We start from the raw sequence: 115,343 nt of genomic DNA, 5'->3' as shown, positions 1-115,343 counted from the left end.
ACTTCCAACCTGTACAGGCATTTGAACATCAATTTCTTCACCTGTTACAGGGTCTTTGTCTTTAACAGTGTAAGTATGACCGTAAGTTTTAAAGTTTTCCGCTGCGCTTTGCATCGAATCGTACATATCTTTATTAATAGTTGAATAGATACGATAACCTTTTGAGCGGACATCACGATCTGCTAAAATCGTATACTTTTCTTTTAATTTTGTTTCATTTTTTAAGCGTTCTGGATCAACACCATCTGCTTCTGCTAGTTTTTCCGCAATAATGTCTCTTGCGCGACTTTCAAGCTCATACGTTAGCCAAGGATAGCGATCTTCTGCGCGCATCTCCGGTGAACGGAAGTCAGCAGTGATATCGTAAGCAAGTGCTTCTTTATATTGAGCTTCGTTAATATAACCTGCGTCTTTCATACGATAAAGTACAGTTTTCATACGATCAATACCCGGTTGCAGAGCTTCTTTACTTTTAAGTACACCTGTATTTGTGAAAGGTGTGTAAGCAAAAGGTGATTGAGGTATACCAGCTATATATGCTGCTTGAGGAAGTGATAAATCCTTTGCTTTTACATTGAAAATACCTTCAGCAGCTGTTTCTACCCCTGCAATGTTTCGACCGGAAGCGTTACGACCATAAGGAATTATGTTTAAGTAGGCCTCTAAAATTTCTTCCTTTTTCATAAAGTGCTCTAAACGCATCGCAAGTAAAAGTTCTTTTGCTTTTCGTTCATAAGATACTTCATTTGTTAATACTTGGTTTTTAATAAGCTGCTGTGTTAGTGTAGAACCACCTGTTTGTGTAGAAGAGTTGGTTACGTCTTGAAGTAACCCGCGGATGACGGCTTTCGGAACTATTCCGTTATGTTCACGGAAATACTCGTCCTCTGTCGCTAATACCGCATTAACAACATCAGGTGAGACAGCGTTTAATGTTGTTACTCGACGGTCTAAATCTGTACGTAATTTTCCGATATAAATATCGTTGGCAAAATAAATCTCACTTGTTGAATCATAGTTGAAAATTTCTTTTCGTAATTCTTCCTTAGAGCGTAGTGGCTCTTCTTTTACAAGTGAAGCAAAATAGCCAGCGCCAACTGAACCGGCAAATACAGTGCCTACCAATGCAAAGACTAAAAATAGTAAAAATAAGTTCCAGGCAACACTTCCTGAAATACGTAATTTCTTCATCCATTTTTGTTGAATTAATTCATCGATCTTTGCATTGATTTTCTCAATCCAATCTTTCAATGTATCGACCTCCTAAAATCTTGTCTATTATAGCACATATTGATTTAGGTCGAACATAATTATTGACAATGAAAAAGAATCGTTTAGAATTATGCTTATAGTTTTCTAGCGAAGAAGAGCTTGCAGTAGTGTCTATATTCCCTGTATAGAGAGCCAGCGGTTGGTGAAAGCTGGTCATAATGTAGAGACGAATTACGTGCTTGGAGCTTAGACGTGCGCGCCTGCGATAAAGGCGGTTGAATGAAGAGGAAGATGGATGACATCTTCAAGCTGGGTGGTACCGCGTTAGTTTATAACGTCCCTGCATGCAATATTTTGCGTGTAGGGACTTTTTTGTTTCTCCCTACACGGAATTATTAAACCCTTAGGAGGAATAAAAATGACGAACGAATTATTACAAGACTTAGAATGGCGCGGATTGTTATACCAACAAACTGATGCTGAAGGTATGGCCAAATTATTAGATGAACAATCTGTATCTTTATACTGCGGTGTTGATCCAACTGCGGATTCTATGCATATTGGACATATTGTGCCTCTTTTAACGCTACGTCGATTCCAAAAAGCGGGTCACCGTCCAATTTTATTAGTTGGTGGTGCGACTGGGATGATTGGAGATCCATCTGGACGCTCTGAAGAACGCCAATTACAAACGGTTGAGCAAATTGATAAAAATGTTCAAGGTATTCGTAGCCAATTAGAGCGTATTTTTGAATTTGCAGAAGATGGTAATGGTGCTCAGTTAGTTAATAACCGTGACTGGATTGGCAATATAAATACGATTGAGTTTTTACGTGATTATGGGAAATTAATTAACGTGAACTACATGTTAGCAAAAGATACAATTGCATCACGCCTTGATACAGGGATTTCATTTACTGAGTTTGCGTATACATTAATTCAAGGTATTGATTACAATCATTTATACAACCATTACAACTGTCGCATTCAAGTAGGTGGCTCTGATCAGTGGGGGAATATTACGACTGGTTTAGAAGTTATTCGCAAAACACATGAGGAAGAGACAAAAGCTTTTGGTATCACAATTCCGTTAGTAACGAAAGCAGACGGTACAAAATTTGGTAAAACAGCAGGTGGCGCTGTATGGTTAGATAGTAAGAAAACATCTCCATATGAGTTCTACCAATTCTGGATTAACGCTGCGGATGCTGATGTTGTAAAATACTTAAAAATCTTCACATTCCTTTCTCGTGAAGAAATTGAAGCTTTAGCAGTATCTGTAGAAGAGGAACCACATTTACGTAAGGCACAAAAAGCGCTAGCAGAAGAAATGACTCGTTTAGTTCATGGTCAAGAAGCATTAGACCAAGCAATCCGCATTACAGCTGCTTTATTCTCAGGTGACTTAAAAGCACTTTCTGCTGATGAAATGAAGGATGCGTTTAAAGATGTTCCTTCTATTGAAATGGCGAAAGAAGATAAAAATATCGTGGAGTTACTTGTGGAAGCAGGTATTTCTCCTTCAAAGCGTCAAGCGCGTGAAGACGTAACGAATGGCGCGATCAGCGTGAACGGTGAAAAGGTCACTGAATTAGAATATGTCATCGACAGCAAAGATCGTTTAGAAGATGCATTCAGCATTGTTCGTCGCGGCAAGAAAAAATACCATATGGTGAAGTTTGTTTAATTCAGACTTATACAACAAGACATCCCCTCAATATTTGAGGGGATGTCTCTTTTGGATGGAAATCAACCCCTCTCTTTGCAGAAGAGCCATACTTTTATTTTTAACTATCTAAAAAACTAGGAAGCTTTATGTGCTCATATTCTTGGGGGTGAAGCAAATTCGCGAGCTTTAATGCACCCTCTATAAGGCGTGGTGATGGACGACAATAAAGCCATTCCTCCATTACGTAAAGCTGTTTCGTTTTAACAGCTCGAAGCACCTGCGCATTGGAACGTTTTAATAAATTGGCCGGTTGAATACGCTCAAAGGCAACTCCTACCCAAGCCATCATAATATAGTCTGGGTCACGCCTTACTACATCAGCCCAATCAGTTTGTACGCTTGCAAGTTCTACATCCTGAAACAGATTTTGCCCACCGGCAATGGCACTAATTTCAGTTAGCCAATTAATATTCCCTGGAGTAAAGATAGGATTTGGCCACCATTCCCAATAAAGAGTAGGTTTTTTAGGAATCGTTTGAGCAACTGTGCGAAGACGATCGATACATTGTAAATACTCCTCAGAAATTTCTTTAGCACGACCTTCAACCCTACAGGCTTTCCCTAAAGTATGGAGATCCTGTGCGATTTCCTCTAATGAATTAGCATTAAAAACAATGTGGGGAATATTTCTAGCTTGTAACGCTTCAATATTTTTTTCCATGCCGGGGACACTTAAGGATGCGAGTACAAGATCAGGCTGTAATGCTTCTAATGCATCCATATCAATTGATAAATCTGGGCCAAGTTGAGGTAAGTCTTTTACTGCTAATGGCCAATCCGAAAAATCATCGACACCAACAAGCTGATCAGTCAGGCCTAAATAAGCAACAAGCTCGGTATTACTCGGACAAATTGAGATTAAACGCATCTTCTTATCTCCAATTCTTTTTAAGAAAAGTATAACGAGTGTTGTGGTCACATACAATGCCCGAACGATGTTCGCAATAAAAAGCATGCCTACAAGAGACATGCCTTTTGCTTACTTATTAAGAAAGTGCGATAGCTTCAAGTGATTCTTCTTTTTTCGCTACAGGGCCCATCGCATTTGTAATAATTTGTTTAATGTCTTCTAAAGTTGCTTTACGTGGGTTTGTTGCAGCGCATACATCTAAAATTGCGTTTTTCGCTAAGATTTCAATATCCTCATCTTTCGCGCCTAATTCGCGGAAGCCACTTGGAATGTTCAAATCTCTAGAAAGATTTTCGATTGCTACAATTGCTTTCTCAGCAGCATCACGTTTACTTAATGCTTCAACGTTCTCGCCTAACAATTCTGCGATTTTTGCAAAACGCTCAGTACGTGCTGTTAAGTTGAAGCGGCAAACATGTGGCAATAGAATAGCGTTACATACGCCATGTGGTAGATTATAGAAACCACCTAATTGATGAGCAATTGCATGCACATAGCCAAGGGATGCATTATTAAACGCCATGCCTGCTAAAAATTGTGCGTAAACCATTTGCTCACGTGCTTCTAAATCTGCACCGTTTGCATAGGCACGTGGTAAATATTCAGGAACAAGCTGAAGTACCTTTTCTGCACATGCATCAGTAATTGGTGTTGCGTTTGTCGACACAAATGATTCGATTGCATGTGTTAATGCATCTAAACCAGTAGCCGCTGTTAGAGCAGGAGGTAAGCTAATCATTAACTCAGGGTCATTAATCGATAGTAGTGGAGTAACATGTTTGTCCACGATAGCCATCTTCACTTTACGAGCTGTATCCGTAATAATTGTGAAGCGAGTCATTTCACTTGCTGTACCAGCAGTTGTGTTAATAGCGATTAATGGAACCAGTGGGTTTTGTGATTTGTCAACGCCCTCGTAATCATGTATGCGTCCACCATTCGAAGCAATAAGTCCGATACCTTTTGCTGCATCGTGTGCACTACCGCCTCCAAGAGAAACGATTGAATCACAGTTTTCAGCATGATACACTGCAATCCCGTCTTCAATGTTTTGATCTGTTGGATTTGGTTCTGCTTTCGGGAAAATTGCTACATCTATTCCAGCAGCTATAATGATGTTAGCAATTTGTTCAGAGAGACCTAATTTGTGTAAGCCCTCATCTGTTACGATTAATGTCTTTTTCACTTCTAAATCATTTAAACGTTTACCAACTTCTTGAATTGCTCCAGGTCCAAATAAGTTTGTTTTCGGCATAACAAATTGCTTTAGAACGTCTGACATAATTCCAACCCCTTTAAAATAATTGTTATTGCTTGAATGATGGCGAACCACCTTTCGAAATTCATAGTATTCTATTCCATGTAAAAGTTCAACTCGTATTTTTATTAAAATTGTTAATTTTAATCATGTTATTATTTTACAAAAAAGATAGATAGGTTTTTGATATGATGAAAGGTTGGGTTGTCTAAGAGTGTTGAATTGAAGACGTTTTGAAAATTGTTTTCCTATGAAAGTAAAATATATTTTTTGGAATATGGTTCTATTTTAAAGAAGTATTGAATAGTAAATAACTGATAATTTGTTATTAATATATTAGTAGTGATTATGTTGTTTTTTAATTGTGTAATTACTATTTTAAAGTACATAAAATCGTCATACTTTATAGGAATATTTAAAATTATTCGACCCTCCTTTTTAAATTTTTTAAGGAAATCCATAATGCGAGAGTTACATAAAGAATGACAGTATATCCGAGTAATGCGCACATGTAAAAAATTTCCTTTGAATCTGAACTGATTGGAGGATAACCACTGTGAGCATTAAAATGATATATTTCCTGCTTATAACCGAACCAAATAGCTACTAATAAAAAGTTGATTAGAAGAAGAGCCAGTAAAGCTTTTTTATGAAAAGTGATGTGCAGCAGACTTTCTTTAAAAGTAATTGGACACTTTGTTTCCTTGCTTTTAAAGGGAACTAAGAAAAAAATCATGATGCCACTATAGACTAAAACCAGCACAGTAAGTTCAAAACTCCTCATTAATTCCTCCTTTGAATTTCTAATATTTCCTATTTAGACTTCCATGAAGATAAAAGGGTTCCTTTTTCATTGATATATATATTTACAAACTGAAATGAAAAAGTTTTTATAATCTGGGCACTTTTCAGGGATATTTGCAATTTTATTGAATAATATTTCAATGAAGATATATTCAATAAAGGGGTGGGGGAAATGTCAATTAGACATGAACAAAAAGAACAACGAAGGGCCTTAATTTTACAATCTGCATTAGATTTGTTTATTCGGAAGGGGTATGGTGAAACGAAAGTAGCTGATATCGCTAAAGCTGCTAATATGAGCATTGGGTTGCTTTTTCATTATTTTGACTCTAAGGAAAAGCTATATGAAGAGCTAATTCGCATAGGGTGTGAAAGACTTCAGATGGATTTTAGTTTTACTAATGAATCACCATTAGCAATTTTTACAGCTGCTGCGGAGGATTTGTTTGACATGATCTGTACAAACCCATCTGCAGCGAAAATGTTTGTCCTAATGGAGAATGCACAACATCTTGATTCCTTGTCGGAGGATTTAAAAGAAATGCTTATGGAAGCAGATAAATTAATTAAAAAGAGTATTCCATTAATAGAGAAGGGGCAATTGCTAGGTGAAATTAAACAGGGGAATGCTGAAGCGCTTGCAGTAGCATTTTGGTGTTCTATTCAAGGGATCGCTCAATACATTGCGCTGCATCCCGAGACTCCATGTCCCAATGCGATGTGGATTATTTCAATCCTTGAAAACAGGGAGGGGATTGAAAAATGAAAACTAAACGCAACATAATAATCTTTATAGTTGTTGTTTTACTATGTGGTTGGCTTGGCGTTTTTGTAGATCGCTTCGGCCCTGAACAGCCTAGAGGTGACACACTTGGGATGGGGATTTGGCTAGTATTTCCGCTGCTGACAACTATACTATTACGTGTCTTTGCGGGAGATGGTTGGCGAGATATAGGCTTATTGCCTAATTTAAAGGGTAACATAAAATGGTATATTGTCTCGCTCCTAGTCTATCCTGTCGTCACTTCTATAGTTTTGTTAGTAAGCTATCTATTTGGCTGGATGGACTTTTCGGATTTTAATTTAAATACATTAGTTTCAGTTTTTGCTGGTGGTTTACTGATTCAATTTGTTAAAAACTTTTTTGAGGAATCAGTTTGGAGAGGTTATTTGACAAGTAAACTTTTAACGTTAAAAGTAAATGATTTTTGGTTGTATTGTATTGTTGGTGGTATTTGGGGAGCGTGGCATATGCCGTACTTTTTAGTGTTCCTATCAGAAAGTGATATCCTTAGTGTGCTTCCTGTAAATAGGTGGATATTCGCGTTAATAGGTATTGTGACGATGATTTGCTGGACAGTAATGTATACAGAAATTTATTTAATGACGAAAAGTATTTGGCCGCTTGTCCTTATGCATATGACAGAAGATGCACTTGTGAATCCACTAATTCTTGATGGCTATATCAAAATTGCTCAAGGGAAAGAATTCCTTGTTTCTCCCACGGCAGGCATTGTTACTACAATGCTTTACCTATTGGTCGGGCTTTTATTACGAACTAAACGGAAAAAGCTTCAACTGCAACTGAAATAGTTCAAGTTTTATAAACTCGCTTTCAAAGAACGGTTGAATACAGTTAACATCTTACCCTCTACTTATATTATAACCCCATCTGAAAATTATTTATAGACTACATTTTCGCCCATTCCTTACCTTATACTGTTATACGCAAGTCAAAAAAAGTATAAGGGGTGCGTTTATATGAATGACAAAGAAAATATCTTAGATCCCGGTCCGTTTTTTCATGGTACTAAAGCAGAACTGAAAATCGGAGACCTGCTTGAACCTTTGCACTTATCCAATTATCAGGATAAAAAATCTAACCATATCTATTTTACTGCAACATTGAGCGCGGCTAAATGGGGTGCTGAATTAGCAAGATCTAACTCAAAAGAGAGGATTTATATTGTAGAGCCATTAGGTGATTTTGAAAATGATCCGAACGTAACTGACAAACGGTTTCCTGGAAACCCAACGCGTTCTTATAGGTCTAAATCTCCTTTGAAAATAATAGCTGAATTAAGTTCATGGGAAAGACATTCCGATGAAGAAATAGATCATATGCTTACATCTTTAAAAAAGTTAAGTGAACAAGGACGAAATGTAATATACGATTGATTCTCACATTATTACAACACTCCCACCAAAGACATGAGCTAGTGGGGTAATTACAAGCTTATAACAGGAATGAGGAACTTTACATGAAGAAAATGGGGTTGCGTAAGCAGCTCTTTTTTCTTTGTTGAACTAACAGCGCATTTAATTGAAAGAGGAAAAAATTACATATATAAAATAAGGCAATACATTGTTAAGATTTGATAGGTAAAGTATTCTATGTAATATAATTGGAACGGTGACGTTTTTCCAACAATGAAAACGTTTTTTTTCTGACTGTGCAGGTTAGTGTAATAAGAAATTGAAATTATTTTTGGGGATAAAAATTAATCATAGAAAAGAAGATAAAAACAATATTGGAACAACTAGATTACCACAAAAAGACCGTATTACTGTATTAGAATATTTAGAACATAGAGAGTGGGGAGTGGCATTAGAACACCTATGTGCAACCATTTGTGAAGAAAATATTCTTATTTCAGAGAATGTTGTTCACCTGATTAAAGACACTTCACAACAAATGGATATTTGGGATGAGATTAAGGAAGAAATTAAAGATTTTATTTAATCATTATTCAAGAAACGGGTGCGATTGTTCAATATTCAGTCGCTTTACTTTTCCCTACCAATTGGTAATTTTTAACACTTAATAACTAGCCAATATTAAATAAAGAAAGAAGGAGGGGTATTCAAATGTTAGATACAGTATACGTTAGTATTCGTCATATGAATTTTTGGTTTGGAGAATATGGACTTTGTGATAAAAGCTGTAATGTTGAGATATCAATTTATTCAGATGCTAATAAGGTCAATAAATTGGGTTTTTTTGAAATTACCACTCAGATAAGTCTAGCTTATTTATATAACAACGAATTAAACCACGAAGAAGATTATGATTACAAGAAGGAAATTGAAGAATTTTTGAATGATGATTCTCAGATAATATACAATTATATATATCCGAGAGGTGATGAAGATTTAATATATCAGGTTGCCCATTTTGCCCCTTTAAACAGAAATAATCATAAACCCGTTTATATCGATATGTGGACTAAGCTTTCAGGTGAATTTGACATACATGAAATTAAGAATTGTGTAAAAATATTAGTTAAAGAGTTCTTCTCCGAAAATGTCTCAAATGTTCAATTTCTTGATATTCCAACATACGATGAAACTAAAAATGCATATGATGAGATTATAGGTATATTTAAAGATTAAAAAGTAAGGTATGAACAAAATTATAAGATTGTGAAGAAATATACTTAAAGTAACGGGGTGCTTTAGTTAAATTTCGATTCGCGAACTACTGACACTAAAATACCCCTAATTTAACCCTTGATCAACCCTAACTAAAAGGGTTTCAATATATTTAATTGCAAAGTTTCGCAAAAGAAAAAAGCCTCGGAATCCTTGAATTAACAAGTTTTCTAAGGCTTTTTTTTGTTGCTAAATGCAACGAAATTTTATTAACGAGAGTAGAATACAACTCAACTAGAAAACGCAGTAACACCAATAGTTTGCGGTATATATTTATTTTTTAGCCCCAGAATTAGCCCCAATACTATCACTGAAAATCTGAACTGTTTCTTCTTCAAGTTCTTTTAATACATGTCCATACACTTCATAGATCATTGCAGGTGTATTTCCTAAACGTTCGGCAATTACTTTCACATTGACACCTTTATTTAATAATACGGTACAGTGTGTATGGCGTAATCCATGAAGTGTGATTTCAGATAGACTTGCTTTTTCTACCACACGTCTAGTCATATAAAGTAGTCCAGAATCCGAAATTGGTTCACCTGTTTGATAGGAGACGAATACATAACTTGTATCTTTAATTTTCTTTCCGAAAGCAAAAAGAGTGGCCTTACACCATGTATGGTATTTCTCTAGTTGTGCAAGTACAGATTTTTCAACTTTAATCGTACGTAGGCTATTTTTAGTTTTAGGGGGACGTGTCCCTTTTTGATCTCGAGTACGTTCAATAGTAATTGTATTGTTTTTGAAGTCGATATTTTTCCATTGAAGTCCGCACGCTTCACCTCTACGAATACCTGTATAGGCGATCAATAGAAGGAAAGTATAATTTGTAATGTTTTCTGTTTCCTTAGCGGTTTTTAAAAACAGGCCTAATTCTTCAGGAGTTAGATAATTTTCATCTGCTTTATTGGAAACGTTCGCTGTTTCATCAAATGCAATTTTGGTAAAACGATTTCGAAGTAAAATTTCTTCTTCTACTGCAGCGTTGATAGCAATTTTAAATAAATTGTGGAGCAATCTAACTGTACTTGGCTTATATGTCTTTTCTAGCTCATTAATATAATGCTTTTGATAGATAGCTTTCGTAAGTTGTTGCAGCTTGAAATGTCCGATTAATGGCTTCATTTGTAAACGGATAGCCATTTCACGTTGTTTACGTGAGGTTACTTTCCATTTCTTTTGATTGGATTCGTACCAAATATCTAGCCATTGGCCAACAGTTAGGTTATCATTTTCAATATACTTTATTTCACCGCGCAGCGTTGCAGCCTTCACTTCCAGTAGGGCTTTTAATGCTGCTTTTTCTGTTTTAAAGCCACTTTTCTTTTTCTCTCTCCGCTTTCCGGCCGCATCATAATACTTATGCCTAAACATCCATAGTTTTTCATTATTTGTATTGAAATAGTGATATATTTCAGGTTCTTTTGCTGATTTATATAGTTTCACCTTGTCCATTCCTTTCATGCTTGGGCGGCGTGTGTACAGGAATAGGTGAGTTAATAATAATGTTATCTAATCTTGATATTCAAATTCATCTGTCATTTCACTTATTTTGTTAATAATTTTTTGTATATCATTTTTGGATAGTGTTCTATTGTTTAATTTCGAAGCTATAACTCCTAAATTGTAAATGGTATCGAAATCAAAAGAGTTAGATGACATTGTGAATGAACGGAATAGATCATCGACCTGTTTCACAGATGTAATTCGTTTATAAAAGTCTTTTGCAGTGTCTTCACCCCCACTTTCTCCGAAGTAAGAAACGTGAAATGTTTTGAAATACTCTGAGAAAGTTAATGAACTAACTTCGTTCACGATGCTTTTAGGTAAAAGACCCAGTCGGTTTATGAAATCACCACTGTGTTTTAATAGAAATAAATAGGAGTAATTCACATCTAAAGCGTTAGATAATAGTGAAATTTGCTCATTGTTTAAATAGATGTTCACATCATTCTCTATTTCTTTCAGTGTACTTTTAGGAATGTTTGTTTTTTTAGATAAATCATCGAGCGTGATGTAATCTGCTTTATTGTCAAACTCTGACCTAGCTTGTTTGATAGTTTCGCCAAATGTTGGAATAGATCGGTTTTTTTTAAAATTTTCCTTTGCCATTTCGTGAAATTCATCAATATAACCAGCTTGGAGCATTAATTCGCCTAGAGGAATATCTAAAGATGCGCTTATATCTCTTAATGTTTCAAGAGAAGGTGCGTTTTTATTCAACTCCCACATCCGAACTGTACTTTCAGCTTTATTCAGTTTTTTCGCCAATTCTTTTTGTGTTAAATTACTTTCTTTCCTATATTGCCTAATTAATTCACCTAATGTTTTTTCGCTCATGGTGTTCCTCCTGAAACCTCATTTTATAAACATTAAAACATTTATATTGCGGATTTACAAGAAAAAACAGCATTATAAATGCTTGACCGCATTATTAATGCTGTGGTAGTATTTGTTTACTGATAATCAGGAGGGTTGCAGATGAAAAAACCATTAGTACAACTAAAACAATTTAGAAATGAGAAAAGGCTAACACAACAAGAAATGGCGGACTTCATAGGTGTTTCGTTATCCATGTATGAAAAAGTAGAACGTGGCTATATAAAAGCATCGAGAAATTTTATGGATGCTATAAAAGCTAGGTATTCGCAAATTGATATTAATAAAATTTTTTTTGAATAAAACAGCATTATAAATGCTTTGTAGGAGGGTAAACAATGATTCCAGCAAACATTGAAGTCAATCTTGATAAACAAGCTATCCGAGAGTACATAGAGAAGAGGCTTGATGAAGAAGTAAGAGAAGTATTGTGGCTGATAGACCTAAACAAGATGGCGGAGCTAATGAATATGTCACCACGTTTTTTAGAGAGTGAAGTTGTATGTGATGTGCGCATGCGAGCAATTGAAATAAAAAAATCAAGAAAAAGATGGTGGCCAGCGAGACAAGCTTTTGAAGTTATTAGTGCAATAACGAATGAATGGTGAAATACACAGCTTGGGCGGCGTGTGTACAGGAATAAGTCATAAATGAAAGTTGGTGAGAAAGTGGCAATTAAAGAAAAAGAACGGATATTACTAGTTGTACCAGAAAATATTCCTAGTGAATTAAAACAATTGAAGAATTGGGTACTGTGGAAAGCAGAATGGGATGATAAGCAAAAAGTATTTACAAAAGTTCCATATAGAAGCAATGGAAGATATAAGGCATATTCTAATAAACCTGAATCATGGGATACATTTGAAAAAAATTATGAAGCTTATGAAAATGGCATTGGGGAAGGTATAGGATTTGTATTATCCGATACAGACCCATATGCGTGTATTGATATAGATGAAATTTCTAATGTCCATGATTTACCTGAGTTAGCACAGGAAATTGTTAATTTGTCATATTCAGAACTTTCACCTAGTGGCCAAGGTATTCATGTATGGGTCCGTTATAAACATGATAAAGAGACATATATGAATAAAAACGTCAAATTAAAGTATGAAATATATGATAGAAAAAGGCTCATTACTTTCACTGGTGAAGCATTAAATGATCTACCAATAAGTGAAGGAAAAGAAATTGAATCGTTTATTGAAAAAGTATTTAAACGGGAAGAAACAGTCTCTGCACTTCCACAACAATCTAATGAACATGGTAAAGCTGCACTATCTGAATCAGAGATAATAAAAATTGCGGAAAAGAGTAAAAATGGTAATCGATTTAAATTATTCATGAATGGCGGTTGGGAACAACTCTATAGCTCTCAATCAGAGGCAGATATGGCATTTGTGAATGATTTGGCATTTTGGACTAATTGTGATTATCAAATGATGGACAGTATTTTTAGAAAATCTTCCTTAATTCGTGATAAGTGGGATCGTAAACAAAATAGAACTACTTATGGTGATGAACAAATTAATAAGGCGATTCGAGAGTGTAAGAATACTTTTATTCCAGATCAAAAAATTGATTTGATTCCATATGGATACCAAATAAAACATGGTGCGCTTTATCAAATTTCTGAAAAGGTATTACGTGATGGATCCGTAGAGCAGAAAGAAAATTTAATTTGTAGTCAGTCTCCTTTGATAGTGAAATCATTTGAAAATGTTGAAACGGATGATTTGTATTATGAATTGAATTGGAAAGACGAACATCGACTTAGAAAAGCTATTGTTCTCGCTTCTCAAATTGGTTCCAGAAAAGAGTTAGTTATGTTATCCAATAGATCACTAGCTGTCACAGAAAATAATGCGAAAAACATGATTGATTACTTTTATAGTTACTTAATGCATAACAAATCTAAAGTAACACGAGAACATTTGGTTAGTCGAATAGGCCATATTAAAGGTTATTTCGTTCATCCGATGCTGACAAATGAAGTAATGATTAAGCCAAATGATTTAGGAGAAAAGCAGCTACTAGATGCCTTTCAAACGTCTGGAACAGATGAAGAGTGGATTGAACATGTTTTAAATCCTATTAAAAAGCATCCCAGAGCATTATTAATGGTACTAGCTAGTTTTGCATCTGTTCTATTAAATGATTTGAAGCTGCAGCCTTTTGTAATTGATTTTGCTGGTGAAACATCAAACGGTAAAACTACTATTCTACGAGCCTGTGCAAGTGTTTGGGGAACAGACACATTAATGAGTGAATGGAACATTACAAAGGTAGCAGCAGAGCGTAAAACCACTTTCTTGAATAGCTTTCCTTTAATACTGGATGATTCACGAAAAGCGAATGAAAAAATACTAGGAGATTTCATTTATAACTTTAGTGGTGGGCGTTCAAAGGGGCGCGGTTCAATAACAGGGAGCCAGCAGGAGTTTACTTGGAATAACATTTTAATTTCAACTGGTGAAGCCAGTCTTACCACATACGCTGAACAAAAAGGAGGAGTGGCTGCACGTATTATCTCTATAGAAGGGATTTCATTTGAAAATGTGAAACCTAGTTTCTTTACTAGCTTACATAACGGAATCGACTCTTATTATGGAGAAATCGGCAAACACTTTGTAGGGAAATGGCAACAGCATAAAACAAAGCTCATTCCTGAGTTTATGGAGTATGTAGAAGTATGCCAGAAAAAAGCCGAGAGCAATCCTGTTATTGTTCGTGTTGCTCGTAACTTTGCAGTCTTAGTTTTTACAGCCAAGTTACTGAATATTTTCTTCAAAACAGATATTGATCTGTTGCAGCTATACAGATTATTTGATGAATTGGTTTCTGAGAATAAAGCATTGGACAAGCCTAAGCAACTACTTGAAATGATGCTACAGGATTTAGATTCGGATCGTGGATCGATTTTTTATAATTATGAATTGAGCCGGCCCATGAAAGCCATTTATAAAGGTGGCTATCTTTGGATTACACCAAAGTATTTGAAAGATTTTTTAGGTGTAGAAGAAAAAACTATTAGAACAGCATGGTTAAAACGTGGATATACAACAAAGTTCGAAAATAGAGGAAAAGAAGTAGATTACAAGCAAGTTCGTGCTGGAAAACACAAATTTAGTGGAATCTCGATTAATCGAGAATACGTACTTGAACTAGGGTTTGACTTTTCATACGAATGATTTGTCTTACACTGTACAACAAATTCATTAGATTTTTGTGTATGTTGTACACTCCAAAACTCAATGGTATCAATGGTTTATCCCTAACAATACAAAATGTACAAAATGTACAATGAAAAAATATATATTCGTATAGAGGTTACATCAAATCATTTTAAAATTAAATATTTATATAGGTATTGTTTTAATGTTGTACATGTGGACATTTTGGACAAACGTCTATAATCGTTGATATATCAAGGTTTAATCTGTACAACAAATAGCGTTTTGTGTTGGACAATGTACAAAAGGAGCTTTACAGATTATGAAATACTTAGGTAATCGAAGGATGACAAAGGCCATTAAAGAGATGGCGAGAGCCAGAAGAGAAAACATGTTTGAAGGATTAACCGATGAAGAAATTTGTTCCGAAGTACCGATTGCTCAAGCATACTTTTATGAATTTCAAGTAGGGAGAGGTATAGGCATATTTGTACCAGATTGTCCTATATGTGGTGCTACTCATTTACATGGTGCTCACAATAGTCCAGAGGGATTGAGAAGTCCATACTGTTTAGTCACAGACGAACCTATCCCTAATATCTATCAGTTGCAATTAGATTGGTTGGATGATGACAACATTCGATTAGCTTGTAAGTATGGAATTGAACAAAAGAAAGGATGATTTTTCATGAAAGAAATACGATGCACTAAGTGTAGGAAGTTATTACTTAAAGCAAATAAAGAGTATGAAGTAAGTACCGATTATTGCGAGTTAGAAGTACAATGCACACGGTGCAAAGCAATCAATCGTTACAAAGTTAAATAATATTAGAGACTCATGAAGTCCAGTAGCTGCACAGCAATGTGTATGTTATTGGGCTTTTCTTTATTAGGGGGTGTGGTAGTTGAGTTCAATTAGAAGTCCGGCCAGCATATGGGTCCTTCTGAGGCTTTATTTACGTGCGGGGCTTGCGAGCCCCAAAAGTGGTCTATTTTTATTCAAAAATTTTTACTTTCGCTTTCGCTTTGAGTAGTAACAATCCTAGTATTAATCAGATTTTCATACTCAGAAAGCGAAAGTAAGGAAAGTATACAAAGCGAAAGTAAGAAAGGGATTGAGAACAAATGAATATTAACATACGTGGTCCAATCATTTCAGATAGCGAGCAGCAGATTTATGATTATTTCAATATTCCTGCGACTAGTCCAGGTATTATCAATAAACAATTAGAATCTGCTAAAAAAACAAAGTCAACGAAAGTGAACGTTTTAATAAATAGTGGAGGCGGTTCTGTTTTTAGTGCTTCTGAAATTTATACAGCTTTAAAATCATTTTCTGGAGAAGTAGTCGTTCAAATTGTGGGTGTGGCTGCATCTGCAGCAAGTGTAATTGCGATGGCCGGTAGCCATGTTGAAATGTCCCCTACGGCTCAATTAATGATTCATAATGCAAGTGTTTCTGTACATGGTGATTATCGTGAAATGGATCATACAAGTGAATTTCTTAAAAATATTAACAAGTCTATTATGAATGCTTATACGGCCAAAACTGGTTTGAATGAAGCGAAATTAAAGTCCATGATGGATAAAACTACTTGGATGAACGCACAGAAAGCTAAAGAGTTAGGTTTTATTGACATAATCATGTTTGAACAGGAAATAGGTGCTGTTGCCAGTCTTGATATTCCACTGTTGAAAAATGGTGTTTTACCACAGGCTGTTATTGATAAAATGCGCCAGGAGTTAGCGCAAAAGAGTAATCAGGGAGGAACAAATAATAAAGCCATTCCGCCACAAAATAGAGACATGCAATTATTAAAAGCACATGGCAAGATGGCAGAAAATAATCATACAGAACAAATGTTAGTTCAAGCATTTAAAGCTTCATCTGGGGAAAAGGCTCAACAACAACTAGTTGAAAATAATAGTGTACCTGGAATGTCATTTACTGAATTACAAGAAGCAGCCGCATTAGCGGATATTTTAAAAAATGGAGTTGAATAAAGATGAAATTTGGAAAAACGCTAGAACAAGTTATTACGACAAATTTGAAAAATGGCATGTTGGATATACACCCTTTAAAAGTAAGTATTGAAAATATCATAGCTTCCCACATTCAAAGCGCAGAGGAGTCACAACGAAAGGCCTTGAATGCTCAAAATGAAGCAGAACAAGCACTTTCTAATTTCTTTCAAGAAGAGCAACTAATCAAAGAGCAAGCGCAGCGTAGCATCCAACAAAAAAAGCAAGAAATATTTGAATTGAAGCGTCAGCAAGAAATCAAAGCACGGGAATTAGCAAAGGCTGAATTATCGGGCGATCTTAACAAAGTACAACAATTGAAGTCCGCAGTTAAAGAATTAACCGAACAACTGGCTAATGAGCAAGTTTTATTACAAGGATATGATATTTCTCAAGAAGGATATTTATCATATGACCAACGTCAGGAATTGAAACAATTAATCATAGCTTATGAGAGTCATTATCCCACAACATATTCAGATTTACGGAATCTTAAAGGGTCATTGGATAAACTGATTGATTTTTTACAAGATCAATCAGAACAGCTACGAATCCAACAATTCAAGCACACTATCCATGCAAAAACAGCACAAGATACTGAACAAATTTGTTCACCAGAAGATCTGTTAAAAGAAGATATACTCGACTACTGTAAAAAAGCTCAAAATAATGTCAATCTAACTGAAATATATATGAAATGGTTAGATGTACGTGCAGACATATCTTTTAATGAATTTACAAGTCAACAAATTGAAGCGAAAAAAGAGAGTATCCGTAAATTTCATGAGGAAGAGGCCCAAAGAGAGTATGACCGTAAACAATCCATGTACGAAAGGAATACAAGAGCTATGGAAAGTGCTGAACAAAGAAGAAATCAAAAGATGTAAAAACTCTTTCCAAGTATGTGATTGCTGGTTGGATTAGAAGATAAATATGTGAAGTTTTACATTGGCCACTCTTTATGAGTGGTCTTTTACAAATGATTAAGTGTGCCAAGGTTTGTAGATGAAGTTTATATAGGGGTTTTTGGTGCTCAGAAAGCCCGCAGCGTTTTTAATGAATCGGGATGAGAGGTATGTTAAAAAGGCTGAAATCGATCTCAAAACAGGTGAAATAAATGCAGATATTCAAGTACCCGCTTCAATCGTTAGTTTTAAATACAACATTTATGTAGGTACTACACAACTTCACAGAGTAACTACAAAGATGATGAAAAGAAAGTGCTGCATGAAATCTATCGTATGGCATTCAAAAAGTTTCATCCAGATGTGTCTGGGGATGATGGAAGTAAGATGAAGTTTCTAACCAAGCTAAAGGAGCAGTGGGGTTTGTGAAAATGGCGGACGAAATTGTATTTAATCATATAATTATCAATGACCAGCAAAGCTGATTTAGCTGAGCTGGTCATAATAAAATAATTAAAACTTGAACTTGAATTTACTATTAGATTCAGGGATTCTAATCATTAAATATTCATTACTATGACCCTGTTTTCCATAATTTTTAAACTTGTACTGTTCATAGTATTTCACTAAGCTTTCAGTTTCAGTATATAGTACAAGTGGAAGTTGTATATCTTTAGATAATTTAATGAATTCGCTGATTATTTTGGAGCCTGAACCTTTAATTTTTGAATGTAATTGTACAATTTCTATAGCTTCTTTGTATATTTTTAACAGTCTCTCTGTGGCTTCTGTTAAAGTGGAGCAATATCTAAAATAAACCATACTTCCAAAATCTCTATTTGTTAAAGTAAAGACGCCACCTGAAATTGGTACTGACTGTAGATAATATTCTTTTTCTGACATTTGAATTGCCCATTTTATAAAAGATGCTACTTTTTTATTTATGACTGCTTTATTTTTCGTTATGTCTTCTTTTAATTGCCGACTATAAATAGGTGCATTTTCTCGAACAAATTTCATGTAATTCTGATCTTCTGTCAATTGTATAAAAACCTGATGTTCTTTATCTATTTTAGCCATTATTAAATAAATACCTCCCTAATGTTTTCAAAATTTTAAACAACTTAAAAGCGATAAAAATAACCTTATGTATTAACTGGATGCTTTTACTGCACCATTTACCATTTTAGGTAAATAGGAGTAAAAAGTACATGCGAAAAAACAGACAACTGTGATTAGTTATCTGTCTCATCAATAGCCTTTAATTGATTAGCTTTTTCAATTACCTCCTCAAAGGCTGCTTTAATTTCCTCGAGCGTATATTCAGCTTCCAGTAATTCCTGAATTGTTTGTTCTAATTTGTTCATTTTGATTTCCTCATTTAAATTTTATCTATCACGAACATTAATAATATTGAAACTGGTTAGAAATATCAAAAGAGCCGTGTTTATAGAGGTATATGGCAAGGCTATAGAGCATTTAGCATGAAGCCTAGCAAAACATCATTTATAGAAGAAACAGTGCATAGAATGCGCTCTGTTCCGTTTTTATAACGCGTGTCGATCGTACACAAATAAATAGTAGACCTAATTCAGAAAATTGGATGAAATGGTAATTATTGATGCAAATATTAAATGTGTATATAATTATTGAAAACAATTCTTTTTAGGAGGCTTTTCATGAAACTTGAAATTTCACATGATAACAATAAAATTTGTTTTAAAAATAGTGAGATAGGTTTCTATGGATATACTACATTTAACCAAGATTTATTCGAAAAAATAAATTCAGTAGGTTGGAGTGTTAATGATAAAAAATTTTTAAATAAAGAAAAAACTTATATAAAAACAGGATCGAAAAAATTAGGGAAATACCAATATCTGCATCAAATTGTTATGATTCATTGGTATGGTCTTGATAAATTCGAAGAGGCTAATCGCAAAAAGTTTATTGTAGAACATCACGATAATGATGGTTTTAATTGTCTCATAGAAAATTTATCGTTTGCGCCGGACAATGTGAATAAAGCAAAGGGATTAACATACGATCAAGAGAGACCTAATGCGTTACCAATTGTTGCTATTAATTTTTTCAAAGACTTTGATACGAAAAAATATCAAATTACTTTAGGCTTTAATATAGATTTTAGTATTAGGGAAGACGGCAAATTAAAATCAATTACGGCTTTATATTTAGTGTATGAAGACGATTTTAGGATAGTTATTAATGATGCTTCAAACTTACTTTATAATTTAATAGAATATAAAGAGTTTGATTTAAGTAAATTGCAATTAATTGATTACAAGTATACAGAGACAATTTATACTCAAAAATATGAGGATATGCCTCCTCTCATCGAAGTTGATGGGGAAATGGCGCTTGTACTAGATGAAAGGACAAGGTTAGTTTCAGTTGCACCAGACCCAGAATTGTACAAATGAAGAATAGTGATGGAAAAAGATCATTCCGTGATGAAAGGCAATAAAATAGTTTTTTTAAACACTTATCTCGGTAGGTGTTTTTTTAATTGTTAGATATTGATATATAATAATAGTAAGTGGATAGGGAGGGGTATAAATGAATTATTCTCATTTTATTAATGTCACAAAAAAAGTGTATAAACTCGCTTGTAATAGACAGAACAGTAACAGTGTTGAAGCTATTCAACAATTAGAAAATTATATGTATCAACTAACATTTGATGAAATAAAGTTTATTCAAACAATAATGTATTTAGGAAGAGATACAACAGATGAAGAACGTTTGAAATATTCTAATAGGGAATTATTTGAGAGCCAAAAACGTTATCTTGAAAGGAAATCTTGGAGTAAAAGAGAGCTAGAAGCTGATCATATTATCGCAAAAACCCCTTTAGATGAGTATCTTCAAAAAGGCTTAGAAATAGTAAAAAATCTTGATACTCAATTAAGTTGTGATAATAACAATTTAAACATTGAAAATGAACAAATACATGTAAAAAACCAAAAGGAGGCTAATTTTATGTCACAATACTATAAAATCGAAGTGGTTAGTGCGAGATTTGTAAACTCATATTTAGAAAAAGGATGGGTACTCATAGATACAACTAGGGAATTATCAAGTTTTGGAGAAATAACAATCACATATCATATGGGATACCCTACAAATTCTTATATTGCTGATCTAAAGGGGATAATTGAGAAATATGAAGAATTAGGCTTATTTGAAGAGCTCAAAAAACGTTTATGCGAAAAAGAAGGGATAAATTTTCAAGGTTTAAGAGAAGAATCGCTTTATTTGGGGAATCATCCCAAAAATGAAACAGTAAATTTTTTAAATCATTATGTAAATGTATTAAAGAATAAAAATGGCAACTATAATTATGTTGAACCTTCAAGCGAGAAAAAAGAAGAACCTAACATAAAAGAAACTGCTTCTGTAACAGTAAATGAAGATGATTTACCATTCTAAATCTAAAGATGCATCTAACATGGTGTAGCTTTTTATTATGTGTTTGTAATTAAAGAAAAATGCTTTTATGTATTTTGTTAATTAAACCGTATGACAATGCTTTTTCCTTTAGCATTGTCACCTTCTAACTAGAAGAAGATTCTTTCAAATACAAAGAAAACCAAAAGTAATTCAGTACAAGTGAGCTTTAATTCAACATTCATATTCTCACCACCTTTTTATTCAGTTAAAAATTATTCTATGCGATGAGGGTATATTATATTCCAACTGAAAGAAATTCAACGATTAATAGAAGTCTTTTCAGCGGAAAAATAAACTAGAGTATTATCGGCATACTAGCAGATGTTACCTATGGTTATTACTTTGCTAGTAGCAAATGAAATTTATACTAAAGAAATGGCAAACAAAAAGCCACTCATTTGAGTGACCTAATTTTTGACTAAACTTTCCTCGTAGCAATATTTATATAGTTCCGCAGTGACATAACAATCATGTAGTGCATCGTGTGATTTTAAATGATTTAATTTTAGGAAGCTTTTCAATGTAGACAATTTATGATTTTTCGTAAAGTCTATATGTTTACGAGATAAAGCTAAAGTATCTATAGCTTTAAATTTACGGTATTCGATTTCCTCTTTGTACATTGCACTTAGTAAAAATTTCATATCGAATGAGGCATTATGTGCAACGATGACATCATCTTTTAAAAACTCTAATAGTTGAGGTAAAATTTCTTTGATGCTAGGTGCATCCTTGACATCATCGTTACTAATGCCATTTATTTCTGTTGCATCATACGGAATACTTTTAGTAGGTTTCACAAAGGTAACAAACTTTTCTATTTCCTCAAAGTTCTCATATCGCACGGCAGCAACTTGAATAATTTCGTCCGTATTATTAGATAGACCTGTTGTTTCAAAATCTAAAACTATAAAATTTGGCACAAGTTTTCTTATTCTAGAATAGACTAGTTTGCTATCAGGAACGATGTTTAAATCTCTAAAACTGGTAACTTGCTGCGGTTGTTGTATAGTATTATTTGAATTCGGCTTTCCTCTAACAATTTCAATTTTAGTACTGTTAATAATATTATCAGCTATTTTTCGCTTTTCTTCCTCGATAATTTTTGTTTTTATTTCTTCCTCTGTTATATTAGGATTTTCATTTTGTAATTCAACAATACGTTTTTCTATTGGTGTCATAGCAGAAGGATTGTTCATTCTTAATTTAACTGTATAATCTTTTCTTTCCACCTCTTGCTTTTCGATAGGAATATCAATTTTTTTCTTTTTAGAGAATAATTTTTTAAACCAATTCACATTAAAAACCTCCATTTATATTCCATTTTAGGGAATTGCGGGTTGAAAGTACATACTAAAAATCAACTCTACTTTAAATCTGTGGAGTAGAAAACACACAGAAAATGTACTGTGCAGTTTTACAACTGGCTTAATGAAAGTGATAATCTTCCGGAGTCGATAGTTCAATGTACACCAGTGTTATAAAATTGGTTGAAATGGTAGACTCCGTAAATACATCTAATAAAAAAATATAATAATATTTAAAATAAGATATATTTAGAGAGAAAAAACAGGATATATCAAGGGGAGATTATTATGCAACAAATAGAAAGTCTAAGCAAAGCTATACAGTTTGCAGAAAAGTTAATTGTTGATTATTGCAAAGAAAAGCAAGTACATACTGAAGAGACTGTAATACTTTCTTTATTTAGAAAAATTGTGGAATTGAGCGATGGTGTTTTTGTGAATGCAGATCATGAATTAGAGGGGCCAGCAACACTTTGTTTCAGGGGTGTAATAGAAGCGTACTTATCTTTTGAATATATTTTATTAGAGCCAGAATCCATAAAACAAAGAGCGTTAGCTTATTATGTTAGTTACCAATATCAACACTTAGATGTAGGAAAACAAATAATAAGAGGAAAAGAAAAACGCCAGAATCCAGATGGAAAAGATAAAGAGTATTATTATAAGGTAATTACTGAGTATGAAAAGATATTACAGAACGATGAGCTTAGGGAAACTGTTAATGAATGGAAAAGGGTTAAAAAAGTAATTAATCAAAAAAGAAGTGGAAGACCAATTAATCCGAAGTGGCATTCACTTTATAATGGACCGAAAACTATTAATCGATTAGCTATTATAGTCCAAGAGCAAAAATATAAGGATAATGATCGTGATTTAGTAGCTGATTTATATAGTATGATTTCTGCTTCAGCACATAATTATCTCGCGTTAAATGCATTTTACACAAAGGATGGAGAGAAGATTCTTCAACCTATTCGATTTTCAGGAGTAGACAATAAAAGGGATTTTAACATAACCACTACAAGAGCTATACTTACTTCAGCTGCTTTTACATTTGTAAAAATTAAATTTCCTGAATACGAATCATATTTTGAAAAATTCTTCATGTCAATTGAAAGTGCATTAATAACTAATGAACAAGTATAGAATATATAGAAGACCACTCAGTGTGATGAGTGGTCTTACTTATGTAGTCCAAATATACAGTGATAATAGAAAGTATCGGGGAATAATCGTGAAATAATCTTTATATCCTTTGTGAATAGTTTTTTTATGTGAGACCATCCAGTTGAACAACTCTTTATATTTGAGATATGTGCTTTAAGGGAGCTGGCCCTAAATCAATAATTTTTATGATTTGAACACGGGTTACAGTTCCTTTTATTAAATTTTTAAGGAATGGATAGACATGTCCAACATAGTCATCTAAAGATTTACATTCAAGATTGGTTTGCATACGAATAAGAAATTTAACTTCACAATCGGTATAATTTTCTCCGTCAATGATTCTGGTGTTTGACCTTAAGACTTTTATTGTTGCAGAATTATTTTCAACGATAGTATTGTTTTCAATTTTTGAATAACAGGAATCTATAGAGGCAATACCTACTACACCGATCATATAGTTCCTCCTTTGGCTATAATTTAGGTTCAAATCATATTTATTAAACGTTACTTTTTATTATGTAGTTAATTGTGGAAATAAAAAAGGAAGTAATAGTGATGAGCCCTTTATATAATTTATTATACCGTTCTGTTTAAGTTTCCAATAGTGTTTAAGCACTAAACTTTTTTATAATGTTTTTTAGAAATGTATATATCTTCTATGTCAGAAATTTTGATAAATGTTTTCCCATTAGTGCTCACCTGAGGTGTTCCGTATACGATCACTGGAACCCCATTGTTCCATGAACCAGATTTATAAGGTAAATCACTCCAAATAATATCTGCCACAGTATCATCAAGTAGAATACTAAGGTTGTTGTTTGAGTTAGTATTTAGCCATATTCGTTTATTAGAATTTCTGATATATCCGCAATAAATACCTGATATATTATGAATAATCATTTTATCCCAATCAAAGAGTATGTCTTTTAATGGGAAACTTTTATTATTTACAGTGATATTCAACTTGGTATTATTTAAAGCACCTTCTAAATGCAGATTTAATATATTCCTTAAAGTTTTGCTTTTAGTTGTTTTTTTTGCAGGGTCAAGCGTAAAGGAATTTCTATTGTGCTCTTTTTTTGCACCAACATTCCCTGTTCCTTGCGTTTGAGTAACAGAACTGGATGTTGTGAAAAAATTCGTTTTCTTTAGTTTAATTTCATTTGGATTGACAATTATTTTAGACACTTTATTTTTTCCAGGGCTACTTGATATAGATTTTGATGAACTTTCCTTTGAGCACTTGCCAATATGATTTGCAGCAAAACAAGGCGGTTTGTTATCAGTGGAAGCTTTTCGAAAGCGTGCTTTTCCTTTACATTCAATACATTCTAAATGTTGTCTAAGAAATAATTTTTCTGGTTCTGGTAGTAAATTAAAATCGTAAGAATTATATCTAGTATTATTAAAAGTACAAAAAGCTGTATCCATATTTTCCTCCTAGTATGTTTAGTGGTATATCCCATTTGTTGTAATTTTATTGAAAAAATAAAAAACGGACAATCAAAAAGCGTTACTTTTTTTGTCCCACCGTAATGTCCTAGCGTATAAATGCTGAAACCTCATGCGGGAGTAAGTCTTAAACGATAAAATTTGATTTTTAATCATTAATTCTTTTAATCTTTTAAAACATGCTATTAATAAATATATATATATTCAAGCAGCTGCAGAAATGTGGTTGCTTTTTATTATGGCCAAAAGAAAAAACACTTTCAGCTGCACGATGAGCCGTAAGTGTTTTACTGTGTTTAAATTTTTTCTCCATCTTTCATTAGGAAGCTGATTTCATAATCAATTTCTAATGCTTCAGAAATCTTCTCTAAATCACTTTCACTGAAATTATTGCGTGTCATTTTGTTATGTAAGTTTTGGCGTGTAGTTCCTAATTTTTCAGCCAAATCCTTCACAGTCATGTCCTTTCTACCAAGAATAATTTTTATTTTTTCACTGGTAGTTAATCTCACAAAACCACCTCCTATCAGTAATTAGTATACCATTTTATATACTTGTAAACAAATTTATAAATAAAGTAAATCATAAAGTTTACTAAATTATTTACAAAGTACATTAATTAGTGTACTATTTGGTTATCAGCAAAATTGGAGCAGAAAATAACCATCAAGGGTTAGTCGGTGAATGGACAAGAAATAGCCGACATGCTGCGGGGAAGAGAGGTGAAACACTATGACATACTTTGGTTTTGTAATTTCAAGAGAAGATGAAGCGAATTTTCCTCACTTCTCGAATGTAACAGAGGCTCGTGCTTATTTCCAGAAACGCTATGGAGACCGTTACAACCTAGGGAGTAGAGAGAGACAATTCGATGGCTACTGGGGTGGTTATATTTACTTTGATGATGTTGATGGGCAACCGGTTCAAATCGGTGAAGATGGATCTGTACATGTAGTTTATTAATTTTTTAGCAATGGAAAGCGGGGTGAAAAACGATGGCATTTGAATACTTAGCAACGTACACAACATTTGAAACAGTAGCTGATATGGATCAGCATGTGGAAGAGCATATCCAGCAGCATTTTTATGAGTTAACAGAAACAGAACGTGCCATCGTTTATAAGCTTGCATCACACTCTCTTAACTATCCTGGGGTGTGTCACCTGAAAGCTTCCACAATTGCTGACAGCTTAGAGATCAGCACAAAGACGGTTTATCGTGCTATTTCAAAACTGGAATCACTAGGGATTATCAAAAAACAAACAACAACGAAGGTAAAGGGAGGACGCGGTGCAAACATCTATATTATTTTGCCCAGTCAATCTGAAACATGTGAAGATCCTGACGAGCCTTTTGAGGAATGTGAGGTTGTTCCATTACAAGAAGCTTATAACCGAGCTAATGCTGAAAAAGAAAAGTGCAAAGAGTTTATGAATGAGTATCAACAAATGCTATTTGAATTTATGCATTCATTACCTATCTCAGATGACTTTAAGGATGATCTGCATAAAGTGGTGCTAGCATCTGATGTAAGTAATATTCAGGAATTCATATTGGCCAAAAACATCATTTTTAAAATGGCTAACGATATTAAAGAAGGAATGCTGACGGTTACTAAATCATTACGTGCCATATTCGTAGGAGCTCATAAGAAGGCCTTACAACGTAGAGATAAGCATCCCACAATATTACTATCACCTGTGGAGGATAAACCTATGAATATACGCACGGTGCCTTTTTACAACTGGCTATCAGAACGTAATGGACCAACAGAAGTATTTTAATAAGAAAGGAAGTGAATGCAAATGAGAGTAACAGTTAAAGAATGGCGTGTAATGTCTGATCGTAATAAACAATTACTTTTAAATGCGGTAGCAACTAAATAAAACATATATATAGAAGGGAAATGACGAACATGCAACAACAAACACAACACATATTAGAAAAAGTAGTACTCGAAAATAGTAACGATGCTTCAGGATTATCTGTACAAATGATTGATTTACGAGTTGTACAACAGGCGGTAGCTAATTTGATGAATAGAATAGACGAAATCACTGAAAATCGCTGGCATGAGAATCGTGGCATGGCATACTTGTCTATTCAAGAAATACAAGATACAGTGCGTTTGATTGATATGGCTTTCTTTCCATTGTTTAAAAGAATGGAAGATGAAGTAAAAACCATTAACATTCATGCACAAGAATTGTATGAGACAGTAATTAAAAATGATGCACAACAAGAAGTAACATTGTCAAATTGTTAAATAGATCAAAGGGCATCCATGTAGTGTGGGTGCTTATGCTTGTCTGAATAAAAAACTGAAGGATGTATTAAATCATCATTAGTTTAGATGTATTCAAATTATCATGTGAGTCTTTATATAAAAAAAGACGAGAAATTTCCTCAAAAATGAAAATTCCAATATAATTAAAAAATAGAATATAGTTGAGTATCGTTAGAAAAATAAGGAGAGTATCATGAATAATTTTATAGAATTATTGAAAGTAGCAAAAAATCCGAAATATTTAGCACTGACATTAATGATTTTAACATTGGGCGGCAGTATTAATTTTTTCTATAAGTTTGTAAAGCTAGATTCGTTTCAAATGATTATTGATATAATAATGTCAAACTGGCTGTATATACTTTATGCTGTTATTTTTACATTTGCCTATATCTTTCTTTTGCTTTATTCAGATAAAAAATCTCAAGAAAAAATAGATGAATATAATAGTCAAGGAGAATCCCATATAGTTAACGTTGATAATTTAATAAGTGGTCATATAAAAATAAGCCAGAAATATTTTGTTGGAAAAGAATTACTTATAAACTTAAATAACATTTCTAATGAAAAAATATTAAAGATGAATGGCTTTATTTCCCTTTATAAGGGACAGGTGAGAGTGAAGAAACTTCAATTTGATATTAACATGCTAAAAGCCGGATATTCTGAACGCATTTATCAATCTGTTAATGAGGTAGAAATACTCAGATTTGAAGCTTTTGATATCTATATCAATGAAATGGTAACTGAAAATGAAACAATTAGGGAAATACATAAGATGGGTCCGAGATTTGGAAGAATTCCCTTTGTCTTGAATTATGATAAGTACTATGACAATAAACTTTTCGGAATTAAAACAAGGTTTAATTTGGTTTGGATTAAAAAAAAAATACGAAACATGTATTTTTCTATAAGGTTCAAATACAGAAAAAAAATTTATGGAGAGCAAAAGCAATCTGAAATAATAATATCTTTTATTGGAAGGGGCTGTTTATTTATAGTTGTTTACACCACTTTATTTTTGGTTATCCTTATGAATGTTTTTGTAATGATAAAGATACTTTATATGTTTTGGGATTTGGCACCACTCTTTTGGGATCTTATTAAAGAGGGTATAAACAATTGACATTTATTCTAGTGATATATGCGAAAGTTTTTTTGTGGTAATAAAAAAGGACTGGTGTATTATTCCCAATCCTACTCACCCATTCCTGTACACACGCTCGCCGAATTTTATTAGCCCCAATCTAGCCCCAATGCTAGCCCCAAAATAACAATAATTAATGCATTATTGTGCATTGTTGATAAAAAGCAAAAACCCTAGAAAACCTTGATATAAAAGGCTTTCTAGGGTTTTCTAAACTACTCTTTGCAGAGTAATTTAATTAACGAGAGTAGTACTCTACGATGAATGCTTCGTTGATTTCAGCTGATAATTCAGAACGCTCTGGAAGGCGAGTGAATGTACCTTCTTTTTTGTCAGCGTCAAATGTTAAGTAGTCAGGTACGAAGTTGTTTACTTCGATTGCTTCTGTTACAACAGTAAGGTTTTGAGATTTTTCACGAAGAGAAATCGTTTGACCTGGTTTTACGCTGTATGAAGGGATATCAACGCGTTTGCCATCTACTAAGATGTGGCCGTGGTTTACTAATTGACGAGATCCACGACGAGTACGAGCTAAACCTAAACGGTAAACTAGGTTGTCAAGGCGAGTTTCAAGAAGGATCATGAAGTTTTCACCGTGTACACCTTTCATTTTACCAGCGCGGTCGAATAGAGTACGGAATTGACGTTCGTTCATGCCGTACATGTGACGAAGTTTTTGTTTTTCTTGAAGTTGTAAACCGTATTCTGATAATTTTTTACGTTGGTTTGGACCGTGTTGACCTGGTGCGTAAGGGCGTTTTTCGATTTCTTTACCTGTACCGCTTAGTGAGATACCAAGACGACGTGATAATTTCCAAGATGGACCTGTATAACGAGACATATTGTTGTCTCCTCCTTTAAATTTGGTTTTTTTGTTGTAAAACAAAAACCAGTAGTACCCATTCTTATACGCATTTTATTTTCATGTATTTTCGCCTATGCAGCCGTTAGGTTACACAATACACCATCTATTTGAATCTGTTTAGTTATCCTAAAAAAATAGAGGAATAAAATACAGTAATAAGCTCATACCACTGCTGCGTTTATTTTACACAAATTTCATTGTAACTGCTTATTACATAGACGTCAATTATAACACTAACTATTTTCAAAAAAGAACTATAGTAAATATTTCCTTTATGTACACGATGCGAAATTTTAGAATAGTTAATGATACAGTGAGAGATGTAAAATGTAAAAGTAAAGTAGAATAACATAGTCAAAATGACACAAATTATGTATAATATACAATAAGTTAATAGTAATTGATTTGTACGTTATATAGAAAAGGTGATTTCATGACAGACCATTTACAAACGCTAAAATATATAAAATCAGATGTTTTGAGCATTTGGGTGAGTTCTAAAGAACAAACTGGTTTAAATGAGTATTTTCACCCATTGGAACAGTGTCTAAAGAAGCATTTTGGAATTGTGAATGTGGCATTCCTCGGTTTTGAAGGTAATTCTTTAATACCTGTAGAAGAGATGGCTACTTTAACAATTGAAACGAAACTAAATGCTGTGTCATGGTTAATGATTGAAGCTAGTTTTTATCAACAGAAAATGGTAAAAATCCCTTATATATTAAAAGAAAAAGAAGCCTATTCGAAGATGACAGATATGGTTCTTTTCCAAGTAGAAGGTAGGAATCCAATAGGTGGGCTACTAGTAGAGGCAACAGATGCTTGGACAGACTTTATGACTTCTAATTACGGGGAAGAAAGTATAGAAACGCTTACGAAAGTTCTTCAGTTGATAAGAGAAAATTATGAAGTAAAAGTGAATGAAGATCAATTTAGAAAATTGTATAATATGACAGATTTATTTCATTCAACAATGGATATTGATTTAATTTTAGAAAACGTCTTAAAAAATATTAAGGATAATTTCCCCGAATTTAATGTGGAGCTTATACTATCGAATGATCAAGACCGCCATACGACTATCGATATTAAGCTTTTTGATTACTTATCTGAAAGGCCTGCGACTATTGAGGCTTTTGTCTCAGGAGAGCTGACGACGGAGCTTGCTAGCGATTTGAATTGCCGAGTTTTAAACGCCCCTATTAAAGGAAGACAAGCTATTTATGGCATTTTACAAGTAAGTGCACCTACAACGTATCTTTTTTCACCGACTGAAAAAGATTTTGTACGAATGCTAGCGCAAACATCAGGAAATGCGCTCGAAAATGCAAAATTATATCATCAGTCACATCGCCTTGTGAGTGATTTGCAACTCATCAATGAAACATCACATCGTTTAAATATGAGGATAGGCATTAATGAAATGTTACTTTTCCTTCAAAAGCAGTTAATGAAATCATTTCAACCAATGGAAGTTTGTTTCGCTTTTAAGCATAATGACACATTTGAAGTGACGGATGCTAGTACGGCCTTATTTAATACAGAAAAGGGTCAAACATTTATAAAACATGTTGAACAACATTTTAAAAGTACCAACGATCCACTATTTATTGCAGATTTCAGCCGTTTAACCCCTACTCATATTGAATATCGTTCAATTATGGCAATCCCGATTTTAATGGAAGAAAAAATAAATGGCTTTAGTATTGTGTTACACAAGGAGCCATATTTCTTTTCGTTTGATAGTTTTAAGTTAATGCAATCATTAATTCATCACTCTTCTTTAGCAATTGCAAACTCAATATTACGACATCAACTTCAGGAAATGGTAGATTTAGACCATTTAACAAAATTGTATGCAAGAAGTTATTTAGACAAGTATGTAGAAAAGTCACTTATTAATGATCAATCTGGGATGTTCCTACTCATTGATATTGATAATTTCAAACGTGTGAATGATACGTATGGTCATCAAATTGGTGATAAGATTCTTATGCAAATTGCGGTACAGTTAAAAGAAATGATTGGAGCTCGCGGTATTTGTGCACGCTGGGGTGGAGAGGAAATGTCTGTGTATGTTCCGAATATTGATGAGAAAGAAGCAATCGAATTGGCTGAAGAAATTGTTGCAGTAATTCCAAATACAACAGATCCTCGGGTGACAATTTCAGCAGGTCTCATAACATGGGATGAACTGTATCGTCCACCGTTTCAATCTGTTTTCCTACATGCAGATACAGCGCTGTATGAAGCGAAAAATAGTGGTAAAAATCGATTCTGTATGCATGATCGACCGTATCAAATAAACTAATAATTCGCTCCTGAAATTAGGGGTGACATCTCGGTGGAGGGTGGACAACTCTTTCGGAATCGTGGCTCATCGGACGCCACAAGGAAAGTGCTCAGAATGAAAATAGACTTCACGAAATTAAATGTCATCCATTTTTTTGCAATGAAATACCCTGAAATGACAATAAATCATTTCAGGGTATTTTTTTTATAAATGGGAGAGTAAGGTTACTACGAATAGCTCTAATCCCTCTTGATCTTCCTTAGAAAAGCGATTAACGATTGGGCTATCGATATCAAGAACACCGATGACCTCTCCTTCTTTTTTCAAGGGAATCACGATTTCGGATTGGGAAGCGGCGTCGCAGGCAATGTGACCAGGGAAGTCGTGTACGTCTTTTACGACCATTGTTTCTGCTTTACTTACTGCTGTTCCACATACCCCACGTCCAATTGGTATTCTGACGCATGCAGGTAAGCCTTGGAATGGCCCTAATACAAGTTGCTCTCCTTGTAATACATAAAAACCAACCCAGTTAATGTTCGGCAGAAACTGATTTAGTAATGCAGAGGCGTTACTTAAATTAGCAATGCGATCGCTTTCTCCTGTAAGTAGGGCATCTAATTGTTTGGCCAACGTATTATATTGCTCGGCAATTGGCCCTTCATAATTAATTTGAGTAAACATAAAAGCACCTCGTTTGAAAGTTATTATTTTGGATATATAACATTAAAGTGTTGATGCAAATCAGCAACACTATGAGCATCTGAACCGAAAACCATTGGAAGCCCAATAGATTTACTATAGTCTATGAAGGAAAATGGTGGATAAGTTTCCTGACAATATGTTTTACTTAATCCAGCGCTATTTAAATCTAACTCATAGCCTTCTTCCTTCATTACATCTAAAACTTTTCGAATCTGCGCAGAATCATCAATCTTCACTGTATGTGCTAATTGGAATTTGTGAATAAGTGAAGGATGCCCAATGCGCTTAGGCTTGTATTGTCCTAAATCTGCTTTAATGGATTGTAGGACGGTATCGTAATATAAATTATACACTTGTTCAATAGAGCCGACTTTCTTTGCAAAAGCCATAAAACTTTCTGGAGAAAAGTCTATGCATTCAAAGGTATTGTCCCATTGTAAAAAATGAACTGATAAAATAGAATCATCTAAAAAGTGTCCGTATGTATCAAGAAATTGACGAGTTTCTTGTTCAAAGCCTTGAATATAGTCGACCTCTAGCCCTATATGAATGCGAATGTCTTGTGCGTACTCCTTTTGAAGGCGTTGCAAATCTTCAAAATAAGGCATTAAAAATTCCGGATTCATACCACTGTCTTGCTGTGGTGTAGGGTCTACAAAATTCAATGGTAATGGTGCATGTTCTGTAAAGCTAATATCTGTGAAATCATGAGAGATTGCTTTTTCTATATACTGCTTAAATGAATCAGAGGTACCATGTGGACAATATGGGCTATGAACATGGCCGTCACATTTCATAAATACCACTCCTTTATATTTTTGGATAATACACTTATATTTGCGCATATTGTTCAAAAATTAAGTTATTGTTATTCTTAAAAGGCGTAATTACACAAAAAACACTCAAATTTTAGTACAAAAGGCGATAACATAGTATATAATAAATACAACTAGCCAATTCGTTTATTGTAGAATAGGAGGCTTACGATGGAGTATATCATCATTCCAGTTATCCTACTATTAATTTTAGCGATAGTAGGATTTATGATGCGACGAAAACATACAACAATCATTGCTAAACTTGAAAATGAAAAATCACAAATACAAAACAATCCCATAAATGAGGAAATTTCAAAAGTTAAATCTTTAAACATGAACGGTGAAACGGAGGAAATGTTTGAACGATGGCGTAATAGTTGGGATGAAGTCATCGATGTACATATGACAAAAATTGATTCACTCTTATTCGATGCAGAGGATCAAATCAATAGACTTCGTTTTAATAAAGCAACATTAATTGAACGTGAGATAGAAGATTACATTAAAAAGTGTGAACAAGATAAAGATAAAATCTTAGAAGAACTAAATGAATTAATTGGCAGCGAAGAAAAAAATCGTATTGAAATTGAACAATTAAAAGAATACTATCGCTCTGCACGTAAAACATTGTTAGCGCACCAACATTCATTTGGGGTAGCATTACCAGCTCTAGAGAAAAAACTGGAGACGTTTGTTCAAAAGTTTGAGGAATTCGATGTGCTTACTAGTGAAGGGAATTATTTGCAGGCACGGGAAATTGTTATTGGCTTAAACCAAGAATCACAACAGACATTTGAATATATCAATGATGTCCCAGCAATTTTGACTGAATTGCAAGTGAAGCTTCCAGGAGCGGTACAGGAGTTACGAAGTGGCCAGCGTGAAATGGAAGATCAATCCTATTATTTACAACATTTAGAGCTAACTGAAGAGCTTAATAAATTTGAAGAAGAATTTGTAACATTAAAAAGTGAATTAGCAGAGCTTAACTTAAATGTTGTTAAACCACGTGTTACGGATATAAATGAAGAAATTGATCATTTTTACGATCTTCTTGAAAAAGAGGTTATTGCTAAAAATTATGTTGACCAAAATTGTGATCGTTTATTAAGCTCAATCACCAATGTTATTAGTTCAACAAGATTAGTAAGTGATGAAGCAACTTTTGTGCAGCAAAGTTATCGCTTAAATGAAAAAGATGCTGAAATTCCAAAAGCTGCATTAAAGCAATTAGAAGCTTTACAACGTCGCTATGATTTATTGGCGATGCGTGTTAGAGAGGAAAAATCTGCATATTCAAGTTTACAGGAAGAATTGATTGAAATTAGTGATGAGCTAGAAAGGATTCATGAGGAGCAAGGTCATTTGTCAAATACGATGAAGAAGCTACGAATTGATGAAAACAAGGCTCGCATGCAAGTAGAAAGCTTAAAGAAAACATTACAAGAAACAGATCGTCTATTGAATAAGGCTAATATTCCAGGTATCCCTGAAGAGATGGATGCCCGTCTAGATGAGGCAGCAGAGCATATTTATTTAGTTATGCAAAGCCTGCAAGAGGTGCCTCTCAACATGGGAACAGTTCATAATAATTTAAATGCCGCAACACTTTGTGTAGAAGATGTAAAAACGAAGTCGCATGAATTAATTGAAAATGTAATGCTGATTGAGCGCATTATTCAGTACGGTAACCGTCATCGTGCAACAAATCCAAAATTGAATTCTCGTTTAAAAGAAGCAGAAGGATCTTTCAATCAATTCCGTTATTCCAAAGCATTAGAAGAGGCTGGAACAGCAGTTGAAGAAATGGAGCCAGGTGCTTTAAAGCGAATTCAAGAACTTGTGGCTGAAGAAACAATATCAAAATAGTCAAGTATAATAAGAAATTACAGCAGCTGTCTAAAAGGTATAGTTATTACTTTTTAGACAGCTTTTTATTAAGATACGAAGTAAGCGCCCTGCTGGAACGGAAATCACCCCCTCGTTGTAGATATAAAAGCTAAAGATGGAACATCAAATGAGGCGGAGACTTTAATTATTTTTGATTCGAAATGATGAAAAATAGAGGTGTTCAACATGCAATTTTATAGTCGGGAAATGAATGAAATGCATGCGACTGATATATTAAATTGGAAATATGAAGAACCATATGATTTTTACAACAATGAACTTTGCGACGAATCTCTAAAAGAATTTCTTGAAAGTCCGTATTATTCTATTGTCAATGATCAAGAAGAGCTAGTCGGTTTTTTCTGTACAGGAACATCTGCACAAGTACCTAAAGGACATGACTATGGTGCATATATAGACGAATGCATTGATATTGGAATAGGGATGAAGCCTGAGTTAACAGGAAAAGGGTATGGTGCAGAGTTTTTTTCATTTGTTTTAAATCATCTACAACAAGAAAAAAATTGTCCTCTTCGTTTAACAGTAGCTACCTTTAATGCAAGAGCCATTCACCTATATGAAAAATTAGGCTTTAAAAAAGTTATGAATTTCACAGCTTCAACTGAATTTATAACAATGGAGAAAGCTTAATGAATCAGCCAGTCAATTAAGAAAAATTTGTGGGATTGCTTGTTTTTCTTGAACTACTAGTGTGAAATTAGCTTACAATATAGTTAAATATAGCAGCGTTAGCTTTTACTGAAAGTAGAGGGTGACATTAAAAAAACATGCTATGTGTATAAGTTGATCTTCGTTACGACTGGGCGACTCCTCGGGGATTAGCGAAAGCAACAAATGTTTTAACTGTGCGAAAGCAAAGCGGCAGCTACAAAGCGCCCAGGAACGGAAATCAACTACACGTTAGGGTGATGAGCCTAACAATGCAGAAATCAAATTTTTTTGCTGCTTAATTTTTAGTTAGAAACGTTCATAGCAAGTCTTTAAGATGCCACTCTAAAAAGGGTGGTTTTTCACATTAAAAGCAAACAAATAGGTGATTAAATTAGGATAATTGTTAAAGTTAGTAGTCAATCGCTGAAGATTGCGTTATGATAAATACCGTTAAATCAACGTTTTGAAAGTGTGTGATAATAATGGAAGTTAATACAATCTATTTAGACAACAGTGCAACAACAAAACCTATAAAAGAGGTTATGCAAGCATTTATGGTAGTGAATGAGCAGTATTATGCCAATCCTGCTTCCATTCATGCAATGGGTGTTGAATCAAATGAATTATTAATGCGTGCACGTGAGCAAGTAGCAGATATTTTGCATACAGAAGCAAAAAATGTGCTATTTACATCAGGTGGTACTGAATCCAATAACACGGCTATATTTGGTTTAGCACGTAGCAACACACATAAAGGAAATCATATTTTAACAACTGAAATTGAACATCCATCTGTCCTAGAATCTGTGAAGCAGCTTGAGCAAGACGGTTTTGATGTGGAATACTTGCAAGTAGATGAAAACGGAGTTATTTCTTTAGAGGAGCTTCGCGCAAAAGTGCGGAAGGATACCATTTTAGTAAGTATGATGCATGTAAATAATGAAATGGGCGCGATTCAACCAATTTTTGAAGCTGCAAAAATTATTCATGAATCGAGTCGTGCAGCTTTTCACGTAGACGCTATACAAAGCTTCGGGAAGTTACCGATATCATTTAACGATGACGAGGGTCCAGACTGTATTTCAATTTCTGGTCATAAAATTCATGGCTTTAAAGGTTCAGGTGTACTCGCATTCCGTAAAAAAATGAAATGGCAACCGTATGCACTTGGCGGAGGGCAGGAATTTGGTTTGCGTAGCGGAACAGTAGCTGTACCGCAAGCTGTAGCCTTATCAAAAGCAGCTCGAATAGCGATAGAGACGATGAATGACCGTGCAAAAAAATATCGTCAATGGTATGAAGAAATATGCACTCAATTACGTGGATATGGAGATGAAGTGCATATTTTATCAACACCAAAAGGAGCTGCGCATATTTTATCTTTTAGTATTCGCGACTTAAAAGGTGAAGTCATTATCAATGCATTGCAAAAACGTAATGTAATTGTATCGACATCGAGCGCATGTTCATCGAAACAGACAAAAACAAGTCATGTTGTTGAAGCTCTAAATATCGATGAGCATTTTAAAAATGGTGTTATTCGTATAAGTTTTGGCGCACATGTAACAAATGAAGATATTGTAAAGTTTAAACAAGTATTAGATGAAGTATTGACGGAACTAAAAGGAGAATTTTAAAAATGATTTGGAAAGAAATTTTAATTCGATATGGAGAGCTTTCTACAAAAGGTCGCAACAAGATGGATTTTATTCGTCGTTTACGAGAGAACATTCGTCATGCGTTTGCGGATTTAGGACATTTACACATTCGCACAGAGCGTGATCGAATGTTTATAGCCATTCAAGATGAAGCACAAATGGACGTACTATTAAAAGGTTTACCTAAAATTTTTGGTATTCAATCATTTAGTCCTGTGGCTGCATGTGAAAAAGATATCGAAGCCATGAAAAAACTAGCCATAACAATTATGGATACATTTAAAAATGAGCAGCTTACATTTAAAGTAGAAGTAAAGCGCACAGATAAAACATTCCCGTTAGAATCACATGCCATTCAACGCGAAATTGGTGGTCATGTATTACCACAATATCAAAATTTATCAGTAAAGGTGAAGAAGCCTGATATCGAACTTCGCGTAGAGGTGCGTCATGATGCAACATATATGATGGCGCAAGTTATTCCGGGTGCAGGTGGAATGCCTGTAGGCTCGAATGGTAAATCTTTATTAATGCTTTCAGGTGGTATCGATAGCCCAGTTGCCGGTTATTTAATGATGAAACGAGGAGTGCGCTTAGAAGCGATTCACTTCTTTAGCCCACCATACACAAGCCAAAACTCATTGGAAAAAGTAAAGGTACTTGCTAATGAATTAACGAAATTCGGAGCGAGTATACGTTTACACGTTATTCCTTTCACTGAAATTCAAGTTCTTATTAAAGAAAAAGTACCATCTAATGTATCGATGACAACTACTCGTCGTATGATGCTAAAAGTTGCTGACAAAGTACGTGAAGACATTGGTGCACTAGCTATAGTTACAGGTGAAAGTCTTGGGCAAGTAGCGAGTCAAACTCTTGAAAGCCTTACAGCTATTAATGCAGTAACGAACACACCGATTTTACGTCCATTAATCTCATCAGATAAATTAGAAATTATCGATATTGCTGAGAAAATTGGCACATACGAAACGTCTATTCAGCCATTTGAAGACTGCTGTACAATTTTTACTCCTGCAAGTCCAAAAACAAAGCCAAAGCTTGAAAAGGTTGAGCATTACGAAAGCTTCTCGGATTTTGATGAACTCATCGAACGAGCAGTGAAAAACCGTGAAGTTTACATTTTCCCGAAAAAAGAACAAGATGCCGATAAATTTGCGGATCTTTTATAGAAGAACCTTGCGAATTCATAAGAGCCGACTCAAAAGTACATTTTGAGTCGGCTTTTTTAGTCCATTTCCTTCTGAGGTACAATTTACCTGAAATATTTTTGTATTAAAAATCTAAAATCGCACATTCTATATTCACAAGGAGGTGAGAAACACATGGCAAACAACAATAACCGCAGTTCAAATCAACTTGCTGTACCTGGTGTAGAGCGCGCACTTGATCAAATGAAATACGAAATTGCACAAGAATTTGGTGTTCAATTAGGAGCTGACGCTTCAGCTCGTGCTAACGGTTCCGTTGGCGGTGAAATCACTAAACGTCTTGTACAAATGGCAGAATCTCAATTAAAAGGTATGCCGAACAACCAATAATTGCTTAATTAGCAATTATTAAAATTAAAACCAGTGACCGTAAAAGGCACTGGTTTTAGTTTGTTTAAAATGTTTATTTTTTATCCCGTATTAACGGGCAGTAATTTAAAAACCCGATTGAAAGACGCCCCCTGATTAAAAGTTTCAATTTATCCTACAAATGCTTTAAATGTAGAGACTGTATTCGAAATATCTTCACTTTCGCAAATTGCGGAAATAACTGCTATTCCATCTGCACCTGCTTTAAATACCGTATGTGTATTCGAGCAGTTTATGCCTCCAATTGCAACGATAGGCAGCTCTGGGTATTGTCCGCGAACTTGCTGTAAAAATTCAGTGCCACTAGGCGGTTTGGCGTCACTTTTAGAAGTAGTTGAAAAAATTGGACCAATTCCTACATAGTCAGCACCATATTGTAAAGCAGTTATTAATTCCGCTTGAGAATGAACAGAAACACCTAGTATCATGTTGCCAATTTTTTTACGTACCATTGACACAGGAAAATCTTCTTGGCCAATATGAACACCATCTGCTCTAAGTTTTATAGCTAGCTCTACATCATCATTAATAATAAACGGAACATGATACTGTTGACAGAGCTTTTGACATTTACGAGCAAAATTTTCATAGGCTCGTCCAGTAAGGGTATTTGGCCCTTTTTCACGGTATTGAAACATAGTAATTCCGGATTGGAGAGCTTTTTCTAATACAATTATTGGCTCCTGATTGAAAACATTACCTGTACCCATAATAAAATATAGCTGTAAATCGTCACGTTTCATGTATGATCACCTCGCAGGAATCCTTATACTGTTGATAAGCAAAATGATTTGTTGGACCATGGCCATTCCCAATAGATAAATCATGAGTTATTGCTAATTGAATAAATTTTTTAGCTTCCTCAATTGCCTTTTCTATAGGTAGCCCAAGGCCAAGAAAAGCAGTTAATGCAGCGGAAAATGTACAGCCTGTACCATGCGTGTTTGCTGTTGCAATACGAGTAGATTGCATAGAAAATGATCCACCATCTTGAAAAAATACATAATCAGTAGCATGACATATATCCTCTAAATGACCGCCTTTCATAACGACGCATTGAACACCTGTCTGTAATAAAATCTGGGCTACTTCTTTAATATCTGCTATAGAATTAATTTTTCTTCCAGAAAGGGTTTCGGCCTCAGGAATGTTAGGTGTTACAATTGTTGCTAAAGGTAGCAAATAATTTCGTAATGCCTCAATTGCTTCTTGCTGTAATAAGCTCTCGCCACCTTTTGCAATCATAACAGGATCTACAATAAGTGGAATATTTACTTCGGCTAAAATATGTGCAATTGATTGGATGATTTCGGAGGAAAACAACATTCCTGTTTTAATAGCACTAATTGAAAAATCCTCGATTAGCGCTTTCAGTTGTTTTTCAACAAAGCTCACTTCAATTGGTAAAACATCTGATACACCCAAAGTATTCTGGGCCGTTAAAGCTGTAATGACAGACGTTCCAAATACTTTTAATTCCTGGAATGTTTTTAAATCAGCTTGTATACCTGCACCGCCGCCACTATCTGAACCGGCAATTGTCGTTACAATATGCATTATTCTTCACCTTCCTTTGAAAGGCGATGTAGTTCATTCAATACAGCTATTTGAAAATCGCCAATGAATCGAGTAGAAGAAGCGGCTTTTTCTGCTAATTTTTTATAAAGTGATAATGTTTCTAGTAATTGGTCAAATGGTTGATCTCCTGCGGTGATAGAGGCACAACATATTGCACTCAATAAGCAGCCTGTTCCAGTAACTTCTGTCATTTGCGAATTTCCACCTGTAACCCATTGCTGAAGTTTGCCGTCAGTAATAAAATCCTTTTCACCGGTCACAATAACAATACAATTGTATTGCTGAGCTATTTTTTGTGCCTCCATTTCTAAAGAAATTGAACCACTACCACTATCTACGCCTTTTTGTTGCCAGTCTACATTGGCAATTGCTGCAAGCTCTCCGATATTGCATCGAATCGCCGCAAATTTTATTTTCTCCAATAATTGCTGTACCGTTTGTTTCCGGTAAGTCGTTGCACCGGCTGCAACAGGATCTAAAACAACCGGAATGCCAAGAATATTTGCTTTTTTCCCTGCAAGTAACATGGATTCTTTCATTCGCTCATTAAGGGTCCCAATATTGATCAATAAGCCTGAGGCGATTGTGACCATTTCTTCAACCTCATGACCGTCATCAGCCATGACTGGAGAAGCGCCTATTGCTAATAAGCCATTTGCTTGGAAATTAGCAACCACATAATTCGTTATGCAATGAATAAGTGGATTTTGTTTACGGATCGTTTGGAAAATCAATTTAAGTCCTCCTCGTTGGATGGACGTAAGCGTGCAAAAAAGGCCCTTTTTCGTGCAAAAAACACGTAAAAGAGCCTTTCATCAGTAAGTCGATGTGAATTGCTCCCTACGTCAGTATTAACTAACAGGTTCAAAGGGTCAGGTTTTACCTTCTCAACTCTTAATGAGTCCCCCTGCAATCATGCTTTTAGTTGACCAAAATGTACCATATTATTCATTCGCGTTCAATAGGGAGTTTTTTATTTTCATTCAGCAACTCTGTACGAAAGCGACGATTACGCCAATTTGAAATGAATAGAAGCAATACGTGACTGATGCCATATAGCGGAGCATGATAGTTGTCACGACTTTAATAAATTAGAGTGAATTCAATTGAAAATGATAAAAATTGAGTTTTATAATGGGCGTAACAAAAGGGGGCAATTGCCATGAAAAGAGAAGATTTAATCGCACCAGAATGGTATAACATTTCAGAAGAAATTGAAAAATATGCACAGGATCCTACGAAAAATGCATTATTAGTTTATAGCGAAGACGAGGAAATTCAGTACTTAACATATACAACTTTACTTGAAAAGGCGAATCAGGCAGCACATGTATTTACCTCCCAAGGTTTAAAAAAAGGCGATGTTATTTTAGTCATGGTACCGAGATCAGTGGAAGCATATATCGTGTATATTGCAGCTTTGAAGGCAGGTTTAACTATTATACCTAGTTCAGAAATGCTGAGAACTAAAGATATTGAATATCGAATCAATCATGCCGATGCAAAAGGAGTTGTTGCATTTGAGCCTTATATTGAACAATTTGATAATGTGGAAAATTTACAAGCAATAAAGCAATTTGTCATTGGTCATGCACATGAACCTTGGCAACCGTTGCTTGAAAGAATGCATAGCCAACCAACATCTTATATAAGCTCTACTCCAACTAAGAGTACAGACATTGCATTTTTAGCATATACAAGTGGTACAACAGGCAATCCAAAGGCAGCGGTGCATACACATAGCTGGGGTTACGCACACTTGCGAACTACTGCACCAAATTGGTTAGGTGTTCAAGAGGGTGACATTGTTTGGGGAACAGCAGCTCCAGGCTGGCAAAAATGGATTTGGAGTCCGTTCCTCGCTACTTTAGGAAGTGGTGCAACAGCATTTGTTTACAAAGGTCACTTTGATGCGGCAACTTACTTTAGACTGATTGAAAAATTCAATATTAATATTCTGTGTTGCGCACCAACCGAATATCGATTTATGGCGAGTCTTGAAAATTTACAAGATTTTAATGTAAGTACAATACGTCAGGCTGTGTCAGCGGGTGAACCTTTAAATAGTGAAGTGATAAAAGTATTTTCCGAAGTTTATAATTTACAAGTACGAGATGGCTATGGACAAACAGAGAATACATTACTTGTTGGTACAATGGTAGGGATGGAGTCTAGAATGGGATCAATGGGCAAACCTACTCCGGGTAATACTGTTGAAATTATAAATGATCTTGGAAATCCTGTTGCGGTTGGGGAAATTGGAGATATTGCTGTACACTGTGAAACGCCCGCGTTATTTAAAAAATATTTAAACGATCCAGAACGGACAAATTTACAATTTAGAGGCGATTGGTATATTACCGGAGATCGTGCATACAAAGATAATGATGGTTATTTTTGGTTTGAAGGACGCGGGGATGATGTCATTATTTCGTCTGGGTATACGATTGGACCATTTGAGGTAGAAGATGCATTGTTGAAGCATCCTGCAGTGAAAGAAACTGCCGTTGTTGCAAGTCCAGATGAGATTCGTGGAAATCTCGTGAAGGCGTTTGTTGTGCTCTGTGAAGGAGAAGTTGGTAATGAAACACTTATAAAAAAACTACAAAGCCATGTAAAAACTTTAACAGCCCCATATAAATACCCTCGTAAGATTGAGTTTGTTACTGAGCTGCCAAAGACCTCATCAGGCAAAATTCGTCGTGTCGAATTACGAGAGCAAGAAAAAATCCATTTTATCAAGCATCATTAATTTCCTAGGAAATAATGTCGAAAATCAAAGTTCCTGCTTTTTTATAATATTAGGTAATGTATTATAGGTTGAATAAGTTAAAGTTTTTGCAAAGTGTTGGAGATCAACTTCGTATTAGGGTGATAAGCCATATTATTTGGGGGAGACATCATTAGTTAGTTGGAAAATCAACCCTACATTATTTTAATGAACTTGGAAAAAGGTGCAACCTTAAGTAAACATGGCTGAATAGGTGCGAAAAGATTTTTCAAAAATATTTTTGATAAGCTGTCTCAGTTGCAATTAATTCCCTCCATTTAGTAATATTAAGTACATATGATGATTAGGAGGCGTTTATATGGCACAAGTAACATTTAAAAATGGTCAAGTAACACTTGTAGGGAACGAAGTAAAGGTTGGAGATCAAGCACCAGATTTCTCTATATTAGCGAATGACCTATCACCTGTTACATTAAAAGATTCAGAGGGGAAAATTCGTTTATTTAGCGTGGTACCATCATTGGATACTGGTGTATGCGATGCACAAACACGTCGTTTTAATGAAGCAGCAGCTGGCTTAGGTGATAATGTAGTAATCTATACAGTATCTGTTGACCTTCCATTCGCTCAAAAACGTTGGTGTGGTGCAGCAGGTATTGATGCTGTTCAAACAGTTTCAGATCACCGTGACCTGTCATTTGGTGAAGCATATGGTGTCTATATTCAAGAGTTACGTCTTCTAACACGCGCAGTATTTGTTGTGGATGCAAATGACAAAGTGACATATGTGGAATATGTTCCTGAAGCAACAGACCATCCAAACTATGAAGCGGCAATTGCAGCTGTCAAAGCACTAGCATAATTTATTGATTTTAGGCTAAGATATTACTAGACAAAGGGGCTGTGACAAGTTTTTGTCACGGCTCTTTTCTGCGTGAAAGGAAGTTGTGTATGGAAAACATCGAGAAGTTGTTTGGTATGCTAAATGAACATGCTGAAAAGATAGAAAAAGAACATAATATTACATTGCTAGAGGGTATTCTAGATGGCTTAGAGGCATGGCTAGGTGGGGAAGTTGATTTTTCACAAGAAGGTGCTACGAAGGAAGATGTGCGCAAAGCGATTCAAATTGCTGTTTTAAAGGGAATGCGAAAAGGCTCTCAGCCGAATCATCAGATGACACCAGATACTCTTGGGTTATTAGTTGGTTATTTTGTGGAGCAACTATTTGCAGATCGTCTAAAAACCGAAAAAATTTCGATTTTAGATCCAGCAGTAGGTACAGGGAATTTACTCCTAACAGTTATGAACTTATTAGACGAGAAAATAGAGGCAACAGGTGTAGAGGTTGATGAACTGCTTATTCGTATAGCTGCTGCTACAGCTGATTTGACAGAGCAGCCTGTTTCCTTATACCGTCAAGATGCGTTACAAGATTTATTAGTAAGTCCTGCAGATGCTATTGTTTGTGATTTACCAGTGGGATATTATCCGAATGAAGATATCGCATTAGACTATGAGCTGTGCCCTTCAGAAGGGTTGAGCTATGCGCATCATTTATTTATTGAGCAATCCATTAACTACACGAAGGATGGAGGCTATTTATTTTTCCTTGCACCAACGCATCTCTTTGAATCTGAGCAATCGAAACAACTGCATAAATACATTCAAAAGCATGCTTGGATTCAAGCAATTATACAATTGCCAGATACAATGTTCGCCAATAAAGCACTAGAAAAGAGCATTGTCATTTTACAAAAACAAGGTAAGGATTTCAAAGCCCCAAAAGAGGTGCTATTAGCAAAAGTACCAAATATGCAAAATAAACAAGCTCTAGCTATGTTCTTTGAAAAAGTGAATATGTGGCAAGAAGGGAAATAAGTAAAAAAAGGTATCCGAAATTGGATACCTTTTAGTTTATCAATAATAAAATATGTATCAATGAACAACTGTTGGTTTTCACCCTGAGTTTTCACACCCTAGAATAGGTGAAAAAGTTAAGCCGAAATAGTATTAATTATAATTAATACTAAAAAGATTCAGCTTAAGACTTCCTAATAGAAAAAAGAGAAAATTTTATGTTCCCTAGTGCTAACGTAGCGGCAGCAACAAAGCTCCCAGTCGTAACGGAAATCAACCCCCTCGTTTTTTACCAGAGAGCCATACTTTATTTAATAAGAACTTTAATCCCATTCACATATTAATTTTTCAACAACAAGAAAAAGGTATCCAATATTGGATACCTTTTATGTAATACAAAATTAATTTTCAGGTGTGCGGATAACAAGTACGTCACATTTAGCTGAGCGTACAATCGCTTCAGATACTGAACCGATTAGGAAGCGTTCTACTGCATTTAGACCAGTTGCACCACAGATGATTAAGTCTGCGTCTACAATTTTAGAAAGCTCTTTTGTAATGATATTTTTTGGTGAGCCATATTCAATTACAAGGTTAATATTTGTTAAGCCTTCTTCTTCAGCTTGCTTTTTGTAACCATTTAGTAGCTCTTCAGAGAATGCTTGAGCACGCTCTGCAATTGAACGGTCATATGCTTCAATAGCAGCGAAAGAACGTGTATCAATAACATTTACTAAATTTAATACAGCACCATCGTTACGTTTTGCTACGTCAATTGATTTACGGAAAGCGTATTCAGCTTCCTTCGAACCGTCTACTGCAACTACAATGCTTTTATATTTATTAGCCATTTGTATTACCTCCCTGATTTGTATATGTTGATTATACCAAATGATTTTCTAAAGGAAATACTTTCCGGAAGAAAAAATGTGAAAAAATGAAGACGTTTACAGTGATTCAGTTAATCATCATAACATAGGAGATTCACATTCCTCTAAGGTGCTGCGAACTCCAAAGAGCTGTACAACCTTCACTCTTATTAACTAATAAAGGGAATATGTTTTAATAAATGTCATCCTGGAAGAAAGATAATTGTAGGAAAATTACCACTTTATTAATTTGAATATTTAGCATTATAAAAATATTTTTAATTTTATCTATTATTATTTTAATTAAAGCATTTTTTGTTTATGTTTGGTAATATGGAAATGCAAGGGGTGCATCAATACATCGAAGAGTATGTAACAATATGTGCTTATTTTTTAGGTAATGGAAGGGGATAGGGAAGATGAAGATTGGTATTCCAAAAGAGATTAAAAACAATGAAAATCGTGTAGCCATGACACCAGCAGGGGTTGTTACATTAACAAATTCAGGTCATGAAGTGTTCATTGAAACGGGAGCAGGTTTAGGCTCAAGCTTTACAGATGCAGACTATGTTGCTGCAGGCGCTCATATTGTTGATACGGCAAAAGAAGCATGGGCGCAAGAAATGATTATGAAAGTAAAAGAACCTGTAGCGTCAGAATACGATTACTTCTATGAAGGTCAAATCTTATTTACTTATTTACATTTAGCGCCAGAGCTTGAATTAACGCAGGCACTTTTAAATAAAAAAGTTGTAGGCATTGCTTATGAAACTGTGCAATTAACAAATGGTTCTTTACCGCTTTTAACACCAATGAGTGAAGTTGCTGGTAAAATGGCAACACAAATTGGTGCACAATTCTTAGAGAAAAATCATGAAGGTAAAGGTATTTTACTAGGCGGCGTATCAGGTGTACCACGTGGTAAAGTTACAGTGATCGGTGGCGGTATAGCTGGAACAAACGCGGCGAAAATAGCTGTCGGAATGGGTGCTGATGTAACGGTAATTGATTTAAGCCCAGAGCGTTTACGTCAATTAGAAGATTTATTTGGCCGTGATGTACAAACATTAATGTCCAATCCATATAATATTGCAGAATCAGTGAAAAACTCAGATTTAGTAGTTGGAGCTGTTTTAATTCCTGGAGCGAAAGCACCAAAGCTAGTTTCTGAGGAAATGATTCAGTCAATGCAACCAGGCTCAGTAGTAGTCGATATTGCTATTGACCAAGGCGGTATTTTTGCGTCATCTGATCGAGTGACGACACATGATAATCCAACTTATGTAAAACATGGAGTTGTACATTATGCAGTAGCGAATATGCCAGGAGCTGTACCACGTACATCAACAATTGCTTTAACAAATAATACAATTCCTTATGCACTTCAAATTGCTAACAAGGGTTATAGACAAGCATGTGTTGAAAACGCTGCATTGAAACTAGGTGTTAATACAATTGATGGACATCTTGCTTACAAGGCTGTTGCAGATTCTCAAGGGTTGCCATATGTAAATGTTGATGAATTAATTCAATAAATAAAGTAATAAAAGGAAGCACCGTGTTTAATTATGGGTGCTTCCTTTTTATGTTGTTGAAAAACTATTCCCTTAGCAAAACGAGGGTTGATTTCCGTTCCAAGCTACTCGCTTTGTTGCTGTCGCTGCGCTTTCGCACAATCAAAACCCTCTGCTGCCGCTTCGTTAGCACTACGCCTTCGCGTAAAAAACATCTGTTGGCCCAAGCAGCTCATCGAACGCCCTCAGGAAAGCGCCCAGCTGGAACGGAAATCAACCACTCGTTTTGCCGGAGAGCGTACTTTAAACTAAAAGAGGAAGCACCATGTTGGTTGCTTCCTTCCTTTTCCTTAAATAAACTTACAGTACAATCAAATCTTTCGGGAATTTTGTAAGTATTTCTACGCCATCTTTTGTTACTACTACATCATCTTCAATACGGACACCTGTCACATCGGACTTATAGATGCCTGGCTCAATTGTAAAGACCATGCCTTCTTCCATAGTCATTTCATTTGCGCCTGTAACAGATGGGAATTCATGTACAGAAATGCCGAGTCCATGACCAAGTCGGTGTGTGAAATAATCGCCATAGCCTGCTTCAGTAATAGTATCACGAGCGATCTTATCTAAATCCATTGCACGAACACCTGGCTTCACAGCTGCAATAGCATTTGTGTTAGCAGATAGTACTGTGTTGTAAATTTCCTTTTGTGCTTCACTAGGTTCACCAAAGGCAACTGTACGTGTAATGTCAGAACAATAACCATCGTAAATTACGCCAAGGTCGAATAAGATCATATCGCCTTTTTCTATTTTTCGAGCACCTGGTTTACCATGTGGAGAGGCTGTTTTTGGACCGCTCAATACCATTGTCTCAAAGGACATCTTGCAGCCTTTATCCTGAATAGCACTTTCTATTGCTGTTAAAATTTCCATTTCTGTTTTGCCTTCTGCGATTTCTTTACAGCCGATTTCAATAGCATAGTCAGCTAGTGCAGCGGCTTTACGTAATTTTTCTAATTCATTTGCCTCTTTAATTACGCGCATAGCATTGATTTTTTCATCAAGGCGGACAAAACTTGCCTGTGGAAATGATTGTTGTAGAGCTTCTAAACGCTCTACAATAAGTTGACCTTTTTCAATAGCAAACGTTTGTGGATTAACATTACGAGCTTTTATCGCTTGTGCAAGAACTTCCATTGAATTTTCAGTATCTTGGTGGCCGATGACTTCATAAGACCAACCTGCATCCTTCGCATCTGGGATCTCCATTTTTGGACAAATTAAAAAAGGTTCTGCCTCTTTAAAAATCATCACGCCTAGCAATCTCTCATGTGGATCACTTTTAAAGCCTGAAACGTAAAAAACATTGTCTGGTGTCGTTACGAAAGCGGCATCAATTTGGTTTTGTTGTAAATAACTTTGAATTTCTTTAACCTTTGACATAAACAGTTCCTCCTCTTATTGCACTGAAAAATTTCCATGTGCTTGGCTAAACTAATAGCTTAACCGGGATGAGGCTTCGACTTTTGAGCGATTTATAACTCTAATTCGATGCTTCATTTTGTACAAATGAATAAATGTCTTCCCACAAGGTATGCTTTGTTGGGAAAGAATCTATTATTCTCTGTACAAGCATATCAAAAAAAGGGAAAAATCGCATGGATAGCGAATAAAAATGGTGTAGAACAATATGTACCGCAGGGAGGAAACGTAAATGGAAATTAGTTATCATGGACATTCTGTTGTCAAAATTCAATCAAATGGGAAAACAATCTTGGTAGATCCATTCATTAATGGGAATGGACAAACAGATTTAAAGGTTGCTGAGGAAGCACCGGATATAATCTTACTTACACATGGTCATAATGATCATGTTGGTGATACAGTGGAGCTTGCAAAGAAAAAAGATGCACTTGTCATTGCGCCAAACGAGTTAGCCAATTGGATTTCTTGGCAAGGAGTGAAAGTGCACCCGATGCATATAGGGGGAGCCAAGGAATTTGATTTTGGTAAAGTGAAGTTTACGCAAGCTTTCCACGGTTCGTCATATGTAACTGAAAATAACGAAATTATTTATATGGGAATGCCTGCTGGAATTTTACTATTTATCGAAGGATTAACAATTTATCATGCAGGGGATACAGCTTTGTTTAGTGATATGAAACTAATTGGAGAACGCCATCCTATTGACATTGCATTTTTACCAATTGGTGATAATTTTACGATGGGTCCAGAAGACGCAGCTTGTGCCGTGTCATTTTTGAAGCCGAAAATTGTCGTACCAGTTCATTACAATACATTCCCACCAATCGAGCAGGATCCACAAATTTTTGCGGATTTAGTGCAAAATGCAGAGGTTCAAATTTTAAAAGCGGGTGAAAAAGTAAACTGTTCCTAATCAGTGACACTGCTGTACTATATGAGTTGGCACCACGTGCGTAGTTGAAACGATGGGGAAAGTATAACAAATTCATCACTTTATATTAAATATTTTTATAAAAAATATGGTACACTAAGAGCAGAATTGATGATTGAGAAATAGGTGATATTTTGTCTACAAAACATGAGAGAATTTTACAATACATCGAATCATTACCCGTTGGTGATAAAATTTCAGTACGTCAAATTGCAAAGGAAATGCAGGTGAGTGAAGGAACGGCATACCGTGCTATTAAAGAAGCGGAAAATCGTCGTTTAGTAAGCTCTATTGAACGTGTTGGAACAATTCGTATTGAGAAGAAAAAGAAAGAAAATATTGAGCGATTAACCTTCGCAGAAATTGTAAATATTGTAGATGGCCAAGTTTTAGGTGGAAAAACAGGTCTACATAAAACGTTAACGAAATTTGTTATTGGTGCCATGCAATTAGAAGATATGATGCGTTATACAGATGCAGGAAGCTTGCTGATCGTTGGTAACCGTTTTAAAGCGCATGAAAATGCACTTCGAGCTGGTGCAGCTGTTTTAATTACAGGGGGCTTTGATACAACTGAGGAAAACAAATTACTTGCAGATTCCTTGGACTTACCGATCATTTCAACAAGCTATGATACCTTTACTGTGGCAACAATGATTAACCGCGCAATTTATGACCAATTAATTAAAAAAGATATTTTATTTATTGAAGATATTTTTGTGCCGATGACTGATACTTCTGTTCTTCGAAATGATGAAACAATTCAACATTTCCACAAGCTAAATGAACGAACAACTCATGGTGCATTTCCTGTTGTGACAGCAAACAATAAGCTTGTTGGGATGATTACAGTAAAAGACGTTATCGGTCGCGAAGAAAACGAGTTTATTGAAAAAGTTATGACGAAAAATCCGATTGCTGGATCGATGAAAATGAGTGTTGCTTCTGCAGGGCATCGTATGATTTGGGAAGGGATTGACCTGTTACCAATTGTCGATGATGATAATATTTTGCAAGGTGTAATTAGTCGACAAGATGTACTAAAGGCGCTTCAGCTTGCTCAAAGACAACCTCAGCATGGTGAAACGATTGATGATTTAGTGAAAAATGAGATGAAGGTGCTTGGCGATGAAGAATTAATCGTAGAATTTAAAGTAACTCCTCAAATGACCAACCAATACGGGGCAATTTCTTATGGAGCATTTACAACTTTGCTAGCGGAAGTTGGTTCATTCTCATTAAAGCGTCGTAAACGTGGAGATGCAGTTGCCGAAAACATGACGATTTATTTCATCAAACCTGTGCAAATGGAAAGCACACTTACTGTAAAGCCTCGAATATTAGACATGAGTCGTAAGTTTGTGAAAATGGACTTCGAAGTGTTTAATCAACAAATGCTTGTTGGGAAGGCAATGATGATGTTCCAACTACTGGAACGTTAAGAAAACAGAAAAAGGGATGGTCTAGGGTACATGCTAGACCATCCCTTTCATTTCTTTCAGCGGGTGTCATGGAATTATGCCGAGGCATAATTGATTATTTATCGGTTAATACGGTACTCTTCTTCAACAAATTGACCGTAGTGACGAACCTTTTTAGTGTTTTCGACAATAACAAAGATGCCTAAAACGACAAGAATTGCTACAATAATAAATGTAAATAACCCTGGGAATAAATAAGCTTGGTTTAAACCAAACAAAAGAATAAATGCACCGAAACTTACATTGGCTTTACTCTTGTACCAATTTTTAGCGATTGGTAATGAAGAACGAAACTGTTTTGTTTTAAAATAAAAATAAAACACAAATGATATGATTATTGTAAATACAAATATTAAATTGAGCATAGTAAACCTCCTAGCATAACTAGTCATTATTGTAACGATTATTGAAGAAAAATGCTAACGGTTATTACTATCAAGTTGGGGGAAATTAATTTGAAAAGACAAATCATCGACACAATTGCTTCATATGAAACAATCATTATTCATCGCCATGTGCGACCAGATCCAGACGCTTATGGATCTCAGCAAGGCTTAAAAGAGCTTATTTTAGCAAATTATCCGGAAAAGAAAGTTTTTGCTGTAGGTGAGCATGATGAATCATTATCATTTTTAGTAAATCCCGATGACATTACAGATGAAATTTACGATAATGCTTTAGTTATTGTGACAGATACGGCAAATACAGAACGTGTGGACGATCAACGCTATATAAAAGGTAAAACGATTATTAAAATAGATCATCATCCAAATGACGATGCGTATGGTGATTTACTATGGGTAGATACGAATGCGAGCTCTTGTAGTGAAATGATTTATGAGCTTTTTGAGGAAGGGAAACAAGTAGCCAACTGGATTCTACCAGATGCCTCCGCAAGATTATTATTTGCTGGTATTGTAGGAGATACAGGACGTTTCCAATTCCCTAGCACGACCGCAAAAACGTTTAAAATTGCAGGGGAGCTTGTTTCATATGATTTTGATCGAAATCAAATTTTCGATGGAATGTATGAAATGGAGCAAAAGCTATTAAATTTACAGGGCTATATTTATCAAAATTTCAAAATGGATGAGTACGGAGCAGGACATATCAAGCTGACAAAGGAATTGCTAGCAGAATTCAATGTTGTACCGTCAGAGGCATCCCTGTTAGTTGGCTGTCTTGGAAGTGTGAAAGGTATTTGTGCATGGGTGGTCTTCATTGAAGAGGTCGATCAAATTCGTGTGCGTTTACGCTCAAAAGGCCCTGTTATTAACACTTTGGCGAAGGGATTTAACGGTGGTGGACATCCGCTCGCTTCAGGAGCTACAGCTTATTCATGGGAAGAAGCAGAGCGTGTTATAACGAGATTACAGGAAATTTGTAAGGCGTATCGATAAACATTTTTTCATACCTAGAAAGGAAGGGATTCATTTGACACATGTATATACGAAAATGCATACGAGTGCGGATTTATTGCAAAGTACGATTCGGCTTGAGCAATTGATCCCTTTTTTACAAGAGCAAAATACTCAGGCCTGTGCAATCGTCAATTCAAAATTGTACGGGCTTTTGCCTTTTTGTAAAGCATTGCAGCAAGCGAATATTCATGCTGTATTAGGGCTCTCGATAAACGTACAGTGGCAAGATAGAAAGGTTCCAATTGTGCTGTATGCTCAGACGCAAGAAGGCTACCAGCATCTTTTAAAGATTAGTAGTGCAGTTTCGATAAGAGAGGATAATACGCTTCCGTGGAAATGGCTTGAAGGATATGCGGCGGGCTGTGTGGCATTACTTTCTTCGGATGATTTAGTAGAAACTGAGGATTGGACAGAAGTAGCAAGTGCTTTAAACAAGGTATTTGGCAAGCATTTATTTATGGGAATTGCAAGACCAGCAGGAATGAAAGCCGAAAAAGAAGAAACGTTTGTGACGTGGTGTGAAACTATGAATATAACGTTAGTTGCCTCCCAAAGCTGTTATTTTTTACGACCAGAAGATCATTTCGCCTTTGAGGTTGCAAGAGCGATAGATTCAGGTGAAAAGCTTACTGATACAATGCAATCAGCTCATTTACAAGGATATTTCGCTCCGACAGAAGAGGAATGGCGAAGCTGGTTTGCTGATCATCCAGAATGGCTAGCATCTAGTGCAACGATGCTAGCGAGCTGTACGGCGGAAATTCCTGAAATGCACGTTCAAATGCCTAAATTTCCTGTTCCTACAGGTGAAACAGCCGAAAGCTTGCTTGTCAAAGAGACTTTTGCAGGATTGGCAGAACGATTAAAGCAAGCAGAGATTCCTAAAGTTTATCAGGAGCGGCTTCAATACGAGCTTGAGATTATTTGTTCAATGGGCTTTGCAGATTATTTTTTAATTGTTGCAGACTTTATGCACTTTGCTAAAGAAAATCGTATTTTAACAGGTCCTGGTCGTGGTTCATCAGCAAGTTCTCTTGTAGCTTATAGCTTATCTATTACGCAAGTAGATCCATTAGTTTATGGCTTATTATTCGAACGATTTTTAAACCCGGAACGTGTTACACTGCCGGATATCGATATCGACTTTGTCGACAGTAAAAGACAAAAAGTAATCCATTATGTCGCTCAGAAATATGGCAAGGCAAATGTGGCGCAAATTATTACGTTTGGCACTTTATCTGCAAAGGCAGTAGCTAGAGATGTTGCGCGTGTTTTTGGTTTTGACGCTGAAACGTTAGAGAAAATCTCGAAAATGATTCCCAATAAACCAGGAATAACATTGCAAAAAGCAGTAGCCGAATCACAAGGCTTACAAGGCTGGTTAGCTGAGGATGAAAAACATCGTCGTTGGTTTGAGGTGGCGTTAAAACTTGAAGGAGTGCCAAGAAATTCTTCCACTCATGCGGCAGGAATTGTGCTGTCACCTTCTCCATTAGTTAATACGATACCGATTGAAGAAGGGCATGATGGAATTTATTGTACGCAATGGCCGATGGGAGATGTAGAAGCCTGTGGACTTGTCAAAATGGATTTTTTAGGATTGCGCAACCTGACAATTTTAGAGCAAGTGCGTTGGTCAATTTATAAAGCCGGTGGTCCTTGGATAGAGTTTGAGCTTATACCGATGCAAGATGAAAAAACATTTCAACTTCTTCAAATGGGAGATACATTAGGGATTTTCCAATTAGAATCGGAAGGTATGAAGCAAGCTTTACGTGATATTCAACCAACCCATTTTTTAGATATAGTAGCAGTCAATGCGTTGTATCGCCCTGGTCCAATGGATTTTATTCCGATGTATGCTAGACGGAAAGCGGGAAGGGAATCGGTTACTATGCCTCATCCGGCATTAGAGCCCATTTTACGAGAGACATTTGGTGTCATAGTTTATCAAGAACAGATCATGCAAATTGCCTCGGTGATGGCTGGATTTACGATGGGACAAGCGGATTTATTGCGTCGAGCGGTAAGTAAAAAAAATCGTCAAGTATTAGAAGAGCAACGTACCGCATTTGTAGATGGAGCAATGAAGCAAGGCTTTGACGTCCATGTGGCGGAAGAAGTGTATGCATTAATTGTACGCTTTGCAGACTACGGTTTTCCTAAAAGCCATGCTGTCGCATATAGCGTTATCTCCTACCAAATGGCCTATTTAAAGGCACATTTCCCGCAAAGTTTTTATTCTGCGTTATTATCAAATGCAACAGGAAATGTGGAAAAAATTCTGCAACTTGAGAATGCGGCAAAAGAGAAAGGAATTTCGTTTTACCCGCCATCATTAAAACAAAGTACAAAATTCTTTACTGTTGAGAAGGATGGAATTCGCTACAGCTTGTCCGGAATAAAGGGTGTTCCCTATACATTTATAGAAAAAGTATACGCCTTACGCCAGGCGAAGCCAGAAGCATTGGATAATATATTTGACATGGCAGTTGCATTAAGCGCACAGCATTTTAAACCAAAAGTAATGGAGTCTTTAATTTTCGCGGGGGCTCTCGATTATTTAGATAAAGATCGTGCGGTACTGATAGCGACATTGGAGGCAGCTTTGAAGCATGCAGAACTGCTAAGACCAACTGAGGATATTGATATTGAATCGACTACTACCTTTAGCTTTGGTAAGCCAAAGTATATGGAAGCAGAAGCGATGCCACAAAAGGAAAAATTGCTACGTGAAAAGGAAAGTCTTGGTTTTTATATATCAGCCCATCCGGTTACAGAGGAAAGAGCTTTTTGGAATGAGGTAAATAGTACGTGCAGAGAGTTAAAACAAGCGCGTGACGGAACGTATGTCAAAATGCTTGGCATGATAGAAGAAGTGAAAAAAATACGCACAAAAAAAGGTGAGCAAATGGCCTTTGTTCAGCTTCAGGATGAGTTTGGAGCAATATCTGTAACCTTATTCCCTCAGGTTTTTCATCTTGTTCAAGAGCTGTTACTTGAAGATGAATTGCTTTACATTGAGGGGACACTTGAAAGACGCTTTGGTAAACCTCAAGTGAAAGTAAAACATGCGCAAGCGACGAAAAGAATATGAAATTGAAGAAAATATTAGAAACTGCATAAATTTTTTATGCAGTTTTTTCTTTACTTTTTAACAGTTATTTTGTAAGCTAGAGTCAATGTTCAAAAGTGGCCAGACCACTTTCGGTATGTATATGTAGCGACAGATACAATTACGCCAAGGCGAAATTGATAATAGGAGTTGATCGTATGGATAAAAAAACCGAACAAAAAAAAGTGTTTTTGGATATCGTCCAACAATTACGACAACTTATTAAAATGGAAGAAATACAGGCTGGAGAAAAACTACCTTCCGAACGAGTCCTTTCAGAGCGTCTAGGTGTCGGGCGATCCTCTGTGAGAGAGGCATTGCGAAGCTTAGAATTGTTAGGTCTTATTGAAACGAAACATGGGGGAGGTACGTTCCTAGCTTCCACGCATAAGCATCAGCTCGTAGAAATACTGTCGATGTTTATACTAGAAGATGAAAAATCGAAAAAAGATGTCGAATTAACGCGACAAATTCATGAAAAGGAAGCCATTCGCGTAATAAGTTGTACAGAGACTCTGCGAACACTACCGGTGTGGGACAGTTTTTTTGTAAAGCTAGAGATAGAGGATGCGATTAGTTGTCGAGATGTATTACGAGAAATAATCATCACGGCGGGAAATCGTCTTTCACTAAAAGTCTGGTTTCAGTTAGCAGCTTATGATGGTGACCGTTTAAATCGAAACTCAACAGAAGAAGAAAAATTGATCATTCAAACTATGTTGAAATCGATGCAGCTTGGCTATGAAAAAGAAGCACTAAAAGCTTACGAGCAATGGATGAAGACTTTACGAAGTAATTAGACAACAAAGGGGGAGTCAAACATGGCAATTCGCAGCATATTTAGTAAAAAGAAAGAGGACGGACAAGAAAAGGGGTTTCCAGAAGGACTTATGACAAAATGTCCAGAATGCCGTCACATTCAATTAACGAAAGAATTAGAAAAAAATAACAAAGTGTGTACAAAATGTGACCATCATTTCAAAATGACTGCACAGGAGCGCGTAGCATGTTTTTTAGATGAAGGTTCATTTGTTTCAATGGACGATCATTTACAAACAAGTAATCCTCTTAATTTCCCTGCTTATGTTGAAAAAATTTCAGCGGACCAACAAAAAACGGGATTAAACGAAGCCGTACTGACAGGTGTGGGTACCCTTGATGGAGAAGAAATTGTTGTAGCAATTATGGATTCTCATTTCCGTATGGGTTCAATGGGCTCAGTTGTTGGAGAAAAAATCACAAGTGCCGTAGAAAAAGCTACGGAATTACGAGTACCGTTTATTATCTTTACTGCAAGTGGTGGGGCGCGCATGCAAGAAGGCGTACTATCATTAATGCAAATGGCGAAAACGAGTGTGGCATTAAAACGTCATAGTGATCATGGACTATTGTTTATTTCAATATTAACGCATCCTACAACAGGTGGCGTTTCTGCAAGCTTTGCCTCTGTTGGAGATATTAATATTGCGGAGCCACAAGCATTGATTGGCTTTGCTGGTCGTCGAGTAATCGAAGAAACAGTAAGAGAAAAACTACCAAATGATTTCCAAACAGCGGAATTTTTATTAGCACATGGACAGCTTGATGCAATCTTCCATCGAAAAGATTTACGAAACCAAGTAGCAGTGCTTGTAAAAATGCATACAAAAGGAGGCGTGCAACATGTCTAAAAATTTAGCTTTTGAAGAACCAGTAGTACAATTACGTGAAAAAATTGATGAATTAAAAACGATTGCTACCGAGGCAGATGTAGATATGACAGGCGAAATTGAAAAGCTTGAAACACGTCTAACACAGCTAGAACAATCTATTTATGCAAATATGAAGCCATGGGATCGTGTACAGGTTGCTAGACATCCAGAACGACCAACAACTTTACAATATATAGAAGCTATGTGTGAAAACTTTATTGAGTTACATGGAGATCGTACGTTTGGTGATGATGCGGCTATTCTTGGTGGGATTGCTCTTTTTGAAGGTCAGCCAGTAACAATTATTGGACACCAACGAGGGAAATCAACGAAAGAAAACATTCGTCGAAATTTTGGTATGCCACACCCAGAAGGATATCGTAAGGCATTACGCTTAATGAAGCAGGCGGAGAAATTTAAACGACCAATTATTTGCTTTATTGATACGAAAGGTGCTTATCCCGGTAAGGCAGCTGAGGAACGTGGTCAAAGTGAAGCGATTGCTAGAAATCTTGTCGAAATGGCGGGCTTAACAGTACCAGTTATTTCAATCGTTATTGGGGAAGGCGGAAGCGGTGGTGCACTTGCATTAGGTGTAGCAAATCGTGTCTTTATGCTAGAAAACTCAACATACTCTGTAATCTCGCCAGAAGGGGCAGCGTCGATTTTATGGCGTGATGGTAGCCTTGCAAAGCAAGCGGCAGAAGCAATGCGTATAACAGCACCTGACTTAAAAGAGCTTGGCGTTATTGATGGAATTATCCCTGAAATAACAGGTGGAGCTCATCGCAATGTAGCAAAACAAGCACTTTATTTAAAAGAATGTATAAGCGACACACTAAAAACATTGAACTCTTTAAATGGCGACCAATTAATTGAAGACCGTTATGAGAAATTCAGAAAGATTGGACAATATACAGAAGCTTAAATCCATTTTTAGGTTTTTGGACATATAAATTTGCTCGTAAAGAGTTAAAAATTGTTTCTTTAAAAAATAAATAACCTAATGATGGAAGAATAAATAGTGCGAAAAATATTACCAAACACTTCAGAAAAATGTTAAATTCAGGATGTTTTTGAATGGAAAGAGTGTGTGAAAGCGCATTCTTTTTATTTTTTATGTAAAAGTTATGTTTTTGTAGCCTCAGAACACTTACATAGTTTGTTTTTTCATGTTAATGTGAATAATAATAGTATCTGCAGGAGGTTCGACAATGAAAAAAATTGCCGTATTAACAAGTGGTGGAGATGCACCAGGAATGAATGCAGCTATTCGTGCGGTCGTTCGTAAGGCAGCATATCATGGAATTAATGTTGTCGGAATTAAGCACGGCTATGATGGCTTAATAAAAGGAAGTATGGAAGATCTTGATTTAGGTTCAGTAGGTGGTATTATTCAACGCGGTGGTACACATTTAAATTCAGCAAGATGTCCTGAATTTAAAGAAGCCGCTGTTCAGCAACGAGGTATAGACAATATGCGTGAAGCTGGCATTGAGGGACTAGTCGTAATCGGCGGAGACGGTTCATACCGTGGAGCTATGGATTTAGTGAAAAAAGGCTTTCCTGTTGTGGGCGTTCCAGGAACTATTGATAATGACGTACCAGGAACCGAGTATACGATAGGATTTGATACTGCGCTAAATACGGTCGTGGAATCCATTGATAAAATCCGCGATACAGCAACTTCTCATGAAAATTCCTTTATCGTTGAGGTAATGGGGCGAGATGCAGGAGACATTGCTTTATGGGCAGGTCTGGCAGCCGGTGCTGAAACAGTTTTAATTCCAGAAGAAGATTATAATTTGGATGATATTGTGGCACGCTTAGACCGTGGTGCAGCGCGTGGGAAAAAGCATAGCATTATTATTGTCGCTGAAGGTGTCATGTCTGGTAGTGAGTTGGCAAAGCTATTATATGAAAAAACAGGAAAAGAGACGCGTGTTTCTGTTCTTGGACATATCCAACGCGGTGGTTCACCTACTGCGCGTGATCGTGTTCTAGCGAGTCAATTCGGTGCACATGCAGTTGAATTGCTAATGGAAGGAAAGTCTGGCAGGGCGGTAGGTATCCGTAATCATCAAGTGATTGACTATGATATGCCTGAGGCTTTCGAAAAAAATCATGAGGCAGATGTAAGCTTATATACTTTAATGAAAGAACTATCCATATAATTTGATATAAAAACGGAGTGGGCAGAAAATGAGAAAAACAAAAATCGTATGTACAATTGGTCCAGCAAGTGAGTCACCAGAAGTTTTAGAGAAACTAATTGAAGCAGGTATGAATGTAGCCCGCTTAAACTTTTCGCATGGTTCTCATGAGGAGCACGAAGTACGCATTAATTTAATTCGCGAAGTAGCACAAAAATTAGGGAAACCAGTTGGGATTTTGCTGGACACAAAAGGTCCTGAAATTCGTACGCATAATATGAAAAACGGAGAATTGCATTTAGCAGCAGGGCAAGTTATTGATATTTCAATGACGGAAGTTGAAGGAACAGAAACTAGCTTCTCTGTAACGTACGAACGTTTAATCGAGGATGTTGAGCAAAACGGCATTATTTTATTAGATGATGGACTTATTCAACTACGTGTATTAGCAAAAGATATGGAAAAAGGTCTTATTCATACGATTGTTGAAAATGCAGGTGTTTTAAAAAATAAAAAGGGTGTTAACGTGCCGGGCGTTTCTGTACAACTTCCTGGAATTACAGAAAAAGATGCACAGGACATTTTATTCGGTATTAAGCAGGGTGTTGATTTTATTGCAGCCTCGTTCGTTCGTCGAGCAAAGGATGTACTTGAAATTCGAGAATTACTTGAACAAAATGGCGGTAACCACATTCAAATTATCCCGAAAATCGAGAATCAAGAGGGTGTCGATAATATCGATGAGATCATCTTAGTTTCAGATGGGTTAATGGTAGCACGTGGTGATCTTGGTGTAGAAATCCCAGCAGAAGAAGTACCACTTGTACAAAAGAAATTAATTTTAAAATGTAATCAAGTAGGTAAACCAGTTATTACGGCTACACAAATGCTAGATTCGATGCAACGTAATCCACGTCCGACAAGAGCAGAAGCTAGTGACGTAGCAAACGCAATTATCGACGGTACAGATGCAATTATGCTTTCTGGTGAAACTGCAGCAGGACTTTATCCAGTAGAGTCTGTACAAACAATGAATAAAATCGCACAACGTACAGAAAATTCATTAGACTATAAGGCCATCGTCTCTACTCGTAGTCGTGAAAAAGAAGCAAATATGACGGAGGCGATTTCTCAGGCAGTAGCGTACACTTCGATTAACTTAGGTGTAAAGGCCGTGCTTGCACCAACAGAAAGTGGTAACACAGCTAGAATGATTGCAAAATATCGCCCAGGTGTACAAATTGTCGCGGTTACGGGTTCTGCCAATACAGCTCACGCATTAACACTAGTTTGGGGTGTATTCCCAGTTGTTTGCCAACGTGTTACGACAACAGATGAAATTTTAGAGCTAGCTGTTGATGAAAGCTTGAAACATGGCTTTGTAACGCATGGTGATGCAGTTGTTATTACAGCAGGTGTACCAGTAGGGGAAGCAGGTACTACTAACTTAATGAAGGTACACATCATCGGAGATTTGTTAGCCCGTGGTCAAGGTATCGGTAAATCTTCAGTAGTAGGTAAAACAGTTGTTGCTAAAAATGCAGCAGAGGCACTAGCTTATGATACAGACGGATGCATTATAGTAACGGTTGGTTCAGATCGTGATATGATGCCAGCGCTTGAAAATTGCATTGGTCTGATTACGGAAGAGGGCGGGCTTACAAGTCATGCAGCAGTTGTAGGACTAAGCCTTGGCATCCCTGTTATCGTTGGAGTAAAAGAAGCTACTACACTGATTCGCCACGGTCAAGAAATTACAATGGATGCTGAAACGGGAGTTATTTACAAAGGGCATGCAAGTGTTCTTTAATTTCTTTAGTAAATGTTTTTATCTATAACAAAAAGCTCTAGTGCAAATAATTGTACTAGAGCTTTTCTTATAAAGATGAAGTAAATAGCATTTTGCGGTTTATCACCGACATCTAGAGATGACATAGATTTAAACAATATTTAACCAACATAAAAATAGTTCCCTCATGGAATGAGAATTTACTATAAAAATAATAACGTCGTCTTCTCTTTAATAGGGCCCATTGTTTTTTTATGAAACTTAATGGGCTATAATAACGTATATAAGGTATAGCGTTTTCAGCTAGAAAGGAGAAAAATATGAGAAAAATTTTTCTTGGTTTCATTGTCTATGCATTAGCCGAGTTGGCGTTATTAATAGTAGTTGGTCAAAATATTGGTATTTTAAATACATTACTGCTTATAGTCGCTACGAGTATTATAGGTATTTATGTAGTGAAAAATAAAGGTATGAATTCTGTGCAAAAGGTTAAAAATACGATAGCACGAGGAGAGGCTCCAGGGCCAGCATTAGTTAACACAGTTTTGAATTTTAGTGGTGGTGTACTACTAGTATTACCAGGTTTTATAACAGACCTTGTTGGTTTATTATTGTTACTGCCTTTTTCTCGCAAAATGTTCCAACCAATCTTTTATTATTGGATGCGGAAAAAAATGAAAAAGGGTCAATTTATCATCGTTCAAAAATAGCATTTTCCTTTAGTTTAACTGCTAAAAATAAAAATATGGGGCTAAGTAAAATGCCGTAAAAACCAAATAATAAAATAGAGGCAGCACTGATGAAAAAGGTGTGGAAAGTCCGTAATTGTAATGTGTTTGACCAAAGCATGGAATCAGCTAGCTGCCTTGTTAATTGAACGAAGAGATATAAAAGTAAAATAGCTACACATAAAAAGGTATTGCCTTTTAAGTAAAAATAAATGCTCATGGGTACAAGAAATACACCAATCCCAAAGAACGGAAGTACATCTGCAAATGCAACTATAAAAGCTTTGATGATGGCTTGTTCAAATTGAAGAATCATGAATCCCGCACAAAGGATGAGCAGAGTAATTGTGAACAGTTGAAACTCCACATACAAAAAGTAATGAAATAGCTGCATAATTTTAGAAAAATGCGACTGCCACTCATTGCGAAATTTTTTGGGCACATATTGAAAAAACCAATACCGGGATTTGCGAGTTTCCAATAGGGCAAAATAGTAAGCGACAAGGAATATAAATACTTCAATTACATGTTTCATTAATAGTTGGAAAATGTTTGCCATGTATAAAAAGATTGAATCGAAAATAGAAAGCGATTTTTCCTTTAAAACTTGGATAAACATTGATTCATATTCGTTGAAAAGTGGGAAATTTTGTAGTGTATCTCGGATTTCTGGGAAGATAAGAATAATACTGTTTATAGAAATGATAACGAGAAGAAAAATGCAAGTTAGAATAAGTGCTTCCACGATAATTGCTGCAAGCCAATAGGCAATCCTACAATAAGAATGAAGGAATTTTATGATAGGATACGTAGAAAAAGACAAAAAAATCGCGAGAGATACAGGTAATACGAACCATAATATTGTTAAGTAGAATATGAAAAACAAAACACTTATAGTTCTTTCGTATGAAAAAAAATTAATATTCCTCATTTTTACAAATTCACCCCATTTCAATTGATAAATTAATGTCAAAATACGAAAAAGAATCTCTTTCAGGCGTATATATAATCGCTCATGCACCTTTTTCTTTATTCGGAGGTTTTTCATTCACAAAGCTGTCAAAAATGATTATAATAGCAATTGTAAGCGATTTACTTAATGGTTCATATGAGCAAAAAACGTAAATGCGACCTAATAACTGCATTTACAACTAAAAAATATAAATATGAGGGAGCGATAATTTATGTCAGCAACTAAAGGTTTAGAAGGTATCGTAGCAGCGGAATCTAAAATCAGTTCAATTATCGATGACACACTTACATATGTTGGTTACAACATTGATGATTTAGCAGTGAACGCGTCATTCGAAGAGGTAATTTATTTATTATGGCATACTCGTTTACCAAAAGCAGACGAGCTAGCTAAATTAAAACAACAATTGGCAGACAACATGTCTATTCCGCAAGCAATTGTAGACCAATTCAAAACATACCCACTTTCAACTGTACATCCAATGGCTGCACTACGTACTGCAGTATCTTTACTTGGTGTATTCGATGAAGAAGCGGATGTTATGGATACAGAAGCTAACTATCGTAAAGCTATCCGTTTACAAGCTAAAATTGCAACTGTAGTTACTGCATTTGCGCGTGTTCGTAAAGGTTTAGAGCCAGTTGCTCCAAAACCAGAATTAGGATATGCTGCAAACTTCTTATACATGCTTAAAGGTGAAGAACCAGCAGCAATCGAAGTTGAAGCATTCGACAAAGCGTTAGTATTACATGCTGACCACGAATTAAATGCATCTACATTCACGGCACGTGTTTGTGTAGCTACATTATCAGATGTTTATTCTGGTGTAACTTCAGCTATCGGAGCATTAAAAGGACCACTTCACGGTGGTGCAAACGAGCAAGTTATGAAAATGTTAACTGAAATCGGCTCACTTGAAAACGTTGAATCTTATATTCAAAATAAATTAGATAACAAAGAAAAAATCATGGGCTTCGGTCACCGCGTATACCGCAAAGGCGACCCACGTGCACCACACTTACGTGTAATGTCACAAAAATTAACTGAGCTAACTGGTAAACCAGAACTTTATGAAATGTCAGTTAAAATCCATGACATGATCGTAGAACAAAAGAAATTACCTGCAAACGTAGACTTCTTCTCTGCGTCAGTGTATGATTCTTTAGGTATCGATCATGACCTATTCACACCAATTTTCGCAGTATCACGTACTTCTGGTTGGGTAGCTCATATTCTAGAGCAATATGCTAACAACCGCCTAATCCGTCCACGTGCAGAGTATGTTGGACCAGGCATGCAAAAATATGTTCCAATCAGCGAGCGCTAATTCGGAAAATATGCTAGAATATTTGGGACTGTGTTACATAACACAGTCCTATGATTATGAATTTAGGAGGCAACATCAATGTCAAACAAAATTGTAGTTGAAAATGGCGTACTTAATGTACCAAACAATCCAGTGATTCCTTTCATCGAAGGTGACGGAATTGGTCCAGATATTTGGGCTGCAGCATCACGCGTAATCGACGCAGCAGTAGAAAAAGCTTACAACGGTGAAAAGAAAATCGAATGGTTAGAAGTTTTAGCTGGTGAAAAAGCATTCAACCAAACTGGTGAATGGTTACCACAAGAAACTTTAGACAAAATCAACGAATACCTAATCGCAATCAAAGGTCCTCTTACTACTCCAATCGGTGGTGGTATCCGCTCTCTAAACGTAGCATTACGTCAACAACTTGACCTATATGTATGCTTACGTCCAGTACGTCACTTTGATGGAGTACCTTCTCCAGTTAAACGTCCAGAAGACGTTGAAATGGTTATCTTCCGCGAAAACACAGAAGACATCTACGCTGGTATTGAATTCGAATCTGGCTCTGAACAAGCACAAAAAATCATCAACTTCTTACAATCTGAATTTGGTGTTAACCAAATCCGCTTCCCAGAAACTTCTGGTATCGGTGTAAAACCTGTATCTAAAGAAGGTACTGAGCGTTTAGTACGTTCTGCTATCGAATATGCTATTAACCATAAACGCCCATCTGTTACTTTAGTACACAAAGGTAACATCATGAAATTCACTGAAGGTGGATTCAAAAAATGGGGTTATGAATTAGCTGAAAAAGAATTTGCTGATCAAACATTCACTTGGAACCAATATGATGCTATTAAAGCTGAACAAGGTGAAGAAGCAGCGAACAAAGCACAAGCTGACGCTTTAGCAGCTGGTAAAATCTTAGTTAAAGATTCTATCGCTGATATCTTCTTACAACAAATCTTAACTCGTCCAAATGAGTTCGACGTAGTTGCTACAATGAACTTAAACGGTGACTATATCTCTGACGCATTAGCTGCACAAGTTGGTGGTATCGGTATCGCTCCAGGCGCAAACATTAACTATGTAACTGGACACGCGATCTTCGAAGCTACTCACGGTACAGCTCCAAAATATGCTGGTCAAGATAAAGTAAACCCATCTTCAGTATTACTTTCAGGCGTATTAATGCTTGAGCACTTAGGATGGCAAGAAGCAGCTGACATGGTTACTAAATCTGTAGAGAAAACAATCTCTTCTAAAGTTGTAACTTACGACTTCGCTCGTTTAATGGACGGCGCTACAGAAGTAAAATGTTCAGAATTCGCTACTGAATTAATCAAAAACCTTTAATTTTCTATTTTAAATAGAAATTATAGTTAAAGCGGATGTATATTCTGCCGATATAATTAGGGTGAAATGTAAATTTCTATTGAACTTAGCTTAATAAAATATTTACGATGAACTTGTTTAATCGAGGGAGGAGAATTTATTCTCCTCCCTTTTTTAAATTCTTACAGCAGGTGTTTAAACACCCGCTGAAAGAAGCCTCCGGTGGATGTCACGGAATCGGAAAGGAGTTCTTTGTGCTTGCACAAAGCCGATTCTTGACGCAATTATGCCGAGGCATAATAGATTATATAACCTAATTTAAAGGAGCGTATTCGAATGTCTCTGAAACGAAAAAAAATCTCAGTAATCGGTAGCGGTTTTACTGGCGCTACTGCAGCATTTTTAGCAGCTCAAAAAGAACTTGGTGATGTAGTGTTAGTGGATATCCCTCAAGCTGAAAACCCAACAAAAGGTAAAGCTCTAGATATGTGGGAAGCTGCACCAGTGCAAGGCTATGATTCTTATGTTAAAGGTACTTCTAATTATGCGGATACTGCAGATTCTGATGTAGTAATTATCACTGCTGGTGTTGCTCGTAAACCAGGTATGAGCCGTGACGATCTTGTTCAAATTAACCAAGATGTAATGAAAGCAGTTTCCAAAGAAATTGCTAAGTACTCACCAAATGCAACAATCCTCGTTCTTACAAACCCAGTTGATGCAATGACTTACACAGTATTCAAAGAAACTGGTTTCCCTAAAAATCGTGTAATAGGTCAATCAGGTGTACTCGATACGGCTCGTTTCTGTGCGTTTGTAGCTGAAGAACTTAATATCTCCGTAAAAGACATCACAGGTTTTGTTTTAGGTGGGCATGGTGATACAATGGTGCCACTAACACGCTACTCATTTGCTGGAGGTATTCCATTAGAAACGTTAATCCCAGCAGATCGTCTTGAAGAGATTGTTGACCGTACACGAAAAGGTGGCGCTGAAATCGTGAACCTTCTTGGGAACGGTTCTGCATATTATGCTCCTTCAGCGGCGCTTATTGAAATGGCGGAAGCTATCATTAAAGACCAAAAACGTATACTTCCATCTATAGCATACTTAGAAGGCGAATATGGCTACAACGATTTATACCTAGGTGTTCCGACATTATTAGGTGCAAATGGTGTAGAAAAAATCTTTGAACTTGAATTAACAGACAATGAAAAAGCAGCTTTAGATAAGTCGGCAGAAGCAGTCCGCGATGTTATGAAAGTTTTAGCTTAATAAAAGTTTATGAAATCGAGTAGGATTCATTCCTACTCGATTTTTTTTTGAGTATTTAGCTATCAAAAAGTAGAGCGATTAATGTGGAAAAATAAGATGTTCTTACAAAATACAGGATACCGAAAAATAGAGGTGGGTGGCACAAATCCCTCCTCTTTTTTGTGTTTTTATGGAAAATAAAATAATTTATGAAGGATTTTTTATAATATGTAAACTTTTCTTTGAGTTCTGCGTTGTATAGGCAGAAGGGAGATAGATATGGCAAATCAATCAATGAATGAATTTCTGCAGCAAGTAGGTACCATATTATACCGATATTTAAGAAAACGTGGATTAGCCCATGAGGATGCAGAAGATATCGTTCAAGATACATGTTATAAATTTTTATTACATAAAAATGGAATTCAATCAGACAAAGTAATGAGCTGGTTATACCGTGTGGCTACCAATCAGTTTTATGATCTCAAGAGAAAAGAAAAGCGTCATCCAACAACCGAATTTGATGAAGTCCAATTGACAGCATTGACTAATATACCTGAAATTCAGGTTCTAAAAAAAGAAAAATTAGAGGACATAAGAGACACTTTTGAAACGCTGTCTAACTTGCATCAGGAATTATTAGTTCTGAAATATGAGATGGGATTATCGTATAAAGAAATTTCAGCTTTAATGAATAAGAATGAAAACACTCTAAAAACACACGTCAGACGTGCTAGGGAAGAATTTACTGAAAGATTTAAGGAGGACACTGATTATGAATAAAGGGCAAAATGATTTTTTATTTGATGAAAAACAGACGAAAAAAATAATGAGAAAGGCAAAGTTTTGGTCAACAATAAAAATTATTGGCATAACGATCATCGTTACGCCAATTGTTCTAGTAGTAGTATGGTACGGTCTTAGGAACTTATCAATAAATAGTGCTGAGAAAGTAAAGGACGATATTAGATTGTTTAACGCAATTAGCGCCCCAAATGTTCAAATTAGTAATCAAATGTATGACTATAATTTGTTTGGAGGGAAAATAAAAACGACAACATTTAAGGTACTTGGAGATAAGCATAGACCTTATATTTGGGAACCTCTCGAAAGTGATTACAATCTATTTGGAACTCTTACAAGAAATTATGTTTCAGGCTCGATCCAAATAGAAGGTTCAGAATCACTAGCGGAATCAAATCAATTTGAACAATTTAATGAATACACTGGCGATAGAGAAATGTTTTTTTATTACCCGGAGATTTCATACGATGTTTATAAAGGTAGTATCAGTGAACTCAATCAATTGGAAGAAAATACTTTCGTAGAGCTAGCAATATCTTTTGATAATGCATATAGCTTTGACGACATTAAACGCAAGTTGCCTTCTGATGTGCAAGTAGATTGGTGGTGGGTGGATGCCTTTACAGAGGAAGGATTGAATTTTATGAAGCAAGGACAGGGTACTATTGCAGCTAATTCTCCGTTCATTTTCGGATTTCAATCGGAACAATCAAAACCAGTACCCCGACAGTCTCAAAGCGACGAGGTTGACACCTTTATTCAAAACCTTGAGCTTCTTCGAGGGAGCAAGAACTTTGAGTGGGAAACAAACCAAGTTTACCAATCCTTAATAGGGGAAAATGGAACCCTGGAAAGAAGTGATGTGAAAATTATCGGGGCCGTAGTAACTGGCACACCAAAGCAATTGGAGTTATTACAAGGGCAAACATACATTAAAGCATCTACATTTGGGGTAATATCTAATCGAAAATAGGAGACTTGAAAGGCAATAAAATAGCTCTCCTATAAATCATCTCATATACTTATTTTACCCAAACATATATTGTCTGACATAGTAGTTCATCAGGCAAAATGAATGGTTTTAATGAAAATCAATTGATCGTAAATAGTAGCTAGAGCGTCTTGCATCGTAATGAAACACGATAGCAGGACGCTTTTTGTTTCTGCAAAAATTGGAGGCAACGACTTTGAAAACATTAACAAAATCCTATCAATAAAGTGAAATTAACTTAAGTAGTGAATAGCTTACCCTCTATAGCATTTATATACCTTACAGCTGAGTTATGAACAGATTGTTTTGCATCTTTTTTCACAATACGGAGAAAAGCATCATATATTCGTTCAAAATGTAGATCCTCTACTTGACTTAAGATTCTTTCCACTGTTTTAACAGGAAGTGGAATGAAATTAGGGAAACTATACATAAATGTTACCCAATTGCGGTCAGCCACTACACGAATGATATCTCCAACTAGTAATATGCCTTTTTGTTGATTACCATTTTTCCATTCTAGTACAGTGGCTCCTTTAAAATGACCACCCATACGATAAAGAGTTAACCCATTCTGTAAAGTAAGAGATTCACCAGACCAAAAAATAATCTTGTCACTAGTTCTTGTAACCCATTTTTTATCATCCTCATGAATATAAATAGGTGCGTTAAAAGTTTCTGCCCACTCCACTTGACTTGAATAATAATGAGGATGAGATAATGCGATGGCATCAATTCCCCCCAACCTCTCTATTTTATCAATAGTTTCTTGATCAATATATGAAATACAATCCCATAACAAATTAAAACCCTGTTCTTGAATTAAATAAGTTGTTTGTCCAATTCCAAATGTTGGACTAGTTGTTATGCTAAATAATCCATCTTCTTCAAGATTAAAGTCATTTTTATAAATTTCAGAAGAAATCATTTTGTTCAAAGTTGTCCAAGTTTGCCCATTTACATCGACATATTGTCTTTCTTCTGAGCAAATAGTACATTGCTTTGGCTCTTCCATTGATTTTTCATACTGCACCCCACATGTTTCACAAATATAGTAATTCAAAATTACTCCCCCTTTAAAATCCTTGACCTCAATTCACTACACACCATATATTACCAACGTGATTCGGAAAAGTATTTACAACTTTAGTCTGAACTTCATAATTATGTTAAATTAGCAGTTCGTTAATTTTTAGTTCTTTCGGCGATTTTCTAAGTAAGGAATTGGTGAAATCCGCAAATATGAAGGGTAGATGTCTTTTGTATTTTTTTCAGCTACGCTTTGGAGAATCTGGTCCTTCAACATTCATCAGCTAAATATCAAAAAGAATGGCAACACCATTCTCGGTTAAAGACAAAGGAACCGATAAATAATGCTGAATGAAGATTACATGGTTATTCTGCTTTTCGTTGTACTTTTGGAATAAAATTGATACTATGAAGGTATATGATAGAAAAGGGGTTGGCGTATTTTTGCTTCAAAAAAACAGTAAGCTTGGTCTCTCTATTGATGAAATTACAGTTGGCGAGAAGATTCATATAACCGAAAAGATAGAAGATAAGGATTTATTGCTTTATTTAGGACTGACGAATGATAATAATCCACTTTATATTCAACATGATTATGCTGCAATGACACCTTTTCAAAAGCCAATCGTACCAACAATCATGTTAAATGGCATTATTACTTCAGCTGTGTCAAAGTATATTCCTGGACCAGGTGCACGAATTATTGAGCAACATATAAAATATTTAGGACCGCTCTATCATTATGAATTATTTGATACTCTTTTAGAAGTAACAGAAGTAAATAAATTACAAAATACGATTACAGTATGTGTACACTCATATAATGAGCAAAAGGAGCTTGTGATTGAAGGTACTTTACTGGTAACACCACCACTTACTTTATAAACGTCTTGAGATTTGAAATGGGGGTTTCAAATCACTAACGGAGGCATTACACATGACAAAAACGATTTTAGTTGTAGAAGATGAATTTTCTATTGCGACATTATTGAAATATAATTTAGAGCAGGCTGGATATGTTGTCGAAACAGCTGCAGATGGTCAAGAGGGTCTTGATAAGGCAATTGACTTACAGCCAGATTTAATTTTATTAGATTTGATGCTTCCAAGACTTGATGGTATGGAGGTTTGTAAGCAAATTCGTCAACAACGTATGAATACACCTATTATTATGCTAACAGCAAAGGATGACGAGTTCGATAAAGTACTTGGTCTAGAGCTAGGGGCAGATGATTATATGACGAAGCCCTTTAGTCCACGCGAAGTGTTAGCGCGGGTAAAGGCTGTTTTAAGACGTTTCACACAAAATGTAGTGGCTGAAGATAAGAATGGGTCACAAGAGAAAATGTATGAATTTGGACAATTACGTGTTTTTCCAGAGCGTTTTGAAGTGTTTTTACAGGATGAAGCACTGGAATTTACGCCAAAAGAATTTGAACTACTCATTTATTTACTTGAAAATAAAAACCGTGTTTTAACGCGTGATCAACTATTAAGTGCTGTATGGAAGTATGACTTTGCTGGCGATACTCGAATTGTGGATGTGCATATAAGCCACCTTCGCGATAAAATCGAGGAAAATAGCCGTAAGCCGATATTCATCAAAACAATTCGCGGCCTTGGCTATAAATTCGAGGAGCCGAAAACGACATGAAATCAATGAGCAACCGCTTATTCTTGACATTCATGCTATTGCTTGGAACGATATTAGCTGTCCTAATGGTTGTAATAGGTCAGCTTTTTCCTGTTTATATAGAACAGTACAACGAACAGGCTAGTGTAGAGATGCAAGAATCTATTAACCGAGTATTAGATGAACGAAAGATTGAACTATCTAAGGAAGATAAAGAGGCGCTATATACTGCGCAAAACATTGAGGTAAAAGATTCTCTATTATCGACTGTTCATACGCGACTTTATGTAGTGCTAGCGATACTTTTTATCATAGCACTTATGTTAATGGCTATTGTAAGTCGCTATATGATTAGAAATTTCACTGCTCCTATTGATAACGTGACAGATACGGCACTTGAGCTGGCAAAGGGAAATTACCGTGCTCGTGCCCATGAAAATGAGCATGAACGCATGATGCCGCTTAGTCACTCCATCAATATTTTAGCGCGTAATTTACAGGATATTACGACGATTCGCGAGGTAGAAGAGGAAAGGCTTAAAACGTTAATTGAAAACATGGGAAGCTCCCTCATGATGATAGGACGTGAGGGCAATATATCTATTGTGAACCGTGTATTTTTAGAGCGTTTCGGTATGCAAATTGACGATGTACAAGGGAAAGTTTTTCGTACAATTGGTTTACCAAAATCACTAGAGCAATTTATTGACCATGTGTTTCTAACGGAAATGCCTTATCGACAACAAATTAAAATGGAGGTCCAACAGGAGCTGTATAATAAGGAAGTGTACGGAGCACCTGTTATAGGGGATCATGGTCGTTGGCTTGGTGTCGTTATCGTTATGCATGATATTACGGAGCTTGTTCGTTTAGAGCAAATTCGTAAGGACTTTGTAGCAAACGTATCCCATGAATTGCGTACACCTATTACCTCTATTAAAGGCTTTTCTGAAACATTATTGGATGGTGCGTATAAGGATGAAAAAATGCTCCTATCTTTTTTAGAGATCATTTATAAAGAAAGTAACCGTCTGCAGATGCTTATCCAGGATTTACTAGAGTTATCGAAAATTGAACAGCATGGTTTTACCGTTAATATTATGCCGATGGGCTTGCAAGATGTACTTATACGTGGAGCAGAGCTGACAGGTCCACGTCTGGATGAGAAAAATATGAGCTTTTATGTTGATATAGAGCGTGATGTTCAAGTTATGGGTGATGCCAATCGCATTATTCAAATTGTCACTAATTTAATTACCAATGCCATTACGTACTCTCCGGAAAATACAACCGTTACGATTCGTTTAAAGGAAAATGAAACGTACGGCATTCTTGAAATAGAAGACCAAGGTATAGGAATTGAAAAACATGAAATTGCTCGTGTCTTTGAACGCTTTTACCGTGTGGATCGTGCGCGAAGCAGGAATTCTGGGGGAACAGGTTTAGGACTTGCTATTGTGAAACACTTAGTAGAGGCGCACCATGGTCGCATTCAGGTAGAAAGTGAAGTTGGTGTAGGGACAAAAATGATTGTTATGATTCCGAAAAATTAATGAATTCTTTACAATAGCACAATTTTAGATTCACAATGGGGTCTTATACTTGTTAGTAGAAACCCCCTTATAAAATTGTTAAGACTATAAAATAGCAAAAAAATCTTTATTTATATATAAATTAGATTTTTTATTTGTTGCTTAATTATCGCCACAATAGTAAGAATCTATTACCAGACTTTTTGGTAATAGATTCTTTTTCTGTTTTACACGTAACAAAAATAGGTGTAAAGTATAGTAGCATAATATTCACCCAATAATATTGTACTGATTGTTAGTTCATAGTGTTGAGAATAAAATAGCCAAGGAAATCTTTGCTATAGCGATTTAAAGAAGGGAGATTTTCATTGCAGATTTCACTTTTCGCACTCTCATGTTTTTGTTGCTGTCACTTAGTTTTTTTAAACATCTGTTAGCTTCATTTTATTACAGTAAATTAGAGTGACATACTAGAAGATACATGTTAAGAGAAGCGGTTGATTGGAGTGGAGACTGGGCGACTCCTTGGGGATCAGCGTCACAGATGAAACCCTGCAGTGAAGCGAAGCGGCTCATCGGACGCCCCCAGGAAGCTCTGCTCTGCGCGAAAGCGAAGCGTCAGCAAATGTTTTATCTGTGCGAAAGCGAAGCGACAGCAACAACAAAGCGCCCAGACCGAACGGAGATCAACCACCTCGTTTTGCCGGAGAGCCACAATTTAATAAGACATCTTAATTCCACTAACACCTCAACAACATGAACTGACAATCAGTTTACTTGTTAGTTGAATCAATCGGGCATTAACGGTCAGTTAATAAGTCCATTTTATCTAGAAGTGGTCTACTGATAGTTATAGCAAGATAAAAAATTGAAAGAAGGATGACCATGAAAATCGTCAAAAGTATCGTGCAAATCGGCTATCTTTATGTAATTTTATTTGTTGGGAATAGTATTGCACGCCTACTTCACTTGCCGATTCCAGGGAGCATAATTGGACTAGTCTTATTGTTTTTACTATTGCAGTTTCATATTATTAAGCTTGAATGGATAGAGCTAGGTGCAGGTTTATTACTTAGTGAACTATTACTATTTTTCATTCCATCTGCTATCGGAGTAATCGATTATACCGCATTATTCGGTGTGCAAGGTGTGAAAGCTGTGCTTGTAATTGTATTGAGTGCCATCGTTGTTATGTTTGCAACAGGTTTCACAGCACAATTGCTAGGGCAACGAAAGAAAGGTGATACTGCATGAGCTTTTTAACCGCTATAGTAAGTTTACTAGGTACTATCGCAGTTTTTTATATTTGTAAAATGTTTTATAAAAAGTATCAGAAGGAATGGTTATCACCTATATTGATCACACCGTTAGTGGTCATTGCCATTTTGTTACTAACGGGTACATCTTATAAATCCTATACTGCAGGAGCCGGTATTTTATCAAATTTACTTGGACCAGCAACAGTAGCATTTGCGGTACCAATTTATAAAAATTTTAATCTATTAAAGAAACATGCTTTTGAAATTTTTCTAAGTATTGCAGTGGGCTCAGCTGTTGCTATTACATCTTCATTTATCATTGCCGTAGTAATTGGATTAAATAATGAGCTTGTGCATAGCTTAGTTCCACGTTCAGTTACGACACCAATAGCAATGGACATTTCCAACATGATTGGTGGCTCTCCTACACTTACTGCTGTTTTCGTTATGATAACTGGTATTTTAGGGAGTCTAATAGCACCGTTAGTGATTAAAGTATGTCGTTTCCATCGACCATCCTCTAGAGGGCTAATGTTAGGAATGGGAGCTCATGGCACCGGTACCTCTAAAGCATTTGAACTTGGTGAGTTGGAAGGTACTTTTGCGAGTCTTGCGATGATTGTAGCTGCATTAATTAGCATTGTTTTATCAACAACCTTTTTCCCAGCGTTTGAACATCTAGTTGTCAATATCCTGTTACCTTAACTGGTAACGGGATATTTTTTTGCGGATTAAAGATGGAGGACCGGTGCAAAAAAATGATGAGCTTCACATTGTCCTTATGTAAAACTGCCTAAAATAAAAAAGTGGTTTATTAAAATATTTTGAAACTTTTAAGTAAGTGTCACGTATACAATAGTACTAAGTTTAAGGGAGGATTAGACATGAGTGTGAAAAGGTCACTAATGATGGTGGGACTTGGCATTTTCGGCATTGTTGCAATTATTGCGGTATTTACATCGTGGTACACAGTAGATGAATCAGAACAAGCAGTTGTCATTACGTTCGGTCGTGCCGATAATACAGTTACAGAACCAGGTTTACATTTTAAATTACCTTGGCCTGTACAATCGGTTCAGGTTTTATCGAAGGAAACGTTTAGTTTAAAGTTTGGCTATAAGCAAAATGAAAATGGGGAATTGGAAACTTATGATGCTGAAACGAAAATGATTACAGGGGATGAGCATATTGTATTAACAGACCTTGTCGTTCAATGGAAAATTACAGAACCGAAAAAGTATTTATTCAGCTCACAAGATCCAGAAAAAATATTACATAGCGCTACGTCGAGTGCGATTCGATCCATTATCGGAAGTTCCAAAATCGACGCCGCGTTAACTGAAGGAAAAGCGGACATAGAAGCAAAATCACGAGATTTACTCGTTTCTCTTCTAGAAAAGTACGATATAGGTATAAGTGTTTTAGGGGTAAAACTACAGGATGTTGAATTACCGAACGCAGATGTGCGAGCAGCCTTTACAGCTGTTACAGATGCACGCGAAATGAAAAATACAAAAATTAATCAGGCGAAAAAATATAATAATCAGCGAATTAGTGAGGCTGAAGGTGAGAAGGATGCAATTATCTCGAAAGCTCAAGGTGAAAAAACAGCGCGTATTGAGCAGGCTCAAGGGGATGTAGCTGTCTTTAATAAAATGTATGAGCAATATAAGGGCAATCAACAGATTACACGCGAACGTTTAATTTTGGAAACACTTGAAAATGTATTACCTAAAGCGCAAATTTATATTATGAATGATGATGGTAATACAATGAAATACTTACCTCTTCAAGCATTGCAACCTGCAAAACAGGAGACACCTGCAACACAAGAAACACCTGCAACACAAGAAACTTCAAAAGAGAAAAAAGAAGGGAGCGGTAACTAATGGATCAAAAAAATAAGGATCTTGAAAAATTCCTGAATTTTTTATCGGGTAAATCCAAAAATACTGCTCCAAAAGAAGGGGATAATGTGGTCAAAATGTCGAAAAAAGGCCCGATGAATCCGAAAAAATATATTTCTTTTGCTGTAACATTAACAGCCGTTTTTGCTATTGCCATTATATTATTTGCTAATGTTTATATAGTTAAAGAATCCGAATACGCAGTTGTTAGACAGTTTGGAGAAGTAGTGAAATTTCAGAGTGAGCCCGGCTTGAAAATAAAGGTTCCATTTATTCAAAGCGTAACGAGGCTACCAAAAAACCAAATGACATATGAAGTTTCTGAAGAAGAAATTAATACAAAGGATAAAAAACGAATTATTATTGATAATTATGCAGTTTGGCATATAACTGATCCAAAGCAATTAATTTCAAATGCAGGAACAATAGAAAAAGTTGAATCACGTATGGAAGAGTTTATTTATTCAGTTATTCGCTCAGAGCTTGGTCGAATAGAATATAAGGCGATTATTAATGATGAAGGTTCTTCACGTGGGAGTATCAATGATCAGGTAACTGCACGTGTCAATGAGTTACTTTCAAATGATAAATATGGAATTGAAGTAGTAGATGTTCGTATTCGTCGTATCGACTTGCCGACTGAGAATGAGCAATCTGTGTTTACGAATATGATTTCGGATCGTGAATCAATCGCACAGAAATATTTATCTGAAGGTGACGCTGAGAAACGTCGTGTTGAAGCTCAAACAGATCAGCAGGTTCAAGAAATGCTAGCAACAGCGAAAAAGGACGGTGCGTTGATTCAAGCGGATGGTGAAGCAGAAGCTGCGAAGATTTACAATAAATCATTCTCACAAGACCCTGAATTCTATTCATTGTACCGGACATTAGAATCATATAAGAAAACTATAGGTGAAGATACGGTCATTATTTTGCCATCCACTTCACCATATGCAAAGATATTATCTGGCTATATAAAATAATACTATTATCCTTGCAGGGATAAGTATATGAAGGCGTCTCAATTTTTTGAGACGGCTTTTTTTACTCCTTACATAAATTTAGCAATACATTTTGTATGATATTTTTATATTCTGGTTTCGAGCTTTTGCAAGGATTATTTAATGAATGGCAATACTAATATAAGTTGATTGAAGTGGAGACTGGGCGACTCCTTGGGGATCAGTAAATAGAGGAACGAAGGCTAAGACCATCACATCCTGTGATAACGCCTTCGTGACCAACATCGTGCTGCTGTCGCTACGTTGCACTCACGCTTTCGCGCAAAAGACATCTGTTGGCCCGAGACCCTGGAGCGAGCCTTGCGAGTGAAGCGGCTCATCGGACGCCCCCAGGAAGCTCTGCTCTGTGCGAAAGCGAAGCGGCAGCTACAAAGCGCCCAGTCGGAACGGAAATCAACCCCACTTTATGGTGATAGGCATTTATAATGGGGTTTTGGATTTTGAATCGTATATTTTATAAATATCTTTCATTTATAGATGGTATGTTATGAAAATGATAGAAATTTATAATTTTGTGTTTCGTATATGACTATTATCTGATAGAATGATAATGTTGAAAAATAAAAATGGGGGTAATAGTTGTGAAGTTGCAAATTAGTAAGTGGCTCCAGAATTTAGGGATAGCCTGTAGTATTGCATCGTTATTTACACTTTTCTTCCGTCTATCAGATTTTGCATGGATCACAAAAAGTGTTTATCATATACCAGTATTTTTTGTTATTTTGTTTTTACTAAGCTTGGTCATTGCTGAGGATGTACGAAAAATATTTAAAAGAATATTTTGGTACGAAAAGCGAAAAGTTAAGCGTCCTATTTGGCAAGTAGGGATTGGCTTCATTTTCTTTTTAGCACAAATCAGCGCTGTAATGGTGTTCGATACAGAGCTTACACATCCACAGCTTGGCGGTATGCCAATGTTTTTAGTGTTTGCCTTTATGAATGCTTTTATTTTGACTGTCATATATGAAGAAATTTTCTATCGTAAAGAAAAAACAAATAGAGTTAGTAAATAACGACAGAGAAGTCAATTACAATAAGTGATTGGCTTTTTTTTGTGTAGTTAAACATACGTTAATCTATTGCTGTAGAAATTTTGGCGATTTTCAACGTTATGATTGGTAAAATACCTGTTTTCTCGATAAAGTAAAAGGAAGAGGCATTTTCAAACATACGTTTTCGTTTTACAATTAAGAAGACGAAAACGCAGGAGGATAAAATCATGACAAAGGATAAATTGCTATTATTGGACGGCAATAGTTTAGCGTATCGCGCTTTTTTCGCGTTGCCATTATTAACGAATGATAGTGGAATTCATACGAATGCAGTGTACGGCTTTACAACGATGCTACAAAGAATATTGGAGGAAGAGCAACCAACGAAAATTTTGGTTGCCTTTGATGCTGGTAAGACAACCTTCCGTCATGAAACATTTACGGAATATAAGGGTGGTCGACAAAAGACTCCACCAGAATTATCTGAGCAGTTCCCTTATATACGCAAGCTTATCGATGCTTATGGTATTAAGCGATATGAGCTTGAAATGTACGAAGCGGACGATATTATAGGGACACTTGCCACTGAAGCTTCGACTCAGGATATGGATGTCATCGTTGTATCAGGAGATCGTGACTTAACACAGCTCGCGACTGAGCAAGTAACAGTATACATTACGAAAAAAGGTATTACTGAAATTGAAAAAAATACACCTGTTTTTATTGCAGAAAAATATGGCTTAACGCCTGGACAAATTATTGATATGAAAGGTTTAATGGGGGATTCTTCAGATAACATCCCTGGTGTACCAGGTGTCGGTGAAAAAACGGCTGTTAAATTACTTAAAGAGCATGGTTCAGTAGAGTCGCTTTATGCGGCAATGGATACGGTGAAGGCTTCTAAAATGAAAGAAAAATTAGTTGCCAATGAAGAACAGGCACTAATGAGTAAAAAGCTAGCTACTATTTTTACAAAAGCGCCGATTGATATAACGCTTTCTGATCTTGCTTACAATGGTCCGAATGAGGAAGAATTAATTAGTGTGTGGCAAGAGCTTGGTTTTAAATCACTACTAGAAAAAAGTGATTTTACTGTCCAAGAAGAGGAACAGGCACCTTTTGACTATGAAATTGTGGAAGAAGTAAAGCAAGAGCATTTAAAAGATGTAATGGCAGTGCACTTGGAGTTAGAGGACGAGCATTATCATACTTGCCAGCAACTAGGTATTGCATTAACAGATGGAGAGAAAACAATGTACGTGCCTTTTGATCTTGCGGCTAAATCAGATGTTCTTCGTCTCTGGTTAGAAGATGCTACTAAAATAAAGTACATGTCTGATTCAAAAGCATCTCAAGCTGCGTTAAAACGTGCGGGAATACGTTTAGCTGGTGTGGAATTTGACTTATTGCTTGCTTCTTATATTAATAACCCTGCGCTAAGTGGAGATGATGTGGCAACTCTTGCAAAAGAACTGGGCTATCGCAATGTGCAGGCAAATGAGGCTGTTTATGGTAAAGGCGCGAAACGAGCTATACCAGCTATAGATGCACTTGCTGAGCATGCTAGCCGCAAAGCCTTTGCTGTGTGGTCTTTACAGCCAAAGCTTGAGACATTGTTAAAGGAAAATGAACAATTCGAGCTCTATAAAAACTTAGAACTTCCACTTGCTTCTATTTTAGGGGAAATGGAAAGTGAAGGGATCACGGTCAATCGTGCCACATTAGAGAAGATGGGTCAGGAATTGAATGACAAGCTAATTGTTATTGAACAAGCAATTTATGCTGAAGCAGGAGAAACCTTCAATATTAATTCACCAAAGCAATTAGGCGTTATTCTCTTTGATAAGCTTGGTCTTCCTGTTATTAAAAAGACGAAAACAGGTTATTCCACTGCAGCGGATGTATTGGAAAAATTAAAACCAGAGCATGCGATTATTGAGCATATTCTTTTATATCGCCAGCTAGGAAAATTACAGTCAACTTATATCGAAGGCTTACTAAAAGAAATCCATAAAGAGGATGGTAAGGTGCATACGCGATTCCAGCAAGCGTTAACAGCTACAGGGCGTTTAAGCTCAACGGATCCGAATTTACAAAACATCCCGATTCGTTTAGAAGAAGGGCGAAAAATTCGTCAGGCATTTGTGCCATCGAAAGAAGATTGGATATTATTTTCTGCCGATTATTCGCAAATCGAATTGCGTGTATTAGCCCATATGTCGAATGATAAAAATTTAGTCGAAGCTTTCCGTGAAGGTATGGATGTTCATACACGTACAGCAATGGATGTATTCCATGTTTCAGCAGATGAGGTCGATAGTAATATGCGTCGCGCTGCAAAAGCGGTGAACTTTGGTATTGTCTATGGGATTAGTGATTATGGCTTATCACAAAACTTGGATATTACTCGTAAGGAAGCTGCTACATTTATCGAGAAATATTTTGCGAGTTTCCCAGGTGTAAAACAATACATGGATGATATCGTCCAAGATGCGAAGTTTAATGGTTTTGTGACAACGATTTTAAATAGACGTCGTTATTTACCTGACATTACGAGCTCGAATTTCAATCTACGAAGCTTTGCAGAGCGTACTGCCATGAATACACCAATTCAGGGAAGTGCAGCTGATATTATTAAAAAGGCAATGATTGATATGGATGCTCGTTTGAAAAAAGAAAATATGCAGGCAAAAATCCTTTTACAAGTGCATGATGAATTAATATTTGAAGCACCTAAAGAGGAGATTACATTGCTTGAAAAAATAGTACCAGAAGTTATGGAGAACGCAATCGAGCTTTCAGTACCATTAAAAGTAGATTTTAACTACGGTGCAACTTGGTACGAAGCAAAATAAGGAGAGGTTAAAATGCCTGAATTACCAGAGGTTGAAGGTGTCGTCCAGGCATTAAAACCTAAAATTGAAGGGCGGACAATTCAACAAGTTCAACTATCTGAAATTATTCGTTTTTCCTTTGGGGAAGGAAAGCAATGTATCGTGAAGCAAGCCGAGCCTGATGCATTTGAAATATCGTTGTCTCAAATGACGATTACAACAATAGAACGACGAGCAAAATACATCTTCTTTCATTTACTGAAGGAAGATGTCCCTTATGTGCTTGTTAGTCATTTAGGGATGACAGGTGCTTGGTTTGTGGTAAATTCGCCTGAGGAAATCCAAGAGGTGAAATTTAAAAAGCATATTCATGCTACATTTCAAATGGTAGATGGTGGCTATTTAATTTATTCAGATATACGCCGCTTTGGTGAACTACGTTTTCTAACAAAAATTGAGGAACATGCACCATTAACAAAAATGGCACCAGAGCCATTCGATGAAATAGCATGTGATTATTTTATTGCGAAATCAAAGTTGCCGAAATATGAGAAAAAGGCCGTTAAAGATGTAATTATGGATGGGCAAGTCATTTCGGGCTGTGGTAATATTTACGCAACAGAAGCATTATTTGCGCAAAAAATTCATCCGGCCCGTACAATGAACCGCATTAGTGAAAAGCGTAAACGTGAATTGTTCGAGGCGATTGTCGCTATTTTACGCCAAAGCATTGAAGCAGGCGGTTCAACAATTTCAGATTATCGTAATATAAATGGTGAGGCTGGAAGTATGCAGAATCGACTGCAAATGTATGGGAAGAAGTTGTGTCCAACGTGTGGAACTGCAACGAGCCAAATGACGATAGGTGGGCGCACATCAGTCTTTTGCCCAAATTGTCAACATTAAAGGGGATTTAACTATGATTATCGGATTAACAGGAAGTATAGCGAGCGGAAAAAGTACAGTAGTAAAAATGATGACAGCACTTGGTTTACCAATTGTCGATGCAGATATTGTAGCGCGTGATGTTGTTGAACCAGGAACGGAGACTTTAAAGCTAATTGTTGAAAATTTTGGACAAGATATATTGCTAGAAGACGGGAGTTTAAATCGTGCTAAGCTTGGCGATATTATTTTTCACGAGCCTGTTAAGCGTAAAATGTTAAATGATATGATGCATCCTGCTATTCGCAAGGAAATGTTACGCCAGCGCGATGCGTATATAGATGCCGGAGAAAAGCATGTTGTGATGGATATTCCACTTTTATTTGAAAATAAATTACAGCATTTTGTCGAGCGCATTATCGTGGTATCGGTTAGTGAAGAGGTACAGCTCCGTCGATTAATGGAGCGTAACAACTTATCAAAGGAGGATGCACTAGCACGAATGCATTCTCAGTTACCAATGTCAGTCAAAGAAAAAGGTGCCCATGCGGTTATTTACAACAATGAAAATTTAGAACAAACAGAGCACCAACTGAAAAAAATCCTGACATCTTGGGACGTATTATAATTAATTAAAAATCTGTAAAATCATTCGATGCGTAGCAATGCCATATTGCTACGCATTTCATATTGTTAAAAACTATTAAGTCATTGAAAATAAGGTGTCACATTAAATAAAGTATGGCTCTTTCGGCAAAACAGGGGGTGATTTCCGTTCCGGCTGAGCGCTTCGTTGTTGCTGTCGCTTCGCTTTCGCACAGATAAAACATTCGCTGCCGCTTCACTTTCGCGCAGAGCAGAGCTTCCTGGGGGCGTCCGATGAGCCGCTTGGGGCAACAAATGTTTTCTGTGCGAAAGCGTAGTGCTAACGTAGCGGCAGCGACAGGATGTTGGTCACGAAGGCGTTATCACAGGATGTGATGATTTTAGCCTTTGCTCCTCTATTGCTGTTCCCCAAGGAGTCGCCCAGCCCCCACTACAATCAATCTACATGTATTCTAATGCGTCACAATTATAAGTTTTTTCTGTTTGGTGAGTAGCATAACTTTTACTTTTTACCTATAGCATTAAATTATATTTATAAAAATTCTACGCTATTGCTGATTGGAGTGGAAGGCTACTTGACTCCCGTGCGAAAGCGAGTAGCCCGGAACGAAAATCATCCTTTAAAGAGCCATACCATTCACTGAGATTTCCTTGCCAATTTTGTTTTTTAATACTATGAATGCATAGCAAAAACACTTTGTTATGCATTTTTTTGTGAGTTTATACCATAATAAGGACTAATTTAGGCGATTTTATTTTTCAGAAAATAAGAACTTTAATATTATGAATATATAATGTTCATCTTTTTTGAAATTGTGTTATACTAATCACCATAAAGTATATAATTAATCTGAGTTTGCACTCACAGGAGGATTTTATAAATGACAGTATCAGTTGCTATTAATGGTTTCGGACGTATCGGACGTATGGTTTTCCGCCAAGCGATCGTACAAGAAAGTTTAAATATCGTTGCAATTAACGCCAGCTACCCAGCTGAAACGTTAGCACATTTGATAAAGTATGACACAAATCATGGAACGTTCGAGGGTTCAGTGGAGCCTGCAGGCGATGCTTTAATTGTAAATGGTAAACGTGTTCAAATTATTAGCGAACGCGACCCATTAAAATTACCATGGGCAACAATGGGTGTGGATATCGTTATTGAAGCAACTGGTAAATTTAATGATCGTGAAAAAGCAGCAATGCACTTAGAAGCAGGCGCAAAGAAAGTTATCTTAACTGCACCTGGTAAAAACGAGGACGTAACAATTGTTTTAGGTGTAAATGATGAGAAACTTGATATCACAAAACATGATGTTATTTCAAATGCTTCTTGTACAACAAACTGCTTAGCACCAGTTGCTAAAGTATTAAATGACACATTTGGTATCGAAAACGGTTTAATGACAACAGTTCACGCTTATACAAATGACCAAAAGAATTTAGACAATCCGCATAAAGATTTACGTCGTGCACGTGGTTGCGCACAGTCTATCATTCCAACATCTACAGGTGCTGCAAAAGCATTGAAATTAGTGTTACCGGAATTAGAAGGCAAAATTCATGGTATGGCACTTCGTGTTCCAACACCAAACGTATCATTAGTTGACCTAGTAGTTGATTTAAATACTGATGTAACTGTAGATTCTATCAATGCTGCATTCGTTAAGGCAGCTACTGAAGGTCCAATGAAAGGCATTTTAAACTTCTCAGTTGAGCCTCTAGTATCTTCTGATTACAATACAACAACTTACTCTTCAACAGTAGATGGACTTTCTACAATGGTATTGGGTGACCGCAAAGTGAAAGTGCTTGCTTGGTACGACAATGAGTGGGGTTATTCAGCACGCGTTGTAGATCTTGTGAAAAAAGTGGCAAAAGCATTAGAAACGGTTAATGCATAATCAAGCAAATATGTTGAGCACATTGAAATCCGAGTGATTTCAATGTGCTTTTTGTATTAGATTGTAAAATCTATGCTTGTACTTTCTGCTTTCAAGGCTTATCATGAGCACACTATCGTCAATGCGCTTTTCTTATACATAGGAAATTTGTTATAATAGAAATACTAAATTGTTGTGAAATCAGGAGAGTAATTATATGAGATGTCCATCTTGCCAATTTAACGGAACGCGTGTTGTGGATTCGAGGCCAGTTGATGATAATAAAGAAATTCGTAGACGTCGTGAATGTGAGTCATGTGGCTTCCGATTTACAACGTTTGAAAAAATTGAAGAGACACCGTTAGTTGTAGTGAAAAAAGAGGGTTCACGAGAAGAATTTAGCCGTGAAAAGGTACTTCGTGGACTTATTCGTGCTTGCGAAAAACGTCCTGTTTCTCTTGAAGTACTTGAAGGACTAGTAATGTCTATTGAAAAAGATCTTCGCCGTATTGGGAATTCTGAAGTCCGATCTGAGGATGTAGGAGAAATGGTAATGGATCGCTTAGCGAAAATCGATGAGGTTGCGTATGTGCGCTTTGCATCGGTTTACCGTCAATTTAAGGATATCAATGTCTTTATTGAAGAAATTAAAGAAATTATCCAACGTCAAACAGAGCAGAAATTATAGGAAATAGAGAGGGGAATGACGTTGATCCATTTGTATAAGGAATTACAGCCTGCTGATTCTTTTGACATTCGTCTACCTCATGCACTTTCTACGCAGGAACGTCAATTAGTAACGCTTTTTTATCAGCCTTTAATTGGAGCGGAACCAATCAGCCTTTATTTAACATTATGGGCAGAGGCTGAGCAAATGCCAAAGCAGCAAATGACACATTATTATTTAATGAATGTGTTAGGTCTTCCTATTGGCAAAGTATTTGAGGCACGTATTGCGCTTGAAGCAATTGGCCTGTTACGTACATGGAAAAAAGAGGATGATGGCGAGCGAAGCTTTTTATATGAGCTGATACGTCCACTTGATGCGGATAGTTTTATGAAAGACCCACTGCTGTCGATGTTTCTATTTAGTAAAATCGGGGAGCAAGCTTATCGGAAGTTACGTCAGCGTTTTATTCCATCTACAAGAGATGCAGAATTTAAAGATGTATCGCGTGCCTTCATAGATGTTTTTAAGCCTGTAAGTACAAGGATTCCAGATGATTTACAAGTAGATACTAGTCGTAAGGACACACAGCAAAAGATATATCCGTTTTATTTTGACCAGTTTGACTTTGAACTGCTGCAAGCGGGCTTATCGGAGCAACTAGTCCCGGCAAGCCTACTTACATTTGAGGTGCGCGAAACAATAGCGAAATTAGCATTTTTATATCGCTTAACGGCACTCGATATGCAAAAGGTAGTAATTCTGGCATTAGATGATGATCTAGGTATTTCATTGGAACGTTTACGTAAGGCCGCTGCGGATTTTTATAAGCTAACGGTATCAAAGGAACCACCAAAGCTTGCTAGAGTGACTGAGACGTCATCCGTAGAAGAACCGGGCCAAAAAACAAAGGACCAGGAGCTTCAGCAATATTTAGAGACGACTCCCCCAGTGCAAGTATTGCGAGATATCAATAATGGCAAAGAACCGCTACAGACCTCCGTACAGCTTGCAGAGAGTTTAATTGTCCAGCATGGAATGCCGGTAGGGGTTGTTAATGCTCTTCTGGAATATGTAATGCTAACAACTGATATGAAGCTACCTAAGAAATATGTGGAAACGATTGCGGATCATTGGGTACGTAAAAATATTCAAACAGCAAAAGAAGCAATGGAGCTAGCACGTAAAGAACATGATAAGTACACTACGTGGAAAAATAAACCTCAGTCTTCGGCAAAAAAGAACTCTTACACAAAAAATCGCCGAGAGGAAAAAGTACCGGATTGGTTTTATAAGCGTAATGAAAAATCAGAGGAAGTATTAAAAGATACACCAAATACTGGCGCTACTGATTTTGAAAAGGAAAGACAAAAGATACTAGAAAAATTAGGTAATATTCAAAATAAGGTAGGTGAATGACAATCGAACCGATTAATGGACCATTGAAAAGAGCAATTAAGGTACCATCATTTCAAGAACGATATGAAGCGATGCGTAAAGAAATATTAGAAAACCCTCGTGTGCAAGAGTTTTTAGCTGAGCATATGGATGAGTTAAGCTATGATGCGGTTGAACGTAATTTACCGAAGCTTCATGAATTTATTAGTCAATCTACAGTCTGTTGTGGCTGTGACAATACAGAAAATTGTACAAATTACTTAAAAGGTTTTTTACCTACTTTACGTGTAGTAAGGAGTACTGTTGAAATTGATTATGTACAATGCGAGCAAAAGATACGTGAAGATGAGCGCCGTGATGTTGCTAATATGATAGCAAGTATGCATATGCCAAAGGATGTGCTACAAGCTACTATCAGTGATTTATTTATTGATGATCATACACGTGTTGACATTGCAAACCGTGCGACTGATTTTGTTCAAAATGTACTAGATACAGGGGATTTGCCTGCTAAAGGCTTTTATTTATATGGTCAATTTGGAGTGGGGAAATCTTTTGTGCTAGGCGCATTAGCTAATGAACTTGCGAAAGCTAAAGTAAAGTCAGTTGTAGTTTTCGTACCTGAATTTTTACGAGAAATGAAAAATGCAATTGGCGATAACACATTGAATGAAAAAATAGACTATGTGAAAAAGGCACCAGTGCTAATGCTTGATGATTTAGGAGCCGAAACAATGACTGCTTGGACGCGAGATGAAATTTTGGGAACTATTTTCCATTACCGCATGGCAGAGCAATTGCCAACATTCATTACATCTAATTTTAATTACGATGAGTTGGAGCATCATTTAGCACAGTCACAAAAAGGTGACATAGAAGTCGTGAAGGCTGGGCGTGTTATGGAACGTATTAAAGCCTTGACAGAGCCGATTAAAATGGGCGGGCAAAATAGACGTCTGTAAGATTGGCAGTTGCATTTTATGACAATCGAGCGTATACTGTCACATATAATAATTAACTTCTTTCAACCGGTGTCCAAACACTTACTGAAAAAGTTAAAGCCTTCGGATTATGCCGAGGCATAATTGATCAAATGCATTGATGAGGACATGAATTTTGTGTAAGGCTTTTAGAGAGGGAAGTCATTGGCTGTAAGCTTCCTAGTTTGAGCACATTATTTACTACCTGCTGAGCAGCGAAAGGGATAATCTTTTGCCGGTCCCTAGCCCGTTAGCTAGCCTTGAGCTTCGTCTGACTATAAAAAGTCGGAAGGAAGAAGGGTGGAACCACGAACATACGCTTCGTCCCTTTCGTAGGGACGGAGCTTTTTTTATTTTCGTTCAGTGGAAAATAGTGGTGAACGAATGCGGATGTAGTTTCTTTTCAGTGAGTGTCCAAACACCTATTGAATGAGGATCAATTCCGGGGATTCTTTGACTTCAATCATGCATCACAACAAAACTATAAGGAGTGCAGAAAAATGTCAGATATGATTAAATTAACTTTCCCAGATGGCGCTGTAAAGGAATTTGCAAAAGGCACATCTACTGATGACGTAGCATTATCAATTAGCCCAGGACTTCGTAAAAAAGCATATGCGGGTAAAGTAAATGGTGTCTTAGCCGATTTAAAAACACCAATTGAAGAGGATGCAACAATCTCAATTATTACTCAGGATGATAAGGAAGCACTGGAAATCTTACGTCACTCTACTGCGCACTTAACAGCACAAGCGATTAAACGTTTATTCCCAGATGTTAAACTTGGTATCGGTCCAGTTATTGAAGGTGGCTTCTACTACGATATCGATTCACCAACTCCAATCACTGCTGAAGACTTACCAACAATCGAAAAAGAAATGAAAAAAATTATCGCTGAAAACCTAGAGATAGAGCGCAAAAATGTAAGCCGTGCAGATGCACAAGCGATCTATGAAAAAATCGACGATGAATATAAATTAGAATTACTTGAAGCGATTCCAGAGGATGAGCAAGTTTCTATTTACCATCAAGGCGAATTTTTCGACCTTTGCCGTGGTATCCACGCACCATCAACTGGCAAGCTTCGTGAGTTCAAACTTCTTTCATTAGCTGGTGCATACTGGAGAGGTAACTCAGATAATAAAATGCTACAACGTATTTATGGTACTGCTTTCTTTAAAAAAGAAGAATTAAAACATCATCTACAAATGCTTGAAGAAGCAAAAGAACGTGATCACCGTAAAATCGGTAAAGAATTAGAGTTATTTACAACTTCTCAAAAAGTTGGTCAAGGTTTACCGCTTTGGCTACCAAACGGTGCGACAATCCGTCGTGTTATTGAGCGCTATATTGTAGATAAAGAATTATCTCTTGGTTATAAGCATGTTTATACACCAGTACTTGGTTCTAAAGAGCTGTACCAAACTTCTGGTCACTGGGATCATTACCAAGATTCTATTTTCCCACCAATGGAAATGGACAATGAAACATTAATTATGCGTCCGATGAACTGCCCTCACCATATGATGGTGTACAAAAACAGCAAGCATTCTTATCGTAACCTACCATTACGTATTGCTGAGCTTGGTACAATGCACCGTTACGAAATGTCAGGTGCTGTTTCAGGTTTACAACGTGTACGTGGGATGACTTTAAATGATGCACATATTTTCGTTCGTCCAGACCAAATTAAAGTGGAATTCCAAAAAGTAGTACAATTAATTTTAGAAGTTTACAAAGACTTCGATTTAAATGATTACTCATTCCGTTTATCTTACCGTGACCCAGCGGATACTGAAAAATACTTCGACGACGATGCAATGTGGGAAAAAGCACAAAGCATGTTAAAAGAGGCTATGGATGAGCTTGGCTTAGATTACTTTGAAGCTGAAGGTGAAGCGGCATTCTACGGTCCTAAACTAGACGTACAAGTAAAAACTGCAATAGGTAAAGAAGAAACTTTATCAACAGTTCAGCTTGACTTCTTATTACCAGAACGCTTTGACTTAACTTATGTAGGAGAAGATGGTAAACCACATCGTCCAGTTGTTATTCACCGTGGTGTAGTATCAACAATGGAACGCTTCGTTGCCTTCTTAATCGAAGAATACAAAGGTGCATTCCCAACATGGTTAGCACCAGTACAAGTTGAAGTCATTCCAGTTTCAAACGAAGCACACTTTGATTATGCTAAACAAATTGAAGAGCAATTAACTGCAGCAGGCTTACGTGTTGAAATGGATGACCGTGAAGAGAAACTAGGTTACAAAATCCGTGAAGCACAAATGAAAAAAATCCCGTATATGCTTGTTATCGGAGACAAAGAAGTAGAGGCTGGTGGCGTAAATGTACGTCGTTACGGCTCAAAAGATTCAGAAACAATTAGCTTCCAAGACTTCTTAGCTAACATTAAAGCTGAAATTACAAAATAATTTTAATGCTTTTGCAGGCGAATTCGATCAGATTGAAGAAGGATTAGGATTCGCCTGGCAAGAACATAAAAAGTTTGAGATGACATCCGTATGCCATTTATATAAGTTGATTGGAATGGAGGCTGGGCGACTCCTTGGGGATTAGCGTCACTGGAGCGAGCAACGCGAGTGAAGCGGCTCATCGGACGCCCCAGGAAAGCGCCCAGCCGGAACGGAAATCAACGACCACACGTTATGATGATAACCACTATAATGGTTTAGATTAAAAGTTTTTAGGTTACTTTATCTTCATTCAGAAGAAGATTCCCCCTCTAAAAGTGTAGAGATAAATGGGTATGTGGTTCCATTTTAGTGTGTAACCAAACTCATACTGAATGAAGATAAAGCCTCCGGCGGATGTCACGGATTGAAAGGAATGAATTGTGCTGGCACAATTCAAAACCCAGACAAAATTACGCCAAGGCGAAATTGTTTTAGAAATAAGCTAAAAAACATTTGACAGCTTATAAAAGTACATGTTAATATAGTTAAGGTTAATGAATACAAAGTTTGTGGTTGAAGTAGAGGCTGCCCGCTTCTCACCTGATACAACGCTCTTGGGCTGTGAACAGGTATGACACGTTGAATTGTTTTGCGTAGACTTGCGCATGCACATATAGCGGGCGGACATCTTCAAAGTGTCCGTCCTTTTTTTATGGACATGACAAGATGATGTACCGTTCAACCGGGCAAGGCTTTGCCCAAACCATGTATTCGCGACAACTACTTGGAGGTGGATTACTATTAGCAAAGACATGTATGTAAACGAAGGCATTCGCGCACGTGAACTTCGATTAATCGATCACAATGGTGACCAGCTTGGTGTAAAGACACGTAACGAAGCGCTAGAAATCGCCACTCGTGTAAACTTGGATCTTGTCCTTGTGGCCCCTCAAGCCAAGCCGCCAGTCGCTCGTATCATGGACTATGGTAAATTTAAGTTTGAACAGCAAAAGAAAGACCGTGAAATTCGTAAAAATCAAAAGGTCATCGTAATGAAAGAGGTTCGTCTGAGCCCAACAATCGATGAGCATGATTTCCAAACGAAGCTACGTAATGCTATTAAATTCCTTGAAAAAGGTGATAAAGTTAAATGTAGCTTACGTTTCAAAGGTCGTGCGATTACACATAAAGACATTGGTCAACGTGTGTTAGATCGTTTTGCTGAAGCTTGTGCTGAAGTATCGACGGTTGAACAAAAACCGAAGATGGAAGGCCGAAGCATGTTCTTAGTTCTTCAACCAAAGAACGAGAAATAATATTAGACGAACAGTTTAGGAGGAATTCGACATGCCAAAAATGAAAACTCACCGTGGAGCTGCGAAACGTTTCAAAAAAACGGGTTCAGGTAAATTAAAATATGACCGTGCTTATGGAAGCCACTTATTCGCAAACAAATCTACAAAACAAAAACGTCACCTACGTAAAGCAAACATCGTTTCATCTGGTGACTTCAAACGCATCAAATCATTACTTGTATACATGAAATAATTTGACAACACAAAATAACTAATATTCATTTTTTAATGAAAAGCAGGAGGTAATTCATATGCCACGCGTAAAAGGCGGAACAGTGACGCGCAAACGTCGTAAAAAAGTATTGAAATTAGCTAAAGGTTACTACGGTTCTAAACATACATTATATAAAGTTGCTAACCAAGCAGTAATGAAGTCAGGTCAATATGCATACCGTGACCGTCGTCAGAAAAAACGTGATTTCCGTAAATTATGGATCACTCGTATCAACGCAGCTGCTCGCATGAACGGTCTTTCATACAGCCGTTTAATGCACGGATTAAAAGTTGCTGGTATCGAAGTTAACCGTAAAATGTTAGCTGACCTAGCTGTAACTGATGCAGCAGCATTCACTCAATTAGCAGACACTGCAAAAAAAGCAGTAGCTAAATAATTTTTGACAAAGTCAAAAATTATTTCTGCACCGAAAGCGAAGCGACAGGTGCAAAGTTATTGAAAGACTGATGGATTTATCCGTCAGTCTTTTTTGTGTTAGAGTAGTAGTAAATAGAAAATTAAAAGGAGTATTCAATGGGGCAAGCATTATTGGCTTATATGGCGATTGTTTCTATCGTCCTGCTCGTTATGATGGGCATGGATAAATCAAAAGCAAAAAAACATGAGTGGCGTATTGCAGAACGTACGTTATTTACATTAGCAATTGCTGGGGGTGCAGCAGGTGGCGTGCTGGGAATGTATTTATTCCGTCATAAAACACGACATAACAGCTTTGCATTTGGTTTCCCACTGCTAGCAGCTATTCAAATATTTATCTTAGTACAATTATGGTGATAAAACCGGAAAATGTTCCGATAAATCACAAAAAGATTCCGATAAAACCCGAGAATGTTCCGATAAAACTCAAAAACATTCCGATAAATAAAAACACATCCTCATTCTGAGGATGTATTGTGCATAAGCTTTTCAATGGGCTGCTTCCAATTTATTTTTGCGCTCGGATAGTTCAATAGAATTTCTTGCTGTAAGTATACAAAGTCTTTTTTCGTAAAACCTTGCAGTGTAGCGGCGTCACGGGCGCCAACGAAAATCGTCACAACTTCAAAGGCATCTTCAGTCGTGCCGAGGTATTTTTCACCTTCGAAAAGAGCACCCTTGTAAGAGATAAAGAAATTTTTCCGGACATTTTTGACGTCATCATAAAAATAATACTGGCCTTTTTCATAGGCCTCATCAAGTTTTCGCTTAGGATCGGTTATATAACGAATCGCTTTATAAAATACATAGATAATAAGCGTAATAACAGCAAGACGAATAAGTAACGGCAACATTTTTAATTTCCCCCTTGAAGAAAGGTTATTCCTTCCTATACGATTGTAAGGGGCAATTAGTTTCACTTTATATAAATATTTTTAAGAAATTTAGGAGAAAAAAATGAATTTACAAAAATTGTTTAAAATGCAAAAAGAGCTTGATGACTTCATCGAAAAAACTCAAAATATTGAACGTGATGTATTTAAAGAAAAAGGTTTAGCCTTAATGGTAGAGCTAGCTGAACTTGCAAATGAGACACGTTGCTTTAAGTTTTGGAGCACAAAGGGAGCTTCGGAACGTGATGTGATTCTAGAAGAATATGTGGATTCGATTCATTTTATATTATCACTGGGCCTATTAAAAGGTTATACAGCGATAGAAAAATGGCCTGTGATTGAAGAGAAGAGAGATTTAACAGAGACATTTTTAATGACACAAGACAATATTTTAAGTTTTATTAGTCAACCAACTGAGGATAGATATTTAGTGATCTGGCAATGCTATGGATTACTTGCGTTTAATCTAGGCTTTACGTTTGAGGACGTAGTTGCGGCATATATAGAGAAAAATGAAGAAAATTATAATCGTCAGCGTTCGGGGTATTAAAGTAAGAAATCCAACAATTTTCAGACGATTTAACTAGGAATATTTCGGTAAACGAAGTATAATAGAGGAGATACAAGAGTCGGGAGGTAAAAGGATGACACAGCTAGATTCAACATTACAAATGTTTAAAGATTTAACAGATGCGAATGGTATAGCAGGTAATGAACGTGCACCGCGCGAGGTCATGAAAAAATACATTGGACCATATGCAGACTTAGTTGAACAGGATAATTTAGGTAGCGTCATTGCTAAAAAAGTTGGCGATGAAAATGGCCCTAAAATTATGGTTGCAGGTCATTTAGATGAAGTAGGCTTCATGGTTACTCAAATCGATGACAAAGGGTTCATCAAATTTCAAACTGTAGGCGGCTGGTGGAGCCAAGTAATGCTTGCACAGCGTGTAACAATTACAACACGTAAAGGCGATGAAATTATTGGGGTTATTGGTTCTAAGCCACCTCATATTTTACCAGCAGATGTGCGTAACAAAGTGGTAGACATTAAAGATATGTTTATCGATGTTGGCGCAGCTTCAAAAGAAGAAGTTCTAGAATGGGGCGTCCGTCCTGGCGATATGGTAACACCATATTTCGAATTTAATGTGATGAAAAACGAAAAATACTTATTAGCAAAAGCATGGGATAACCGCATTGGCTGTGCAATTGCCATTGATGTTATGAAAGCTTTGCAAAATGAAAAGCATCCAAACATCCTTTATTCTGTAGGGAATGTTCAAGAGGAAGTGGGGCTTCGTGGTGCGAAAACGGCTACACATAAAATCCAACCAGATATCGGCTTTGCTGTCGATGTAGGTGTAGCAGGAGACACTCCAGGGGTAACTGCAAAAGAATCAACTAGTAAAATGGGTGCCGGTCCACAAATCGTTGTTTACGATGCATCGATGGTCTCACACCGTGGCTTACGTGAATTCGTATTAGATGTGGCTGATGAGCACAATATTCCATATCAATTCGAGGCAATGGCTGGTGGCGGTACAGATGCTGGTTCTATCCACGTAACTGCAAATGGTATACCAGCACTATCAATCGGTATTGCTACACGTTACATCCATTCACATGCAGGTATTTTACATCGTGATGATTATGATAATGCTGTAAAATTAATGGTGGAAGTTATTAAAAAATTAGACCGTGATGCAGTGAATAAAATTATTTTTGACTAAGCGTGGAAAGTACTAAATAGATATACCATAATTTTGCCTTCTAACAAACATGTTAGGGGGCTTTTTTGAAATAAGGACTTGTTTGAAATTCAATCATACACGCAAGTCCTATTCTTATTAAAATATAGCCCCTTTTAGCCATCCGTGAAGCGCAAAATCAGTACTTCAACGGAGCTCAGTAAAATATGTTTTATCTCTTCAACTTTACCCTCAAATTATTTAACTAAGCCCATTTCTAAACTAATTCTGTGAATTGCATATAATATTGCATTGCTTGATTTAACCATTTTTGTTCATCTTCCGTGAAAGGGGAAGAAGACATATTTTCGAATTTTTGAATATCCACCTCTTCTATATCTATATCGGCAAGTTTTTGTATCAAATTTTCACCAAGGTATGAAAAAGAAGCTTCTAAATATTCCTTAACCATCTCTTGTACTTTCAAGCCTTCTACTGGATAACCATATAATCTTTTCACTTCTTTAGTTAAATGAATAAATGTTTTATCCAATGCAATTTGATCTTTTTCTGATTTCTTTGATAACTCTTCCACAACAACCTTTAACTTTTGTTGTTCCATCCATTCATTTTGTTTTTGTTCTGTACTCATACTATATATAAGGCTTAATAATACAGTACCATCTACTTCTCCTTCCTCCTCGACTAATGTAATTACTCTTTTAATTGCTCGCATTGTTTGCTCAATTTGTTCCTTTTCTTTTTCTAAAGCATATAAATGGAGGGACAAACTTTCATTTAAATCCATATTAAAACTTGATTCATTTAACAAAGTAGTAACTTTATCAAGGCTATACCCTAGAAATTTTAGACTGATAATTTTTTGTAAGGTAATAATATCTTGATGATTGTAAATGCGATGCCCTGAAGAAGGATTTTTTTCAGGTTGTAATATACCAATTTCATCATAGTAATGCAAAGTAGGAATTGGTATTCCTGTCCTTTTTGAAAATTCTCCAATAGAAAACTTTTTATTATTCATCAAAATTCCTCCTATCCATTGGTATAAGTTAATCATAATACATCAAGTAACTAGAGGTTCAAGAGAGAAATTTAAAGTTTGAGGTGATAGATAAATGGTAAATGTGCAAAAAATGAGATTGTCTGTTACAGACACCGAGACGGTATGGGGAGGTCTAATTCCCACACACCAATATTTGTGAATATGTTACACTAGGCGTAATAACTGATTATTCAGTCATTAAACCAACGGGGTAGGTTAGTTAAAGAAGTGCTTAGAATAATGTTGCGATATGGACGCAAAGCAATGAGGGAGTAGTATGTTTATAGTTAGAACAGTTATTTTATGGATATTTATATCAACGATCATTAATGCATATTTAATGACATTACCCATACCTGTTTTACGAAAAAGAGATTATCCGGCTAACTATCTAATTAAACGAAATAATAGGATAGATATACAAAACAATAGGGAATGTGCAGCATTTTCAACAGCATATGTGTTGCGTCATTTTGGAATGGAGGCCGATGGTGATGAGTTATATACTAATTTCCCTAGTAAAGTGAGGTCAGGCAATGTATATCCAAAAGGAATCCGTACGTTGTTAAGAAAAAAGGGGTTTAAAACAAGCTATTATAAAGGAAATATAAATACATTAAAGTACGAAGTTAGTAAAGGAACTCCCGTAATTGTTTTTATTAAAGTACATAAGGATCGTAATAATTTGCATTTTGTCCCTGTCGTAGGATATGACAAGGAATATGTCTACCTTTTAGAATCACTAAGGGAACTGGCGAATTGTAATGATGATAACAATAGCTATAATCGAAAAGTTCCTATTAATGAATTTAGGAAACTGTGGAATGTGAAAAATATTAATATGGTTCTTTATAGCAATACTTACATAACTGTAGACGCCACGCAAAGATAATGATATTTTTACTCTAACAGCCCCCAAACTTAAATGTTTGAGGGCTGTTTTTTTATGTCGATAAACTAAAAAAGTTAGGCGATAAATTCAAAATTTTTATCGATATATTCATAAAATCATCTATTGAACCTGTAAAAGCTGCAATATATCTTTACCAATTTGACTAGGGTTTGCCGCCAATATAGGAGATCGATAATTTGATAAAACAACGACGCCCGTTTGTTGTGTTTTATCAAACCCTAAATAACTTGAAAAAGCTTTCGTCGAACCATTATGCCAAATGATATTGTGATCGAGTTGCCATCCTAGACCAATACTTATATTTTCTGAAAAAGTTTCAGTTGCTTGATGTGTTAATGTATAACCTAAATTTTCATCACTTAAATGTACTTTCGTAAATTTTAAAAGATCATTAACAGTTGAACGGACTGCCCCTGCTGCCATAAATTCATTCATTTGGAGAGGTGGCTTTTTATGTCCGAGGATAGTGTATCCTTGCAATACTGCCTCTGCCTGATTGGTAGGGATAGAGATAAAAGTATTTGGCATATTTAAAGGATCTGTTAATCTTTGTTTGATAGCAGTTTCAAAATCAGTATGAAGTGTATTAGCTAAAATATATCCTAAAAGCCCCATCCCTACATTAGAATATCGAAATTTAACTTTAGGCTCGTCCGTATGCGTTTTAAAATAATGTATAGTCTCGTCCAGTGAATATTGACAAAAAGGATCACGAGGTGTCTGCGCATCAAAAACATTGTAAATGTTCTTCAGCACACCTATTCCCGGTAGCCCAGAAGTATGATTGGCTAAACGCTTGAGCGTAACAGGGTGAGTATCGGGAATTGCAGAAAAGTATTTGCCTATAGAATCTTCGACATGGACTTTTCCTTCCTGAACCATTTCCCCTAATATGGATGTAGTAAAAACTTTAGAAATTGAGCCAACTTCATATATGTAAGACTTTTCTTCCAGCATAAAATTCGAGCCACCGAAAGTAAAGGTAGCTTCCTGACCTTGAGATATGATACCAATGGATAAAGCAACATTTGGGCGAGTTTTTATATAGGGATAAGCAATTTTAAAAATGTCTTTTTTTAAATTATGTAAATCCAAAAGAATACCTCCATTATGAACGCTTATTTTTTTCCTGCTCCGCTGAAATAATAGAATGTAATTTCAAAAGTATGTCCTTTAATTGTAACAAGTCCTCTCGATTGAGCTATGAATAATATTTATAAATAATAGTAAGCTCAATTTCCTCCTGCTTTTGAAAATAAAGATACCCTCGTTCATCTAGCTCTATAATCACTTCTCTACGATCCTTTTTACTCATTGTTCTTTTAAAAAAACTTTCTTGCTCCAGCCTATTTACTAACTGGCTAACAGCACTCGCGGATGTCCCCATTAACTTTGCCAATTCATATGTTTGAAGGGGCCTTTCGTCTGAAGAAGATTTAAAAATACTGCTTGTTTTGTAGTTAATGTTTCATCCAACAAAGAGGGAAATTCTTCGGTTAACCTTAAATTGGTTTCATATTCAACTTGATTAATCTCCTAAATAAGATGTACCAATTCCTTATCCATACGTTTTACTACCTAAATAATTAATATATATAAATTATAAATATGTATTAACAATAATGCAATTTCCTTGAATATGCATAAATATTCGATTGTTCGCATTATTGTCACATCAGAAGGTAAAATTCTAACTTTTGAAAATAAACATAAAAATTCAGTTGATTTTATATTTATGCATTGTTATACTAATCCCAACAGCAACGAAACAAGGAGTGAAGGCTATGAAATTACTTGAGGAAGTACAGCTAAAGTTAGTAACTAGCTTAAAAGATAAGGACTTATTAACCTTGCTAGACTATACAAGTGAAGAGGTTCAGCAGTTAGTTGAGTTATCGACACAGCTAAAAATGATTACTAAAGAAGGGAAATGTCCGAAGCTATTAGAAGGTAAGACACTCGGTATGATTTTTGAAAAACATTCAACTCGTACTCGTATTTCATTTGAAGTAGGTATGAACCAATTGGGCGGAAAAGGTATGTTTATGCATGCGCGTGATTTACAGATTGGTCGCGGTGAATCTGTTTATGATACAGCACATGTGCTATCAGGCTATTTAGATGGCATTATGATTCGAGCGAATTCTCATGCAATGGTTGCAGAGCTTGCAGAGCATGCTTCTATACCGGTAATAAATGGACTAACGGATATTTATCATCCATGCCAAGCTTTAGCGGATTTAGAAACAATCTTTGAACATAAAGGTGAACTAAAAGGACTTAAAATTGCTTATGTTGGAGATGGCAACAACGTGGCGCACTCATTAGTAGTCGCTTCTGCGCATGTAGGAATGAATGTGGCAGTGGCAACACCGGTTGGCTATGAATGTGACGAAGAAGTAATCGCGAAGGCACAGGCTATCGCAGCAGTAAATGGTAGCATAATTACAATTACAAATGATCCTGTAGAAGCAGTTTTAAACGCGGACGTAGTATACGCTGATGTATGGACGTCAATGGGGCAAGAAGAGGAAACTGCGAAACGTCTACAAGACTTTGCTGGATACCAAATTAATGATGAGCTTGTCGCATACGCAAAGCCGAATTATATGTTCTTGCACTGTTTACCGGCCCATCGTGAAGAAGAAGTAGCGACATCTGTTATTGATGGACCAAATTCCTATATTTTTGAGCAAGCAGAAAACAGACTTCATGCGCAAAAAGCGGTTCTTGCATCGATTCTAGCATAGAACTTAAATTGCTCTACGTTTAGTAAGCACAAACTTGCTTTAAAGCTATACTTCTCGGTTTGGGAAGTACTATATAGACAGAGTTCACATTGGCAACAGGGGGTGTCACTGTGAATAACATAACGGTGGTTGCAGACAGAGGGATGTAAACCACGCGCGATGTATGTGATCAAGATGGATGACCACATCGCTACATAATAAAGTAACCTGGGAGACGCTAGGTTGCTTTTTTCTTGTTGCGCTGCCTTTCAAGGGCGCTCTTCAAATGAACAGTTACTTTGGAAAAATATAAATCCTAGTTTTCCAATCTTTTATAGAGAATTAAAACAATTATCTATATAATAGGATAAATAAGTAATTTAAGGAGGGCTCCGGTTGAACATTGATCATATCGAGGCATTTTTATATGTCGTGCATTATAAAAGTATTCATAAGGCCGCCAATGCATTGTTTTTATCTCAACCGACTGTGACGGCTCGTATTAAATCATTGGAGCGAGAGTTGAATGTCGAGTTATTCCATCGCGATGGGCGAAGTGTAATATTATCGGATAAAGGGAAGGACTTTGTTCCGTTTGCGACACAGATTGTGGAAACCTTTCAACGAGGGAAAAAACAATTAGAGGAAACGCAGGAGTCTAATGAGGTGTGTATTGGTACAAATGGAGTCACAGCACAATATTTTTTAGCTTACGCTTTGCCGAAATGGAAGAGAGACTTTCCGCATTTGCATTTTCAGATCATCACAGGTTCAACAGCGGTGATTTTAGAGAAACTGCAAAGTCATCAAATCAATATGGGTCTTATTCAATATGTTCATAGGGAAGGAATTTACAATGAGCTATTGCTAAGTAATGCGGTTAAACTTGTGATGCATCGGGAGCACCCCTTTATACAAAAAAATGTAATGAATGCAAAGGAAATGGCACGACAGAAAATGGTGTTTTTTGAATGTGGGGCTTTTGATTGGAATTATGTGCATAAAATGTTTGAGGTAGAGGGCGTATCAGCAAATATTGAAGTGCGAACGGATCATTTAGAAGTAGCGAAAGAATTTATCCGTACAAGGGAGTATATGAGCTTCTTACCACATCTTTGTGTAAAAAAAGAGCTTGAAAGTGGTGAATTTGTTGAGGCTGATGTTAAGCATTTACTTGATATGAATCAACATATTTTTTTAACATATAAAAATAAAGAGACGCTTGCACCAGCTTTATGGAAAACAATAGTAGAGACAGCTGTACAATTTGAAAGCATTTAAGAAAATTTAACTACTTTCAGCAATGGTCAACCACTTCTATAGGTGGTGAGATGAATGCGGGTTTAAGTGTTACTTTTCAAGGGTATCCAAACATCCGCTGAAAGGAGTTCACAGAGGATGTTAACCTAAAATCATCGCATCCATGGGATAACGGCTAACTGACCTGCATCGGTAAAAACGCCACGTCCTGTGGCATTACCGAAATGACCGACATCGTGTCGCCCTCGTGTTGTTGCTGTCGCTTCGCTTTCGCACAAAAGACAATTGCGGACCTAAGCACACGGACACAATTATGCCGAGGCATAATTGATATTGATAAAATATTTTATATGACAGTAAAATTTTTTCTATTATGTAGCCCATTGCAAATTGTATAAATGAAAGGTATTATCTTCCTCAATCCTATTTTATTTATGATTCCATAAATAAAGTATTTTTTTACACTTAAAACATACTTAACCACTAAGTTTAGTAAAAATAAAATTTGAGGAGGAGTAAATATGGTGAGACAGGACAAAATTCGATTCGGGGCTATTATTCATGGTGTAGGTGGTAATATTTCAAGTTGGCGTCATCCGAAGGTTGCTAGCAATCAAAGTGTAAGCTTGCCGTTTTATATTCAACAGGCACAAAAGGCTGAGCAAGGGAAATTTGATGTAGCTTTTATTGCGGATGGTTTATTCATCAATGAAAAATCGATTCCGCATTTTTTAAATCGTTTCGAGCCACTAACAATCTTATCGGCGCTAGCAGTAACAACTAAAAACATCGGGTTAGTAGGCACTGTATCAACTTCCTATAGCGAACCATTTACAGTGGCACGTCAATTTGCCTCTTTAGATCATATTAGTGGGGGGCGTGCAGGATGGAATGTTGTCACGACCCCGTTAGAAAGCACTGCCTTAAACTACAATAAAACAATTGAGCAGCATCCGAGTCACGCAGAGCGCTATCAAATTGCTGAGGAATATTTAGAAGTGGCAAGGGGATTGTGGGATTCATGGGAAGACGATGCTTTCATTGCAGATGTAGAAAATGATGTTTTTTTTGATTCAACTAAGCTACACACATTAAATCATCAGGGGCAATATTTTTCAGTGCAAGGTCCGCTAAATATTGCGCGCTCTAAGCAAGGGCAGCCTGTTATTTTCCAAGCGGGTTCTTCAGATGCAGGAATTCGATTAGCCGCAAAGGATGCAGACGCAATCTTTACACATGGTACGTCATTAGAAGAGTCACAGAAATTTTATAAAAGAGTAAAGACTGAAGTTGCAGCATTTGGACGCAATCCAGATGAAGTTAAAATTTTCCCAGGAATTTCTCCGATTATTGGCGATACGCTTGAGGAAGCGGAAGCGAAGTATCAGGAAATCGTTGAGCTCGTTTCGATAGAGCGTGCACTTGCTTATCTTGGTCGATATTTCGATCATCATGATTTTACACAATATGATGTAGATGCTCCGTTCCCAGAGCTTGGTAAAATAGGAGCAAATAGCTTTAGAAGTACGACTGATTATATTAAAAAATATGCCAAACAAGAAGAGTTAATATTGCGACAAGTTGCTTTACGTGAAGCAACCCCAAAAACGGCGTTCTTTGGCACAGCAGAGCATGTTGCTGATCTCGTACAGGAATGGTTTGAAAAAGAGGCGGCTGATGGCTTTATTATAGGTGTTACTGTACCTGGAGCACTGGATGATTTTGTAGATAAGGTTGTGCCGATTTTACAGGCTAGAGGGCTATATCGTGAAGAATACGAGGCGGACACATTACGTGGTAACTTAGGTTTACCATTTAAAGAAAGCCGTTATGTCAAACAATCTGTCTAAAAACCTAGTAAATATATATGAATAAGTGTATTTGGAGGAGGAAAGTGTATGAGCTATTCATTAGGTATATTAGATCAAAGTCCCATTATTGAGAGTGCTACAAACGAGCAGACCTTACAAAAAACAGTGGCTCTAGCACAAAAAGCAGAGAAATTGGGTTATTCACGTTTTTGGGTGTCAGAGCACCATAATACAGCTACATTAGCGGGGTCATCTCCAGAGGTATTAGTGTCTTATCTACTTGCTAAAACAAAGTCTATCAATATCGGGTCGGGTGGAGTGATGCTTCAGCACTACAGCCCATACAAGGTAGCAGAAAATTTCCATGTTCTCGCTTCGTTGGAGCCCGGGCGAGTTGATTTAGGCATAGGGAAGGCACCGGGCGGTTTACCCCTCTCTACGAAGGCGTTGCAATATGGCACGCTCAATCAAGGCGAAGATTTCGAGGGAAGATTAACATTTTTACAGCAATTAATTGATCAAGCTGTTCCATCTGAACACGAGTTATATGGCGTACAGGTAACGCCGATTCCAAAGGTAAAACCAGCATTATTTTTACTTGGGGCAAGTCCACAAAGTGCCGCTCTTGCAGGCACATTAGGCATTGCGTTCGTCTTTGCTCGATTTATTAATAGTGACAATGACGTGTTAGCACAAGCAGCTACAGCATATCGCAAGCATTATCCAAACGGTCATTTCGCCGTTTCAATCGCAGCCTTTGCAGCCCCTACAAAAGAAGAGGCGAAAGAGTTAATTGGTGATCAAAAAATTACGAAGGTGCATTTAGCGAGTGGGAGAAGCCTAACATTACAATCGGTAGAACTTGCAGAGAGATTTGGTCAGGAATCTGGAGAGACATTTACGGTGAAGCAATATGATGCAGATATTGTATACGGTTCTCCAGAAGACATTAAAACGATATTAGATGACTATCATGTGCGCTATCAAATTGATGAGTTTATTTTGCATACGCCTGTGTTGAAGGAATTTGAACGGGAACGATCATTTGAACTTTTAAGTCCAGTAAATTTGCAGCAAAAAGAAGCGGTAAGCTAAGGAGGAAATGAACATGGCAAAAAATATAGATGTAATTGTTTGGTCTAAGCAAGGCTGTAGTTATTGTGATGAAGTGAAAACATACTTACAACAACAAGGCATTTCGTACAAAACGGTGGATGTAACACATCAGGATGCATTCCGTGACATTCTTGAAATAAAATATGGTGTCCGTTATGTCCCGGTTGTCGAAATTGGAGCAAATGGCGTCTTTAAAGCAGTAACAGAAATTGGGTTGGAGCATTTAAAAGCAGTACTTGCTGTTGATCTACCATCGCATGCATAAGAAGAGAGGGAGTTTATGAAAAAATTATCGTTTTATTTACTATTATTGCTAACTTTACTTTTAACAGCTTGTACAAATACGGAAAAGTCCGAAGGGGATACTAGTGAAAATAGTGCAGCACAAGGTGGCAAGGATGTTCAAAAAATCATTGTTGGTACAGGAACCCAATTTCCAAATATCTGTTTCATTGATGACAAGGGGAATTTAACAGGATATGATGTAGAGCTTGTTCGTGCCATTGATGAGAAGCTACCAGAATATGAAATTGAATTTAAAACAATGGAATTTGCAAATTTATTATTAAGTTTAGAGACAAGGAAAATTGACTTTATTGCCCATCAAATGGAGGTCAATAGTGAACGAGAGGAGAAATTCCTCTTTAATAAAGAACCTTATAATGTATTCCCATTAAAAGTAACAGTCAATGAAAAAAACAATTTTATTCAATCCATTGATGATTTGAAAGGGAAAAACGTTAGTGTTTCACCAACTAGTAACTCGGCTGTCTATATAGAGAAATATAATAAGGAACATAATTTAGGCGCTAATATTATCTATTCTTCCGGCTCGGTTGATATTCACAATCAACTTGCGACAGGTCGTATCGATGCAATCATTACAACACCATTTGCAGTAAAGTACTTTAATGAAAGTAATGAGGCGCAGGAGAAGGTTGTAGGAGATGCTTTATTAAATTCAAAAGTTTACTTCTTATTAAATAAAGACGAGGCTGTCTTACAGAAGCGACTTGATGATGCAATTCGAGAGTTAAAGGCAGAAGGCGTCATTAGTAAGTTAAGTAAGAAATGGTTAGGTGACGATTATTCGGTAGACTTCTAAACGGAATAGGAGAGGGAGAAGGAAGTATGGCTAATGACTTTGACTTCACACTAATTGCAAAAGTACTTCCAATATTGCTTCAGTATTTACCAGTAACACTTGAAATTTTAGTGTTCGCCACTATTTTTGGCATGCTGCTCGGTATAGTGATCTCTATACCAAAGTTGCTACACATACCAGTATTGAAGCAAATTATAACGATTTATATTTCGTTTATTCGAGGTACGCCGATTTTAGTGCAATTGTTTTTAGTGTTTTACGGTATACCAGCATTATTGAAACTTGTGCATATTGATGTAACAAGAATGGATGCTATGTATTTTGTAATTATTACTTATACGTTGAGCAATGCTGCATCGTTTGCTGAGATTTTTAGAGCGGCAATTTTAACAGTTGATCGTGGTCAAATGGAGGCAGCTTATTCAGTTGGATTAAGTGGAATACAGGCCTTTATTCGCATAATTCTTCCTCAGGCGATTCGTGTGGCCTTTCCCAATATGGCAAATACGATGATAAGTTCATTAAAGGATACGTCTTTAGCATTTTCTATTGGCGTTATGGATATGGTGGGACGTGGAGAAACGCTAATTGCTTCAACGACAAGAGCACTGGAAATATATTTGGCGCTGTCCATCGTTTATTATGTCATTGTTATTTTGTTAGAAAATGTATTAAAGCGCAATGAACGGTATCTTAATCGATATATGCCAAAGGAAACTGCATCTAGCTAGGGGGTAAAGGCTATGACTATAGATATTGCTTTTATTTTTGAAGCGGTAAAAGAAATTAGTAAAGTCTTGCCGTTAACGTTGTTCATGGCAGTTACACCTGTCTTATTGGGCACTTTAATCGGCATTATTATTGCATTTATTCGAATACAACAAACAAAATTTCTCGCACCATTGTTGAATTTTTACGTATCTTTTTTTAGAGGCACACCTATCATTATGCATATTATGCTTGTTTATTTTGGCATACCAATTGTTGTTGATGTCTTTGCCAAGGCTTTAAAAATTGAGATTCAATCAAGCTCTATTCCTATTTTATTTTTTGTTATTTTTGCTTTGACGCTAAGTGCAGGAGCCTATGCTTCCGAAATAATTCGGTCCGGTATTTTAAGTGTACCAAAGGGACAGCTAGAGGCAGCATATGCAGTCGGTTTAACATTTTCACAGGCGATGCGACGCTTTATATTACCCCAAGCATTTAGTAAATCCATCCCTAACTTCACAAATGTTTTTATTGGTTTCTTACATGCCACTTCACTAGCATTTTTCCTTTCGGTTAAAGAGTTAACTGGGGTTGCGAATATCGTTGCTTCTATTAATTTAAAGTTTTTGGAGGCATTTATCGCTGTCGGGCTAGTTTATTGGGGTGTTTCAGTTATCGTTGAATGGTTTGCACATCGTATTGAGAGAAGAGTAACTGCCTATAGTAAGGGAGGCATTTAACTTCTTTTTGGCGAATGTCTTTTGTATCGGAAGCGTAGCGACAGGTACAGGTATCCAAACATCCGATGAAAAGAGGGGCTCAGGCTAAGAGATGTAATTTATGCTGAGGCATAATGGATATATTGTTGATTAAATAGAAAAGGGGATTGAACAATGGCAGTAGCTGAAATAGTGATTGAGCATTTGAAAGAGGAAGACTATGCCCGGTATTTAGAGGTTCTAGTAGAGAGTTATGCACAATATGAAAAAGAATATGAAAACCCAGAGAACTGGGCATCGTACTTAAGTGATATTCGCGCATCTGTTGGTAATCCAAATGCAGAAACCATTTTAGTAGCAAAGCGTGGCAATGAGATTTTAGGGGGACTGCAATTATTTACAGATTCCGAAAAAGCGTATGGTCTGCCGGAGCTTGACATAAAGTCTACCATTGTACGCTTACTGGGCGTCCATCCTAAAGGAAGAGGGCTAGGCATTGCTAAAAAATTATTGCATGAAAGCTTCGACTTTGCACGCAATCGTCAGGATCAAGCATTATATTTGCACTCAGGTGATATTATGCAGGCTGCTATTAATCTTTATTTATCGCTGGGCTTCGTAAGAGATGAGTCTAAAGAGTTTTATAAGGGAGGTAAGCTTGTCAAAAGTTTCCGCTATGATTTATAAATTCCCGTAAAATTTTTTATGCCATAGGAAAGGGTTGATTCACCCCTTTCTATGGCATTTACTTTTAAATCAGCGCTTATGAAATTTTCCCGTAGGCTAAGTATGGGAAAAAACCTTCAAAGAAACGCTCGGTTGCTGGCATAAAGTAAGATCCGAAATGGAAATCAGGATCTAATGTCGTAATAATCCATGTTCCGCCAGTAGAGGTGGTATCAATATATAAAACAGCACCACCATCTTCCGTCGATATTAAAATATCTGCATTCTCAGGAGGCCAGAAAACGCCATGTTGATGCCATGTGCAGTCAGCGAGTGTTAAATAACCGTTAAATAGAGGATGTTTTGGTTGTTGTAATACTAGACCACTTGAAGCATCTTTTTCAAGCCACCACCAAAAATTCGTTGGTCGTTCTTCCCATTGTTGTGCTGGTAGCCAACTCCATGGCTGTGGTCCAAATGCAACTACAATTCCACCTTTATCAGCAAATGATTGTATTTTTTTCACGCTAGCAAGTAACAGCTTGTGATTTAATTGAGAGGGAACAATAAGTACGTCTAAGTCGTCGATGTCCGTTTCTAGGAAATCGGGATGATAAATTAATTTTTTTATATATTGATTGAATTTTGGTTCAAGGAATGTCCGATAATGTGACTCATTACCACTATATATAACACCGATTTTTCTCATTGTACTGTGCACTCCTTTAATGATTGTACTTCTGCTTCAAGCCATGCTAAAAATTGTGGACGAATAAGATCAGTTGATTTGTTTTCATTAGCATAGCCTAGTAAATCCCGTCCTGCATGGACTAAAATGGTACCATTTGTTGTAGAACGATCTACATATGTAACCGCTTTACCATTTGAGAAAGTAAGTAATATTTCGGCATCTTCTGGTGCGTGGTGATAACCACGTGCAAAAAAGCCAGCAACTCCTTTTTTAAATGTCATATCTTCAGTAGTTACACCTTGGAAAATAGATGAATCTGCATTAGGAAAAACCTCATAATCTTTATAACTACGAATAAGCTGTGGCATAAATGGACCGCAGCCTGGTAGCCATTCACGGAATAGATGGCCACAATACACTACGATTTTTTTCTCTTCTAAAAAGGCAGCAATCTTCTCACGTTGACTATACAAAAATTCTTGATCAATAAAGTTTGGTATTAGGATAACATCCACATTCTCCAAATTTGCGTATGCAAAATCATATTGATCAATTATTTTTGATTCATTTCCTGTATCTTTTTGCATACGACCATTCACACCGAAAGCATGTCCAGGGTCTAGTTTTAGTATCGAAATCGAGTCACTCATATTTTATTCCTCCAAAAATAAAGTTAAGGTTTAAATTATATTGAAAAAATATTTTATGCCTTTTGAATATTGTTCGTGGAAAAAATTCCCATCTAATATCTTGGAAACAAAAGGAAGTGCATAAAACTAGTTTGACAATGATAATCATTATCACTATACTGTAATATGTATTTAGATGCAAATGATAATCATTTTCAATAAAACCAAAATAGAAAGAAGGGTTCGTTTTGAAACCAATTGCTTATGTTGGTATTGATATACAGTTTTCGAGACTGACAGATGAGGATCGAAAGCGAGGATTAACATTTTTATATTTATACGATTTACCGTATACCGATTTACGTGCCTATGCGGGCTTAATTATTACTAATTTAGTAGAGGAGCAATTTTTATTAGAGCATAAAAATATTTTGAATCAATATTTGTCTCATGGCGGCGTTATTTTTTCACTTACAGAGACATCATTACCTTGGTTAGCGGGAGTTCCTAACTGGAAGCGTTCTCCGATTCCGTTAAAGGATCGTGAAATAATTATAAAAGAGCCAATATATCCATTATTCGCAGGTATTGATGCTTATGACATTAACTACCGTAAAGGAGTTCGAGGATTTTTTTCTCGTGGTTATTTCGAAAAGATTCCATTGCATGCAGAAGTACTTGTGACGGATCAAAGTGGTGCGACGATCATTTATGTGGATCGTGATTCAACAAATGGCACAATTTTTGCAGGTGCAGGGACGGATATTTATCGAGTATTTATCGATGAAGATAATTCCTCACGATATTTAAGTTTGCAAATGCTTACATGCATCCGAGAAGAGTATGAGCGAAATCAATTGAAGGGAGTGGAGACACAATGATTGGTATCGTAACAAATGGATTACCCTTTCAAAACCGATTTTTTGAAGACCAAGAATTTCATTATTTATATGATGATATTTTACATATTCGTGAATTACATCGATATAATTTAGCAGATTATGACACATTGATTTTATCATGTCGCCTTGATATTCCCCATTTGAAACGTTATCAATCGCAGCTTATCTCATTTATTGAATCGGGTAAGCGGCTCATTATTTTTGGTGAGATATTGGATAATTGGTTTCCAACAATTGATTGGGAGGATTCGGAAGTGAATTTCAGCTGGTGGGTACGCGAAGGCAGCGATTTACCAATGAGCGAGCAAAATACAACACATCCGTTATTTAACTATATAACGCTTCATGATATGAAGTGGCATTATCATGGTTCGTTTTTACCACCAGCTGGTGCGCAATCATTACTAGATATACCAGGTGGTCGTTCACTATTTTATATCGACAACGTAAGTTTTAAAGGTGAATTAGTTGTCACAACACTAGATCCAATGTTCCATATTGGGCTTGGTTTTATCGATCAGTCGAAGCCCTTTTTACACGGAATGGCAAAATGGTTAAGAGAGGAAGAGAATTAATGAAAAAATATGGTTATTTAGCTACACTAGCATTAACTGCAATGCTTGCAGCGTGTGGCAGTCAAGATGGAGGATCATCTTCAAATCAATCTGCTGAATCTTCAAAAGCGGAAGTTCAGTCAACGGTAGAGGAAAAAATTGTGACGGATCAGCTTGGTCGTGAAGTAACAGTACCAGGCAAAATTGATCGTGTCGTGACAGGAGGAATATTACCTTATTTCTCTACATGGTATGTCGCTACAAACTCAACGAAAGAAATTGTTGGTATGCATCCAAATTCGTATAATGCCGCGAAAAATTCAATTTTAGCCAAAATCTCTCCAGATGTTTTAAAAGCAGAAACATCGTTTATTCAAAATGGTGAAGTGAATGTGGAAGAATTAATGAAAGTGAACCCTCAACTTTATGTAGAGATTTCAACAAATGAGGATTCTATTAATAAAATTTCAGAGGCTGGAATCCCTGTTGTTGCCGTAAAAGCAATTGATGCTGCTGCTGCGGAGCCTTTGGCAACATTCAATAGCTGGTTGAAATTAACGAGTCAAATGACAGGAACGACTGACCGTGCTGACCGTTTCTTAGATGAAGGTAAAAAAGTGCAGTCCGAACTTGATGCTAAATTAAAAGATGTTGCTACTCAGGACAAGCCTCGTGCGATGATACTACATATGCATAATGATAAATCCATCACGGTTGGTGGTAAAAACTTTTTCGGTAATCAATGGCTTAACGCAACAGGAGCTGTAGACGTTGCTGAAAATGATGTACAAGGAAAGAAAGAAGTAAATATGGAGCAAATCTATGCTTGGAATCCAGATATCATTTATATCACCAACTTCACTGAAACGCAGCCAGAGGACTTACTTAAAAACAAGGTAGATGGACAGGATTGGAGTCAGGTGAAAGCTGTTCAAGAGGGGAAAGTTTATAAAATTCCATTAGGTATTTATCGTTGGTTCCCACCAAGTGGCGATGCGCCATTAATGCTAAAATGGCTGGCACAAAAAAATCACCCAACGTTATTTAACTATAAAATAGAAGATGAGATTAAAACTTACTATAAGGATTTCTATGAATTTGATGTTTCAGATGAGGAAGTCCACTCTATTTTAAATCCTTCTTCAGATGCAGCGAAATATTAAGGACTGAATGTAAATGAAGAAATGGAAAATGTTACTTTTATGGTTGCTACCGATTTTGGTAGCAATCGTTTCACTCGGTGTTGGACGATTTGAGGTAAGCTTGGAGCATATTATTAAAATCCTAGCTTCTCAAGTATTTCCTATTGAACAAACATGGACAAATATGGAAGAAACTGTAGTGATGAATATTCGGTTACCTCGAATATTACTTGCTCTATTAATTGGCGGTGGTTTATCGATTGCGGGTGCAGGCTTTCAAGGTATGTTTGGAAATCCACTAGTATCTCCTGATATATTAGGTGTTTCTGCGGGTGCAGGGTTTGGAGCATCGCTTGGGATATTGTTATTTGGACAAAACTTTATTGCACAAATGATGGCACTGATTTTTGGATTAGGTGCAATTGGCTTTACGTATTTAATTGCAGGAGCAAAGAAAAACGCACCGATTTTTATGTTTGTCTTAGCAGGTGTTGTTACGTCTGCACTCTTTAATGCATTAATTTCCTTAACAAAATTTTTGGCCGATCCGGAGGAAAAACTTCCAGCCATTACTTACTGGTTAATGGGAAGTCTTGGTACCGCGACCTATAAGGATTTATATATTGGTGGACCACTCATATTAATTGGAATTTTACTATTATATTTACTTCGCTGGCGATTGAATATTTTAACATTGCCGGAGGACGAAGCAGCATCAATGGGAATTCCCGTTACTCGTTTAAAATGGTTCGTCATTTTAGGAGCGACTTTAATTACAGCCGCATCCGTAGCCGTTGCTGGTATTGTTGGTTGGGTTGGTTTAATTATTCCACATGTTGCACGTATGCTAGTCGGGAATAATAATCAATTTGTATTACCTGTATCCGTAGCTATTGGTAGTATTTATTTATTAATAATTGATGATTTAGCTCGATCATTAACAGCAACAGAAATACCTTTATCTATTTTAACAGCAATTATTGGAGCGCCGTTCTTCGCTTATTTATTACGCCGTTCAGGAGGAGGCTGGGCATGAAAATTGAAGTGATAAACGGTAATTATCATTATGAAAAAAGACGAAAAAAATTACCTGATTTATATGCACAAGACATCAATTTCTCATTGGAGCCTGGCGAAATAATGGCGATTCTAGGTCCGAACGGAGCAGGGAAGACGACGATGTTAAAATGTATAACTGGGTTACTTGAATGGAAAAAAGGAGAAACTTTCATAGACGGCAAATCACTTGTAACATTAAATCGTAAAGAACTATGGAAACGTGTTGGATATGTGCCCCAAGCGCATAAAATGGTATTTGGATTTTCTGTAGAAGAGCTTGTCGTTATGGGGAGGGCTCCGTATATTAGTACCCTTGCTCAGCCATCCGCGAAGGATTTGGAAGCGGCTCATCAAGCACTTGAGATGGTTGATATTTTACATCTTGCTAAAAAATCATGCAATGAAATTAGTGGTGGCGAATTGCAGTTAGCTTTAATTGCAAGAACGCTTGTTTCTGAACCAGAAGTTTTGATTTTAGATGAACCTGAGTCGCATTTGGATATTCAAAAACAAATAGTTATTTTACAAACGATTAAGCGTTTATCAAAGGAACGTGGAATTTCGTGCATAATTAATACCCATTACCCAAATCATGCATTTTATCTAGCAGACCGAGTCTTGATGACTGCCAAAGAAAAAGGCGTCATCTACGGTAAAGTACAAGAGGTAATGACAGAAGTAAGGATGAAGGAATTTTTCGGTATTGAGTTGAAAAAAATTATATTTGAAGAAGGAGATTACCTGGTTGAAACGATGATACCAAGCGCATTAGGGACTGAGCGTAACAGTCGATAATCTCCAAAAATAAACACGATCTCACCTTTCATGGCGAGATCGTGTTTTAAGTATCTACCTTATAAGTTGAAAATCTTCCCTGGATTCATAATGTTATGTGGATCAAGTGCTGCCTTTATGCTCTTCATCACTAATAAAGATGTTCCGTGCTCTGTAGACTGATATTTCATTTTCCCAATACCAACACCATGTTCACCGGTACAAGTGCCACCACGAAGTAAAGCAAATTGGACGATATGTTCATTGAAGCGGTTGGCTTTTGCTTGCTCCTCAGCATCTTTTGGGTCTAACATTAACAAGGCGTGGAAGTTACCGTCTCCTACGTGACCTACAATTCCGCCTGCAAGACCAACATCCTCAAGCTGTTCACGAGCATACAAAACGGACTCAGCAAGCACAGATATCGGCACACAAACATCAGTCGACATAAGCTTTTTTCCCGGATAGGCATGGATATATGCATAGGCCAATGAGTGGCGCGCCTCCCATAGTTTATTTCGAGCTGCATTGTCATGTTCAAATTCAACAAAAAGACAGCCAAAGTCCGCAAAAATTTCTCTAGCAAATTCTATATCTGCATGCATACCAGCTTCATTTCCGTGAAATTCTAAAAATAGTGTTGGTTTCTCGTCATAGGATGTTTCATTATAAATATTTGCTTGTTTAATAGAGGCTTCATCGACCAGTTCAACACGGCCAATTGAAATGCCCGCTTGCAGCAATGCGGTTACTGCACTGACAGCATCGCCAACTGTCGCAAAAACTGCACGTCCCGCCGATACAAATTCGGGTATACCATAGACTTGTAAAGTTAATTCTGTAAAGCAACCTAGCGTACCCTCAGAGCCAATGAAAAGGCCATTCAAGTGATAACCAGAAGAAGACTTCGCTGCTAAGCTACCGGTATGAATGACTGAACCATCGGCGAGTACAACCTCTAAATCTCTTACTTGATCACGCATAACACCATAACGCACTGCGGTTGTTCCGCTGGCATTCGTTGCCGCCATTCCACCTAGTGTCGCATCAGCACCCGGGTCAACTGTGAATTGAAGTCCATGTTTTTTTAATTCTTTATTCAATTGGGCACGTGTTACACCCGGTTGTACTTTTACTAGCAGGTCATCTGGTCGAATTTCTAAAATAGCATTCATTTCAGAGAAATCGATAGAAATGCCATTTGCAATGGGAATTGCATTACCTTCTAAACTTGAGCCAACACCAAAAGGTACGACTGGTACACGTTCCGCATGCGCAATTTTTAAGATGGCACTGACATCGGCCGTGGAACGAGGAAAGGCAACGACATCTGGTAAGCTCATTGTATGATGAGATTCATCCTTTCCATGTAGCTGTCGCACCGTTTCGTTTGTTGACACCTGTTCTTCGGATAAAACTTTTTTTAGTTGATTTACTATTAATTCTACAGCAACAGTCATTCCAATCCCTCCTAATTTTCTGATAAATTAAACTTTATCATGCATTTATTGGAAATGGAATGAACTGCTATAAAAAATTAGTGAGCAAAGGCTTTTTCTAATTTTTGGGTAAATGCATCCTGCTCAGCAGGACTAGATTGCTGCCACCATTTTTCGAAAAACACACCAAGCCCTGGAAGTAAATGCTCTTCACCACGGCTAATTGCATCCTCGACAATATCTTTAAATTCAGCCGCTGATTGTCCATGTACGTTTGTCGTAATCGCATCTCTTATTTGAAAATTCATCTATTTCGCCTCCTTAGTAGTAATTTGTCCAACTCTTTAAGAAATATGTATAGAATTACAAATCAATTATGCCTTGGCATAATTGCGTCCGGAATCGGCTTTGTGCTTAGGCCAGCAGATGTTTTTTGTGCGGAAGCGCAGTGCTAACGTAGCGTCAGCAACACGAGGGCCGACACGATGTCGGTCATTTCGGTAATGCCATAGGACGTGGCGTTTTTACCGATGCAGGTCAGTTAGCTGTTATCGCATGGATGAGATGATTTTAGGCTAACATCCTCTGTGAACTCCTTTCCGATTTCCGTGACATCCGCCGGAGGCTTTGGGCCAACACGATGTTGGTCACTCAGTCGTTGCCACAGGACGTGGCGTTCTTAGATTGAGTTCCTCTATTTCAGCGGATGTTTTTGCTGAAAGAAGTTAAAACATATCATTTTTTAATTATCACACTATTGTTGCTTATAAATATTAAAAAGTGTCTATAAAAACTTGCTGATCATATTACTAAAAGGGCTGTTCGACACGCTTGTAGCCTATTAACTAAGATAGAGGCACCTAGGAATAATGGACTGTGCACAGTCGACAGGACAATAGGATGACAACACAGCATAATAATAAGTTATCACCTGAACTACCATTTGATGAAGTATTAGAATTAGTCCAGCCGATGATCACGTCGATTTTGTTAAAGTGCCAAATTTATAAGGATTTTGAGTATTATCGTCATATAGCATCCATAGCCGTGTGGAATGCTTGGCGTAAAGCAGATCAAACAAAAGGACTGTTTTCTGCTTATATTTATACAACCGTTAAAGGAGAAATTTTAAAAGAGCTTTCAAAGGAAAAGAGTTTTGAAACTATGAATACACTTGTGGATCATGAAACGATAAATTATATTCGAGATCGTGATATAGGTGATAGAAATCCAGCTCTTTTAGAATG

114 protein-coding genes, 1 riboswitch and 1 other annotated feature (2 of these 116 cut by a window edge) are annotated in these 115,343 nt (G+C 36.5%); of the genes, 82 read left to right on the top strand and 32 right to left on the bottom strand.

All coding sequences use genetic code 11. The features are described 5' to 3' along the window. Positions 1-1,251 carry the 5' portion of a transglycosylase domain-containing protein gene (locus tag ACQKN4_RS07880; RefSeq protein WP_427483195.1) on the bottom strand. 1,866 nt of this gene lie to the left of the window's left edge, so 1,251 of the gene's 3,117 nt are visible here — the first part of the coding sequence; it begins with the start codon at positions 1,249-1,251; the stop codon falls past the left edge of the window. A gap of 102 nt (positions 1,252-1,353) precedes the next feature. Then, positions 1,354-1,557: a binding site (T-box leader), on the top strand. 73 nt (positions 1,558-1,630) lie between these two features. Here ACQKN4_RS07880 and tyrS point away from each other — a divergent pair. Continuing rightward, on the top strand, positions 1,631-2,899 hold the full coding sequence (tyrS, locus tag ACQKN4_RS07875; protein ID WP_079561629.1) for a tyrosine--tRNA ligase: 1,269 nt from the start codon (positions 1,631-1,633) through the stop codon (positions 2,897-2,899). A gap of 100 nt (positions 2,900-2,999) precedes the next feature. Here tyrS and ACQKN4_RS07870 read toward each other — a convergent pair whose 3' ends face one another. The 3 genes from ACQKN4_RS07870 to ACQKN4_RS07860 form a co-directional block, all read right to left on the bottom strand. Beyond that, positions 3,000-3,809: a cobalamin-binding protein gene (locus tag ACQKN4_RS07870; protein ID WP_427483192.1), complete on the bottom strand. Its 810-nt coding sequence runs from the start codon at positions 3,807-3,809 to the stop codon at positions 3,000-3,002. A gap of 118 nt (positions 3,810-3,927) precedes the next feature. Further along, positions 3,928-5,133: an iron-containing alcohol dehydrogenase gene (locus ACQKN4_RS07865; protein ID WP_427483190.1), complete on the bottom strand. Its 1,206-nt coding sequence runs from the start codon at positions 5,131-5,133 to the stop codon at positions 3,928-3,930. A 397-nt stretch (positions 5,134-5,530) separates the two neighbouring features. After that, complete coding sequence (locus tag ACQKN4_RS07860; RefSeq protein WP_427483188.1) at positions 5,531-5,893, bottom strand: hypothetical protein; 363 nt, start codon at positions 5,891-5,893, stop codon at positions 5,531-5,533. 192 nt (positions 5,894-6,085) lie between these two features. Between ACQKN4_RS07860 and ACQKN4_RS07855 the strand changes: the two genes are divergently transcribed. From ACQKN4_RS07855 to ACQKN4_RS07835, 5 genes are all read left to right on the top strand, one after another. Beyond that, positions 6,086-6,679, top strand: coding sequence for a TetR/AcrR family transcriptional regulator (locus tag ACQKN4_RS07855; RefSeq protein ID WP_079561625.1), 594 nt, complete (start codon positions 6,086-6,088; stop codon positions 6,677-6,679). Further along, the gene (locus ACQKN4_RS07850; RefSeq protein ID WP_427483185.1) at positions 6,676-7,506 is read left to right on the top strand and encodes a CPBP family glutamic-type intramembrane protease; all 831 of its coding nucleotides are present in this window, start codon (positions 6,676-6,678) and stop codon (positions 7,504-7,506) included. Before ACQKN4_RS07855 ends, ACQKN4_RS07850 begins: the two co-directional genes overlap by 4 nt. Before the next feature lie 168 nt (positions 7,507-7,674). After that, positions 7,675-8,091: an NAD(+)--rifampin ADP-ribosyltransferase gene (arr, locus tag ACQKN4_RS07845; protein WP_427483183.1), complete on the top strand. Its 417-nt coding sequence runs from the start codon at positions 7,675-7,677 to the stop codon at positions 8,089-8,091. Positions 8,092-8,389: 298 nt separating this feature from the next. Then, positions 8,390-8,656, top strand: coding sequence for a MafI family immunity protein (locus ACQKN4_RS07840; protein WP_427483181.1), 267 nt, complete (start codon positions 8,390-8,392; stop codon positions 8,654-8,656). Between the two features lie 125 nt (positions 8,657-8,781). Further along, complete coding sequence (locus tag ACQKN4_RS07835; RefSeq protein WP_427483179.1) at positions 8,782-9,306, top strand: hypothetical protein; 525 nt, start codon at positions 8,782-8,784, stop codon at positions 9,304-9,306. A 312-nt stretch (positions 9,307-9,618) separates the two neighbouring features. On the opposite strand, the gene ACQKN4_RS07830 is transcribed toward ACQKN4_RS07835, so the two are convergent. After that, positions 9,619-10,806: a tyrosine-type recombinase/integrase gene (locus ACQKN4_RS07830; protein ID WP_427483177.1), complete on the bottom strand. Its 1,188-nt coding sequence runs from the start codon at positions 10,804-10,806 to the stop codon at positions 9,619-9,621. A 57-nt stretch (positions 10,807-10,863) separates the two neighbouring features. Beyond that, positions 10,864-11,691, bottom strand: coding sequence for a helix-turn-helix domain-containing protein (locus tag ACQKN4_RS07825; RefSeq protein ID WP_427483175.1), 828 nt, complete (start codon positions 11,689-11,691; stop codon positions 10,864-10,866). Between the two features lie 141 nt (positions 11,692-11,832). On the opposite strand from ACQKN4_RS07825, the gene ACQKN4_RS07820 reads away from it, so the two are divergent. From ACQKN4_RS07820 to ACQKN4_RS07795, 6 genes are all read left to right on the top strand, one after another. Continuing rightward, positions 11,833-12,033 carry a helix-turn-helix transcriptional regulator gene (locus ACQKN4_RS07820; protein ID WP_427483173.1) on the top strand — a complete coding sequence of 67 codons (201 nt, stop codon included), beginning with the start codon at positions 11,833-11,835 and terminating at the stop codon, positions 12,031-12,033. A 35-nt stretch (positions 12,034-12,068) separates the two neighbouring features. Further along, on the top strand, positions 12,069-12,338 hold the full coding sequence (locus ACQKN4_RS07815) for a hypothetical protein (protein WP_427483171.1): 270 nt from the start codon (positions 12,069-12,071) through the stop codon (positions 12,336-12,338). 42 nt (positions 12,339-12,380) lie between these two features. Beyond that, positions 12,381-14,921, top strand: a complete 2,541-nt coding sequence (locus tag ACQKN4_RS07810) for a DUF927 domain-containing protein (RefSeq protein ID WP_427483169.1) — start codon at positions 12,381-12,383, stop codon at positions 14,919-14,921. A 304-nt stretch (positions 14,922-15,225) separates the two neighbouring features. Then, entirely contained in the window at positions 15,226-15,585 is a 360-nt protein-coding gene (locus ACQKN4_RS07805) for a hypothetical protein (RefSeq protein ID WP_427483167.1), read from the top strand. Positions 15,586-16,028: 443 nt separating this feature from the next. Beyond that, positions 16,029-16,907: a head maturation protease, ClpP-related gene (locus ACQKN4_RS07800; RefSeq protein WP_427483165.1), complete on the top strand. Its 879-nt coding sequence runs from the start codon at positions 16,029-16,031 to the stop codon at positions 16,905-16,907. 2 nt (positions 16,908-16,909) lie between these two features. Then, positions 16,910-17,812, top strand: a complete 903-nt coding sequence (locus ACQKN4_RS07795) for a hypothetical protein (protein WP_427483163.1) — start codon at positions 16,910-16,912, stop codon at positions 17,810-17,812. Positions 17,813-18,343: 531 nt separating this feature from the next. Here ACQKN4_RS07795 and ACQKN4_RS07790 read toward each other — a convergent pair. Further along, on the bottom strand, positions 18,344-18,910 hold the full coding sequence (locus tag ACQKN4_RS07790; protein ID WP_427483161.1) for a hypothetical protein: 567 nt from the start codon (positions 18,908-18,910) through the stop codon (positions 18,344-18,346). Between the two features lie 155 nt (positions 18,911-19,065). Next, on the bottom strand, positions 19,066-19,197 hold the full coding sequence (locus ACQKN4_RS07785) for a hypothetical protein (protein WP_427483159.1): 132 nt from the start codon (positions 19,195-19,197) through the stop codon (positions 19,066-19,068). 312 nt (positions 19,198-19,509) lie between these two features. On the opposite strand from ACQKN4_RS07785, the gene ACQKN4_RS07780 reads away from it, so the two are divergent. Both ACQKN4_RS07780 and ACQKN4_RS07775 read left to right on the top strand, forming a co-directional pair. Further along, positions 19,510-20,271: a hypothetical protein gene (locus ACQKN4_RS07780; RefSeq protein ID WP_427483158.1), complete on the top strand. Its 762-nt coding sequence runs from the start codon at positions 19,510-19,512 to the stop codon at positions 20,269-20,271. A 136-nt stretch (positions 20,272-20,407) separates the two neighbouring features. Continuing rightward, on the top strand, positions 20,408-21,280 hold the full coding sequence (locus ACQKN4_RS07775; protein WP_427483156.1) for a hypothetical protein: 873 nt from the start codon (positions 20,408-20,410) through the stop codon (positions 21,278-21,280). Between the two features lie 428 nt (positions 21,281-21,708). Here ACQKN4_RS07775 and ACQKN4_RS07770 read toward each other — a convergent pair whose 3' ends face one another. After that, entirely contained in the window at positions 21,709-22,599 is an 891-nt protein-coding gene (locus ACQKN4_RS07770; RefSeq protein WP_427483154.1) for a 3'-5' exonuclease, read from the bottom strand. 297 nt (positions 22,600-22,896) lie between these two features. On the opposite strand from ACQKN4_RS07770, the gene ACQKN4_RS07765 reads away from it, so the two are divergent. Beyond that, entirely contained in the window at positions 22,897-23,754 is an 858-nt protein-coding gene (locus ACQKN4_RS07765) for a DUF5677 domain-containing protein (protein ID WP_427483152.1), read from the top strand. Between the two features lie 154 nt (positions 23,755-23,908). Here the strand turns inward: ACQKN4_RS07765 and ACQKN4_RS07760 are convergent, their stop codons facing one another. From ACQKN4_RS07760 to ACQKN4_RS07750, 3 genes are all read right to left on the bottom strand, one after another. After that, entirely contained in the window at positions 23,909-24,229 is a 321-nt protein-coding gene (locus tag ACQKN4_RS07760) for a hypothetical protein (protein WP_372428978.1), read from the bottom strand. Between the two features lie 161 nt (positions 24,230-24,390). After that, entirely contained in the window at positions 24,391-25,206 is an 816-nt protein-coding gene (locus ACQKN4_RS07755; RefSeq protein ID WP_427483150.1) for a hypothetical protein, read from the bottom strand. A gap of 317 nt (positions 25,207-25,523) precedes the next feature. Then, entirely contained in the window at positions 25,524-25,739 is a 216-nt protein-coding gene (locus ACQKN4_RS07750; protein ID WP_049664439.1) for a helix-turn-helix domain-containing protein, read from the bottom strand. A gap of 220 nt (positions 25,740-25,959) precedes the next feature. On the opposite strand from ACQKN4_RS07750, the gene ACQKN4_RS07745 reads away from it, so the two are divergent. The 4 genes from ACQKN4_RS07745 (at position 25,960) to ACQKN4_RS07730 (ending at position 28,640) form a co-directional block, all read left to right on the top strand. Next, positions 25,960-26,190: a hypothetical protein gene (locus ACQKN4_RS07745; RefSeq protein ID WP_427483148.1), complete on the top strand. Its 231-nt coding sequence runs from the start codon at positions 25,960-25,962 to the stop codon at positions 26,188-26,190. A 32-nt stretch (positions 26,191-26,222) separates the two neighbouring features. Beyond that, complete coding sequence (locus ACQKN4_RS07740) at positions 26,223-27,011, top strand: helix-turn-helix domain-containing protein (protein ID WP_427483146.1); 789 nt, start codon at positions 26,223-26,225, stop codon at positions 27,009-27,011. A gap of 122 nt (positions 27,012-27,133) precedes the next feature. After that, complete coding sequence (locus ACQKN4_RS07735; RefSeq protein ID WP_427483144.1) at positions 27,134-27,493, top strand: hypothetical protein; 360 nt, start codon at positions 27,134-27,136, stop codon at positions 27,491-27,493. 214 nt (positions 27,494-27,707) lie between these two features. After that, complete coding sequence (locus tag ACQKN4_RS07730) at positions 27,708-28,640, top strand: hypothetical protein (RefSeq protein WP_427483143.1); 933 nt, start codon at positions 27,708-27,710, stop codon at positions 28,638-28,640. Between the two features lie 259 nt (positions 28,641-28,899). Here the strand turns inward: ACQKN4_RS07730 and rpsD are convergent, their stop codons facing one another. After that, complete coding sequence (gene rpsD / locus ACQKN4_RS07725; protein WP_079561621.1) at positions 28,900-29,502, bottom strand: 30S ribosomal protein S4; 603 nt, start codon at positions 29,500-29,502, stop codon at positions 28,900-28,902. A 457-nt stretch (positions 29,503-29,959) separates the two neighbouring features. On the opposite strand from rpsD, the gene ACQKN4_RS07720 reads away from it, so the two are divergent. Then, the gene (locus ACQKN4_RS07720; protein ID WP_427483140.1) at positions 29,960-31,837 is read left to right on the top strand and encodes a sensor domain-containing diguanylate cyclase; all 1,878 of its coding nucleotides are present in this window, start codon (positions 29,960-29,962) and stop codon (positions 31,835-31,837) included. Positions 31,838-32,023: 186 nt separating this feature from the next. Here the strand turns inward: ACQKN4_RS07720 and ACQKN4_RS07715 are convergent, their stop codons facing one another. After that, entirely contained in the window at positions 32,024-32,503 is a 480-nt protein-coding gene (locus ACQKN4_RS07715) for a GAF domain-containing protein (RefSeq protein ID WP_079561619.1), read from the bottom strand. Positions 32,504-32,526: 23 nt separating this feature from the next. Continuing rightward, positions 32,527-33,321: a histidinol-phosphatase HisJ gene (gene hisJ / locus ACQKN4_RS07710; RefSeq protein ID WP_427483138.1), complete on the bottom strand. Its 795-nt coding sequence runs from the start codon at positions 33,319-33,321 to the stop codon at positions 32,527-32,529. A 189-nt stretch (positions 33,322-33,510) separates the two neighbouring features. Between hisJ and ezrA the strand changes: the two genes are divergently transcribed. The 5 genes from ezrA (at position 33,511) to ACQKN4_RS07685 (ending at position 39,121) form a co-directional block, all read left to right on the top strand. Then, complete coding sequence (gene ezrA / locus ACQKN4_RS07705; RefSeq protein ID WP_427483136.1) at positions 33,511-35,211, top strand: septation ring formation regulator EzrA; 1,701 nt, start codon at positions 33,511-33,513, stop codon at positions 35,209-35,211. Between the two features lie 228 nt (positions 35,212-35,439). Then, the gene (locus tag ACQKN4_RS07700) at positions 35,440-35,883 is read left to right on the top strand and encodes a GNAT family N-acetyltransferase (protein WP_427483134.1); all 444 of its coding nucleotides are present in this window, start codon (positions 35,440-35,442) and stop codon (positions 35,881-35,883) included. A gap of 503 nt (positions 35,884-36,386) precedes the next feature. After that, a complete protein-coding gene (locus ACQKN4_RS07695; protein WP_079561615.1) occupies positions 36,387-37,541 on the top strand; it encodes a cysteine desulfurase family protein in 1,155 nt (384 codons plus the stop codon). A 2-nt stretch (positions 37,542-37,543) separates the two neighbouring features. After that, entirely contained in the window at positions 37,544-38,752 is a 1,209-nt protein-coding gene (thiI, locus tag ACQKN4_RS07690) for a tRNA uracil 4-sulfurtransferase ThiI (protein WP_079561614.1), read from the top strand. Positions 38,753-38,905: 153 nt separating this feature from the next. Then, complete coding sequence (locus ACQKN4_RS07685) at positions 38,906-39,121, top strand: alpha/beta-type small acid-soluble spore protein (RefSeq protein ID WP_079561613.1); 216 nt, start codon at positions 38,906-38,908, stop codon at positions 39,119-39,121. Between the two features lie 149 nt (positions 39,122-39,270). On the opposite strand, the gene thiE is transcribed toward ACQKN4_RS07685, so the two are convergent. The 3 genes from thiE to thiM are packed head-to-tail and all read right to left on the bottom strand — an operon-like array spanning position 39,271 to position 41,472. Continuing rightward, a complete protein-coding gene (gene thiE, locus ACQKN4_RS07680) occupies positions 39,271-39,903 on the bottom strand; it encodes a thiamine phosphate synthase (RefSeq protein ID WP_079561612.1) in 633 nt (210 codons plus the stop codon). After that, positions 39,893-40,717 (bottom strand): bifunctional hydroxymethylpyrimidine kinase/phosphomethylpyrimidine kinase, encoded by an 825-nt coding sequence (thiD, locus tag ACQKN4_RS07675; RefSeq protein ID WP_427483130.1) that lies wholly within the window; start codon positions 40,715-40,717, stop codon positions 39,893-39,895. The genes thiE and thiD overlap by 11 nt, the downstream gene beginning before the upstream one ends. After that, positions 40,717-41,472: a hydroxyethylthiazole kinase gene (gene thiM / locus ACQKN4_RS07670; protein ID WP_427483128.1), complete on the bottom strand. Its 756-nt coding sequence runs from the start codon at positions 41,470-41,472 to the stop codon at positions 40,717-40,719. The genes thiD and thiM overlap by 1 nt, the downstream gene beginning before the upstream one ends. A gap of 86 nt (positions 41,473-41,558) precedes the next feature. Further along, positions 41,559-41,657: riboswitch (TPP riboswitch) on the bottom strand. Between the two features lie 243 nt (positions 41,658-41,900). Here thiM and mbcS point away from each other — a divergent pair. The 3 genes from mbcS to ACQKN4_RS07655 all read left to right on the top strand — a co-directional run bounded on the left by mbcS (position 41,901) and on the right by ACQKN4_RS07655 (position 45,350). Beyond that, entirely contained in the window at positions 41,901-43,490 is a 1,590-nt protein-coding gene (gene mbcS, locus ACQKN4_RS07665; RefSeq protein ID WP_427483127.1) for an acyl-CoA synthetase MbcS, read from the top strand. 337 nt (positions 43,491-43,827) lie between these two features. Next, positions 43,828-44,331 (top strand): thiol peroxidase, encoded by a 504-nt coding sequence (gene tpx, locus ACQKN4_RS07660; RefSeq protein ID WP_079561608.1) that lies wholly within the window; start codon positions 43,828-43,830, stop codon positions 44,329-44,331. An 89-nt stretch (positions 44,332-44,420) separates the two neighbouring features. Further along, positions 44,421-45,350, top strand: coding sequence for a class I SAM-dependent methyltransferase (locus tag ACQKN4_RS07655; RefSeq protein ID WP_427483124.1), 930 nt, complete (start codon positions 44,421-44,423; stop codon positions 45,348-45,350). A gap of 380 nt (positions 45,351-45,730) precedes the next feature. Here the strand turns inward: ACQKN4_RS07655 and ACQKN4_RS07650 are convergent, their stop codons facing one another. After that, a complete protein-coding gene (locus ACQKN4_RS07650) occupies positions 45,731-46,180 on the bottom strand; it encodes a universal stress protein (RefSeq protein WP_079561606.1) in 450 nt (149 codons plus the stop codon). Between the two features lie 437 nt (positions 46,181-46,617). Here ACQKN4_RS07650 and ald point away from each other — a divergent pair, with 437 nt between their 5' ends. Further along, complete coding sequence (gene ald / locus ACQKN4_RS07645) at positions 46,618-47,733, top strand: alanine dehydrogenase (protein WP_079561605.1); 1,116 nt, start codon at positions 46,618-46,620, stop codon at positions 47,731-47,733. Between the two features lie 339 nt (positions 47,734-48,072). Here ald and ACQKN4_RS07640 read toward each other — a convergent pair whose 3' ends face one another. Then, complete coding sequence (locus tag ACQKN4_RS07640; protein WP_079561604.1) at positions 48,073-49,161, bottom strand: M24 family metallopeptidase; 1,089 nt, start codon at positions 49,159-49,161, stop codon at positions 48,073-48,075. A 271-nt stretch (positions 49,162-49,432) separates the two neighbouring features. Here ACQKN4_RS07640 and ACQKN4_RS07635 point away from each other — a divergent pair, with 271 nt between their 5' ends. Both ACQKN4_RS07635 and ACQKN4_RS07630 read left to right on the top strand, forming a co-directional pair. Beyond that, complete coding sequence (locus ACQKN4_RS07635; protein WP_079561603.1) at positions 49,433-50,116, top strand: metal-dependent hydrolase; 684 nt, start codon at positions 49,433-49,435, stop codon at positions 50,114-50,116. A 152-nt stretch (positions 50,117-50,268) separates the two neighbouring features. Then, positions 50,269-51,576, top strand: a complete 1,308-nt coding sequence (locus ACQKN4_RS07630) for a DRTGG domain-containing protein (RefSeq protein WP_079561602.1) — start codon at positions 50,269-50,271, stop codon at positions 51,574-51,576. A 98-nt stretch (positions 51,577-51,674) separates the two neighbouring features. Here ACQKN4_RS07630 and ACQKN4_RS07625 read toward each other — a convergent pair whose 3' ends face one another. Continuing rightward, positions 51,675-51,980 (bottom strand): YtpI family protein, encoded by a 306-nt coding sequence (locus tag ACQKN4_RS07625; protein WP_079561601.1) that lies wholly within the window; start codon positions 51,978-51,980, stop codon positions 51,675-51,677. 90 nt (positions 51,981-52,070) lie between these two features. Here ACQKN4_RS07625 and ACQKN4_RS07620 point away from each other — a divergent pair, with 90 nt between their 5' ends. The 8 genes from ACQKN4_RS07620 (at position 52,071) to ACQKN4_RS07585 (ending at position 62,494) form a co-directional block, all read left to right on the top strand. Then, a complete protein-coding gene (locus tag ACQKN4_RS07620) occupies positions 52,071-53,015 on the top strand; it encodes a DHH family phosphoesterase (RefSeq protein WP_427483120.1) in 945 nt (314 codons plus the stop codon). A gap of 34 nt (positions 53,016-53,049) precedes the next feature. Further along, positions 53,050-56,133, top strand: coding sequence for a DNA polymerase III subunit alpha (gene dnaE, locus ACQKN4_RS07615; RefSeq protein WP_427483119.1), 3,084 nt, complete (start codon positions 53,050-53,052; stop codon positions 56,131-56,133). A gap of 176 nt (positions 56,134-56,309) precedes the next feature. Next, complete coding sequence (locus ACQKN4_RS07610; protein WP_079561598.1) at positions 56,310-56,951, top strand: FadR/GntR family transcriptional regulator; 642 nt, start codon at positions 56,310-56,312, stop codon at positions 56,949-56,951. Positions 56,952-56,972: 21 nt separating this feature from the next. Next, positions 56,973-57,821 (top strand): acetyl-CoA carboxylase, carboxyltransferase subunit beta, encoded by an 849-nt coding sequence (accD, locus tag ACQKN4_RS07605; protein ID WP_079561597.1) that lies wholly within the window; start codon positions 56,973-56,975, stop codon positions 57,819-57,821. Continuing rightward, on the top strand, positions 57,814-58,770 hold the full coding sequence (locus ACQKN4_RS07600) for an acetyl-CoA carboxylase carboxyltransferase subunit alpha (RefSeq protein ID WP_079561596.1): 957 nt from the start codon (positions 57,814-57,816) through the stop codon (positions 58,768-58,770). Before accD ends, ACQKN4_RS07600 begins: the two co-directional genes overlap by 8 nt. 286 nt (positions 58,771-59,056) lie before the next feature. Beyond that, positions 59,057-60,016, top strand: coding sequence for a 6-phosphofructokinase (gene pfkA / locus ACQKN4_RS07595; protein ID WP_427483116.1), 960 nt, complete (start codon positions 59,057-59,059; stop codon positions 60,014-60,016). A gap of 28 nt (positions 60,017-60,044) precedes the next feature. Next, a complete protein-coding gene (gene pyk, locus ACQKN4_RS07590; RefSeq protein ID WP_079561594.1) occupies positions 60,045-61,805 on the top strand; it encodes a pyruvate kinase in 1,761 nt (586 codons plus the stop codon). 299 nt (positions 61,806-62,104) lie between these two features. Beyond that, positions 62,105-62,494, top strand: coding sequence for an FxsA family protein (locus tag ACQKN4_RS07585; protein WP_079561593.1), 390 nt, complete (start codon positions 62,105-62,107; stop codon positions 62,492-62,494). On the opposite strand, the gene ACQKN4_RS07580 is transcribed toward ACQKN4_RS07585, so the two are convergent. Beyond that, on the bottom strand, positions 62,478-63,443 hold the full coding sequence (locus ACQKN4_RS07580) for an AI-2E family transporter (protein WP_427483114.1): 966 nt from the start codon (positions 63,441-63,443) through the stop codon (positions 62,478-62,480). The two genes, ACQKN4_RS07585 and ACQKN4_RS07580, sit on opposite strands and share 17 nt — an antisense overlap. 253 nt (positions 63,444-63,696) lie before the next feature. Here ACQKN4_RS07580 and citZ point away from each other — a divergent pair, with 253 nt between their 5' ends. From citZ to ACQKN4_RS07555, 5 genes are all read left to right on the top strand, one after another. Beyond that, positions 63,697-64,812, top strand: a complete 1,116-nt coding sequence (gene citZ, locus ACQKN4_RS07575) for a citrate synthase (protein WP_427483112.1) — start codon at positions 63,697-63,699, stop codon at positions 64,810-64,812. 78 nt (positions 64,813-64,890) lie between these two features. Next, positions 64,891-66,153: an NADP-dependent isocitrate dehydrogenase gene (icd, locus tag ACQKN4_RS07570; protein ID WP_079561590.1), complete on the top strand. Its 1,263-nt coding sequence runs from the start codon at positions 64,891-64,893 to the stop codon at positions 66,151-66,153. 315 nt (positions 66,154-66,468) lie between these two features. Beyond that, positions 66,469-67,407, top strand: coding sequence for a malate dehydrogenase (gene mdh / locus ACQKN4_RS07565; RefSeq protein WP_079561589.1), 939 nt, complete (start codon positions 66,469-66,471; stop codon positions 67,405-67,407). A gap of 258 nt (positions 67,408-67,665) precedes the next feature. Then, a complete protein-coding gene (locus ACQKN4_RS07560; protein WP_427483110.1) occupies positions 67,666-68,169 on the top strand; it encodes an RNA polymerase sigma factor in 504 nt (167 codons plus the stop codon). Further along, entirely contained in the window at positions 68,162-69,163 is a 1,002-nt protein-coding gene (locus ACQKN4_RS07555) for an anti sigma factor C-terminal domain-containing protein (protein ID WP_079561587.1), read from the top strand. Before ACQKN4_RS07560 ends, ACQKN4_RS07555 begins: the two co-directional genes overlap by 8 nt. Before the next feature lie 256 nt (positions 69,164-69,419). Here ACQKN4_RS07555 and ACQKN4_RS07550 read toward each other — a convergent pair whose 3' ends face one another. Next, entirely contained in the window at positions 69,420-70,244 is an 825-nt protein-coding gene (locus ACQKN4_RS07550; RefSeq protein ID WP_094075096.1) for an MBL fold metallo-hydrolase, read from the bottom strand. Positions 70,245-70,654: 410 nt separating this feature from the next. On the opposite strand from ACQKN4_RS07550, the gene ACQKN4_RS07545 reads away from it, so the two are divergent. The 20 genes from ACQKN4_RS07545 to ACQKN4_RS07450 all read left to right on the top strand — a co-directional run bounded on the left by ACQKN4_RS07545 (position 70,655) and on the right by ACQKN4_RS07450 (position 92,586). After that, on the top strand, positions 70,655-71,095 hold the full coding sequence (locus tag ACQKN4_RS07545) for a MaoC/PaaZ C-terminal domain-containing protein (protein WP_079561586.1): 441 nt from the start codon (positions 70,655-70,657) through the stop codon (positions 71,093-71,095). Positions 71,096-71,147: 52 nt separating this feature from the next. Then, complete coding sequence (locus ACQKN4_RS07540) at positions 71,148-71,864, top strand: response regulator transcription factor (protein WP_079561585.1); 717 nt, start codon at positions 71,148-71,150, stop codon at positions 71,862-71,864. Then, positions 71,861-73,396 carry a two-component system histidine kinase PnpS gene (gene pnpS / locus ACQKN4_RS07535; RefSeq protein WP_079561584.1) on the top strand — a complete coding sequence of 512 codons (1,536 nt, stop codon included), beginning with the start codon at positions 71,861-71,863 and terminating at the stop codon, positions 73,394-73,396. The genes ACQKN4_RS07540 and pnpS overlap by 4 nt, the downstream gene beginning before the upstream one ends. Positions 73,397-74,260: 864 nt before the next feature. Continuing rightward, positions 74,261-74,629, top strand: coding sequence for a CidA/LrgA family holin-like protein (locus ACQKN4_RS07530; RefSeq protein WP_079561583.1), 369 nt, complete (start codon positions 74,261-74,263; stop codon positions 74,627-74,629). Beyond that, positions 74,626-75,339, top strand: a complete 714-nt coding sequence (locus ACQKN4_RS07525; RefSeq protein WP_079561582.1) for an LrgB family protein — start codon at positions 74,626-74,628, stop codon at positions 75,337-75,339. The genes ACQKN4_RS07530 and ACQKN4_RS07525 overlap by 4 nt, the downstream gene beginning before the upstream one ends. A 179-nt stretch (positions 75,340-75,518) precedes the next feature. Then, positions 75,519-76,523: an FtsH protease activity modulator HflK gene (gene hflK / locus ACQKN4_RS07520; RefSeq protein ID WP_079561581.1), complete on the top strand. Its 1,005-nt coding sequence runs from the start codon at positions 75,519-75,521 to the stop codon at positions 76,521-76,523. Continuing rightward, complete coding sequence (gene hflC, locus ACQKN4_RS07515; protein WP_079561580.1) at positions 76,523-77,524, top strand: protease modulator HflC; 1,002 nt, start codon at positions 76,523-76,525, stop codon at positions 77,522-77,524. Before hflK ends, hflC begins: the two co-directional genes overlap by 1 nt. Positions 77,525-78,144: 620 nt before the next feature. Next, entirely contained in the window at positions 78,145-78,576 is a 432-nt protein-coding gene (locus ACQKN4_RS07510; protein ID WP_079561578.1) for a DNA polymerase I, read from the top strand. Between the two features lie 206 nt (positions 78,577-78,782). Beyond that, positions 78,783-81,410, top strand: coding sequence for a DNA polymerase I (gene polA / locus ACQKN4_RS07505; protein WP_427483105.1), 2,628 nt, complete (start codon positions 78,783-78,785; stop codon positions 81,408-81,410). A gap of 12 nt (positions 81,411-81,422) precedes the next feature. After that, a complete protein-coding gene (mutM, locus tag ACQKN4_RS07500) occupies positions 81,423-82,295 on the top strand; it encodes a bifunctional DNA-formamidopyrimidine glycosylase/DNA-(apurinic or apyrimidinic site) lyase (RefSeq protein ID WP_079561576.1) in 873 nt (290 codons plus the stop codon). A 13-nt stretch (positions 82,296-82,308) separates the two neighbouring features. Then, entirely contained in the window at positions 82,309-82,902 is a 594-nt protein-coding gene (coaE, locus tag ACQKN4_RS07495; protein WP_427483102.1) for a dephospho-CoA kinase, read from the top strand. Between the two features lie 859 nt (positions 82,903-83,761). Beyond that, positions 83,762-84,784 carry a glyceraldehyde-3-phosphate dehydrogenase gene (locus ACQKN4_RS07490; protein WP_079561574.1) on the top strand — a complete coding sequence of 341 codons (1,023 nt, stop codon included), beginning with the start codon at positions 83,762-83,764 and terminating at the stop codon, positions 84,782-84,784. Positions 84,785-84,980: 196 nt separating this feature from the next. After that, positions 84,981-85,451, top strand: a complete 471-nt coding sequence (nrdR, locus tag ACQKN4_RS07485; RefSeq protein ID WP_049667519.1) for a transcriptional regulator NrdR — start codon at positions 84,981-84,983, stop codon at positions 85,449-85,451. A gap of 15 nt (positions 85,452-85,466) precedes the next feature. Next, complete coding sequence (locus ACQKN4_RS07480) at positions 85,467-86,849, top strand: replication initiation and membrane attachment family protein (protein ID WP_240518277.1); 1,383 nt, start codon at positions 85,467-85,469, stop codon at positions 86,847-86,849. A 2-nt stretch (positions 86,850-86,851) separates the two neighbouring features. Continuing rightward, positions 86,852-87,790 carry a primosomal protein DnaI gene (gene dnaI, locus ACQKN4_RS07475; protein ID WP_240518281.1) on the top strand — a complete coding sequence of 313 codons (939 nt, stop codon included), beginning with the start codon at positions 86,852-86,854 and terminating at the stop codon, positions 87,788-87,790. Between the two features lie 518 nt (positions 87,791-88,308). After that, on the top strand, positions 88,309-90,240 hold the full coding sequence (gene thrS / locus ACQKN4_RS07470) for a threonine--tRNA ligase (RefSeq protein WP_427483099.1): 1,932 nt from the start codon (positions 88,309-88,311) through the stop codon (positions 90,238-90,240). A gap of 794 nt (positions 90,241-91,034) precedes the next feature. After that, a complete protein-coding gene (gene infC / locus ACQKN4_RS07465; RefSeq protein ID WP_024363824.1) occupies positions 91,035-91,538 on the top strand; it encodes a translation initiation factor IF-3 in 504 nt (167 codons plus the stop codon). A 31-nt stretch (positions 91,539-91,569) separates the two neighbouring features. Then, complete coding sequence (gene rpmI, locus ACQKN4_RS07460) at positions 91,570-91,770, top strand: 50S ribosomal protein L35 (protein WP_004226312.1); 201 nt, start codon at positions 91,570-91,572, stop codon at positions 91,768-91,770. A gap of 58 nt (positions 91,771-91,828) precedes the next feature. After that, the gene (gene rplT, locus ACQKN4_RS07455) at positions 91,829-92,188 is read left to right on the top strand and encodes a 50S ribosomal protein L20 (RefSeq protein WP_053592414.1); all 360 of its coding nucleotides are present in this window, start codon (positions 91,829-91,831) and stop codon (positions 92,186-92,188) included. A gap of 137 nt (positions 92,189-92,325) precedes the next feature. Continuing rightward, complete coding sequence (locus tag ACQKN4_RS07450) at positions 92,326-92,586, top strand: DUF1294 domain-containing protein (RefSeq protein WP_079561568.1); 261 nt, start codon at positions 92,326-92,328, stop codon at positions 92,584-92,586. A gap of 101 nt (positions 92,587-92,687) precedes the next feature. Here ACQKN4_RS07450 and ACQKN4_RS07445 read toward each other — a convergent pair whose 3' ends face one another. Next, positions 92,688-93,083 carry a sigma-w pathway protein ysdB gene (locus ACQKN4_RS07445; RefSeq protein ID WP_079561567.1) on the bottom strand — a complete coding sequence of 132 codons (396 nt, stop codon included), beginning with the start codon at positions 93,081-93,083 and terminating at the stop codon, positions 92,688-92,690. A 103-nt stretch (positions 93,084-93,186) separates the two neighbouring features. On the opposite strand from ACQKN4_RS07445, the gene ACQKN4_RS07440 reads away from it, so the two are divergent. Both ACQKN4_RS07440 and ACQKN4_RS07435 read left to right on the top strand, forming a co-directional pair. Beyond that, positions 93,187-93,672 (top strand): dUTP diphosphatase, encoded by a 486-nt coding sequence (locus ACQKN4_RS07440; protein ID WP_079561566.1) that lies wholly within the window; start codon positions 93,187-93,189, stop codon positions 93,670-93,672. A gap of 94 nt (positions 93,673-93,766) precedes the next feature. Beyond that, positions 93,767-94,855 (top strand): M42 family metallopeptidase, encoded by a 1,089-nt coding sequence (locus tag ACQKN4_RS07435; protein ID WP_079561565.1) that lies wholly within the window; start codon positions 93,767-93,769, stop codon positions 94,853-94,855. Between the two features lie 235 nt (positions 94,856-95,090). On the opposite strand, the gene ACQKN4_RS07430 is transcribed toward ACQKN4_RS07435, so the two are convergent. Next, positions 95,091-95,858, bottom strand: coding sequence for a MerR family transcriptional regulator (locus ACQKN4_RS07430; RefSeq protein WP_427483096.1), 768 nt, complete (start codon positions 95,856-95,858; stop codon positions 95,091-95,093). Between the two features lie 295 nt (positions 95,859-96,153). Between ACQKN4_RS07430 and ACQKN4_RS07425 the strand changes: the two genes are divergently transcribed. Then, positions 96,154-96,768, top strand: a complete 615-nt coding sequence (locus tag ACQKN4_RS07425; RefSeq protein WP_427483094.1) for a cysteine peptidase family C39 domain-containing protein — start codon at positions 96,154-96,156, stop codon at positions 96,766-96,768. A gap of 120 nt (positions 96,769-96,888) precedes the next feature. On the opposite strand, the gene ACQKN4_RS07420 is transcribed toward ACQKN4_RS07425, so the two are convergent. Both ACQKN4_RS07420 and ACQKN4_RS07415 read right to left on the bottom strand, forming a co-directional pair. After that, entirely contained in the window at positions 96,889-97,884 is a 996-nt protein-coding gene (locus tag ACQKN4_RS07420) for a serine hydrolase domain-containing protein (RefSeq protein ID WP_079563207.1), read from the bottom strand. 106 nt (positions 97,885-97,990) lie between these two features. After that, positions 97,991-98,233 carry a MarR family transcriptional regulator gene (locus ACQKN4_RS07415; protein ID WP_427483260.1) on the bottom strand — a complete coding sequence of 81 codons (243 nt, stop codon included), beginning with the start codon at positions 98,231-98,233 and terminating at the stop codon, positions 97,991-97,993. A 340-nt stretch (positions 98,234-98,573) separates the two neighbouring features. On the opposite strand from ACQKN4_RS07415, the gene argF reads away from it, so the two are divergent. After that, a complete protein-coding gene (gene argF / locus ACQKN4_RS07410; RefSeq protein ID WP_079563205.1) occupies positions 98,574-99,539 on the top strand; it encodes an ornithine carbamoyltransferase in 966 nt (321 codons plus the stop codon). A 375-nt stretch (positions 99,540-99,914) separates the two neighbouring features. Next, on the top strand, positions 99,915-100,799 hold the full coding sequence (locus tag ACQKN4_RS07405) for a LysR family transcriptional regulator (RefSeq protein ID WP_079563204.1): 885 nt from the start codon (positions 99,915-99,917) through the stop codon (positions 100,797-100,799). Between the two features lie 131 nt (positions 100,800-100,930). Here ACQKN4_RS07405 and ACQKN4_RS07400 read toward each other — a convergent pair whose 3' ends face one another. Then, entirely contained in the window at positions 100,931-101,056 is a 126-nt protein-coding gene (locus ACQKN4_RS07400; protein ID WP_427483091.1) for a hypothetical protein, read from the bottom strand. A 243-nt stretch (positions 101,057-101,299) separates the two neighbouring features. On the opposite strand from ACQKN4_RS07400, the gene ACQKN4_RS07395 reads away from it, so the two are divergent. The 7 genes from ACQKN4_RS07395 to ACQKN4_RS07365 all read left to right on the top strand — a co-directional run bounded on the left by ACQKN4_RS07395 (position 101,300) and on the right by ACQKN4_RS07365 (position 106,927). Then, the gene (locus tag ACQKN4_RS07395; RefSeq protein ID WP_427483089.1) at positions 101,300-102,628 is read left to right on the top strand and encodes an LLM class flavin-dependent oxidoreductase; all 1,329 of its coding nucleotides are present in this window, start codon (positions 101,300-101,302) and stop codon (positions 102,626-102,628) included. Between the two features lie 48 nt (positions 102,629-102,676). Continuing rightward, positions 102,677-103,684 (top strand): LLM class flavin-dependent oxidoreductase, encoded by a 1,008-nt coding sequence (locus ACQKN4_RS07390; RefSeq protein ID WP_427483088.1) that lies wholly within the window; start codon positions 102,677-102,679, stop codon positions 103,682-103,684. A 13-nt stretch (positions 103,685-103,697) separates the two neighbouring features. Further along, entirely contained in the window at positions 103,698-103,970 is a 273-nt protein-coding gene (locus tag ACQKN4_RS07385) for a glutaredoxin family protein (protein ID WP_079563201.1), read from the top strand. A 15-nt stretch (positions 103,971-103,985) separates the two neighbouring features. Beyond that, a complete protein-coding gene (locus ACQKN4_RS07380) occupies positions 103,986-104,810 on the top strand; it encodes a transporter substrate-binding domain-containing protein (RefSeq protein ID WP_427483086.1) in 825 nt (274 codons plus the stop codon). Between the two features lie 26 nt (positions 104,811-104,836). Beyond that, entirely contained in the window at positions 104,837-105,541 is a 705-nt protein-coding gene (locus ACQKN4_RS07375) for an amino acid ABC transporter permease (protein WP_427483084.1), read from the top strand. A 12-nt stretch (positions 105,542-105,553) separates the two neighbouring features. Next, complete coding sequence (locus tag ACQKN4_RS07370) at positions 105,554-106,261, top strand: amino acid ABC transporter permease (RefSeq protein WP_427483083.1); 708 nt, start codon at positions 105,554-105,556, stop codon at positions 106,259-106,261. A gap of 153 nt (positions 106,262-106,414) precedes the next feature. Then, positions 106,415-106,927 (top strand): GNAT family N-acetyltransferase, encoded by a 513-nt coding sequence (locus tag ACQKN4_RS07365; RefSeq protein WP_079563197.1) that lies wholly within the window; start codon positions 106,415-106,417, stop codon positions 106,925-106,927. Positions 106,928-107,003: 76 nt separating this feature from the next. Here the strand turns inward: ACQKN4_RS07365 and ACQKN4_RS07360 are convergent, their stop codons facing one another. After that, positions 107,004-107,615, bottom strand: a complete 612-nt coding sequence (locus ACQKN4_RS07360; protein WP_079563196.1) for a hypothetical protein — start codon at positions 107,613-107,615, stop codon at positions 107,004-107,006. After that, entirely contained in the window at positions 107,612-108,247 is a 636-nt protein-coding gene (locus ACQKN4_RS07355; RefSeq protein ID WP_427483081.1) for a hypothetical protein, read from the bottom strand. Before ACQKN4_RS07355 ends, ACQKN4_RS07360 begins: the two co-directional genes overlap by 4 nt. 227 nt (positions 108,248-108,474) lie before the next feature. On the opposite strand from ACQKN4_RS07355, the gene ACQKN4_RS07350 reads away from it, so the two are divergent. The 5 genes from ACQKN4_RS07350 to ACQKN4_RS07330 are packed head-to-tail and all read left to right on the top strand — an operon-like array spanning position 108,475 to position 112,678. Then, complete coding sequence (locus tag ACQKN4_RS07350; protein WP_079563194.1) at positions 108,475-109,107, top strand: hypothetical protein; 633 nt, start codon at positions 108,475-108,477, stop codon at positions 109,105-109,107. Beyond that, entirely contained in the window at positions 109,104-109,703 is a 600-nt protein-coding gene (locus ACQKN4_RS07345) for a hypothetical protein (RefSeq protein ID WP_427483079.1), read from the top strand. Before ACQKN4_RS07350 ends, ACQKN4_RS07345 begins: the two co-directional genes overlap by 4 nt. Beyond that, a complete protein-coding gene (locus tag ACQKN4_RS07340) occupies positions 109,703-110,845 on the top strand; it encodes an ABC transporter substrate-binding protein (protein WP_079563192.1) in 1,143 nt (380 codons plus the stop codon). Before ACQKN4_RS07345 ends, ACQKN4_RS07340 begins: the two co-directional genes overlap by 1 nt. Before the next feature lie 13 nt (positions 110,846-110,858). Continuing rightward, positions 110,859-111,860: a FecCD family ABC transporter permease gene (locus ACQKN4_RS07335; protein ID WP_079563191.1), complete on the top strand. Its 1,002-nt coding sequence runs from the start codon at positions 110,859-110,861 to the stop codon at positions 111,858-111,860. Further along, on the top strand, positions 111,857-112,678 hold the full coding sequence (locus ACQKN4_RS07330; protein ID WP_427483076.1) for an ABC transporter ATP-binding protein: 822 nt from the start codon (positions 111,857-111,859) through the stop codon (positions 112,676-112,678). The genes ACQKN4_RS07335 and ACQKN4_RS07330 overlap by 4 nt, the downstream gene beginning before the upstream one ends. 59 nt (positions 112,679-112,737) lie before the next feature. Here the strand turns inward: ACQKN4_RS07330 and ACQKN4_RS07325 are convergent, their stop codons facing one another. Both ACQKN4_RS07325 and sspI read right to left on the bottom strand, forming a co-directional pair. Continuing rightward, complete coding sequence (locus ACQKN4_RS07325) at positions 112,738-114,117, bottom strand: FAD-binding oxidoreductase (protein WP_427483075.1); 1,380 nt, start codon at positions 114,115-114,117, stop codon at positions 112,738-112,740. Between the two features lie 77 nt (positions 114,118-114,194). Continuing rightward, on the bottom strand, positions 114,195-114,404 hold the full coding sequence (gene sspI / locus ACQKN4_RS07320) for a small acid-soluble spore protein SspI (RefSeq protein ID WP_079563188.1): 210 nt from the start codon (positions 114,402-114,404) through the stop codon (positions 114,195-114,197). 592 nt (positions 114,405-114,996) lie between these two features. Between sspI and ACQKN4_RS07315 the strand changes: the two genes are divergently transcribed. Then, positions 114,997-115,343: the 5' portion of a sigma-70 family RNA polymerase sigma factor gene (locus ACQKN4_RS07315; RefSeq protein ID WP_427483074.1), read on the top strand. The gene runs 175 nt beyond the window's last position; the window shows 347 of its 522 coding nt (coding positions 1-347); the start codon lies at positions 114,997-114,999; its stop codon lies off the right edge, out of view.

Source organism: Lysinibacillus sp. NPDC093692, assembly GCF_050280125.1.
Classification (GTDB): Bacteria; Bacillota; Bacilli; order Bacillales_A; family Planococcaceae; genus Lysinibacillus.
The sequence above is the reverse complement of the archived record's forward strand: the minus strand, read 5'-3'. Positions and strand labels throughout refer to the sequence as shown.

Excerpts from the sequence above, each read along its gene's own strand:
- ACQKN4_RS07390 (WP_427483088.1), top strand. The coding sequence starts at position 102,677 with ATGAGCTATTCATTAGGTATATTAGATCAAAGTCCCATTATTGAGAGT.
- ACQKN4_RS07805 (WP_427483167.1), top strand. The coding sequence starts at position 15,226 with ATGAAATACTTAGGTAATCGAAGGATGACAAAGGCCATTAAAGAGATG.
- ACQKN4_RS07440 (WP_079561566.1), top strand. The coding sequence starts at position 93,187 with ATGAATTTACAAAAATTGTTTAAAATGCAAAAAGAGCTTGATGACTTC.
- ezrA (WP_427483136.1), top strand. The coding sequence starts at position 33,511 with ATGGAGTATATCATCATTCCAGTTATCCTACTATTAATTTTAGCGATA.
- ACQKN4_RS07585 (WP_079561593.1), top strand. The coding sequence starts at position 62,105 with ATGAGAAAAATTTTTCTTGGTTTCATTGTCTATGCATTAGCCGAGTTG.
- ACQKN4_RS07685 (WP_079561613.1), top strand. The coding sequence starts at position 38,906 with ATGGCAAACAACAATAACCGCAGTTCAAATCAACTTGCTGTACCTGGT.
- ACQKN4_RS07540 (WP_079561585.1), top strand. The coding sequence starts at position 71,148 with ATGACAAAAACGATTTTAGTTGTAGAAGATGAATTTTCTATTGCGACA.
- ACQKN4_RS07695 (WP_079561615.1), top strand. The coding sequence starts at position 36,387 with ATGGAAGTTAATACAATCTATTTAGACAACAGTGCAACAACAAAACCT.
- ACQKN4_RS07335 (WP_079563191.1), top strand. The coding sequence starts at position 110,859 with ATGAAGAAATGGAAAATGTTACTTTTATGGTTGCTACCGATTTTGGTA.
- tpx (WP_079561608.1), top strand. The coding sequence starts at position 43,828 with ATGGCACAAGTAACATTTAAAAATGGTCAAGTAACACTTGTAGGGAAC.
- ACQKN4_RS07650 (WP_079561606.1), bottom strand. The coding sequence starts at position 46,180 with ATGGCTAATAAATATAAAAGCATTGTAGTTGCAGTAGACGGTTCGAAG.
- pyk (WP_079561594.1), top strand. The coding sequence starts at position 60,045 with ATGAGAAAAACAAAAATCGTATGTACAATTGGTCCAGCAAGTGAGTCA.
- icd (WP_079561590.1), top strand. The coding sequence starts at position 64,891 with ATGTCAAACAAAATTGTAGTTGAAAATGGCGTACTTAATGTACCAAAC.
- ACQKN4_RS07775 (WP_427483156.1), top strand. The coding sequence starts at position 20,408 with ATGAATTATTCTCATTTTATTAATGTCACAAAAAAAGTGTATAAACTC.
- nrdR (WP_049667519.1), top strand. The coding sequence starts at position 84,981 with ATGAGATGTCCATCTTGCCAATTTAACGGAACGCGTGTTGTGGATTCG.
- mdh (WP_079561589.1), top strand. The coding sequence starts at position 66,469 with ATGTCTCTGAAACGAAAAAAAATCTCAGTAATCGGTAGCGGTTTTACT.
- ACQKN4_RS07860 (WP_427483188.1), bottom strand. The coding sequence starts at position 5,893 with ATGAGGAGTTTTGAACTTACTGTGCTGGTTTTAGTCTATAGTGGCATC.
- arr (WP_427483183.1), top strand. The coding sequence starts at position 7,675 with ATGAATGACAAAGAAAATATCTTAGATCCCGGTCCGTTTTTTCATGGT.
- ACQKN4_RS07830 (WP_427483177.1), bottom strand. The coding sequence starts at position 10,806 with ATGGACAAGGTGAAACTATATAAATCAGCAAAAGAACCTGAAATATAT.
- ACQKN4_RS07765 (WP_427483152.1), top strand. The coding sequence starts at position 22,897 with ATGCAACAAATAGAAAGTCTAAGCAAAGCTATACAGTTTGCAGAAAAG.
- ACQKN4_RS07835 (WP_427483179.1), top strand. The coding sequence starts at position 8,782 with ATGTTAGATACAGTATACGTTAGTATTCGTCATATGAATTTTTGGTTT.
- ACQKN4_RS07790 (WP_427483161.1), bottom strand. The coding sequence starts at position 18,910 with ATGGCTAAAATAGATAAAGAACATCAGGTTTTTATACAATTGACAGAA.
- pnpS (WP_079561584.1), top strand. The coding sequence starts at position 71,861 with ATGAAATCAATGAGCAACCGCTTATTCTTGACATTCATGCTATTGCTT.
- ACQKN4_RS07795 (WP_427483163.1), top strand. The coding sequence starts at position 16,910 with ATGAAATTTGGAAAAACGCTAGAACAAGTTATTACGACAAATTTGAAA.
- ACQKN4_RS07395 (WP_427483089.1), top strand. The coding sequence starts at position 101,300 with ATGGTGAGACAGGACAAAATTCGATTCGGGGCTATTATTCATGGTGTA.
- ACQKN4_RS07425 (WP_427483094.1), top strand. The coding sequence starts at position 96,154 with ATGTTTATAGTTAGAACAGTTATTTTATGGATATTTATATCAACGATC.
- ACQKN4_RS07735 (WP_427483144.1), top strand. The coding sequence starts at position 27,134 with ATGACGAACATGCAACAACAAACACAACACATATTAGAAAAAGTAGTA.
- ACQKN4_RS07780 (WP_427483158.1), top strand. The coding sequence starts at position 19,510 with ATGAAACTTGAAATTTCACATGATAACAATAAAATTTGTTTTAAAAAT.
- ACQKN4_RS07850 (WP_427483185.1), top strand. The coding sequence starts at position 6,676 with ATGAAAACTAAACGCAACATAATAATCTTTATAGTTGTTGTTTTACTA.
- rpsD (WP_079561621.1), bottom strand. The coding sequence starts at position 29,502 with ATGTCTCGTTATACAGGTCCATCTTGGAAATTATCACGTCGTCTTGGT.
- citZ (WP_427483112.1), top strand. The coding sequence starts at position 63,697 with ATGTCAGCAACTAAAGGTTTAGAAGGTATCGTAGCAGCGGAATCTAAA.
- ACQKN4_RS07740 (WP_427483146.1), top strand. The coding sequence starts at position 26,223 with ATGGCATTTGAATACTTAGCAACGTACACAACATTTGAAACAGTAGCT.
- argF (WP_079563205.1), top strand. The coding sequence starts at position 98,574 with ATGAAATTACTTGAGGAAGTACAGCTAAAGTTAGTAACTAGCTTAAAA.
- ACQKN4_RS07745 (WP_427483148.1), top strand. The coding sequence starts at position 25,960 with ATGACATACTTTGGTTTTGTAATTTCAAGAGAAGATGAAGCGAATTTT.
- ACQKN4_RS07325 (WP_427483075.1), bottom strand. The coding sequence starts at position 114,117 with ATGACTGTTGCTGTAGAATTAATAGTAAATCAACTAAAAAAAGTTTTA.
- ACQKN4_RS07610 (WP_079561598.1), top strand. The coding sequence starts at position 56,310 with ATGGATAAAAAAACCGAACAAAAAAAAGTGTTTTTGGATATCGTCCAA.
- polA (WP_427483105.1), top strand. The coding sequence starts at position 78,783 with ATGACAAAGGATAAATTGCTATTATTGGACGGCAATAGTTTAGCGTAT.
- ACQKN4_RS07560 (WP_427483110.1), top strand. The coding sequence starts at position 67,666 with ATGGCAAATCAATCAATGAATGAATTTCTGCAGCAAGTAGGTACCATA.
- ACQKN4_RS07800 (WP_427483165.1), top strand. The coding sequence starts at position 16,029 with ATGAATATTAACATACGTGGTCCAATCATTTCAGATAGCGAGCAGCAG.
- ACQKN4_RS07715 (WP_079561619.1), bottom strand. The coding sequence starts at position 32,503 with ATGTTTACTCAAATTAATTATGAAGGGCCAATTGCCGAGCAATATAAT.
- ACQKN4_RS07340 (WP_079563192.1), top strand. The coding sequence starts at position 109,703 with ATGAAAAAATATGGTTATTTAGCTACACTAGCATTAACTGCAATGCTT.
- thiD (WP_427483130.1), bottom strand. The coding sequence starts at position 40,717 with ATGCATATTGTAACGACAATTGCCGGTTCAGATAGTGGCGGCGGTGCA.
- thiE (WP_079561612.1), bottom strand. The coding sequence starts at position 39,903 with ATGAAACGTGACGATTTACAGCTATATTTTATTATGGGTACAGGTAAT.
- hisJ (WP_427483138.1), bottom strand. The coding sequence starts at position 33,321 with ATGAAATGTGACGGCCATGTTCATAGCCCATATTGTCCACATGGTACC.
- ACQKN4_RS07785 (WP_427483159.1), bottom strand. The coding sequence starts at position 19,197 with ATGAACAAATTAGAACAAACAATTCAGGAATTACTGGAAGCTGAATAT.
- ACQKN4_RS07375 (WP_427483084.1), top strand. The coding sequence starts at position 104,837 with ATGGCTAATGACTTTGACTTCACACTAATTGCAAAAGTACTTCCAATA.
- ACQKN4_RS07385 (WP_079563201.1), top strand. The coding sequence starts at position 103,698 with ATGGCAAAAAATATAGATGTAATTGTTTGGTCTAAGCAAGGCTGTAGT.
- accD (WP_079561597.1), top strand. The coding sequence starts at position 56,973 with ATGGCAATTCGCAGCATATTTAGTAAAAAGAAAGAGGACGGACAAGAA.
- pfkA (WP_427483116.1), top strand. The coding sequence starts at position 59,057 with ATGAAAAAAATTGCCGTATTAACAAGTGGTGGAGATGCACCAGGAATG.
- mutM (WP_079561576.1), top strand. The coding sequence starts at position 81,423 with ATGCCTGAATTACCAGAGGTTGAAGGTGTCGTCCAGGCATTAAAACCT.
- ACQKN4_RS07445 (WP_079561567.1), bottom strand. The coding sequence starts at position 93,083 with ATGTTGCCGTTACTTATTCGTCTTGCTGTTATTACGCTTATTATCTAT.
- ACQKN4_RS07555 (WP_079561587.1), top strand. The coding sequence starts at position 68,162 with ATGAATAAAGGGCAAAATGATTTTTTATTTGATGAAAAACAGACGAAA.
- ACQKN4_RS07480 (WP_240518277.1), top strand. The coding sequence starts at position 85,467 with ATGACGTTGATCCATTTGTATAAGGAATTACAGCCTGCTGATTCTTTT.
- ACQKN4_RS07600 (WP_079561596.1), top strand. The coding sequence starts at position 57,814 with ATGTCTAAAAATTTAGCTTTTGAAGAACCAGTAGTACAATTACGTGAA.
- ACQKN4_RS07815 (WP_427483171.1), top strand. The coding sequence starts at position 12,069 with ATGATTCCAGCAAACATTGAAGTCAATCTTGATAAACAAGCTATCCGA.
- mbcS (WP_427483127.1), top strand. The coding sequence starts at position 41,901 with ATGAAAAGAGAAGATTTAATCGCACCAGAATGGTATAACATTTCAGAA.
- ACQKN4_RS07360 (WP_079563196.1), bottom strand. The coding sequence starts at position 107,615 with ATGAGAAAAATCGGTGTTATATATAGTGGTAATGAGTCACATTATCGG.
- ACQKN4_RS07450 (WP_079561568.1), top strand. The coding sequence starts at position 92,326 with ATGGGGCAAGCATTATTGGCTTATATGGCGATTGTTTCTATCGTCCTG.
- tyrS (WP_079561629.1), top strand. The coding sequence starts at position 1,631 with ATGACGAACGAATTATTACAAGACTTAGAATGGCGCGGATTGTTATAC.
- hflK (WP_079561581.1), top strand. The coding sequence starts at position 75,519 with ATGAGTGTGAAAAGGTCACTAATGATGGTGGGACTTGGCATTTTCGGC.
- ACQKN4_RS07825 (WP_427483175.1), bottom strand. The coding sequence starts at position 11,691 with ATGAGCGAAAAAACATTAGGTGAATTAATTAGGCAATATAGGAAAGAA.
- coaE (WP_427483102.1), top strand. The coding sequence starts at position 82,309 with ATGATTATCGGATTAACAGGAAGTATAGCGAGCGGAAAAAGTACAGTA.
- ACQKN4_RS07525 (WP_079561582.1), top strand. The coding sequence starts at position 74,626 with ATGAGCTTTTTAACCGCTATAGTAAGTTTACTAGGTACTATCGCAGTT.
- ACQKN4_RS07625 (WP_079561601.1), bottom strand. The coding sequence starts at position 51,980 with ATGCTCAATTTAATATTTGTATTTACAATAATCATATCATTTGTGTTT.
- ACQKN4_RS07580 (WP_427483114.1), bottom strand. The coding sequence starts at position 63,443 with ATGAGGAATATTAATTTTTTTTCATACGAAAGAACTATAAGTGTTTTG.
- ACQKN4_RS07370 (WP_427483083.1), top strand. The coding sequence starts at position 105,554 with ATGACTATAGATATTGCTTTTATTTTTGAAGCGGTAAAAGAAATTAGT.
- ACQKN4_RS07640 (WP_079561604.1), bottom strand. The coding sequence starts at position 49,161 with ATGTCAAAGGTTAAAGAAATTCAAAGTTATTTACAACAAAACCAAATT.
- ACQKN4_RS07355 (WP_427483081.1), bottom strand. The coding sequence starts at position 108,247 with ATGAGTGACTCGATTTCGATACTAAAACTAGACCCTGGACATGCTTTC.
- ACQKN4_RS07820 (WP_427483173.1), top strand. The coding sequence starts at position 11,833 with ATGAAAAAACCATTAGTACAACTAAAACAATTTAGAAATGAGAAAAGG.
- ACQKN4_RS07700 (WP_427483134.1), top strand. The coding sequence starts at position 35,440 with ATGAATGAAATGCATGCGACTGATATATTAAATTGGAAATATGAAGAA.
- ACQKN4_RS07530 (WP_079561583.1), top strand. The coding sequence starts at position 74,261 with ATGAAAATCGTCAAAAGTATCGTGCAAATCGGCTATCTTTATGTAATT.
- ACQKN4_RS07870 (WP_427483192.1), bottom strand. The coding sequence starts at position 3,809 with ATGCGTTTAATCTCAATTTGTCCGAGTAATACCGAGCTTGTTGCTTAT.
- ACQKN4_RS07855 (WP_079561625.1), top strand. The coding sequence starts at position 6,086 with ATGTCAATTAGACATGAACAAAAAGAACAACGAAGGGCCTTAATTTTA.
- ACQKN4_RS07365 (WP_079563197.1), top strand. The coding sequence starts at position 106,415 with ATGGCAGTAGCTGAAATAGTGATTGAGCATTTGAAAGAGGAAGACTAT.
- ACQKN4_RS07380 (WP_427483086.1), top strand. The coding sequence starts at position 103,986 with ATGAAAAAATTATCGTTTTATTTACTATTATTGCTAACTTTACTTTTA.
- ACQKN4_RS07435 (WP_079561565.1), top strand. The coding sequence starts at position 93,767 with ATGACACAGCTAGATTCAACATTACAAATGTTTAAAGATTTAACAGAT.
- thiI (WP_079561614.1), top strand. The coding sequence starts at position 37,544 with ATGATTTGGAAAGAAATTTTAATTCGATATGGAGAGCTTTCTACAAAA.
- ACQKN4_RS07330 (WP_427483076.1), top strand. The coding sequence starts at position 111,857 with ATGAAAATTGAAGTGATAAACGGTAATTATCATTATGAAAAAAGACGA.
- ACQKN4_RS07755 (WP_427483150.1), bottom strand. The coding sequence starts at position 25,206 with ATGGATACAGCTTTTTGTACTTTTAATAATACTAGATATAATTCTTAC.
- ACQKN4_RS07720 (WP_427483140.1), top strand. The coding sequence starts at position 29,960 with ATGACAGACCATTTACAAACGCTAAAATATATAAAATCAGATGTTTTG.
- hflC (WP_079561580.1), top strand. The coding sequence starts at position 76,523 with ATGGATCAAAAAAATAAGGATCTTGAAAAATTCCTGAATTTTTTATCG.
- thrS (WP_427483099.1), top strand. The coding sequence starts at position 88,309 with ATGTCAGATATGATTAAATTAACTTTCCCAGATGGCGCTGTAAAGGAA.
- ACQKN4_RS07730 (WP_427483143.1), top strand. The coding sequence starts at position 27,708 with ATGAATAATTTTATAGAATTATTGAAAGTAGCAAAAAATCCGAAATAT.
- ACQKN4_RS07810 (WP_427483169.1), top strand. The coding sequence starts at position 12,381 with ATGAAAGTTGGTGAGAAAGTGGCAATTAAAGAAAAAGAACGGATATTA.
- ACQKN4_RS07865 (WP_427483190.1), bottom strand. The coding sequence starts at position 5,133 with ATGTCAGACGTTCTAAAGCAATTTGTTATGCCGAAAACAAACTTATTT.
- ACQKN4_RS07655 (WP_427483124.1), top strand. The coding sequence starts at position 44,421 with ATGGAAAACATCGAGAAGTTGTTTGGTATGCTAAATGAACATGCTGAA.
- rplT (WP_053592414.1), top strand. The coding sequence starts at position 91,829 with ATGCCACGCGTAAAAGGCGGAACAGTGACGCGCAAACGTCGTAAAAAA.
- infC (WP_024363824.1), top strand. The coding sequence starts at position 91,035 with ATGTATGTAAACGAAGGCATTCGCGCACGTGAACTTCGATTAATCGAT.
- ald (WP_079561605.1), top strand. The coding sequence starts at position 46,618 with ATGAAGATTGGTATTCCAAAAGAGATTAAAAACAATGAAAATCGTGTA.
- rpmI (WP_004226312.1), top strand. The coding sequence starts at position 91,570 with ATGCCAAAAATGAAAACTCACCGTGGAGCTGCGAAACGTTTCAAAAAA.
- ACQKN4_RS07635 (WP_079561603.1), top strand. The coding sequence starts at position 49,433 with ATGGAAATTAGTTATCATGGACATTCTGTTGTCAAAATTCAATCAAAT.
- ACQKN4_RS07760 (WP_372428978.1), bottom strand. The coding sequence starts at position 24,229 with ATGATCGGTGTAGTAGGTATTGCCTCTATAGATTCCTGTTATTCAAAA.
- sspI (WP_079563188.1), bottom strand. The coding sequence starts at position 114,404 with ATGAATTTTCAAATAAGAGATGCGATTACGACAAACGTACATGGACAA.
- ACQKN4_RS07490 (WP_079561574.1), top strand. The coding sequence starts at position 83,762 with ATGACAGTATCAGTTGCTATTAATGGTTTCGGACGTATCGGACGTATG.
- ACQKN4_RS07345 (WP_427483079.1), top strand. The coding sequence starts at position 109,104 with ATGATTGGTATCGTAACAAATGGATTACCCTTTCAAAACCGATTTTTT.